This window comes from Halobacillus locisalis, assembly GCF_013694105.1.
Taxonomy (GTDB): Bacteria; Bacillota; Bacilli; order Bacillales; family Halobacillaceae; genus Halobacillus; species Halobacillus locisalis.
The window spans coordinates 572,476-687,818 of the sequence record NZ_JACEFG010000001.1; the positions used below are offsets into that span (position 1 = coordinate 572,476).

General features: G+C 42.8%; 122 protein-coding genes and 1 other RNA gene (1 of these 123 running past the window's edge). 99 read left to right on the forward strand and 24 right to left on the reverse strand.

The features are described 5' to 3' along the window. Positions 1-159 precede the first annotated feature (159 nt). From H0266_RS03045 to H0266_RS03160, 24 genes are all read left to right on the forward strand, one after another. Complete coding sequence (locus tag H0266_RS03045; protein WP_079479952.1) at positions 160-432, forward strand: HU family DNA-binding protein; 273 nt, start codon at positions 160-162, stop codon at positions 430-432. Between the two features lie 129 nt (positions 433-561). Further along, positions 562-786, forward strand: coding sequence for a trp RNA-binding attenuation protein MtrB (gene mtrB, locus H0266_RS03050; RefSeq protein ID WP_181470901.1), 225 nt, complete (start codon positions 562-564; stop codon positions 784-786). Positions 787-868: 82 nt separating this feature from the next. Continuing rightward, complete coding sequence (locus H0266_RS03055; RefSeq protein ID WP_181470902.1) at positions 869-1,669, forward strand: heptaprenyl diphosphate synthase component 1; 801 nt, start codon at positions 869-871, stop codon at positions 1,667-1,669. Between the two features lie 2 nt (positions 1,670-1,671). Then, on the forward strand, positions 1,672-2,382 hold the full coding sequence (locus tag H0266_RS03060; RefSeq protein WP_181470903.1) for a demethylmenaquinone methyltransferase: 711 nt from the start codon (positions 1,672-1,674) through the stop codon (positions 2,380-2,382). A gap of 13 nt (positions 2,383-2,395) precedes the next feature. Then, positions 2,396-3,367, forward strand: coding sequence for a heptaprenyl diphosphate synthase component II (gene hepT, locus H0266_RS03065; protein WP_181470904.1), 972 nt, complete (start codon positions 2,396-2,398; stop codon positions 3,365-3,367). Between the two features lie 90 nt (positions 3,368-3,457). Then, positions 3,458-3,904 carry a nucleoside-diphosphate kinase gene (gene ndk, locus H0266_RS03070; RefSeq protein ID WP_181470905.1) on the forward strand — a complete coding sequence of 149 codons (447 nt, stop codon included), beginning with the start codon at positions 3,458-3,460 and terminating at the stop codon, positions 3,902-3,904. Between the two features lie 405 nt (positions 3,905-4,309). Then, complete coding sequence (locus tag H0266_RS03075; RefSeq protein ID WP_181470906.1) at positions 4,310-4,513, forward strand: hypothetical protein; 204 nt, start codon at positions 4,310-4,312, stop codon at positions 4,511-4,513. 363 nt (positions 4,514-4,876) lie between these two features. Next, positions 4,877-5,647 carry a CheR family methyltransferase gene (locus tag H0266_RS03080; RefSeq protein WP_181471712.1) on the forward strand — a complete coding sequence of 257 codons (771 nt, stop codon included), beginning with the start codon at positions 4,877-4,879 and terminating at the stop codon, positions 5,645-5,647. Positions 5,648-5,795: 148 nt separating this feature from the next. After that, positions 5,796-6,962, forward strand: a complete 1,167-nt coding sequence (gene aroC, locus H0266_RS03085; protein WP_181470907.1) for a chorismate synthase — start codon at positions 5,796-5,798, stop codon at positions 6,960-6,962. Beyond that, positions 6,962-8,044, forward strand: a complete 1,083-nt coding sequence (gene aroB / locus H0266_RS03090; RefSeq protein ID WP_181470908.1) for a 3-dehydroquinate synthase — start codon at positions 6,962-6,964, stop codon at positions 8,042-8,044. The genes aroC and aroB overlap by 1 nt, the downstream gene beginning before the upstream one ends. Continuing rightward, the gene (aroH, locus tag H0266_RS03095) at positions 8,041-8,418 is read left to right on the forward strand and encodes a chorismate mutase (protein WP_181470909.1); all 378 of its coding nucleotides are present in this window, start codon (positions 8,041-8,043) and stop codon (positions 8,416-8,418) included. The genes aroB and aroH overlap by 4 nt, the downstream gene beginning before the upstream one ends. Then, on the forward strand, positions 8,418-9,512 hold the full coding sequence (gene hisC, locus H0266_RS03100; RefSeq protein WP_181470910.1) for a histidinol-phosphate transaminase: 1,095 nt from the start codon (positions 8,418-8,420) through the stop codon (positions 9,510-9,512). Before aroH ends, hisC begins: the two co-directional genes overlap by 1 nt. A 1-nt stretch (position 9,513) precedes the next feature. Further along, positions 9,514-10,614, forward strand: a complete 1,101-nt coding sequence (locus H0266_RS03105; protein WP_181470911.1) for a prephenate dehydrogenase — start codon at positions 9,514-9,516, stop codon at positions 10,612-10,614. Positions 10,615-10,627: 13 nt separating this feature from the next. Next, positions 10,628-11,929 (forward strand): 3-phosphoshikimate 1-carboxyvinyltransferase, encoded by a 1,302-nt coding sequence (aroA, locus tag H0266_RS03110; protein WP_181470912.1) that lies wholly within the window; start codon positions 10,628-10,630, stop codon positions 11,927-11,929. A 52-nt stretch (positions 11,930-11,981) separates the two neighbouring features. After that, a complete protein-coding gene (locus H0266_RS03115; protein WP_181470913.1) occupies positions 11,982-12,851 on the forward strand; it encodes a hypothetical protein in 870 nt (289 codons plus the stop codon). Between the two features lie 48 nt (positions 12,852-12,899). Further along, positions 12,900-14,126: a tetratricopeptide repeat protein gene (locus tag H0266_RS03120; RefSeq protein ID WP_343063200.1), complete on the forward strand. Its 1,227-nt coding sequence runs from the start codon at positions 12,900-12,902 to the stop codon at positions 14,124-14,126. Between the two features lie 32 nt (positions 14,127-14,158). Then, positions 14,159-14,719, forward strand: coding sequence for a ReoY family proteolytic degradation factor (locus H0266_RS03125; protein ID WP_181470915.1), 561 nt, complete (start codon positions 14,159-14,161; stop codon positions 14,717-14,719). A 94-nt stretch (positions 14,720-14,813) separates the two neighbouring features. After that, positions 14,814-15,269, forward strand: a complete 456-nt coding sequence (locus tag H0266_RS03130) for a DUF2487 family protein (RefSeq protein WP_181470916.1) — start codon at positions 14,814-14,816, stop codon at positions 15,267-15,269. A 131-nt stretch (positions 15,270-15,400) separates the two neighbouring features. Beyond that, a complete protein-coding gene (locus H0266_RS03135) occupies positions 15,401-15,907 on the forward strand; it encodes a QcrA and Rieske domain-containing protein (protein ID WP_181470917.1) in 507 nt (168 codons plus the stop codon). A 3-nt stretch (positions 15,908-15,910) separates the two neighbouring features. Next, positions 15,911-16,585, forward strand: coding sequence for a menaquinol-cytochrome c reductase cytochrome b subunit (qcrB, locus tag H0266_RS03140; RefSeq protein ID WP_181470918.1), 675 nt, complete (start codon positions 15,911-15,913; stop codon positions 16,583-16,585). Between the two features lie 27 nt (positions 16,586-16,612). Beyond that, on the forward strand, positions 16,613-17,512 hold the full coding sequence (locus H0266_RS03145; RefSeq protein WP_181470919.1) for a c-type cytochrome: 900 nt from the start codon (positions 16,613-16,615) through the stop codon (positions 17,510-17,512). Positions 17,513-17,607: 95 nt separating this feature from the next. After that, a complete protein-coding gene (gene lhaT, locus H0266_RS03150) occupies positions 17,608-18,192 on the forward strand; it encodes a lipoprotein heptaprenylglyceryl N-acetyltransferase LhaT (protein WP_181470920.1) in 585 nt (194 codons plus the stop codon). Positions 18,193-18,435: 243 nt separating this feature from the next. Beyond that, the gene (locus tag H0266_RS03155) at positions 18,436-18,936 is read left to right on the forward strand and encodes a sporulation protein YpjB (RefSeq protein WP_181470921.1); all 501 of its coding nucleotides are present in this window, start codon (positions 18,436-18,438) and stop codon (positions 18,934-18,936) included. Positions 18,937-19,010: 74 nt separating this feature from the next. Next, the gene (locus tag H0266_RS03160) at positions 19,011-19,694 is read left to right on the forward strand and encodes a zinc metallopeptidase (protein ID WP_181470922.1); all 684 of its coding nucleotides are present in this window, start codon (positions 19,011-19,013) and stop codon (positions 19,692-19,694) included. A gap of 116 nt (positions 19,695-19,810) precedes the next feature. Here the strand turns inward: H0266_RS03160 and H0266_RS03165 are convergent, their stop codons facing one another. Continuing rightward, complete coding sequence (locus H0266_RS03165) at positions 19,811-20,686, reverse strand: YitT family protein (RefSeq protein WP_181470923.1); 876 nt, start codon at positions 20,684-20,686, stop codon at positions 19,811-19,813. 272 nt (positions 20,687-20,958) lie between these two features. Here H0266_RS03165 and H0266_RS03170 point away from each other — a divergent pair, with 272 nt between their 5' ends. From H0266_RS03170 to nth, 16 genes are all read left to right on the forward strand, one after another. Beyond that, on the forward strand, positions 20,959-21,297 hold the full coding sequence (locus H0266_RS03170; protein ID WP_181470924.1) for a nucleotide pyrophosphohydrolase: 339 nt from the start codon (positions 20,959-20,961) through the stop codon (positions 21,295-21,297). Continuing rightward, positions 21,290-22,090, forward strand: a complete 801-nt coding sequence (gene dapB, locus H0266_RS03175) for a 4-hydroxy-tetrahydrodipicolinate reductase (RefSeq protein ID WP_181470925.1) — start codon at positions 21,290-21,292, stop codon at positions 22,088-22,090. Before H0266_RS03170 ends, dapB begins: the two co-directional genes overlap by 8 nt. A gap of 14 nt (positions 22,091-22,104) precedes the next feature. Next, positions 22,105-22,518 (forward strand): methylglyoxal synthase, encoded by a 414-nt coding sequence (gene mgsA / locus H0266_RS03180; RefSeq protein ID WP_181470926.1) that lies wholly within the window; start codon positions 22,105-22,107, stop codon positions 22,516-22,518. Positions 22,519-22,526: 8 nt separating this feature from the next. Beyond that, positions 22,527-23,660 carry an N-acetyl-alpha-D-glucosaminyl L-malate synthase BshA gene (bshA, locus tag H0266_RS03185; protein WP_181471713.1) on the forward strand — a complete coding sequence of 378 codons (1,134 nt, stop codon included), beginning with the start codon at positions 22,527-22,529 and terminating at the stop codon, positions 23,658-23,660. After that, the gene (locus H0266_RS03190; RefSeq protein WP_246363724.1) at positions 23,653-24,843 is read left to right on the forward strand and encodes a CCA tRNA nucleotidyltransferase; all 1,191 of its coding nucleotides are present in this window, start codon (positions 23,653-23,655) and stop codon (positions 24,841-24,843) included. The genes bshA and H0266_RS03190 overlap by 8 nt, the downstream gene beginning before the upstream one ends. Beyond that, positions 24,807-25,811 carry a biotin--[acetyl-CoA-carboxylase] ligase gene (locus H0266_RS03195; protein ID WP_246363612.1) on the forward strand — a complete coding sequence of 335 codons (1,005 nt, stop codon included), beginning with the start codon at positions 24,807-24,809 and terminating at the stop codon, positions 25,809-25,811. The genes H0266_RS03190 and H0266_RS03195 overlap by 37 nt, the downstream gene beginning before the upstream one ends. Continuing rightward, entirely contained in the window at positions 25,804-26,625 is an 822-nt protein-coding gene (gene panB, locus H0266_RS03200) for a 3-methyl-2-oxobutanoate hydroxymethyltransferase (protein WP_181470928.1), read from the forward strand. Before H0266_RS03195 ends, panB begins: the two co-directional genes overlap by 8 nt. Before the next feature lie 13 nt (positions 26,626-26,638). Further along, on the forward strand, positions 26,639-27,505 hold the full coding sequence (gene panC, locus H0266_RS03205) for a pantoate--beta-alanine ligase (RefSeq protein WP_181470929.1): 867 nt from the start codon (positions 26,639-26,641) through the stop codon (positions 27,503-27,505). Between the two features lie 20 nt (positions 27,506-27,525). Beyond that, complete coding sequence (gene panD, locus H0266_RS03210; RefSeq protein WP_181470930.1) at positions 27,526-27,915, forward strand: aspartate 1-decarboxylase; 390 nt, start codon at positions 27,526-27,528, stop codon at positions 27,913-27,915. A 105-nt stretch (positions 27,916-28,020) separates the two neighbouring features. After that, a complete protein-coding gene (gene dinG / locus H0266_RS03215; protein WP_181470931.1) occupies positions 28,021-30,825 on the forward strand; it encodes an ATP-dependent DNA helicase DinG in 2,805 nt (934 codons plus the stop codon). Positions 30,826-30,917: 92 nt separating this feature from the next. After that, positions 30,918-31,088, forward strand: a complete 171-nt coding sequence (locus H0266_RS03220) for a YpmA family protein (protein WP_181470932.1) — start codon at positions 30,918-30,920, stop codon at positions 31,086-31,088. Beyond that, complete coding sequence (locus tag H0266_RS03225) at positions 31,042-31,578, forward strand: cell wall elongation regulator TseB-like domain-containing protein (RefSeq protein ID WP_181470933.1); 537 nt, start codon at positions 31,042-31,044, stop codon at positions 31,576-31,578. The genes H0266_RS03220 and H0266_RS03225 overlap by 47 nt, the downstream gene beginning before the upstream one ends. 18 nt (positions 31,579-31,596) lie before the next feature. Continuing rightward, complete coding sequence (locus H0266_RS03230) at positions 31,597-32,781, forward strand: pyridoxal phosphate-dependent aminotransferase (RefSeq protein ID WP_181470934.1); 1,185 nt, start codon at positions 31,597-31,599, stop codon at positions 32,779-32,781. A 22-nt stretch (positions 32,782-32,803) separates the two neighbouring features. Beyond that, positions 32,804-34,096 carry an asparagine--tRNA ligase gene (gene asnS / locus H0266_RS03235; RefSeq protein WP_181470935.1) on the forward strand — a complete coding sequence of 431 codons (1,293 nt, stop codon included), beginning with the start codon at positions 32,804-32,806 and terminating at the stop codon, positions 34,094-34,096. Between the two features lie 94 nt (positions 34,097-34,190). Continuing rightward, positions 34,191-34,877, forward strand: coding sequence for a DnaD domain protein (locus tag H0266_RS03240; protein WP_181470936.1), 687 nt, complete (start codon positions 34,191-34,193; stop codon positions 34,875-34,877). Between the two features lie 13 nt (positions 34,878-34,890). Next, complete coding sequence (gene nth / locus H0266_RS03245) at positions 34,891-35,550, forward strand: endonuclease III (protein ID WP_181470937.1); 660 nt, start codon at positions 34,891-34,893, stop codon at positions 35,548-35,550. Positions 35,551-35,618: 68 nt separating this feature from the next. Here nth and H0266_RS03250 read toward each other — a convergent pair whose 3' ends face one another. Continuing rightward, positions 35,619-38,219 (reverse strand): penicillin-binding protein 1A, encoded by a 2,601-nt coding sequence (locus H0266_RS03250; RefSeq protein WP_181470938.1) that lies wholly within the window; start codon positions 38,217-38,219, stop codon positions 35,619-35,621. 16 nt (positions 38,220-38,235) lie between these two features. Beyond that, positions 38,236-38,823: a Holliday junction resolvase RecU gene (recU, locus tag H0266_RS03255; RefSeq protein WP_181470939.1), complete on the reverse strand. Its 588-nt coding sequence runs from the start codon at positions 38,821-38,823 to the stop codon at positions 38,236-38,238. A 466-nt stretch (positions 38,824-39,289) separates the two neighbouring features. Here recU and H0266_RS03260 point away from each other — a divergent pair, with 466 nt between their 5' ends. Together H0266_RS03260 and H0266_RS03265 are read left to right on the forward strand one after the other, a co-directional pair. Next, the gene (locus H0266_RS03260; RefSeq protein WP_181470940.1) at positions 39,290-39,547 is read left to right on the forward strand and encodes a hypothetical protein; all 258 of its coding nucleotides are present in this window, start codon (positions 39,290-39,292) and stop codon (positions 39,545-39,547) included. 59 nt (positions 39,548-39,606) lie between these two features. Then, positions 39,607-39,960 (forward strand): DUF1798 family protein, encoded by a 354-nt coding sequence (locus H0266_RS03265; protein ID WP_181470941.1) that lies wholly within the window; start codon positions 39,607-39,609, stop codon positions 39,958-39,960. Positions 39,961-40,125: 165 nt separating this feature from the next. Here H0266_RS03265 and H0266_RS03270 read toward each other — a convergent pair whose 3' ends face one another. Further along, positions 40,126-43,215, reverse strand: a complete 3,090-nt coding sequence (locus H0266_RS03270; protein WP_181470942.1) for an efflux RND transporter permease subunit — start codon at positions 43,213-43,215, stop codon at positions 40,126-40,128. A 179-nt stretch (positions 43,216-43,394) separates the two neighbouring features. Here H0266_RS03270 and H0266_RS03275 point away from each other — a divergent pair, with 179 nt between their 5' ends. The 7 genes from H0266_RS03275 to H0266_RS03305 all read left to right on the forward strand — a co-directional run bounded on the left by H0266_RS03275 (position 43,395) and on the right by H0266_RS03305 (position 48,859). After that, positions 43,395-43,799 (forward strand): cytidine deaminase, encoded by a 405-nt coding sequence (locus H0266_RS03275; protein ID WP_181470943.1) that lies wholly within the window; start codon positions 43,395-43,397, stop codon positions 43,797-43,799. 229 nt (positions 43,800-44,028) lie between these two features. Continuing rightward, complete coding sequence (locus H0266_RS03280) at positions 44,029-44,478, forward strand: CotD family spore coat protein (RefSeq protein WP_181470944.1); 450 nt, start codon at positions 44,029-44,031, stop codon at positions 44,476-44,478. 75 nt (positions 44,479-44,553) lie between these two features. Then, a complete protein-coding gene (locus H0266_RS03285) occupies positions 44,554-45,120 on the forward strand; it encodes an SLOG family protein (RefSeq protein WP_181470945.1) in 567 nt (188 codons plus the stop codon). An 81-nt stretch (positions 45,121-45,201) separates the two neighbouring features. Beyond that, on the forward strand, positions 45,202-45,513 hold the full coding sequence (gene gpsB, locus H0266_RS03290) for a cell division regulator GpsB (protein ID WP_181470946.1): 312 nt from the start codon (positions 45,202-45,204) through the stop codon (positions 45,511-45,513). A gap of 79 nt (positions 45,514-45,592) precedes the next feature. Next, positions 45,593-45,967: RNase P RNA component class B (gene rnpB / locus H0266_RS03295), an RNA gene on the forward strand. Positions 45,968-46,163: 196 nt separating this feature from the next. Continuing rightward, the gene (locus tag H0266_RS03300; protein ID WP_181470947.1) at positions 46,164-47,333 is read left to right on the forward strand and encodes a THUMP domain-containing class I SAM-dependent RNA methyltransferase; all 1,170 of its coding nucleotides are present in this window, start codon (positions 46,164-46,166) and stop codon (positions 47,331-47,333) included. 32 nt (positions 47,334-47,365) lie between these two features. Further along, complete coding sequence (locus H0266_RS03305; RefSeq protein WP_181470948.1) at positions 47,366-48,859, forward strand: carboxypeptidase M32; 1,494 nt, start codon at positions 47,366-47,368, stop codon at positions 48,857-48,859. 57 nt (positions 48,860-48,916) lie between these two features. Here H0266_RS03305 and H0266_RS03310 read toward each other — a convergent pair whose 3' ends face one another. After that, entirely contained in the window at positions 48,917-49,465 is a 549-nt protein-coding gene (locus H0266_RS03310; RefSeq protein ID WP_181470949.1) for a periplasmic heavy metal sensor, read from the reverse strand. Positions 49,466-49,600: 135 nt separating this feature from the next. On the opposite strand from H0266_RS03310, the gene H0266_RS03315 reads away from it, so the two are divergent. Then, positions 49,601-50,368, forward strand: a complete 768-nt coding sequence (locus tag H0266_RS03315) for an SDR family NAD(P)-dependent oxidoreductase (protein ID WP_181470950.1) — start codon at positions 49,601-49,603, stop codon at positions 50,366-50,368. A 48-nt stretch (positions 50,369-50,416) separates the two neighbouring features. Here H0266_RS03315 and H0266_RS03320 read toward each other — a convergent pair whose 3' ends face one another. Further along, positions 50,417-50,878, reverse strand: a complete 462-nt coding sequence (locus H0266_RS03320; protein ID WP_181470951.1) for a chemotaxis protein CheX — start codon at positions 50,876-50,878, stop codon at positions 50,417-50,419. A gap of 119 nt (positions 50,879-50,997) precedes the next feature. Between H0266_RS03320 and H0266_RS03325 the strand changes: the two genes are divergently transcribed. The 4 genes from H0266_RS03325 (at position 50,998) to H0266_RS03340 (ending at position 53,267) form a co-directional block, all read left to right on the forward strand. Continuing rightward, positions 50,998-52,077 (forward strand): type III polyketide synthase, encoded by a 1,080-nt coding sequence (locus H0266_RS03325; RefSeq protein ID WP_181470952.1) that lies wholly within the window; start codon positions 50,998-51,000, stop codon positions 52,075-52,077. Continuing rightward, entirely contained in the window at positions 52,077-52,586 is a 510-nt protein-coding gene (locus H0266_RS03330) for an isoprenylcysteine carboxyl methyltransferase family protein (protein WP_181470953.1), read from the forward strand. The genes H0266_RS03325 and H0266_RS03330 overlap by 1 nt, the downstream gene beginning before the upstream one ends. 77 nt (positions 52,587-52,663) lie before the next feature. Continuing rightward, a complete protein-coding gene (locus tag H0266_RS03335; RefSeq protein WP_181470954.1) occupies positions 52,664-52,846 on the forward strand; it encodes a hypothetical protein in 183 nt (60 codons plus the stop codon). Positions 52,847-52,979: 133 nt separating this feature from the next. Next, positions 52,980-53,267 (forward strand): DUF6123 family protein, encoded by a 288-nt coding sequence (locus H0266_RS03340; protein WP_181470955.1) that lies wholly within the window; start codon positions 52,980-52,982, stop codon positions 53,265-53,267. A gap of 98 nt (positions 53,268-53,365) precedes the next feature. Here H0266_RS03340 and H0266_RS03345 read toward each other — a convergent pair whose 3' ends face one another. The 3 genes from H0266_RS03345 to cspD form a co-directional block, all read right to left on the reverse strand. Continuing rightward, on the reverse strand, positions 53,366-53,755 hold the full coding sequence (locus H0266_RS03345) for a ribonuclease HI family protein (RefSeq protein ID WP_181470956.1): 390 nt from the start codon (positions 53,753-53,755) through the stop codon (positions 53,366-53,368). Between the two features lie 26 nt (positions 53,756-53,781). Continuing rightward, complete coding sequence (locus H0266_RS03350; protein ID WP_181470957.1) at positions 53,782-54,450, reverse strand: queuosine precursor transporter; 669 nt, start codon at positions 54,448-54,450, stop codon at positions 53,782-53,784. A 230-nt stretch (positions 54,451-54,680) separates the two neighbouring features. Then, positions 54,681-54,881 (reverse strand): cold-shock protein CspD, encoded by a 201-nt coding sequence (gene cspD / locus H0266_RS03355; RefSeq protein WP_181470958.1) that lies wholly within the window; start codon positions 54,879-54,881, stop codon positions 54,681-54,683. 385 nt (positions 54,882-55,266) lie between these two features. On the opposite strand from cspD, the gene H0266_RS03360 reads away from it, so the two are divergent. From H0266_RS03360 to H0266_RS03470, 23 genes are all read left to right on the forward strand, one after another. Continuing rightward, positions 55,267-56,937, forward strand: coding sequence for a formate--tetrahydrofolate ligase (locus H0266_RS03360; protein ID WP_181470959.1), 1,671 nt, complete (start codon positions 55,267-55,269; stop codon positions 56,935-56,937). Between the two features lie 184 nt (positions 56,938-57,121). Continuing rightward, positions 57,122-57,976 carry a DUF72 domain-containing protein gene (locus H0266_RS03365; protein ID WP_181470960.1) on the forward strand — a complete coding sequence of 285 codons (855 nt, stop codon included), beginning with the start codon at positions 57,122-57,124 and terminating at the stop codon, positions 57,974-57,976. 8 nt (positions 57,977-57,984) lie between these two features. After that, complete coding sequence (locus H0266_RS03370; protein WP_181470961.1) at positions 57,985-58,599, forward strand: HD domain-containing protein; 615 nt, start codon at positions 57,985-57,987, stop codon at positions 58,597-58,599. After that, entirely contained in the window at positions 58,596-59,555 is a 960-nt protein-coding gene (locus tag H0266_RS03375) for a thymidylate synthase (RefSeq protein WP_181470962.1), read from the forward strand. The genes H0266_RS03370 and H0266_RS03375 overlap by 4 nt, the downstream gene beginning before the upstream one ends. Before the next feature lie 21 nt (positions 59,556-59,576). Continuing rightward, positions 59,577-60,071, forward strand: a complete 495-nt coding sequence (locus H0266_RS03380; protein WP_181470963.1) for a dihydrofolate reductase — start codon at positions 59,577-59,579, stop codon at positions 60,069-60,071. Beyond that, positions 60,068-60,649, forward strand: coding sequence for a molybdenum cofactor guanylyltransferase (mobA, locus tag H0266_RS03385; protein ID WP_281374208.1), 582 nt, complete (start codon positions 60,068-60,070; stop codon positions 60,647-60,649). Before H0266_RS03380 ends, mobA begins: the two co-directional genes overlap by 4 nt. Positions 60,650-60,753: 104 nt before the next feature. Then, a complete protein-coding gene (locus H0266_RS03390) occupies positions 60,754-60,927 on the forward strand; it encodes a twin-arginine translocase TatA/TatE family subunit (RefSeq protein ID WP_181470965.1) in 174 nt (57 codons plus the stop codon). A gap of 31 nt (positions 60,928-60,958) precedes the next feature. Then, entirely contained in the window at positions 60,959-61,156 is a 198-nt protein-coding gene (gene tatA, locus H0266_RS03395) for a twin-arginine translocase TatA/TatE family subunit (RefSeq protein WP_181470966.1), read from the forward strand. A 79-nt stretch (positions 61,157-61,235) separates the two neighbouring features. Next, complete coding sequence (gene tatC, locus H0266_RS03400; RefSeq protein WP_181470967.1) at positions 61,236-61,994, forward strand: twin-arginine translocase subunit TatC; 759 nt, start codon at positions 61,236-61,238, stop codon at positions 61,992-61,994. A 172-nt stretch (positions 61,995-62,166) separates the two neighbouring features. Beyond that, entirely contained in the window at positions 62,167-62,385 is a 219-nt protein-coding gene (locus H0266_RS03405) for a YozE family protein (RefSeq protein ID WP_181470968.1), read from the forward strand. A gap of 18 nt (positions 62,386-62,403) precedes the next feature. After that, positions 62,404-63,558, forward strand: a complete 1,155-nt coding sequence (locus H0266_RS03410; RefSeq protein ID WP_181470969.1) for an exonuclease SbcCD subunit D — start codon at positions 62,404-62,406, stop codon at positions 63,556-63,558. Position 63,559: 1 nt separating this feature from the next. Further along, positions 63,560-66,676, forward strand: coding sequence for an SbcC/MukB-like Walker B domain-containing protein (locus H0266_RS03415; RefSeq protein ID WP_181470970.1), 3,117 nt, complete (start codon positions 63,560-63,562; stop codon positions 66,674-66,676). Positions 66,677-66,802: 126 nt separating this feature from the next. Then, the gene (locus H0266_RS03420) at positions 66,803-67,483 is read left to right on the forward strand and encodes a uracil-DNA glycosylase (protein ID WP_181470971.1); all 681 of its coding nucleotides are present in this window, start codon (positions 66,803-66,805) and stop codon (positions 67,481-67,483) included. A gap of 63 nt (positions 67,484-67,546) precedes the next feature. Further along, positions 67,547-68,074, forward strand: a complete 528-nt coding sequence (gene vrrA, locus H0266_RS03425) for a VrrA/YqfQ family protein (RefSeq protein WP_181470972.1) — start codon at positions 67,547-67,549, stop codon at positions 68,072-68,074. Between the two features lie 125 nt (positions 68,075-68,199). Next, positions 68,200-69,159: a peptide-methionine (R)-S-oxide reductase MsrB gene (msrB, locus tag H0266_RS03430; protein WP_181470973.1), complete on the forward strand. Its 960-nt coding sequence runs from the start codon at positions 68,200-68,202 to the stop codon at positions 69,157-69,159. Between the two features lie 178 nt (positions 69,160-69,337). Continuing rightward, positions 69,338-69,925 carry a TetR family transcriptional regulator gene (locus H0266_RS03435; RefSeq protein ID WP_181470974.1) on the forward strand — a complete coding sequence of 196 codons (588 nt, stop codon included), beginning with the start codon at positions 69,338-69,340 and terminating at the stop codon, positions 69,923-69,925. Between the two features lie 31 nt (positions 69,926-69,956). After that, entirely contained in the window at positions 69,957-70,979 is a 1,023-nt protein-coding gene (locus H0266_RS03440) for an AbrB family transcriptional regulator (RefSeq protein WP_220127096.1), read from the forward strand. Between the two features lie 91 nt (positions 70,980-71,070). Then, positions 71,071-71,676: an alpha/beta hydrolase gene (locus H0266_RS03445; RefSeq protein ID WP_181471716.1), complete on the forward strand. Its 606-nt coding sequence runs from the start codon at positions 71,071-71,073 to the stop codon at positions 71,674-71,676. Between the two features lie 66 nt (positions 71,677-71,742). Beyond that, positions 71,743-71,946, forward strand: a complete 204-nt coding sequence (locus tag H0266_RS03450; RefSeq protein ID WP_181470975.1) for a DUF6501 family protein — start codon at positions 71,743-71,745, stop codon at positions 71,944-71,946. Positions 71,947-72,018: 72 nt separating this feature from the next. Continuing rightward, positions 72,019-73,635, forward strand: coding sequence for an amidohydrolase (locus H0266_RS03455; RefSeq protein ID WP_246363614.1), 1,617 nt, complete (start codon positions 72,019-72,021; stop codon positions 73,633-73,635). An 83-nt stretch (positions 73,636-73,718) separates the two neighbouring features. Then, positions 73,719-74,267, forward strand: a complete 549-nt coding sequence (locus H0266_RS03460) for a histidine phosphatase family protein (RefSeq protein ID WP_181470976.1) — start codon at positions 73,719-73,721, stop codon at positions 74,265-74,267. 153 nt (positions 74,268-74,420) lie between these two features. Continuing rightward, entirely contained in the window at positions 74,421-74,660 is a 240-nt protein-coding gene (locus H0266_RS03465; RefSeq protein ID WP_181470977.1) for a 4Fe-4S dicluster domain-containing protein, read from the forward strand. A 178-nt stretch (positions 74,661-74,838) separates the two neighbouring features. After that, positions 74,839-75,579 carry an SDR family oxidoreductase gene (locus H0266_RS03470; protein ID WP_181470978.1) on the forward strand — a complete coding sequence of 247 codons (741 nt, stop codon included), beginning with the start codon at positions 74,839-74,841 and terminating at the stop codon, positions 75,577-75,579. A 64-nt stretch (positions 75,580-75,643) separates the two neighbouring features. Here H0266_RS03470 and H0266_RS03475 read toward each other — a convergent pair whose 3' ends face one another. Then, positions 75,644-75,919, reverse strand: a complete 276-nt coding sequence (locus H0266_RS03475) for an acylphosphatase (RefSeq protein ID WP_181470979.1) — start codon at positions 75,917-75,919, stop codon at positions 75,644-75,646. 74 nt (positions 75,920-75,993) lie between these two features. On the opposite strand from H0266_RS03475, the gene H0266_RS03480 reads away from it, so the two are divergent. From H0266_RS03480 to H0266_RS03550, 15 genes are all read left to right on the forward strand, one after another. Further along, complete coding sequence (locus H0266_RS03480) at positions 75,994-76,953, forward strand: P1 family peptidase (protein ID WP_181470980.1); 960 nt, start codon at positions 75,994-75,996, stop codon at positions 76,951-76,953. Positions 76,954-77,153: 200 nt separating this feature from the next. Next, entirely contained in the window at positions 77,154-77,987 is an 834-nt protein-coding gene (locus H0266_RS03485) for an alpha/beta hydrolase (RefSeq protein WP_181470981.1), read from the forward strand. A 15-nt stretch (positions 77,988-78,002) separates the two neighbouring features. After that, positions 78,003-79,043 (forward strand): C45 family autoproteolytic acyltransferase/hydrolase, encoded by a 1,041-nt coding sequence (locus tag H0266_RS03490; RefSeq protein ID WP_181470982.1) that lies wholly within the window; start codon positions 78,003-78,005, stop codon positions 79,041-79,043. A gap of 78 nt (positions 79,044-79,121) precedes the next feature. Further along, a complete protein-coding gene (locus tag H0266_RS03495) occupies positions 79,122-82,715 on the forward strand; it encodes a dynamin family protein (RefSeq protein WP_181470983.1) in 3,594 nt (1,197 codons plus the stop codon). Between the two features lie 138 nt (positions 82,716-82,853). After that, entirely contained in the window at positions 82,854-83,348 is a 495-nt protein-coding gene (locus tag H0266_RS03500) for a superoxide dismutase family protein (RefSeq protein ID WP_181470984.1), read from the forward strand. 235 nt (positions 83,349-83,583) lie between these two features. Continuing rightward, the gene (locus tag H0266_RS03505; RefSeq protein ID WP_014643429.1) at positions 83,584-83,784 is read left to right on the forward strand and encodes a cold-shock protein; all 201 of its coding nucleotides are present in this window, start codon (positions 83,584-83,586) and stop codon (positions 83,782-83,784) included. A gap of 75 nt (positions 83,785-83,859) precedes the next feature. Then, positions 83,860-84,072, forward strand: a complete 213-nt coding sequence (locus H0266_RS03510; RefSeq protein WP_181470985.1) for a cold-shock protein — start codon at positions 83,860-83,862, stop codon at positions 84,070-84,072. Between the two features lie 92 nt (positions 84,073-84,164). After that, positions 84,165-85,511 carry a DUF2252 domain-containing protein gene (locus tag H0266_RS03515; RefSeq protein ID WP_181470986.1) on the forward strand — a complete coding sequence of 449 codons (1,347 nt, stop codon included), beginning with the start codon at positions 84,165-84,167 and terminating at the stop codon, positions 85,509-85,511. 75 nt (positions 85,512-85,586) lie between these two features. After that, entirely contained in the window at positions 85,587-87,203 is a 1,617-nt protein-coding gene (locus tag H0266_RS03520) for an ABC-F family ATP-binding cassette domain-containing protein (RefSeq protein ID WP_181470987.1), read from the forward strand. Positions 87,204-87,995: 792 nt separating this feature from the next. After that, on the forward strand, positions 87,996-88,757 hold the full coding sequence (locus H0266_RS03525) for a LysM peptidoglycan-binding and 3D domain-containing protein (protein ID WP_181470988.1): 762 nt from the start codon (positions 87,996-87,998) through the stop codon (positions 88,755-88,757). Positions 88,758-88,885: 128 nt separating this feature from the next. Beyond that, on the forward strand, positions 88,886-89,884 hold the full coding sequence (locus tag H0266_RS03530; protein ID WP_181470989.1) for a zinc-binding dehydrogenase: 999 nt from the start codon (positions 88,886-88,888) through the stop codon (positions 89,882-89,884). Between the two features lie 147 nt (positions 89,885-90,031). Further along, a complete protein-coding gene (locus H0266_RS03535; protein ID WP_181470990.1) occupies positions 90,032-90,412 on the forward strand; it encodes a helix-turn-helix transcriptional regulator in 381 nt (126 codons plus the stop codon). A 20-nt stretch (positions 90,413-90,432) separates the two neighbouring features. Continuing rightward, positions 90,433-91,461 carry an LLM class flavin-dependent oxidoreductase gene (locus H0266_RS03540; protein ID WP_181470991.1) on the forward strand — a complete coding sequence of 343 codons (1,029 nt, stop codon included), beginning with the start codon at positions 90,433-90,435 and terminating at the stop codon, positions 91,459-91,461. An 80-nt stretch (positions 91,462-91,541) separates the two neighbouring features. Further along, complete coding sequence (locus H0266_RS03545) at positions 91,542-91,628, forward strand: YjcZ family sporulation protein (RefSeq protein WP_008640034.1); 87 nt, start codon at positions 91,542-91,544, stop codon at positions 91,626-91,628. A gap of 139 nt (positions 91,629-91,767) precedes the next feature. After that, entirely contained in the window at positions 91,768-92,634 is an 867-nt protein-coding gene (locus H0266_RS03550) for a CvfB family protein (protein ID WP_181470992.1), read from the forward strand. 83 nt (positions 92,635-92,717) lie between these two features. On the opposite strand, the gene H0266_RS03555 is transcribed toward H0266_RS03550, so the two are convergent. Further along, positions 92,718-93,173, reverse strand: coding sequence for a YusW family protein (locus H0266_RS03555; RefSeq protein ID WP_220127097.1), 456 nt, complete (start codon positions 93,171-93,173; stop codon positions 92,718-92,720). 118 nt (positions 93,174-93,291) lie between these two features. Between H0266_RS03555 and msrB (H0266_RS03560) the strand changes: the two genes are divergently transcribed. From msrB (H0266_RS03560) to H0266_RS03575, 4 genes are all read left to right on the forward strand, one after another. Next, positions 93,292-93,870 (forward strand): peptide-methionine (R)-S-oxide reductase MsrB, encoded by a 579-nt coding sequence (gene msrB, locus H0266_RS03560; protein ID WP_181470994.1) that lies wholly within the window; start codon positions 93,292-93,294, stop codon positions 93,868-93,870. 118 nt (positions 93,871-93,988) lie between these two features. Next, complete coding sequence (locus tag H0266_RS03565) at positions 93,989-94,453, forward strand: GNAT family N-acetyltransferase (protein ID WP_181470995.1); 465 nt, start codon at positions 93,989-93,991, stop codon at positions 94,451-94,453. 68 nt (positions 94,454-94,521) lie between these two features. Continuing rightward, entirely contained in the window at positions 94,522-95,070 is a 549-nt protein-coding gene (locus H0266_RS03570; protein WP_181471718.1) for a nitroreductase family protein, read from the forward strand. Between the two features lie 146 nt (positions 95,071-95,216). Next, a complete protein-coding gene (locus tag H0266_RS03575) occupies positions 95,217-96,140 on the forward strand; it encodes an exonuclease domain-containing protein (RefSeq protein ID WP_181470996.1) in 924 nt (307 codons plus the stop codon). On the opposite strand, the gene H0266_RS03580 is transcribed toward H0266_RS03575, so the two are convergent. Next, entirely contained in the window at positions 96,137-96,655 is a 519-nt protein-coding gene (locus H0266_RS03580; protein WP_181470997.1) for a YiiX/YebB-like N1pC/P60 family cysteine hydrolase, read from the reverse strand. The genes H0266_RS03575 and H0266_RS03580 overlap by 4 nt on opposite strands. A gap of 86 nt (positions 96,656-96,741) precedes the next feature. Here H0266_RS03580 and H0266_RS03585 point away from each other — a divergent pair, with 86 nt between their 5' ends. Then, positions 96,742-97,590: an aminoglycoside 6-adenylyltransferase gene (locus H0266_RS03585; protein WP_181470998.1), complete on the forward strand. Its 849-nt coding sequence runs from the start codon at positions 96,742-96,744 to the stop codon at positions 97,588-97,590. 2 nt (positions 97,591-97,592) lie between these two features. Here the strand turns inward: H0266_RS03585 and H0266_RS03590 are convergent, their stop codons facing one another. After that, complete coding sequence (locus H0266_RS03590; RefSeq protein WP_181470999.1) at positions 97,593-99,722, reverse strand: beta-propeller domain-containing protein; 2,130 nt, start codon at positions 99,720-99,722, stop codon at positions 97,593-97,595. Between the two features lie 161 nt (positions 99,723-99,883). Here H0266_RS03590 and H0266_RS03595 point away from each other — a divergent pair, with 161 nt between their 5' ends. Next, positions 99,884-100,129: a stage VI sporulation protein F gene (locus H0266_RS03595; protein ID WP_181471000.1), complete on the forward strand. Its 246-nt coding sequence runs from the start codon at positions 99,884-99,886 to the stop codon at positions 100,127-100,129. A gap of 1,217 nt (positions 100,130-101,346) precedes the next feature. On the opposite strand, the gene H0266_RS03600 is transcribed toward H0266_RS03595, so the two are convergent. Continuing rightward, positions 101,347-102,510 (reverse strand): glycosyltransferase family 4 protein, encoded by a 1,164-nt coding sequence (locus H0266_RS03600; protein WP_181471001.1) that lies wholly within the window; start codon positions 102,508-102,510, stop codon positions 101,347-101,349. Between the two features lie 325 nt (positions 102,511-102,835). Continuing rightward, positions 102,836-104,341 carry a flotillin family protein gene (locus H0266_RS03605; protein ID WP_181471002.1) on the reverse strand — a complete coding sequence of 502 codons (1,506 nt, stop codon included), beginning with the start codon at positions 104,339-104,341 and terminating at the stop codon, positions 102,836-102,838. 233 nt (positions 104,342-104,574) lie between these two features. Between H0266_RS03605 and H0266_RS03610 the strand changes: the two genes are divergently transcribed. Further along, complete coding sequence (locus H0266_RS03610) at positions 104,575-106,527, forward strand: AMP-binding protein (protein WP_181471003.1); 1,953 nt, start codon at positions 104,575-104,577, stop codon at positions 106,525-106,527. Positions 106,528-106,568: 41 nt separating this feature from the next. Here the strand turns inward: H0266_RS03610 and H0266_RS03615 are convergent, their stop codons facing one another. From H0266_RS03615 to parC, 9 genes are all read right to left on the reverse strand, one after another. Next, complete coding sequence (locus tag H0266_RS03615; RefSeq protein ID WP_181471004.1) at positions 106,569-108,098, reverse strand: acyl-CoA carboxylase subunit beta; 1,530 nt, start codon at positions 108,096-108,098, stop codon at positions 106,569-106,571. A gap of 14 nt (positions 108,099-108,112) precedes the next feature. After that, positions 108,113-108,895: an enoyl-CoA hydratase gene (locus H0266_RS03620; protein WP_181471005.1), complete on the reverse strand. Its 783-nt coding sequence runs from the start codon at positions 108,893-108,895 to the stop codon at positions 108,113-108,115. 3 nt (positions 108,896-108,898) lie between these two features. Further along, positions 108,899-109,807 (reverse strand): hydroxymethylglutaryl-CoA lyase, encoded by a 909-nt coding sequence (locus H0266_RS03625; RefSeq protein ID WP_181471006.1) that lies wholly within the window; start codon positions 109,805-109,807, stop codon positions 108,899-108,901. Between the two features lie 11 nt (positions 109,808-109,818). Continuing rightward, entirely contained in the window at positions 109,819-110,031 is a 213-nt protein-coding gene (locus H0266_RS03630) for an acetyl-CoA carboxylase biotin carboxyl carrier protein subunit (RefSeq protein ID WP_181471007.1), read from the reverse strand. A 13-nt stretch (positions 110,032-110,044) separates the two neighbouring features. Then, positions 110,045-111,400 (reverse strand): acetyl-CoA carboxylase biotin carboxylase subunit, encoded by a 1,356-nt coding sequence (locus H0266_RS03635; RefSeq protein WP_181471008.1) that lies wholly within the window; start codon positions 111,398-111,400, stop codon positions 110,045-110,047. Between the two features lie 15 nt (positions 111,401-111,415). Further along, positions 111,416-113,059 (reverse strand): AMP-binding protein, encoded by a 1,644-nt coding sequence (locus H0266_RS03640; RefSeq protein ID WP_181471009.1) that lies wholly within the window; start codon positions 113,057-113,059, stop codon positions 111,416-111,418. Positions 113,060-113,079: 20 nt separating this feature from the next. Beyond that, entirely contained in the window at positions 113,080-114,222 is a 1,143-nt protein-coding gene (locus H0266_RS03645; protein ID WP_181471010.1) for an acyl-CoA dehydrogenase, read from the reverse strand. A gap of 70 nt (positions 114,223-114,292) precedes the next feature. After that, the gene (locus H0266_RS03650; protein ID WP_181471011.1) at positions 114,293-114,925 is read right to left on the reverse strand and encodes a TetR/AcrR family transcriptional regulator; all 633 of its coding nucleotides are present in this window, start codon (positions 114,923-114,925) and stop codon (positions 114,293-114,295) included. 229 nt (positions 114,926-115,154) lie between these two features. Next, positions 115,155-115,343: the final stretch of a DNA topoisomerase IV subunit A gene (gene parC, locus H0266_RS03655; protein ID WP_181471012.1), read on the reverse strand. It continues 2,271 nt past the right edge of the window; the window shows 189 of its 2,460 coding nt (coding positions 2,272-2,460); its start codon lies beyond the right edge, outside the window — the gene reads right to left on this strand; the stop codon is at positions 115,155-115,157.

Genomic DNA, 115,343 nt, shown 5'->3' on the forward strand with positions numbered 1-115,343 from the left:
ATCGCTTTGTAACGCGATTGTTGAAGGATTCTCTATTGAATTTCCTCAGAAACTCGTTTAATATAAGGCTTGTCATCACATGATGACTGCTAAATACACATTTAAAGTGGATATCATCTACTTGAATGAGATTAACCCTCTTGAGAGGAGGTGAATGTCATGAACAAAACAGATCTTATCAATGCGGTATCTGAAAAAGCAGATCTTTCTAAGAAAGATGCAACAACAGCGGTTGATTCTGTATTCGAATCTATCATGGATTCACTAAAAGATGGTGAGAAAGTACAACTTATCGGATTCGGTAACTTTGAAGTGCGTGAACGTGCGGCTCGTAAAGGTCGTAACCCACAAACTGGTGAAGAGATTGAAATCTCTGCAAGCAAAGTTCCAGCTTTCAAACCTGGTAAAGCCCTTAAAGACGCAGTTAAATAATAGCTACATAGGGCTAAAGAAAAAGGGTGCAACTTGCACCCTTTTTCTTATTTTCAAAACCACTTACATGTAGATGCTTTGACATGGAACGATAGGTGAGAGATAGTAGTTAAAAAAGGAGAATCGATTATGAACTCAAACAACAATGATTTCTTTGTCATTAAAGCCCTAGAAGATGGGGTGAACGTGATTGGGCTAACACGTGGAACAGACACTCGCTTCCACCACTCTGAGAAACTCGACCGTGGAGAAGTGATGATTGCACAATTCACAGAACATACATCAGCTGTCAAAGTTCGCGGAAAAGCTGTGATCCAAACGAGTCACGGAGAGATGACTAACGAGGCAGAATAACACGTTCTCTGAAGGTACATAGGAAGCGTAATCACAGGGAAGTGTGCTATACTAAGTATGGCAATTGTTCAGGAAGGACAAGGTGATCGAGTTGAATTCTTCACATAAAGATATCAAACAATTAAAAGAGAAAATTGCATCCAAGGTTCGCCACCCTTTTTTGGTCAAGTTCATACAGGAACCGACCATCGATGAAGATAAACTTGTCCTTTTATCTTCAATCATGGATCACACCAGACTTTCCCCTGTGAAAAAAGAACAATACATCGTGACGACGATGCTCGTTCAAATTGCGCTTGATACCCATGACCTCGTCACGTTAACCGAGGCCGATGATGACCGTGAAACGGTTCGTAATCGTCAATTAACGGTTCTAGCAGGGGATTACTATAGCGGCCTTTACTATTACTTGTTATCTCAATTGGATGACATACCTATGATTCATACTTTGGCGGGAGCCATCAAAGAAATCAATGAATTAAAGATGGAGCTATACTATAAAGATGTTGAATCGTTTCAAGAGTTTTTGAACGGACTTAAGAAGGTCGAATCGTTATTAATTCAACGAGTAGCTTCTTACGTTCAAAAGTCTTCGATCAATGATATGGCAGGCGAATGGTTACTAGCTAAACGCCTGATAGAAGAAAAGCGAAGCTATCAGCAGGGGAAATTCTCACCGCTACTGCATGTGTTGATGACACGTCAAGGTAGTCTCGGAGGAGGTCAAGTGATGGTCAACCTCGAGCGAATGTTACAGAATAACATCCACAAACTGGAAACTTCTGTGTCTCAATTGCCGATTCACTTTACTTGGCTGAAATCTTACATGCACTCTGCTATACACCATCAATATAATCAGACACAGATTGCGGAGGAAGGGTAAATATGGAGCCACAAGCTAAGTCCGAACGCGTGCACCACGTGTTTGAAAAAATTTATAACCGTTACGATTCAATGAACTCGATCATTTCTTTTCAGCAGCACCGTCTGTGGCGTAGAGATGTAATGAAACGAATGCAAGTATCCCCTGGCGATCACGTGTTAGATGTCTGCTGTGGCACAGGTGATTGGACGATGACCCTCGCTGATGCAGTGGGGAAAACGGGAAAGGTTATCGGTCTGGATTTCAGTGCGAATATGCTTTCGGTCGGTATTAAGAAAAAAATGAAACAGCGTATTAGCCATGTCGAATTCGAGCATGGAAACGCGATGGAGTTACCTTTTGAGGATAACTGCTTTGATTATGTCACGATCGGCTTTGGTCTTCGCAATGTCCCAGACTACCAACAGGTCCTAAGCGAAATGTACCGTGTTGTTAAACCTGGGGGTAAGGTAGTCTGCTTGGAAACATCCCAACCGACTAACCCAGTTTTCAAATCTATCTATTACTTTTATTTCGGAAATGTTATGCCTTTGTTCGGAAAAGTCTTCGCTAAGAGTTATCAAGAATACAGTTGGCTGCACGAGTCTGCAAAAGATTTCCCTGATAAACACGAGTTGGAATTGATGTTTAAGGACGCCGGTTTTCAATATGTACAAGTAAAGTCCTATACAGGTGGCGTTGCCGCTATGCATATGGGAGAAAAGCATGAATGAAGGATGAAGTCCCATGAAATTAGCCATGATCTATTCATTCTTGAAGAATGATTTATCAATCATCGAGAATGCCGTGAATGAAACCATTCAATCAGATAACCCTGTGCTTAGAGAGGCATCGAGTCAGTTGTTGCAAGCTGGCGGAAAGCGTATTCGTCCGGTTTTTGTCCTTCTTTCTGGGAAGTTTGGGGACTATGATATCGAAAAGATGAAATCCGTCGCTGTCTCTTTAGAGTTAATACATACCGCTTCACTTGTGCACGACGATGTTATTGATGAAGCAGAACTGAGACGAGGAGAGCCGACAATCAAGTCCAGGTGGGATAACCGCATTGCCATGTACACGGGTGACTACATTTTTGCGCGCTCTTTAGAGAACTTGTCTGCCCTTGATAATCCTAGAGCACATCAGACACTGGCGAAAACGATGGTGGACTTATGTCTAGGGGAAATAGAGCAAATCAGAGACAAATACGCAACGGACCAACACCTAAGGTCCTATTTGAGACGCATAAAGCGTAAGACAGCCATTTTGATTGCTGCTAGCTGTCGTTTAGGAGCGATTGCCTCAAATGCTTCTCCCGATCATGAGAAAGCCTTATGGATGTATGGGTACTATGTTGGGATGTCCTATCAAATCATTGATGATGTTCTCGATTTTACGGCCTCTGAGAAAGAGCTTGGTAAACCGGCTGGTGGAGACTTGTTGCAAGGGAATATCACCTTGCCAGTTCTTTATTCAATGGAGAACCCTGCTTTCAAACGAAGTCTAGAAGAGGCTTTTCTTTATAAAGATACACTGACACAAGAGACGATTGCGCCATTGATTCAAGAAATCAAAACGAATGGATCGATTGAGCGATCTTTAGAGGTGAGCGATCGCTATTTGCAAAAGGCATATAAGTCCCTTGAGAAGCTGCCAGCAGGTCGTGCCAAGCAAACATTGAAGGGGATCGCGAAGTATATAGGAAAAAGAAGAGCCTAACACTATTGCCTTCCCTAGCAATATTTGTTAGACTTTTCTATGGCACTTATTAAAAGCGCTTTCACATTATACATAAATGAGGTGTAGAACATGGAAAAGACTTTTTTGATGGTAAAACCTGATGGTGTACAACGCAATTTAGTAGGAGAAATCGTTGCAAGATTTGAAAGAAAAGGATTCAAATTGGCCGGAGCGAAGTTAATGGTCATTCCAAGTACGCTAGCTGAGCAGCATTACGGGGAACATAGTGATAAGCCGTTCTTTGGAGAACTAGTAGACTTCATTACTTCTGGACCTGTATTTGCGATGGTATGGGAAGGCGAGGAAGTAATCGCGACAGCCCGTCAAATGATGGGTGCAACGAAGCCTCAAGATGCAGTACCAGGGACGATTCGTGGAGATTTCGGAGTCACTGTAGGAAAAAACGTCATTCATGGATCTGATTCACCAGAAAGCGCTGAGAGAGAAATCAACTTGTTCTTTAACGAGGATCAAATGGTTGATTACAAAAAAGAAAACCTTGCATGGGTCTACTAATCTGTAGATTTATACACTAGAAAAACCGCCTGCTAAGGCGGTTTTTTTTATTTCAATCCTATTCAAGAATAGGGCAGTAATGTTGAACACTCAATTTCGAGACTTTTGTAGTGAGGATGGGGGAGATGGGAACGAGTCGCTTTCCGTGGGGCGGGCGCTGAGCCTCCTCGAGATGAAAAACGTGCGCCTGCGTCTGCTCGTATCGCTCTGTAGCAAGCTTTCTCAGCGCAAGGGAGCAAGGAAGTATATACAAGCAGTCCCCTCTCTGTGGGGTCTCAGCTGTCCCACTTAATCCCACAGGAGTCTCCCCGTTCCCCATCTCCCCTTGCCAAAATAGTCTCTCGAAATCACCCCCCAAAAAAAAGTGGGGCCCGTGAACAATGCGACTCCAGGGGGATGTATTGGATGAACGCACCCCGATTCGGACATTTACCTAAGCAATCAGGACAACAGATGCACGATTTCAGACATCTATCTGCTCAATCAGGACAAGTGATCCTCTATATCGGACATTTCCTTACGATTCGGACAAGAACGGCAATTTATCGGACATTTACTCAGTCTATTCAGACAGACGTGCTTCTTTTCATCAATGAATGGTTCGACTAACTATTTTCGGTGGGTGTGGTGGGAAATGGCGAGACTCCCGCGGGAGAAGGACTCAGGTGAGATTCCACAGGGGTGTTAACGACCGAGGAGGCTCGGCAGTTCCCCCGCAGGAAAGCGAGTCATTTCCCACCACGCCCTTTTCTTACTTCAGTAGAGGACCCACACACCTCACCTTCAAGTCTTCAAGATAAGGGGGTATGGTACAAGTGTGACCTGTATGATCAACTGCGCTCAATCAAACTATTAAATATTCAATCTTGTTAGATTTCTCAGTAGGCTGAACATTTAGTCATTTACATTAGAAATGTCATCGAGTAATCTTAAAGAGACTAGATGTGAAGGAGCTTTCGGTCTATGACACATATGCAAGAATATGCAGATTTCAAAAAACGCGTACATAGTAAAACAGGCATTGATTTATCTCTTTATAAAGAGGCACAGATGAAACGTCGTCTAACGTCTTTAAGAGATCGGAGGGGCTACTCCAGTTTCTCCGCTTATTTTGATGCATTGGGTAAGGATCCGAAACTCTTTGATGAACTTCTGGACCGTATGACCATTAATGTATCTGAGTTTTTCCGGAACCGGCAGCGTTTTAAAGTGTTGGAGAAAAAAGTCATTCCAGATTTATTGAGTACAAAGAAGCGGATCAAAGTATGGAGTGCAGCTTGTTCAACAGGGGAGGAACCCTATACGTTGGCTATGATCCTAAGTCAATTTCTTCCGCTTAATCAAATTGAGATTATAGCCACAGACATTGATGACAATGCAATGGATAGAGCAAGAAAAGGGGTGTACCCTGAACGATCTTTAAAAGAGGCCCCGGAGGAAATGAAGCGGAAATTCTTCACCAAAGATGGAGCGTTCTATCATGTACATCCTGATATTAAAAAGTGCGTCACGTTCAAAAAACATAACCTGCTGGCGGATCGTTACGAACGCCAATGCGATTTGATCGTCTGCCGTAATGTGTTGATTTATTTTACGGAAGAAGCGAAAGAGACCATCTACCAGAACTTCAGTCAATCTTTAAATCGCGGAGGCATGTTTTTTGTCGGAAGTACTGAGCAGATCTTTTCACCGAGTAAATACGGATTTGACGTATTTGATACATTTTTTTACAAAAAAAGATGACAAAAAGAAGTCGGAAGCGCTTTCCGACTTCTTTTTATAAAAATTTGAATATTTGCGGAACACAAACAATCGTGCGTATGATATAGTAATACGTAAAATTTATGACTGAATGTTAGGTGTTTTTCAGTTTACAGGAGGGACGTTGTCTATGCGCTATTTAACAGCTGGTGAATCACATGGTAAACAATTGACGACTATTATCGAAGGAGTGCCGTCTCATTTGCCACTTCAGAGAGAACAGATCAATGAGTCTTTAATCAGACGTCAAGGCGGCTATGGTCGAGGCAAACGCATGCAGATCGAGAAAGACTTAGTAGATATTACAAGCGGAGTACGTCATGGTTACACATTAGGATCTCCGATTACGCTTGTCGTACATAATGACGACTTCAAGCATTGGACCGACATTATGGGTGAAGACCCGATACCTGAAGAGACTAAACTTAGACGAGTGGTAACAAAACCAAGGCCAGGTCATGCCGATTTGAACGGCGGAATGAAATATGGACACAGGGATATGAGGAATGTGCTCGAAAGGTCATCAGCACGCGAAACAGCAGCGCGTGTAGGAGCAGGTGCTGTTGCAAAAGTTCTTCTGAAAGAGTTAGGGATTGAAGTGGCAGGTTACGTACGAGAAATTGCCGGGATTGTCAGTGACGTCGATGAGAATCTAACACTTGAAGAACGCAGGGAGATCTCAGAAGCATCTCCAGTCCGTACGTTTGACGAAGGTGCGGCAGAGAAAATGATGACGGCGATTGATGAAGCGAAAAAAGAAGGCGATTCGATCGGTGGCGTTTGTGAAGTTTATGTAGAAGGTATGCCACCAGGCCTTGGTTCTTATGTTCAATATGACAGAAAACTGGATGCACGTATTGCCGGTAGCGTCATGAGCATCAATGCATTCAAAGGTGTTGAGTTTGGAATCGGATTTGAGGCGGCACGTCGCAACGGAAGTGACGTCCACGATGAGATTCTATGGAGTGAAGAACGCGGCTACTATAGACGGACCAATCGTTTGGGTGGATTCGAAGGAGGAATGACAACGGGTATGCCGATTGTCGTAAAAGGTGTCATGAAGCCGATTCCGACCCTTTACAAGCCGTTACAAAGTATAGATATTGAGACGAAAGAACCGTTTCAGGCGAGTATTGAACGATCAGATTCATGCGCAGTACCTGCTGCTTCTGTTGTGATGGAACACATTGTTGCGTTTGAACTGGCTAAAGCGATCACCGAGGAGTTCCCAGCCGATTATTTCCCGCGTCTTAAGCGAGCTGTTGACGATTACCGAAAAGAAGTGCAGGCATTCTAATGAGTCAGCTGAGCATTCGTTCTCAATCACACAATTATGATGTCGTAATCGAAACAGGGGTTAGACATCAGCTGGATAAATGGATAACAAAACCTTATTCATCTGTTCTCATCGTTACGGATCGAAATGTTTCTGAGCATTATTTGCAGGACGTCGTCACAAGTATGGAGAAGGTTTCGACTGTACACACTGCTCTCGTACCATCAGGTGAAGCGTCTAAAAGTATGGGGAAGTATCAAGAGTTGTTGGACCGTTGTATAGAAACATCCCTTGATCGGCAGTCCCTTATTATAGCTCTTGGTGGCGGAATGATTGGGGATTTGGCTGGTTTCGTTGCCTCGACTTACTTACGGGGTATCGATTTTATTCAAATGCCTACAACCATTCTTGCTCACGATAGTAGTGTAGGTGGGAAAGTAGCAGTTAATCATGTGCAAGGCAAAAATTTGATCGGGAGTTTTTATAGCCCGGTTCAAGTTCTTTATGATATTGAAACTTTACGAACGTTGCCGGAAACAGAGTTGCGATCAGGTTACGGTGAAGTGATGAAACATGCTATGCTAAGTGATTCAGCGTGGTTGGAGGAACTACTCGGTAGATCCATCACTTCGCTTGAGGACAATCAATTAATTGGTGATTTAGAGAAAGGGATTCGCGTCAAAGCGAGTATTGTAGAAAAAGATGAACGAGAACAAGGCATGCGTAAGTTCCTCAACTTAGGCCATACCCTAGCCCACGCGATCGAAGCGGAGCTAGGGTATGGAGAGATCACACACGGAGAAGCGGTTAGCATCGGTTTATTGTTCGCCTTGCAGCTAAGCGAGACGCGAGTTAATGCATCGGGGTTGCCAATAAAAGATTATGTAAATTGGATGGCGCGTAACGGGTATCCTCTTTCTTCGATCCAATCACTTCAGCCCGTTGCATTGCTAAAGAGAATGAAAGTCGACAAAAAAACAGTCAATCAACAGGTTCATTTTGTATTGCTCAATGAAATCGGAAAGGCTTGTGTCGTACCTATTCAGGACGACGTTCTGTTGACTGAGTTACATCGATTCCAGACGGAGGTGGTGAACGTATGATAAGAGGAGTTCGAGGAGCCACAACAGTGACTAGGAACTCAGCTGATGAAATCATCGAGAAGTCAGTTGCATTGATGGAAGACATTATTTCTGAGAATGAAATTGTTGCCGAGCGCGTAGCCTCCGTTTATTTCACGGTGACCGAGGATTTGAATGACACTTTTCCAGCTAAATCATTAAGGGAGTTGGATGGATGGACACATGTTCCCGTAATGTGTATGCGTGAAATACCTGTTCCCGCGAGCTTACCAATGTGCATTCGTGTTATGGTTACTGTGGAAACGGATAAGCATCAGGAGGAGATTGAACACATTTATCATCATGAAGCAACGAAGCTCCGACCAGATCTGCAGAAAAAGAAAGGAGAAGGATGATGAAAGCAAAAGAAATATTGAAAACCATGAAACCCTATAAACCAGGTAAAGGCATTGAAGAGGTGAAAAAAGAATACGGATTGGATCGGATTGTAAAACTAGCTTCCAACGAAAACCCGTATGGTTTTTCTCCACAAGTTCAAAAAGAATTGCCTCGATTAATTTCTCAGTTAGAAATCTACCCTGATGGATACGCAGCCACCATCCGTCAAAAAGTCGCTGACTTTATTAAGGTGGATGAGGAGCAATTGATCTTCGGGAACGGTTCGGATGAAGTCGTGCAAATTATTTGCCGTACCTTCCTTGAACCTGGTGCCAATACGGTCATGGCGACACCAACCTTCCCACAATACCGTCATAATGCCTTGATTGAAGGAGCTGAAGTTCGTGAGGTTCCTCTTGTAGATGGACATCATGACCTTGAAGAAATGCTGAATCAGGTGGATGAGAACACTCGGGTTCTCTGGATTTGTACACCTAACAACCCTACAGGTGTTCATATCGATCAACCGACGCTCCAGTCTGTGATTGATCGCTGTCCTGAACATGTTCTTATTGTTATCGATGAAGCCTATTACGAATACTTAGAAGCCGAGGATGCGTTTGATTCGTTAGGCGCAATAGAAAACCATTCTAATCTTATGGTCTTACGTACATTTTCCAAAGCGTATGGTCTTGCGGGCCTTCGTATTGGGTATGGTGTCGGTCAACCAGAAGTCATCAACGTACTCGAGCCATCTAGGGAACCGTTCAACACCTCCACTGTCGCCCAAGCTGCCGCTATTTTGGCTCTAGACGACCAAACATTCATTGAAACGTCTGTTGAGGAAAATAGGAAGAATAAACAAGCATTCATGGATTTCTGTGACCAAAATGACATTTCTTACTATGATTCTCAAGCCAACTTTGTGCTTGTACATTTACCAATCAGCGGTGACGAAATGTTTGAGCATTTATTGACCAAAGGGTTCATTGTTCGTTCTGGTGAAGCGCTAGGGTTGCCGAACACGATTCGGTTAACCATTGGGAAAAAAGAAGATATGGAGAATATTCAGGAGGAAATGAAACAAAAGATTGCTTCAGGAGTGAAATAACATGACGGAGAAAGTGGTTATTGTGGGACTTGGATTGATTGGTGGCTCATTGGCAATGAATGTGTCGAAGAAAAAGGGGCGTCTCGTCATCGGTGTCGACCAAGACGAGGATACATTGAATATGGCTCTTAAGCAAGGGGTCATCGATCAGGCGATGAAAGACTTTGAAACAGCTGTCAAAGAAGCGGATGTATGTGTGTTGGCTACGCCAATATCGATTACAATTGATTATTTGAGACAGTTGCAATCCATCAACTTACACAAGCCGCTGCTTGTGACGGATGTTTCCTCTGTAAAGAACCAGGTGTTGAAGGCCGCGAACGAGTGGGACCATCCTTTGTTATCTTTCGTCGGTGGACACCCGATGGCTGGCTCGCATAAGCAAGGCTACACGGCTGCAAAGCCGCACTTATTTGAGAATGCGATTTATGTTCTCACGCCCTCTGTTCACGCTAGTGAGCAACAAGCGGATCGGCTTAAGGAGTTATTTTCAGAAACAGATGCGCGGTTCTTAACGTTCACTACTAAAGAACATGATGAGATGACCGCTGTCATATCCCATTTTCCGCATTTGATCGCTTCCTCGCTTGTCCATCAAGCGAAAGAGTGGCAAGAAACGCATCCTTATATCGAACACTTGGCGGCCGGAGGTTTTAAGGATATTACGAGAATCGCATCCAGTAATCCAACATTGTGGCAAGATATTTTCTTCCAGAACCGTGATTTGCTGATTTCAATGTTGGACGATTGGATGGATGAAATGGGGAAAGTCCGGCAGTTTTTATCTGAAAAGGAAAGTGAGTTGACCTATCAATACTTGGTAGATGCTAAGCACTATCGTGATGGATTGCCGGCAAAAGAACGAGGCGCGATCCCCGCTTTTTATGATATTTATGTCGATATACATGACCAACCCGGTGCGATCCATCAGGTGATCGGGCTGCTTGCAGAAGCAGGAATCAGTATAAAGAACATTGAAATTCTTGAAATACGCGAAGGTATTACAGGTGTACTACGCATTAGTTTCGCAACAAGTGTAGACCAATACGATAGTAAAGAAACGCTTGAGAATCATCAGTTTGAAGTCATGCTTCAACAATGAGAGGAGGAATTTGATGACCAACCGAAAACTGTATCCGGCTACAGGTGGGTTAAGAGGGAATTTACAAGTTCCAGGCGATAAATCAATCTCCCATAGAGCTGTTATCTTCTCGGCGATGGCGAATGGAACATCTAAGATCACCAATTTCTTAACAGGTGAAGATTGCATGAGGACAGTAGAAGCATTCCGCCAGTTTGGGGTGGATATCGAGCAGGATAGAGGTACCTTAACAGTACAAGGCAAAGGCGTAGAAGGGTTGTCAGCTCCTACCCAGCCTATCAATTTCGGAAACTCTGGAACAACAGCGCGGTTAATGAGTGGTGTGCTAGCTGGATTGCCCTTTTTTACAACGGCGTACGGTGATGAATCCTTATCAAAACGTCCAATGGACCGTGTCGTAAATCCGTTAAGAGAAATGGGAGCTACCGTTATCGGTCGAGAGGATGGTTCCTACCTCCCTTTAGCATTTCAAGGAAGTCCATTGCAGGCAATGCGTCATGAGTTAAAGGTTCGCAGTGCTCAAGTGAAGTCGTGTTTGCTTCTTGCTGGTCTTTTTGCAGAGGGTGAAACTACTATTATTGAAAAAGGTGTAACGAGGGATCACACGGAGAAGTTACTGCCTCAATTTGGTGTCGAACTCACTGTCAATGGACCCACCATCTCTATAAAAGGTGGACAAGAACTGAAAGCTTCCGACATAAGGGTGCCGGGGGACATTTCTTCCGCTGCATTTTTCTTAGTAGCCGCTGCGATTACACCTGGAAGTGAACTGACGATCAATAATGTTGGCCTGAACGAGACGAGAAACGGAATTGTCCAAGCGCTCGAGCAGATGGGTGCCAAGATTTCCAGTCACGTTCATACATATGTCGGTGATGAACCAGTAGGGGATGTTACCATTAAATATGGACAACTGGAAGCGATCACGCTGGAGGGGGATCTAATTCCTAACGTTATCGATGAAATTCCGATTCTGGCTCTTGCTGCATCTCAAGCTCAGGGTACAACGGTGATCAAGGATGCTAAAGAATTGAGGGTGAAAGAAACGGATCGTATCGCTGCTGTAGTTGACACTTTAACAACGCTTGGAGCGAATGTAGAGGCGAAGGAAGACGGTATGGTCATCCATGGCAGTCAATCTCTACAAGGAGGATCCATCGACTCTTACGGTGATCACCGTATAGGGATGATGGGGGCTGTTGCTTCATTGATCAGTCATGAGCCAGTCGTAATTCAGGACAAAGATTGCATCAATATTTCCTACCCCACGTTCTTTGACCATTTAGCTCAATTACAAAACAAGAAAACTTCATAGATTGCCCTTTGCTCTCATACGATATAAAAAGCCCAATGGAGGTTTTCATCGTATGGGAGCTTATTGGTTTAGGAGGTCGTTTCAAGAAGATACAGACCATGATCTGGATGTTACCGTTTTTGATGATCGCTTTGTGAGAGACCGTATTGGTACTGGTCGTTATATTGAGCTGGAAACGAAGGGATTCGTGGTGACTCCCGGACATGTTATGACGGATATTCACACACCACTACAAGAAACGGATACCATTCAAGACACCGCTGTAAAGTACATAAAAAGAGGGTGTACCTTACTCGTTGTTAAACACCTAGTGTCTAGCTTACGTCACTACAGGGAGGTTTATGACCAATTTATTGAAAAGTTAAAAGGTCTACCTCTTCATTACATGGTATCCCCCGTTGTCCCTTCAAAAATTTTGAGACCGGAAATGATCCGGTATTTCTCTCGAAAAGGATGCCCCTTTTTATGTGTTGAGGTTGCGTCAAGGGAAGACTTGCAAGAGGTCGCTTGGGAATGGATCGTTCAAGCTCAAAGTTATAAACGGATGCCGTTGACAATCTTCGTCAAAGATCGAGAGAATACCTCGTTCAACTATCAAGAATTATGGTCTTCTGTTTGCAAACAGTATGGTATCATTAACTTAACAGATCTTCAGGAGGATGAATGGCTGACATTCCAAAATTTGAAGGATAGTGGCATTTATCCTAAACGTGGATGGTTTGCCGCCGGTGGTCAAGCTGACTATAATTTGTACTGGGTTGGTGAGGGCGCAACGTTTGATGAAGAAACGAAATTCAGATATCATGATGCTGTTCCAAATGTGACGGTTATGGATGGACGGATTTCACAGGTTAGTCAAACCATGGTCGATCAACGTCCTGGATCACACGTGAAAGTGAATATTCACAAGCATTTTGTTTAAAAGAGAAAGGATGTCATCATGGAGGAAATACACAAAGCTGTCCGTCTTATGGATGAACATAAGACGGAAGATGCAATAAACACATTAACACAATATCTACCAGAAGCGGATGAAGAAGAGCGCTTTACCATCGTTGAACTCTACATTCAGTGGGGAATGCTTGATGAAGCGAAGCCGGTGTTAGAAGAGCTCATTCAACGCTATCCTAAAGAACAAGAATTGAAAGTGATGATGGCAGAGATTCACATCGACTTAGACGAAGATGATGAAGCCATCGATCTATTGAATCAGTTCGGTCCAGAAGATGAGGACTATCTCCAGGCGCTTGTACAACTAGCTGACTTGTACCAATCTCAGGGATTATATGAAGTAGCGGAGCAAAAATTGCATATGGCGAAGCAAGTAGAACCGAACTCCTCGATCATTGACTTTGCTCTTGGTGAGCTAGCCTTTTCAAATGGGGAGTATTCAAAGAGTATCCCGTTTTATGAAAATGCGATGCACCATGAGCCTGTAATTGGAGATATCGAAGTCGCGACTAGACTAGCTGAGGCGCATGCGGCTAATGGGGAGTTCGAACGTTCCTTAGAAATGTTCCAGAAAGTGGAGGAGGAAAACCCTGATGTCATGTTCCGTTATGGTTTCGTTGCTTTTCAAGCGAACCGGAATGATATCGCCATTAAAGTGTGGGAGAACCTTATGGATAAGGATCCCTACTTCCAATCCGTTTATCCTCACTTGGCACAGGCGTATGATTCGGAAGGGATGCCGAACGAGGCTCTGGACATGGCAAAGAAAGGACTTGCGAAAGATGAGTTCAACAAAGAATTGTATCATCTTACCGCTACTCTTACCCACCGTTTAGGTAATAAAGAAGAGGCCTATGAATACATGCGTGAGGCTGTAGCGCTCGATCCTGGATATAAAGAAGCGGTTCTCTTCCTAATTGAAAACTACAAAAACGATGAAGACCATGCAGCGATCATTGAGTTGATCAATCAATTGATTACACTAGGGGAAGAAGACCCTAATTATTTATGGGAACTTGCACAAGCCTACGAAGAGGAAGAGCAGTTCAAGGAGGCTTTAGAACAATACCGTCAAGCTTACCCATCGTTGAAAGAGGACACGGACTTCTTGAAGGCATATGGTTACTTCTTGGTTGAAGAAGGTCTCATGCAAGATGCTAAGCAAGTATTTGAGGCGTACTTGGCGATTGATCCTACAGATACAGAGATTGAAGACTTTGTAGAGCGGCTGAAGCTAGAAGAATAATGGTTTAGTAAATAAGCGCAGGAGGGGCGCCTATGCAAACACCTATTTCCGTAGATGAAAAAAAAGATTTCGTCCGTTGGTTTTTGAATCATTTTCAGTTAAAGAAGAGAGAGAGTGTTTGGATTCTTAACTATTTGATGAATCACGAAACATTATTGTCGAGTGTCCATTTCGTCAACGAAGTGAAGTTCTGTCCTAGAGGTATGGAAATCAGTGCTCAAGGTGTCACGGATCCGCCATTCCGCTTCTATAAAGGGCAAGTAATGACGAATGACGCAGAAAAATCCTTCCATGATTTACGCATGAATCAAGATGAACCGGTGTATATTCAAATGAATTTCGACAATGCGCAGCAATGTTCAAAATACGCGCTGGTCCTTGAGGAGAACCCTTATCTTCCTAAAGATTATTATTTGAATGACAGGGATCGTTCTGAAGCGAATCGCTTCCTTTCCCATAGTTTATTAAGATACCGGCAGAAGCAAATGGAAAGTCGCATTGACGAAGCACTGATAGGTGGCGACCGTATGGAATTCAAGAGACTATGTACGGAGCTTGATAAAATCAGACAAGAATTGAATGCCTTCTCCTAAAAGAAAAGCCAGGAGCATCGTAGATGTTTTCCTGGCTTTTCTTTTTCATTATCGAGTACAATAAAGAGACATAGTCATAAAAGGGGGGATGGACATGCGTTTGTCAAAAACGGATGTTGCACAATACTTACCAGAGAAAGAATACATTGATACGGTCATCGTTCCGTTGATCCCTTTTGATCCATCTTCGGATACAGACCTCTCAAAACAGGCCTTTCTCCGTGAATTGAATCAAGTGTTTACAAACGTGATAGAAAAAGAGTATAGAGGTCGAATATTTTTATCTCCTGATTACCATTATATGAGTGGGAGCCATGCATCGGAAATCGAGCGGGTTAATCAGTGGATCAGTCAATTTAAGCAGCAGCCTTTTGAACATGTATTTTTGTTCACGTTTGATGTAAAATGGAAGAAACACGAGCAAAACTTGGACGGCCATCTTCTGTGGGTGCCTGGGATCCAGACAGGAAATGTACAGTCGACGGAGACCCAATCCTTTGTAAAGGAACAAGCCCGTGAAATCAGTGAATTCATTCAATCCTATTGGTAAATCGAAAAGTTGCGACAAGGTTTGATATTTTATTGACCCGGCCCAAAGATTGCGCTATCATGGTAATGTCCTAGTAAACTGTGTGTAAACAATCCATGTCGCATGGATTACCGCATAGAGGGGGGAAGAAAATGAGCGATAAAAAACGAGTATCCCGTCGTCAATTTTTAAACTACACATTGACTGGTGTTGGCGGCTTTATGGCAGCCGGTATGCTTGCACCAATGGTACGCTTTGCGATCGATCCCGTTTTGCAGACGCAAGAAGGGGGAGACTTGAAATCCGTTGTGTCGGTTGATGAAATTACGAACGAACCACAACGTTTTGAATGGACGATCAATCAGGTGGACGCCTGGTATGAATCAGAAATTCAAAAAACGGCTTGGGTGTACAGAAACGACAATGATGAAATCATTGCATTATCACCGATCTGTACCCACTTAGGTTGTACAGTAGACTGGGCGTCAAATGAAGAATATCCGAATCAATTCTTTTGTCCTTGTCATGCTGGACGCTATACGAAGGATGGTGTCAACGTACCTGGTACACCTCCGACGGCACCACTTCCTATGTTTGAACATGAAGTGAGAGATGGCATGCTTTACCTTGGTGACGCTAAATCAAGAAAGGGGGCGTAGATCATGCTACAAAGACTTTACGATTGGGTGGACGAGCGTGTTGACATTACCCCGTTGTGGCGTGATATCGCCGACCACGAGGTACCTGAGCATGTTAACCCCGCACACCACTTTTCAGCATTTGTTTATTGTTTTGGCGGATTGACGTTCTTTGTTACCGTCATACAAATTCTTTCTGGTATGTTCTTAACGATGTACTATGTTCCAGACATCGAGAACGCCTGGAAGTCCGTGTATTACTTACAAAGAGAAGTAGCTTACGGACAAATCGTTCGTGGTATGCACCACTGGGGAGCGAGCCTTGTGATTGTCATGTTATTCCTACATACATTACGGGTATTCTTCCAAGGCGCATATAAGAAGCCTCGTGAGTTGAACTGGGTCATCGGAGTCCTATTATTCTTCGTCATGTTAGGGCTTGGTTTCACCGGATATCTATTACCATGGGATAACAAAGCTTACTTTGCAACACAGGTAGGTCTTGAAATCGCTGCGGCGACACCGCTCATCGGTGATGAAATACGTACGTTACTCGCTGGAGATCCATCGATTGTAGGGGCACAAACCCTGACTCGATTCTTCGCGATTCACGTATTCTTCTTGCCAGCTGCTTTGTTCGGATTAATGGCCTTTCACTTTATCTTGATCCGCAAGCAAGGTATTTCTGGTCCACTATAAAATGTAAGTAACAAAGGAGGGAAAGCTGTGCATAGAGGAAAAGGGATGAAGTTTGTCGGTGACTCACGTGTTACTGCTGAACAAAAAGCCAATTTACCTAAAGACTATTCAGAGTACCCGGGTCGTACAGAAGCGTTTTGGCCTAACTTCCTTCTAAAAGAATGGCTTGTAGGCTCAGTGTTTCTAATCGGTTTCCTTATTTTAACTGCGGCTCATCCATCTCCACTTGAGCAACAGGCGGATCCGACGAACGCTGGTTATATTCCGTTACCTGACTGGTATTTCTTATTCTTATACCAATTTCTGAAGTATCAATTCGCTGGTGGTGACTACATTGTACTCGGTGCGATTGTCATGCCTGGTCTTGCGTTCGGAGCTTTATTACTTGCTCCATTCCTAGATCCAGGTCCAGAACGTCGTCCGACTAAGCGTCCGATTGCTGTAAGTTTGATGATGCTTGGAGTCATTGCTACATTCTGGCTTACGTACGAATCTGTCAGCGAAGCTGACTATGAAATGCGTTCTGAAGAATACGGTGTAAACATCGAAGCTGTAGAATCAGAGATTGATAAATCAGGTCCAGGTTGGGCGGCTTATGAAGCGAACTGCTTAAGCTGTCACGGTGATGCCTTGCAAGGACAAGGGAACTACCCGGCTCTTATGGATACAGAAAGATCAATCGAAGAAATTAAAGACATTGCTGTAAACGGTGTCGGTTCAATGCCTGCTGGTATCTTCAATGGTTCTGATGAAGAACTTCAGCAACTTGCTGAATTCATCAAGAATGCCGGTTCTGGTGGAGGCAGTGAGGGTGGCGAGTCTTCTGAAGGTGGATCATCTGAAGAGAGCTCTTCTGAAGGAGAATCTTCAGAAGGAGAATCATCTGAAGAGGGCTCTTCTGAAGAAGGATCATCATCCGAAGAATAATAAGCACCCAGTAATTAATGTCCATAGAAGAACATTCATACACTTAAAAGCCGCGCTCATCTGAGCGCGGCTTAAGTTTTCAGGAGGTCCTACCCATGAAGAGCTTTATCTCCTACATATTACAAAATCGTCTATTTTTGTGGATGTTATTTATCGTCAATTTGTTTGGAACGATTTACGGTTATATTTGGTATGAGTCACAATTGATCGACACAGCCCCAATCTTTCTCATTTTTGTGCCCGATAGTCCTACTGCTAGTCTGTTCTTTACGATTTTCTTAGGTTTTTACTTGTTCGGGAGGCATGTGCCTTATATAGAAGCCTTGGCTCTTGTAACTCTTGTGAAGTATGGAATATGGGCAGTCGTCATGAACCTATTACTTTTGATTGATTACGGAGGCTCTCTTCCTTGGACAGGTTACATGCTGATCATTTCGCATGGGGCTATGGCGATACAAGCCGTCCTTTATGCACCTTTCTATGCGATCAAAGTTAGACACATTGTATTTGCCGCTATTTGGACTCTTCACAATGATGTCATTGATTATGTTTTTGAGCAGATGCCCGTTTATCCTTCTATCATGGAACACATGAATGAAATCGGATATTTCACGTTTTGGTTAAGTATCGGGTGCATTGCTCTAGCTTATGTTACAACTCAAAAGGTGCGTTCTAATTAGGTTCCCTCACTCATAAACTCTCTGTAAGACTTTTTACGAGAGGGGAGAAGTGAAATGGGACGAGCGGTACTGCTATGTTTGATCAGTTCCCTGATTTTCACACTCACACCGAATGTGCAAGGACAAACTTCTGAACCGGATTTTCAGAGCTTTGCAGTTCAATACTCATATTTAATCCAGGACGGCCGATATTCTTTAGCGGACAAGCTACTGCATAAGAGGGTGCCGGAGGTGGAAAAATATATGGAGACACAGTCAAAGCAGTCTGAACAAGCCTGGTCAGAAGTCGTCACCCCATTATTAAATGGTGAAACGAATCGAGAAAATGCGGAGAAGTTGTCTACAATGCTTGAGTTTCTGAGTGCTAAGGACCATGAGACTTGGATTCAGGAACAGATTGTCTCAATGGAAGAACAGGTTCGCAATGTTTACATTCCTGCAGATCAAATTGAGCAACAGTGGAATGAACTACTTCCTATATTGCCAGTGGTAGAGGATCAATCGCTCGTATCTCAAACCGATACACTTATGGACCAACTTGTTATACGTGACCATGTACAAAATAGACAAGAGATCCTAAAGGCATTAAAGGAAATGAAAGAACGTGAATCGTTTCAATTGGATGCATTAGTTTGGACAGCTATCGTCATTGGAGGTACAATTATCTTAACGCTATTTTATGTGGCTGTTCGAAGATGGTTGGCAAGCAAAAAAACACAGTCGCAAAAAAGCGAAAATAGTTGATTTTTTCAATTTATTTGACTAAAATTAATCTAAGCAACCTAACAACATTAACATCCAAGACGGAGGAATGAACGATGGGTATCACTAGTTTTATCATCTATTTTGCTTTGCTTATGATTATCCCTATTTGGGCACAATCCAAAGTAAAAAGAACGTATAAAAAATATTCAAAAGTAGCGATTTCTTCATCCTTATCAGGAGCAGAAGTAGCTCGTAAGATCCTAGATGACAATGGTTTGTATAATGTGTCAGTAGAGGAAGTCCGCGGAAAGCTTTCTGACCACTATGATCCAAGATCAAAAGTGGTCCGTTTATCCTCTGACAACTTCCATGGCCGTTCAGCTGCTGGTGCAGCTGTAGCCGCTCACGAAGTCGGGCATGCCATCCAGGACGCTCAAGAGTACGCTTTCTTGCGCTTCCGTAGTGCTCTTGTCCCGGTAGCGAGCTTCGGGTCGAACATTTCGATCTTCCTGATCATCGGCGGTTTTATATTCGGTATGACAGGCTTGGCTTTAGCAGGAATTATCTTTTTCGCAGCGGCCGTATTATTCCAATTGGTTACATTGCCAGTGGAATTCGATGCTTCAAATAGAGCGATGAGCCAGCTTGTTTCTACAGGTATCATCCGTAATGATGAAGAACGGAAGACGAAGAAAGTATTGAATGCAGCTGCCATGACTTATGTTGCAGCGGCTCTGGTTGCATTGATGGAACTAGTACGTTTCGTTCTTATGTTCGCAGGCATGAACGAAGAGTAAGCGAACGCTAATAAAGCTCCTTGATCAGAATCGTGATCAGGGAGCTTTTTTTATTCATGATGAACGTAAGGATTCGAGTTTAAAAAATCGGTTTTATAGCAATTGATAGTTGTAGCTTAGTCGTTAAGAGGATTTTTATTTTCATCTAATGTAAACCCTTCTCCTGTTACGTCATGTACATGACTGACAGCTACAAAAGCGTGAGGGTCAATCCGGTTGATCAGGGCTCTCAAGCGGACGATTTCGTTTTTACCGATTACGCAATATAACACATCCCGCTTAGCTCCTGAAAAAGATCCGCGACCTTCTAATACCGTTACACCACGATCCATGTCCTTCAGTATCTGCTTTGCGATTTCATCGCTGCTCTCTGATATGATTGTGGTTCCCCTTGCGGCATAGGCCCCTTCTTGAATGAAGTCGATCACTTTGGCACCGATGAAGACGGCTACGAGTGTGTACATGCCTTTAATCGAATTAAGATACGTAATAACAGATACGAAAATAACGACGGCATCGAACATGAACATCGCACGCCCCATGCTCCACCCAAGATATTTGTGGATCAAACGGGCAATAATATCTACGCCCCCTGTGGTGCCTCCGTATCGGAATATGATCCCAAGACCGATACCAATAAAGACACCGGCAAATAGTGAAGCAAGCGTCAGATCATTCGCAAGGTCAATTTCAATCATATACATTTGTGATAGACGAATGAAGACCGATACCGCTACAATCCCAATGAGGGAATAAAGAAATGTGTTCCTGCCTAATATTCTCCACCCGACGATCAAGACAGGAATATTCAAGACGATGTTCATAATAGCTGGATCCCAATTAAATAAGTATAAAAGCAATAAGGTAATTCCTGTGAATCCACCTTCACCTAGCTCGTTCTGGATGTTGAAGTGGACCAGCCCGAATGAAAAGATGGCAGAACCAACTAAAATGAAGAAAATATTTTTTAATCGTAACCCAAAGACTTTCATAGATGTCACCTCCATTAAATTATACACGCCCTCTATTATAGAGAACGATTGTGAAAGCATCAATCCACCAATTTAAGAAAAAACAGTGATGAATATGTATATGCCATCGCCAAGGTTGGAAGTCACCTAAATATGCCTGTGGGACATAAAAATGAACGATGAGTGGATTTTCTTCATTTTCGACAAAAAAATAAACTAAAAATTTGTCAAATGAGTCCCTTTTGGCTACCATTTAGAGAGATGCTTACGTTTAATCAAAGGAGTGATCGTCTATGAACTATTCAACGAAAGAAATGCAAGAGAGAGTGGACCGTTACATATCTCAGTTTAAAGAAGGATATTTCTCTCCTTTAAGTTTACAAGCGAGATTAACAGAAGAAGTGGGAGAGATGGCACGAGAAATAAATCATCGTTATGGTGAGAAGCCAAAGAAGTCATCAGAAGAAGATAAAGCGTTATCAGAAGAATTAGGAGATGTATTGTTTGTTCTTACATGCTTTGCTAATTCTCTGGATATAGATTTGTCTGAGGCATTTGAACAGTCGATGGGTAAGATCGAGACAAGAGATAAAGATCGCTGGACGAAAAAGGAGGAAGTAGAAAATGAGTAAAATTCGTGCGATTGTGGCGGGACCTCGTGGTAAAATGGGGCGAGAAGCATTGCGAATGATTGAGAAAGATGAAACTTTTGAACTTGTTGCGTGTATTGATCGGAAGCATGATGGGGAACGTGTCCGTGATATAGAGGGACTTCCTGCTTTAGAAGCGTTGATCTATACGGATCCGGAAACGTGTTTAATGGAAGTGGAAGCGGATGTTCTTATAGATTTAACCACCCCGGAGAACGGTTATGTACATACAAAGTGGGCGATTGAGAATCACATTCGTCCAGTCGTCGGTACTACTGGCTTTTCAGAACAACAACTGAGGGAGCTCTCAACACTATGTGAAGAGAAGGGAATCGGAGCAGTGATTGCACCGAATTTCGCGATTGGTGCGGTTCTCATGATGCAGTTTTCCAAATGGGCTGCCAAACATATGCCTCATGTGGAGATTATAGAGAAACACCATGATCAGAAACTTGATGCGCCTTCAGGAACCGCGATTAAGACCGCCCAACTCATTCAAGAGGTCCGTTCGTCTCAAAGCCAGGGCCATCCAGAAGAACAAGAAACGCATGAGGGGGCAAGAGGAGCAGAAATCGATGGTATGAGAATCCATAGCATGCGATTACCTGGACTGATTGCCCATCAGGAAGTTATATTCGGTGGTCAAGGGCAGACGCTTACGATCAAGCATGACTCCCATGACCGTGAGTCCTTCATGAGTGGAGTAAAGCTCGCTTCTGAAAAAGTGATGAGCCTTGATCAGCTCGTGTATGGACTAGAACACTTACTCGATTAACAGGAGGCGAAGGTATGAACATTGCATTAATTGCTCATGATGAAAAAAAGAAAGACATGGTACAGTTTACAACCGCTTATTCAAACATATTGGAGAAACATACGCTTTTCGCTACAGGAACAACAGGGAAGCGGATTTCTGAAGCAACCGGTTTGCCTGTTCATCAGTTTCTATCTGGTCCACTCGGAGGCGATCAGCAAATCGGTGCCAAAATCGCAGAAAATGAAATGGATATCATCATCTTTTTCAGGGATCCATTGACTGCTCAACCACATGAACCAGACATCAGTGCTTTGCTTCGCCTATGCGATGTCCATCAAATACCACTTGCTACAAACTTAGCTGGATCTGAAATTCTGATCCGTGCTTTAGACCGCGGTGATTTTGATTGGAGAAATGTCGTCAAACAAAAGAAGGATCAGGAGTGAACAAACGTATGGCTAAGATCGGAATCACCTGCTACCCGACAGTCGGAGGGTCAGGTGTTATCGCAACAGAACTTGGTAAACTACTAGCAGAAAAGGGGCATGAAATTCACTTTGTCGCAACACAAGTCCCTTTCAGATTAAATAAAGTGTATCCGAACATTTACTATCATGAAGTGGAGGTCAGCAACTACCCGGTATTTCAGCATCCTCCGTATGATCTAGCTCTTGCTAACAAGATGGCAGAAGTTATTAACCGCGAAGAACTAGACATTCTACACGTGCACTATGCAATGCCTCATGCTATTTGCGCTATCTTAGCCAAACAGATGTGTAACAGGGACGTGAAAATCATCACAACATTGCACGGAACGGATATTACGGTCCTTGGCATTGATTCAAGTTTGAAGCAAATGATCAAATTCGGCATCGAGGAATCTGATCAAGTGACAGCTGTTTCGAGTAGTTTAGTGGATCAGACGCGTGACATGTTAGATACAACGAAGGAAATCGATGTGATTTATAATTTCGTTGATGAACGTGAGTATTTCCGGAAAGATAATCGATCGCTGCGTGAGGATTACTGTATCAATGAAGAAGAAAAAGTGATGGTTCATATATCGAACTTCCGGAAAGTGAAGCGTGTTCAGGATGTGATTTATACCTTCTCATTAGTTGAGAAACAGATCCCATCTAAGCTTTTATTAGTAGGAGATGGTCCGGAGTATTCGGATTGTCGTCAGCTTGTTCAGGATCTTGAATTGGAAGACCGCGTTCTCTTCCTTGGGAAACAAGAGAATGTCAGTGATTTACTGTCGATTTCTGATTTAAAATTATTACCTTCAGAAAAAGAAAGCTTCGGTTTAGTTCTATTAGAAGCGATGGCTTGTGGGGTACCCTGTATTGGAACGAATATTGGAGGGATTCCAGAGGTGATCGACCATGGTGAGACAGGTTACATTGCAGAGCTCGGCAACGTCGAACAGATGGCGTATTATGCAACGAGAATGCTTGGTGATGATACTGTCATGCATGAGATGTCCCAAAAGGCACGTGCCGTCGTTCAAGAGAAGTTTGCATCCACCACGATCTTAGAACAGTATGAAGCCTTATACGAACAGGTATTGGAACGTGACCATGTTTAATTCGGCTTTCGAAATCATTGGTGAAATTGAAGCGGCAGGAGGGGAAGCCTATATTGTAGGCGGAGCTGTCCGGGACGCTCTGATCGGTCGGCCAATCGGAGATGTTGATATTGCTACATCTTTGAGGCCTGAAGAAATTCAAAACATATTTGAAAAGGTCATTCCAATCGGGATTGAGCACGGAACAGTGATGGTCCGTTATCACTCAGAATCTTATGAAGTGACTACGTACCGAAAAGAAGAAGGGTATGAGGATTTTCGACATCCAGATGAAGTCACATTTGTTGGCGACATCCGAGAGGACCTAGCGCGCAGGGATTTTACAATGAATGCCATGGCTATGGGAAAAGACCAAACCATTGTTGATCCTTTTGGTGGACAGCAAGCGATTAAAGATAAAGTCATACAAGCTGTCGGTCATCCGAAAGAGCGGTTCTTCGAAGATCCCTTGCGTATGATCAGGGCCGTCCGTTTTGCAAGTCAGTTGGGCTTCACGGTTGAGTCAAAGACTGAAGAGGCTATCAACGAACAGGCCCCTCTTCTTAAGCATATTGCGATAGAGAGAATAGCAAATGAGATGATCAAGCTGTTAGCAGGACAACATTTCTCACAAGGTTTTCATGTTTTATGTACAACCGGCATGATGGAGGAGTTTCCTCTTTTCCAAAGTCAGTTTGATGTCAAAAGTCATGTCCCTTACGTATCGCTAAACAGCTGGCCGGAAGCCATCTCCTATTTTGTTGAGAAAGGGATCGGTGAGAACGTAAAGGATTGGGTGAAAGAATGGAAATTGTCCAATCAAATCCGGCATAGCGCTGAAAGCATCAGAATGGCATACAAAGAATTTCAACTCACATCGTCAATTACACCATGGCTTGTATATCGTTTGCCCCGTTCTCTAGATCAGTCGTTTGTACGACTCATTCAAGCAATCCATGGAGAAGATCATAGGTGGCAGGTGCAATTATCGGAACAAGCGAATGAACTGGCGATTGAAAATAGAAAAGATTTGGCTTTTCAAGCAGCTGACTTGATTCAACTTTTCCATGATGAAAAGAAGGGATCTTGGATTGAAGAGTACATGACTCGTATTGAAAGAACTGTGGTCGAAGGGAACATAAAGAATGATTACGAAACCATAAAGGAATGGGTGCAGCAATGGAATCGACCCGTAAACAATTGATTGATTTATTAGAAAACGAACAAGGGCATATATCAGGTCAACAACTGTCAGAAGCGTTGAATATTTCGCGTACTGCCGTTTGGAAACATATGAATGAATTAAAGAAGGATGGTTACGAAATTGAAGCCGTTCGTCGAAAAGGGTATAAGATTGTATCTTATCCTGATAAAATAAGTGGGAACACCTTGCAATGGGGGTTGGATACGGCTTGGATTGGGCAGCAACTTTATCATTATGATCAAGTTGAGTCTACTCAAGATATTGTCCATCAAATGGCTAAACAAGGAAAGCCTCACGGGACAGTCGTCATCGCAGATGAACAAGTGAAAGGCAAAGGTCGCATGGCAAGAGAGTGGCATTCCCCGCAAGGTAAGGGCATATGGATGAGTATTTTACTCCGTCCACCTTTACCACCTGTTCAAGCGCCACAAATCACACTGTTAACGGCAACCGTCCTCGCGGAAATGGTAGCTGCTGAGTCTACACTCGATCCACAAATCAAGTGGCCGAATGACATTCTCGTAAATCACAAAAAAGTGTCCGGGATTTTGACAGAAATGCAAGCAGAACAAGACCGTATTCAGTACATTGTTTTAGGTATTGGCATGAACGTAAATCAAGATGCTGTAGATCTTCCGCCAGCCATTGCGCACAAAGCTTCGTCTTTAAAAGAAGAGTCAGGTATGGAATGGAATATTCAACGAACGATCCAATCGATTTTAAGAACCTTCGAAACTACATATGATCAGTTCATTGATAAAGGTTTTGAACAAGTGAAGGCAAAATGGGAACACTATGGATACCGGATTGGGGAGAGAGTGACCATCTCTACTATGAGAGACACGTGGGAAGCGACTCTGATTGGGATAGAATCTGACGGCGCCTTACGTGCAAAGCGTGATTATGGAAAAGTAGAGAAATTATATTCTGCAGAAATACACTGGGGAGAGGGAGGATACGATGCGTAATACACATCAATTAAGAGAAATGAAAGAGAAGCAAGAGAAAATCGCGATGATCACAAGCTATGACTACCCATCAGCTAAGATGGCCGAAGAAGCAAAAGCGGATATGATTCTAGTCGGAGATAGTTTAGGAATGACGGTTCTCGGATATGATTCGACCATTCCTGTAACATTACAAGATATGATTCATCATGGGAAAGCTGTTACAAGAGGGGCACCCAATACGTTCAAAGTCGTTGATATGCCGTTTATGACGTATCACATATCATTAGAAGACTCTTTAAGGAATGCAAGAGAGCTCTTTCAAGAAACGGGAGCGCAGGCTCTTAAGGTTGAAGGAAGCGGAGAGGTATTGCTAACAATTGAACACCTTGTGAGCGCCGGCATTCCTGTTGTAGGTCATATAGGACTTACACCACAATCGGTTCACGTACTAGGTGGATATAAAGTGCAAGGAAAGAGCGAAGAATCAGCGGAGCGGTTGATTGAAGAAGCCCTTCAAATCGAAGCTGCCGGTGCGATGGCGGTTGTGTTGGAGTGTGTCCCGAGACAGCTTGCTGAACTGATTTCAAGTGAATTGTCTATTCCGACGATCGGAATAGGAGCAGGTGCGAGTTGTGACGGACAAGTCCTTGTCTATCATGATATTTTGAAATACGGTGTGGATCGTCTTCCGAAGTTTGTAAAATCTTATTTTGACAGCAATCAACAATTAGGGGAAGCGGTGGCTTCTTATGTAAAAGAAGTGAAGTCAGGTCAATTCCCTGAAGAAAAACATACGTTTACGATGGATACAGATGCGTTACCGAAGCGGTAAGGAGAATAGGTAGATGGAAATCTTAACGAATATTGAAGATGTGCAAATAAAAACGGCCGAGTGGGTCAGAGAAGGGAAAACAATTGGTTTTGTACCAACGATGGGCTATCTTCATGAAGGTCATGAACGACTTCTCGAGGAAGCACGAAAAGAAAATGATCATGTGATTTTGAGTATCTTCGTAAACCCTTTACAGTTCGGTGAGAATGAGGATTTGGATCAATATCCACGAGATGAAGAACATGATACACTCATCGCAAAGAAATACGAGACAGATCTCGTCTTTCTGCCTCATAACGAGACGATGTATCCGCGTCCTATGTCGATGAACCTATCGGTTTCTAAAAGAGCAGACGTGTTATGTGGAAGAAGTCGCCCGGGTCATTTCGAAGGTGTAGTCACGGTCCTTACGAAGTTGTTTAATATCTGTCGTCCGACTCGTGCATACTTTGGCATGAAGGATGCTCAACAAGTCGCAGTGGTTGATGCTCTCATTCAGGACTTTAATATTCCTGTTACATTGAGACGTGTTCCGACCGTTCGTGAATCTGACGGGCTTGCGAAGAGTAGTCGTAATGTGAACCTTACGAGTCAAGAAAGAAGAGAGGCCCCGATGATTCAGGAAGCCCTCTATCTAGGAAGAAAACAAGTCGAGAACGGCACGAAAGACCCGATAGAAGTCATAAAGGCTACACGGCAGTTTCTTGACAGTCGAACTCGTGGTAAAATAGACTATATTGAGTTACTGTCTTATCCTGAGCTTGAACCGGTGACCGAGATTAATCAGACTGTCATCCTCGCTGCTGCTGTCTACTACGACCGCGCCAGGCTGATCGACAATGTAGTCTTTGATCAAACGGGGAAGCTCGAAATCGGATAATAAGGCAAGGAGGAGAACAGATGTTTCGCACCATGATGAAAGCCAAAATCCATCGTGCACGTGTAACAGAAGCCAATTTGAATTATGTTGGCAGTATAACGATTGATCAAAACCTTATGGACGAAGTGGGGATACTGCCTCATGAGAAGGTCCAAATTGTAAATAATAACAATGGAGCAAGGCTTGAAACCTATGTCATTGCTGGGGAGCGTGGAAGTGGAGTCGTTTGTTTGAATGGCGCTGCTGCTCGTCTTGTTCAACCGGATGATATTGTGATAATAGTATCGTATGCTATGCTTAGCGAAGATGAACTCGCTGATTTCAAGCCTAGAATCGCTCTGATGGGTGAAGGCAACAAGGTGGAGGAGATTGTCGAAGAGGAGCCGCCGTTAACGGCACTGCCTTATTAACTTCACAGCGAAAGATTAAGGATCTTAGCCTTGGTACGTTGGCAAGGTCCTTCCTTTTTGTCATCTAATTGAAACAATGTTGGGAAGGTAGAAAGAGGGGATCTCATGACAACATTTGCTATTGTAGATTTAGAAACAACAGGAAACGCAGCTTCTAAAGGAGATCGAATCATAGAAATCGGAATCGTCCTCCTAAGTGAAGATGGCGAAGTTCTTCAAGAATTTTCTTCTTTGGTTTATCCAGAAAGAGACATCCCCCCTTTTATTTCCTCTTTAACAGGCATTCAAGAGGAGGATGTACTCGACGCCCCTTTATTTTCGGAGGTTGTCGATGATATTTATCAACTTATGAAAAACAGTTACATCGTAGCTCACAATATTGAATTCGATTTGGGCTTTCTTAACGAGGAATTCAAGCGGTGTGGATACCCAGCTTTACATAATGCGTTCATTGACACGGTCGAATTATCAAGGATTATGTTGCCTATGGCGCCTTCATTTAAACTTGGACAACTCTCTGAGCAATTAGGGATGGGGCATGACCGTCCTCATAGAGCACTATCCGATGCACAGGCGACCACTGATTTATTTTCTTTCTTATTTGCTCGCCTAGCACAACTCCCTGAGAGGACGCTTCACTATCTATTGATGATTGAACCCAAATTGAAAAGTGAATTACGTCCATTCATCCAGGTTGCCATTGAAGAGAGAAGATACCAGTCAAAGAAAGACGAACCTTATGATCTGTGGCACGGAATTCCCGTAAAAGGCGTAAAACGACCAGCCACGTCAACCTACAAGAAACTCCCGCCTTTCGAAGAATGGATTCATGAAGTGTATGATTCTGAAAAAGGATTGTCCAATCTATTCGATGATTATGAATCAAGAGAAGGACAAAAAGAAATGAGTGTATCCATATATCGGGCACTCACGGAGGAGAACCATGCTTTAATTGAAGCGGGTACAGGAACGGGGAAATCTGTAGCCTACTTATTAGCCGCTTCTTATGTAGCTCTTCAGAAGGGACGGAGGCTCTTAGTCACAACTCATACAACAGCCTTGCAAAAACAACTGTTAGAAGAGGAGATTCCTCGAATCGAAAAGTTGTTTCATCGTCCGATCCAAGCGGTTTTGTATAAGGGAAGAGGCCATTACATCAGCCTTGTTCACTTTGCGTATGAACTTGAGCACTCTTCACAGGACAACTATGATATCGCATTGACTAAAGCCATGATTCTAGTGTGGTTGACAGAAACGACGACAGGAGATGTAGATGAAATTCAGCTTCCGTCAAATGGAAGACAGTTCTGGCACAAAGTGTCCTCCGAACAATCGACCAAAACGGTACATCTTCATGTGGGGGAAGCATCCTTTTATGATTGGGCTAGGAAAAAAGCAGAAAAAGCCGATTTGATTATTTCGAACCATGCCTTGTTCAGCTTGGATATCATGAGTGAAGAGGAACGACTGCCTGTATATGACCATGTCATTATTGATGAAGCTCACCACCTCGAAGCTGTTGCCAGTCGTTATTTCGGTGTGCAGTTCAATTATCGTGAATTGCAGCGTCAACTTAGTCAGCTGACAGAACTTTATCAACGAAAGGTGTACAATGGCTTGGGATTGCCAGAGGATTTCTTCAAGGAAATCTCTAAATGCCAAAAGATTGTGGACGTTGCTAAAGAAGAGTTGAATCAATGGTCCAGGTATATGTTTCAACATCTGAAAAGAAGGCAGAGGCGAGATAAATCATCGAAAAGCGATTTAGGTCGGCTTCAACAATCCTTTCAAGACGATCTGTCGGACCCCTTCTTTAGAACATCTAAAGATATGTGCGATAGATTTTTAAGTTCATTGCGTCAATTGATGCACGGTATGGAGCGGATGCACAACCACTTGGCATTGACCTCGAAACTTGTGGATGATTCTTCTGTTGCAGTGCTGTTATCGCGAGTGGAAGGACAAGTCAGTTTTTGCAGGCAGGTCATCGAGCGGTTGGACCGATACTTCACGATCGATGCAGAGTCTAGCGCCAAGTGGTTAGAGGTTGAAGGAGAAGGGGCATCCAACGCTGTCTATTTATTCAGCGAACCGCTCGATGTGGCAGATCGGTTGAATAAGCAACTTTTTCAGAAGAAAAAAAGTGTCATATTGACAAGTGCTACCTTGTCGACGAATCAGTCCTTTGAATATGTGAAAAGGGCCATCGGTCTATCCGGTTCGCCACGCTTGAAAGAAAAAGTCATTGCCTCACCCTATGCGTTTGACGAACAGGTAAGGGTTATGGTTCCCGACGACTTCCCAGATATCAGAAAGCATCCAGAAGAATATATCCACGCCATCAGTGAAGCCATTTATTCTATGGCCTATGTTACGAAAGGGCGGATGCTTGTTCTGTTTACTTCTTATGAGATGCTGAGGAAAACCTACGCTTTGTTAAGAGAATTCATTGACCCAGAGGAGTTTATGATTTTTGCACAAGGGGTTTCCAGTGGGAGCCGTGACCGATTGAAGAAGAATTTCCAGGCTTTTGATCAAGCCATATTGCTTGGGACGAGTTCCTTCTGGGAAGGGGTCGATATCCCGGGGGATGACCTATCTTGTCTGATGATGGTCAGACTTCCCTTTCAACCACCTGATCAACCTTTGCAGTCGATGCAAGACCGCAAGTTGAAAGAAGAAGGGAAGAATCCCTTCATGGAAAGGTCATTACCACATGCCATTCTTCGCTTTAAACAAGGTTTCGGTCGATTGATTCGTTCGAGTACAGATCGTGGTGTGGTCTTTATTTGTGATCAACGTATTATGGAGGCGCGCTATGGAAAGTATTTCTTATCATCGATTCCCAAAGTTCCTGTCTCGTATAAGTCGACACGTGATTTGATTGTTGAGATGGAAGAGTGGATGTAATCTCGCGAGTTTTTATCAACATGTCAAGATTTCCTGTTATAATGTAGAGCGAGTAGAATGGATCAATACTTAAGGTTCTGGGAGGAAGTAGCATGTCCAACAAAATGGAAACACTATCAACCGTACGAATACAAAAGACTGATGACTTATATAAAGTGGTCGACACGTTGAATCGAACATTAAAAGATCAAAATCTTATGTTTGGGATGGCACTTGATGAAGAAGATGACGAAACTGCAGTCTTCACCATTTACCGTACCTGATTGGGTGAAGTGGACGGCGATCATCACTAGCATCCTCTTCGTACTTGGGTTGTCTTTGAGTATCTGGATCTATATCGATGTGTACCATGACCGCACTAGTTCTCATGCACAGGCAACAACGCTTGTTTTAGAAAAGACAGAGCTTGAGACAATTGATGACGTGTCCGTTTACCATGGTAAGGAAACGGTACATATCATGGAGGGAGCAGTCGGCAATGGTCGTTCTGCACTCGTGTATGTTCAGGTAGATGACCAAAAAGTATTAAACGTAATCCAGGACGAGGATTACCTATCCATTTCAGAAATGAAGGATATCTGGAAAGAAGAATGCGATGGTTGTGCATTTAGAGATATCCAATATGGATATGAAGAGGGTGAACCCGTTTTTGAGATTACGTATATCGATCAACAGGATCGTTATGTATTTAATTATTACGGTTTGGACGGACAATCATTCGATCAAAGATTTGCCTTCAAACAGAATCAATAAATAAAAGGAGTGAAGGGAATGCAACTAGCTAATCGTGTACAATCATTAACACCATCCAGTACGCTTGCCATCACAGCTCAAGCTAAAGCATTAAAAGCGGAAGGGTATGATGTCATCGGGCTTGGAGCAGGAGAGCCGGACTTTAATACTCCTGATTATATTTTAGATGCAGCCAAAAGAGCTATGGATGAAGGATTAACCAAATACACCCCGGCCGGTGGAATCCCTGAATTAAAAAATGCGATCACAACCAAATTGAAAAGGGATCAACAATTGACCTACACGAATGAACAAATCATCGTGACAACAGGAGCGAAACATGCGTTATACACGTTGTTTCAAGTTTTATTGAACAAAGGGGATGAAGTGATCGTTCCTGCTCCATACTGGGTCAGCTACCCTGAACAAATCAAATTGGCAGAAGGATCCCCGGTGATTGTTGCGGCAGAGGAATCCAACGCATTTAAAATCACACCTGAACAACTGAAAAAGTCCATCACAGAGAGAACACGCGCTGTGATTATCAACTCACCAAGTAATCCGACAGGCATGATGTACTCAAAAGAAGAACTTGAGTCCATTGGTCAAGTTTGCCAAGAACACGACTTGCTTATTATCTCGGATGAAATTTATGAAAAATTGATTTACACAGACGAACAGCACGTGTCAATTGCTGAGCTGTCTGATGACTTGTATGATCGTACCGTTATTATTAATGGTGTATCCAAGTCCCATTCCATGACAGGATGGAGAATCGGATTTGCAGCAGGACCGAAAGACATCATTAAAGCGATGTCCAATATGGCTTCCCATTCGACATCCAACCCTACTAGTATTGCGCAGTACGCAGCCCTTGCTGCTTATACGGGAGATGAAAAAGCGGTAGATGAGATGAGGACCGCGTTCTCTGAACGACTGGATGCCCTTCATCAAATGCTCGTTGACATTCCTGGAATAGAGTGTGTGAAGCCATCTGGTGCCTTTTACTTATTCCCAAATGTGAAAAAAGCTGTGGAGCAGTGTGGTTTCAAGGATGTTGACGCGTGGGTGAAAGCTCTATTAGATGAAGAGAAAGTAGCGCTCGTTCCTGGCTCAGGTTTCGGTTCGCCGAATAATGTCAGATTGTCCTATGCAACTTCGCTCGAACAACTAGAAAAAGCGGCAAATCGGATTAAACGTTTTGTCGAAAATCATCAATCTTAAAAGTTATGCTGGAGGTATTATTGTGAAAACAACGATTTCTGAAGTATCAAAGTACGTGGGAGAAGAAGTCACGATAGGCGCGTGGCTGGCAAATAAGCGATCAAGCGGAAAGATTGCATTTTTGCAGTTGCGAGATGGAACAGGCTTCATGCAAGGCATTGTCGTGAAAGCTGATATCGGTGAAGAGAAGTTTACTGAAGCGAAGGGCCTGACACAGGAATCATCTTTATATGTAACAGGTACGATCGTGGAAGATACTCGTTCTCCACTTGGGTTTGAAATGCAGGTGACAGATTTCGAATTGATCCATGAAGCCGTAGATTATCCGATCACACCGAAAGAACACGGAACAGAATTCCTAATGGATCATCGTCACCTGTGGTTGCGCTCAAAGCGTCAACATGCGGTAATGAAAGTTCGGAACGAAATCATCCGTTCTACGTATGAATTCTTTAATGACAACGGTTATACGAAAGTAGATCCTCCAATCTTGACGGGATCCTCTGCAGAAGGAACGACAGAATTATTCCATACGAAATATTTTGATGAAGATGCTTACTTGTCTCAAAGTGGACAGCTTTACATGGAAGCTGCGGCTATGGCCTTCGGGAAAGTATTCAGCTTTGGACCTACATTCCGTGCGGAAAAATCGAAGACACGTCGACACTTGATTGAATTTTGGATGATTGAACCAGAGATGGCATTCATGGATCATGAAGATAGTTTAGAGGTTCAGGAGCAATATGTTTCTCACGTTGTTCAATCCGTTCTACAAAATTGTAAAATTGAACTCGATACGCTGGAAAGAGATACGGAGAAGCTAGAGAAAATAAAAGCTCCATTCCCGCGAATCAGCTACGATGATGCCATTCAGTTGGTAAAAGAAAAAGGATTTGACGACATCGAGTGGGGCGAGGATTTCGGTGCTCCTCACGAAACGGCGATTGCCGAAGCTTTTGATATGCCTGTATTCATTACCAATTATCCAGCTGATATTAAAGCATTCTACATGAAGCCAGATCCTAAGCGTCCAGAAGTTGTGTTATGTGCCGACTTAATCGCCCCGGAAGGTTATGGGGAGATCATTGGCGGATCTCAGCGAATTGATGACTTAGAATTGATGCAGCAGCGTTATGAAGAGCATGACCTTACAGGAGATGCCTACAGATGGTACCTACAATTACGCGAGTTCGGAAGCGTTCCACACTCCGGGTTCGGACTGGGACTTGAGCGCACGGTTGCCTGGATTTCTGGAGTCGAACACGTTCGTGAAACGATTCCATTCCCACGTCTATTGAATCGTCTTTACCCTTAAGGAAACGATACAAAGAGGAAACACCGATTCGCACTGTGTGCCATCGGTGTTTTTTTCCTACTCTATCATCATGAGAAAAAAGAGGTGAGTTCAAGTGGGTAAATTTCAAAGCTTTCAACAAGTGATCGACCAACAACTATCCATCCCTTCACAGTTGTTCATGAAATACACATCGCTCGGGATTGATGAACAAGAACTTGTATTACTGTTGCAAATTCATCGTTTTAGAAGTGGAGGCAATGACTTCCCGACACCCGAAGAGCTGGCTGAAACTGTCACCTTATCAAGCGAAGACTGTTCAAAAGCGTTAAGGCGTTTGATTCAGAAGCAAATGCTTGCGATTGAACAAAAAAAGAATGAACAGCAGATTTTGATTGAAGCGTACTCCTTAGAACCGTTGTGGGAGAAGCTATTTACGATAACGAAGACACCTAACCATCAACCATCCTTTGACGAGAATATCTTTCCACTGTTCGAACAGGAATTCGGTCGTCCACTTTCCCCGTTCGAGATTGAAACCATCAGTATTTGGTTAGATGAAGACGAACAATCCCCAGCCTTGATCAAAGCGGCCTTAAGGGAGGCTGTACTGATGGGAAAGTTGAATTTCAAATATATAGATCGAATTCTAAGGGAATGGTCGAAGAAAGGTGTGCGAACGGTAGAGCAGGCGCGTGAACATGGCAAACAGTTCCGACAAGGCTCTCAGATGAAAAAGACGCAACCCAGTCAAAAACGGGATGTATCCTTATACTACAATTGGTTAGAGGACGATTCATAAGGGGAGTATTGTCATGTTAAACAAACAGCAAATCCGATATTGTTTAGATGTGTTTGAAAAGATGTACCCAGAAGCAGAGTGTGAGTTGAATCATACCAATCCATTTGAACTGCTTGTTGCTGTTGTGCTTTCCGCACAAGCGACCGATGCCTTAGTGAATAAGGTGACACCAGGCTTGTTTGAAAAGTACAAAACACCCGAGGATTACGTGTCAGTCTCGTTAGAGGAGTTGCAGCAGGATGTGAAACGGATCGGTCTCTACCGAAACAAAGCAAAAAACATCCAAAAACTTTCGCAGACGTTGATCGAGTCATATGATGGACAGGTACCTCGAACGAAGGAACAATTGGAAAGCTTAGCGGGTGTTGGGCGAAAAACAGCAAATGTCGTAGCCTCCGTTGCTTTCGATGAACCGGCGATTGCGGTGGATACACACGTGGAGCGTGTTTCCAAAAGGCTTGGCATTTGCCGCTGGAAGGATTCCGTACTAGAGGTAGAAAAGACATTAATGAGAAAAATACCCGAAAGTGAGTGGAGTGTAACACATCATCGGATGATTTTCTTTGGTCGGTATCACTGTAAAGCACAGCGTCCGAATTGTGAAGAGTGTTCTCTATTGACTCTATGTAGAGAAGGACAGAAAAGGATGAAAAAGAAAGCTCATTCAAAGTAGTCTTTTGAATCAATTAAAAAGGTACGATCAGCAGTCTAGCTGATCGTACCTTTTTTGTTTCTTTCTCTTTAGGCTGCCTGATCGTCAGTGTTTGTATCGTCGCCCGTATTTTGGGAGTCGTCGTCATTGCCACTGCCACCGTCGTCAGAGCCATTGTTGTTATTTCCACTGTCGTCCGTGTCATCATTTTCATTGTTATTGCTTCCATTATTTCCGTTATTGCCAGAACCTGAGTCGTCTTGCTCATCAGACTCATCATTATTTTGATTTTCATCTTCATTGTTCTGGTCTTCATTTTCTTCATTGTCTTGCTCGTCGCCTTGATCCGGATTTTCCTCTTCTATTTCACCTGTCTGAACTTGCACCGTTACTGGATCACTGCTTTGTGCATTTCCATCCGTACTGATGGCTGATACAGCAAATTGATAATTAGCTCCAAGTTCAACATTTTCAATGTTCAAGGAGGTCTGTTCGGTCGTGGTCAACTCTGTTGGCTGGCCACCGTTCACTGACACATCAACACGGTAAGACACATTTTCTGAGTCCCCGTAAGCCCAACTGAGGTTGATGGACTGCGTATCGAGATTGAATGTTCCAGATAATTGTTGAACAGGATCAAGCTTTTGATACTGCTTAGATACTTTGGACGGTTGATTATCGACATGGAATAGCTCCGTCACAATTTGACTTCCTGGCGTGTAGGAGCTTGGAAGTTTCGCTGGACGGGAACCTTCTTCTACATCTACCCAAACAGCTGAATCAGGTTTCGTGAAGTCTGGTGTGTCGATTCCTTGCGATAACTCATCCATCAACGGTTGAAATATCTGCTTCGGAATATCTTTCCCAGCTTGTGATAATCCAGTGTTAATATCCGTATAACCGGTCCATATTGAAATAGAATAGTTGGTTGTATAGCCATTGAACCAAGAGTCAGGTGCAATGTCATCTCCATTCTCAAGGACCCTGTTCGTTGTTCCTGTTTTACCTGCTTCAGGAAGCCCTTGTACATTGGCACGTCTTCCTGAACCTTCTGACATTGTTGTTTGAAGCATGTTTGAGATCATAAATGCGGTGTAGCTACTCATTGCTGACTTGGATTCGGGTATGGTATCTATTGTTTCTTGACCCGGTACCTCGATTTTACGTACAGCATAAGGCTCATTGTAAACACCTTCATTACCAAAAGCTGCATAGGCACCCGCCATTTGAACAGGAGTCACATTGGTATCTCCACCTCCGATTGCATCGATCGGGAGGACACGACCTTCTGTAAAGTCAATGCCTAGACCCTCGGCAAAGCCTTTAGCACGGTCCATACCTACTTCTTGCATAGTCTTCATAGCTGGTATATTCAATGAGCGACTCAATGCATATCTTGCAGAGACCCAACCTCTATATTGATTATCAAAGTTATTGATTTCTTTTCCATTGATTTCGTATGGTTCATCTAAAATTTGGTGGTAAGTAGACATTTTGTCGTACTCAATTGCAGGACCATATGACATGATCGGTTTGAAAGTTGAACCAGCTTGACGTTCAATTTCTGTCGCAAAGTTGAACTGGGACGTTTGATAATCACGTCCGCCCCCAATAGCTCGAATGGCTCCCGTTTTGGTATCTGTAACAGCAACTCCTGATTGGATCGACTCATCTGGCCACGCAATCGGACCTTCGTTACTTAACATCCGTTGGACAGATTGCTGGGCATCTGGGTCAAGGGTCGTGTAGATTTTAAGCCCATCTTTAAAGATCTCTGCTCCATCCATTTTTTCTCGTACTTCTTCTTGGACTCGATCAATGAATGCGTCATATGGCGTACGTTCGCGAGAATCTTGGGTCACGAGTAAATCTTCTACGTTTGTTTGTTTCGCTTCGTCTGCTTCTTGTTGTGTTATTTTTCCATGTTGAACCATCAAACTTAGTACAGTTTGCATTCGATCTTGAGCAAGGTCAGGATTTTCAAATGGATTGTAACCAGACGGACGTTGGGGCAATCCAGCTAATAGTGCAGCTTCTGGTAACGTCAATTCCTCAAGATTCTTTTTTCCGAAATAGGTGTCGGCCGCTTCGGCAACACCGTAAGCTCTGGCACCGTAATATATTTTATTTAAATACATTTCTAAGATCTGTTCTTTTGAATAGTCTTGGTCCAATTTGATGGCCAAATACTGCTCTTGAACTTTTCTTTCTAATGTTTTTTCCTCAGATAAGAACGACCTTTTGATGACTTGTTGCGTGATGGTAGAAGCACCTTCAGCTCCGAAACCTTCGGTAATGTTCGCCCATACTGCTGCAACAATTCTTCTGAAATCGATACCTATGTGGTCATAGAAACGAGCGTCTTCGGTTGCTATGACCGCGTCCTTTACTAGTTGAGGGATTTCATCGTAAGTGACTTTCGTCCGTTTCTCGGAGCCGGATAAATCGGCAACCAGATTATCATTCATATCGTACACTTTAGAAGAATAAGGATCTGATAATTGCGATTCGTCAAGTTCGGGAGCGCTTGATACATAGTATGCGAACAAGCCACCGCCTCCTAGAACAAGTAGAATACCTAATATAAATAATGTCATGAAAATCTTCTTAATTCTTGGCTTGTTTTTTCCTTTTTTAGAAGCCTTCATCTGTTTTTTTCTTGCTGTTCTTGATTGGCTTTCATTCGCCATTGGTCTTTCCTCCAATTCAAAAGTAGAGCTTATCTAATGCTTTCACGTAGTCGACTCGAGCTTGATAATGAAAAGGGATGAGAATGCCCTTTTCTTGAACCTTATCATAAGGGATCGACTTTCTGCCACCATCCCATTGGCCATCCCAGTACGTGAATACGGTGGGGGAAGGAAGGAGATACACCTCATCGTGTGGGGTGAATTTAATGATCAAGAAAACAATACCTCCGTGTTCTTGAACGGCTTTCATATGATCGATTTGATGCTGATGAATATTGCTTAAGGGAAAGGAGGTTTTGTTTTTTGTTTCCTTCGCTTCAAAGTCAATATACCTACTACGATAAACTCCATTAAAGTCTGTTGTTGAAGCCTGTTTAAAGTAAGCTTCCTTAATGACAGCAGCACTTCGTTTCGGGTAGTTTACGTTCACGATTTGAACAGGTGTCGGTTTTTTATGAACGACAGCAATGCCCTCTCGTAAATAGTAAGCATTCGTTTCGTTGATATCTTCCTCGAGTGTCATTCCTCGATTACTGAAATCAGGTTTTTGTTTTTGATTCAGTTTCAATGTTTTCGTGGTGCGCTTGCCGTTAGGATAATTCAACGGATTCTCCCTCCCTATTTCCATGAGAGTATCATATCAAAAAAATACCGCTTAGCCTATCCATATCGCTCAATAATATTAGACGTTCGACGATGGAATAGGTTTCATTTTTTATCAATTTTTAAAGGGAGTTATCCAGAATACAGTTAGGGAATTCGTTTTTTTTCGACTATTTTTGGGGGCGTTTAAGAAAAAGCTGCTGCTATGTGGACATAGCAGCAGCTTTAACTTTCATTCTATACTCACGTTGCCGGACAATCTTCGCCAGCAAGTTTCGGGTTATCCGTCTTAGCCGGTGTCGGCTGTTTTTTCTTTGGTTGCTTTTTCTTCGGCATTATAGAAGCCCCTCTTCATCGGAGTTTTTTGACTTTATTTGTTGCATTACTTCTAGTCTTGTCATCCTTAAAGGAGTTATGCATGGAACATCGAAATTAGAACGTACCATAAAAAGGGGGAGATCGTTTTGGTGAAAAATCGTTCACTAACACACAATGAATTTGAAGAGCAACTGTTTCAGTTCAAAGAGAAGGTCGGTTTGCTTGAACGCCGTTTATCCTTGAAGGCGGATGAGGTTGTTTTTACCATGGCCGTCTCTCATCGTAAGCAAATCGATCAACTGAAAGATGAAGTATTTCAATTAAGGGAAGAGCTGAAGCAAGTTAAGAAACAACAAAAAAATCAATTGCTTGATGACGTGGTCCGTAAACAACGAACGATCGTTTGAAACATTGCTGACGTGGAGGAAGTCATGATAAGGTTAAGGTAAAAAAGGGATGAATTGAGTTGCCATTAGTAAAGCTGACCGAACAATTAAAAACACTGATTGATGAGCGTCACCATCATTTTATAAATACAGAAGGACCAATTGATAAATCGGACCGTTCCTTTTTTGAACAGGTGAAAAAAGAAACGTCACCTATGTTTGAAATGAATCTTTCGTGGAGGGACGAGGCGGAAGCATTCGTTAAAGACCGGAGGGCAAGTGTGCATCCGAACCAAGTGAAATCAACACATGAAAACATCGATATGATCATATTGCATAGTTATTACTTAGATGTTGATCTTAAGCGTTTTAAGGAACTTCATCAATCCGCTCATTACGTGTTGGACATGATTCTAGATGACAGTAAAGAGTAACAATATGAAGTTGGAACGAATAAAGAGTACCCGCGGAGCTGCTTTCGGTTCTTCCAAGATGAGTAGGGAGGGAGCGTGGACACGTCTTTCTTTCCAGAGACCTATTTAACAGCCTAAAAAGGACGAAATCCATTGGATTTCGTCCTTTTCTATTTGGAAAAATGCTTAATTTTCAGAGCTTAATTTCTGTACTTTTTGTTTCCCCGTGATCTTAGCGATGATCAAGTAGAATGTTGGCACGAGTAATAACGTGAGTACAGTTGAGAATAGCAAGCCCGACACGATCGAAATGGCTAAGGGCTTAAATAGTACATCTCCAGTGAAGATGATCGGTGTCAAGGCAGCAATGGATGTCAATGATGTTAGGACAATCGGGCGAATTCTTGCACGTCCAGCTTCGATGACTGCTTCGACAGTGGATCCATAGCTCTCTCTATTCTGCTCAATGAATTCAACGAGAATGACCGAGTTCCTTACAACGATCCCGGATAAGGACACGATACCTAGTGTAGCAAGAAAGCTTAATGGTTCACCTGTAACAAACAAGCCGACAATTGCACCCGTCACAGCTAAGAATACAGTACCTGTGATGAGTAGTGGCATGAGCAATGAATTGAATTGCAAGGCAATCGTCAAATAAATCAAGAACAATACGATGACAAACAGTTTTGATACCTCAATGAAGAATTCCGTTTGTGCATCCGTTTGACCGCTTTCGACAATGGAATATCCATCAGGCAATTGTTCAGTAAATGAATCGACAATCTCATTCGCTTCGGTCGTGAATGTCTGGCTCTCCCCATCCATTGGGTAGGCGTCCAAGGTTATGGTTCGCTCTCCATTCAAGTGAGGAATGGCGCCGATTTTTTGTTGCTCCTCCGTCGTAATCACTTCATCGAGTGTAAGTGTCGTAGGAGGCTGGTTCGTCTGGCGTTCTGCGGATGCAACGATTTCAAGTTCATTCAAATTCACACCTTCAGTGTCTCCATCGTCTAGTAGCACTTGAATTGGTAAACGATCAACACCATTATCGAATGTACCGAGTGGTATTCCAGTATTCGCGAGTTGTAGCTGGGATGTCACTTGATCGATGGATATGCCATTTTCGGCAAGTAAATCTCGGTCTGGGTTGTATTCGATAAACGGCTGATCGGTGGAAGAATTCAACGTCACGATTTCCGTGGTGTCTAATGATTCAATTTCTTCCTTCAATTGGTTTGCCTGCTCGATCAAAGGATCAACTTCTGGTCCTTGAATCTTGACTTGAACAGGCGGGGAGGGTGGAGGACCAGATACGATAGTCTCTAGGAAAATGTCAGCCCGGTTATATTCCTCTCGTAGCTCATTCTCCCATTCATTGATAAACTCCGTTGCACTAGTTGAGTCTCTATCAATACGGACAAGTAGCTGTCCAGTATTCTCACCACTTCTTGTCAAGCCTGAACTGAAGATGTTAGGAAGCCCAGAACCGGTATAAACGGCGGTTTCAGTAATGTCATCTTCTTGGTTCAATAAGAACTCTTCCATCGACACTAATTGATCTTGCGTTTCTTCAATCGGAGTACCTTGAGGATATTCAACTGAAATCGTCACCTCAGGTCGATCCGCGGCCGGGAAAAATTCAAATGGGATCCGGATGGCTAATGTAGCAAGTAAAGCGCATATGAGTAATCCTGAGATTGAAGTCAACCACGGGCGTTTTGTCGTTTTTGGCAATATACGATCAGCATAAAGTCGCTCGAGCCCATTGAACAGACCGCCGAGAAGACCTTGCTTCGATTTTGTTTGTTTCTTGGCTCTTCTTTTTCTGGCAAATTGGACGGTTGGGATCAAGGTCAAGGAAATGACGGTAGAAGCAACAACCGTAAAGATAAGCACAGAAGGTAAAGCACGAATAAAGTCTCCGTTTGTGCCTGACAAGAACGTTAGCGGTAAGAAGCTGAAAATAATCATCAATGTTGATGTAATAATCGACTTGCCGACTTCTCTAACGCCTTTAATCGTACCTTCTAAAGGTCCATCGCCGAGCTGGAATCTTCGTTGAATATTGTCATTAACTACAATGGCGTCATCTACAAGTATCCCGATCGCAATAATCATTCCGATAACGGAGATTTGGTTTAAGTCAACGCCGACATATGGTAAGGGAATTAAGCCTATGATGATCGAGATGGGTATAGCTAACGCCACAAGCAATGCTGAGGAGATAGGTAATCCCAAAATCATAATGACAATGACCGCGATCAATGAAATGGAGAAAGAGCTGATCAAGTTGCTGAACACTTCTTCAATGATTGTACTTTGTGTATAGAATTGTTCAACAGATATAGTATCGGGCAACTCTTCAGACAGTCCATCGAGTTTTGATGTGATTTGCTCTTGCAAAGCGGAAATATTGACGCCTTCCTCAGCTAATACGGTAATCGAAAGGGCCACCTGGTTTTCATAAGTGATTAAGTCTTGCGCATCTTTATTTTCAATAGATATTGTACCGACATCGGAAAGGGTAACGTTTTCACCATCCGCTGCTGTGCCGATGTTCAGGGAAGACAGCTCTTCTATATCGGAATACTTGTTGAAGAGAAGTTGATATATGGTTTCATTCTCTTGTTCTGTACCAATCGCCGAAGGGGCAATTTCATTTTGAATTGTTGAAATGACCGTAAAAGGAGCAATTTGATTGTTTTGTAATTCCTCATTATCCAACGATACTGTCACTTCTTGTTCTGGTAATCCTTTTATGAGAAGAGATTCGACTCCTGCGATGTCCGTCAACTCAGATTTCCATGTATCGATTTGCTCCCTGAATTCGTATAGCGTTTCTCGTTCTTCTGCTAGCAAATGGTAGGAAGCAACAGCTGACGTTGTAACATCTGTGTTGATCGACGGATCCTGCACTTGTTCAGGGAATCCTCTTGAAACGTCCGAAACGATTTGACGTATTTTAGAATTGACCGTCGTACGATCTACATCTCCACTGAGAGTGGCCGTAATAGAGCCAAATCCTGTAGTAGATGCTGAGGTGACCTCGTCAATACCTTGTACATTCAATAGTTGGGACTCGATCGGATTAGTCACCGTTCGTTCGACTTCTTCTGGTGTAGCACCAGGGTAGACTGTAGAAATCGCCGCAACATTGACGTTGATTTCTGGAATTTCCCGTTTAGGGAGTTGTAGATAAGTAAATACGCCAGTAAATATGAGCAATGCAATAAATACCCACACAATTTTTTTGAATTCTAATAATTTTGCCATTCAACTTTCCTCCTTGATCGTAATTAAATTAAATGCTGTATCAAGTATAAGTATTTTTGACACTTGTGTCATTTATTTAATCTCTTCAATGTGTTATTTGTTTCTCATTATGAAATCGCTTTACAAGGTTGGAGAATTCCTATATAATTAGCATCCCAATTGAAAGGGAGGGCACCGAAATGAATCAACAGCAACTTATTCAAGAAGCCAAACAAATAAGAGAACGTGCGTACACACCATATTCCAAATTCCCTGTAGGCGCTGCGTTACTAACAGAAGATGGCACCTTATTTACAGGATGTAATATAGAGAATGCCGCTTATCCCGTAACGTGTTGCGCGGAACGTGTAGCCATTTTTAAAGCGATTTCTGAAGGTTACCATCGTTTTTCACAAATCGCCGTTGTAGCGGATACGAAAAGACCAGTCCCACCATGTGGCTCTTGCAGACAAGTCATGAGTGAGTTTTTCGATTCAAATGTCATGATTCACACTTCGAATTTGAATGGAGAAACGAAATCTCTGCCAATGAATGAACTTCTACCATTTTCTTTTGCTGCATCGGATTTACCAGAGGAAGAATAGAGAAGTGAAGACTGTATGAGAGTACAGTCTTTTTTTATATGTCTTTTTCGAAATCGCTCCATATATGAATGACTTCAAATCGCACGATTTCCATTCATTTTACTCAGATACATACGTAAGCAATCATAAGGACAGCAAAAAATGCCTATTATTGATGATATCGCCCAGTACATCTGACTCTTTTGTGACATACGCTGATAAAGACTAATAGTTAAGGAGTGAAGTTTGTATGCACCATCAATCAATGAAAGGCCCTCAGGCACACTCTTGTCAGCGTCGTCCAATTGTTTGTCCGATGCAGCATTGTGTTGTAGATCAATACTTTGTAGAGAATCAAGATTATATTCATCCCACTCATGTCTTAGTGAGAAACAACAACTTATTGAACAACTACCATTACTTCCCGTATATGATGTCAGAGCAAGATACTTTCCGCACACAAGATTACAATTTCCCTCAAGGATCATCTCCAGACTACGATTGGATGCAATATGCTTCTCCGCAGGAAATGGAACAATTCCAAATGATGAACCAACCACAAGGACAAATGCCAATGCAGGGTCAAATGCCGATGCAGGGTCAAATGCCAATGCAAGGACAGATGCCAATGCAGGGTCAAATGCCGATGCAGGGACAAATGCCAATGCCGATGATGCCGGAAGACGGCATGATGGAATAAGAAGTAAAAGCCGCAACTCCGTGTTGTGGCTTATTTCGTTTTTTAATAAGATAAAGGGAGAGGATGTGAGATGAGATGAAAACACTCGTTGTGACAGGTTATAAACCTATAGAAATGGGCATATTTAAATCAAACGATCAGAAAATCGAATTCGTAAAAGAAACGATCAAGAGGCGGTTGATTTCTTTTATAGAAGAAGGGCTGGAGTGGGTACTTCTATCAGGGCAGATGGGAGTCGAATTATGGACGGCACAGGTTGCGCTTGATTTGAAGGATGAGGGGTATGACTTGAAAATGGGAATCCTTCCCCCGTTTGAAAACCAGCAAGAACGTTGGCCAGAGGATATTCAAACCATTTATGAAGAAGTCACGATGCTAGCAGATTTTTTTCAACCGGTCTATAAAAAAGGTTATGATGGTCCTTATCAATTTCGGGCAAAAGATCAATTTCTTGTCGATCATTCAGATGCTTCACTGGTACTATTTGATGAAGAAACGGATGGTAGTCCGAAATATTTCCTGAAAATAGCGAAAGAAAAGCAGGAGAAGTCTGATTATCCTATCCTATACATAACACCTATGGATCTTGAGGAAACGGTCGAAGAAATGAGAATGTCTGATCCTGATTACTGGAGTCAATGAGCTTGCGTCATGAAGACAATTGACATTTCACCCATGTTTTGAAAAAATGGTTGTAATGTGGTAAACAGAGGTGATTTAATAATGAGCGATGAACAGTATCAGTTAACGAGTAAAGAGATCCTTGAAAAAGATTTTAAAACGTCCATGCGTGGATATAACCAAGAAGAAGTCGACGAGTATTTGGATTTGATTATTCAGGATTATGATCGATTCAGCCAAGAGATTGAACGATTACAACATGAGAATGATCGGTTAATAAAGATGTCTGCTAGAGAAATGCCAGCACGAGCAAAGCCGTCGAATACGAATAACCATCAAGTGAATTATGATATTTTAAAGCGTGTGTCGAATCTAGAAAAAGCTGTATTCGGTAAAAAATACGCAGATGAGTAACCAATTATTTCCCTGTGACAAACATGAAGACGTCTGATATACTATGTAAGTGCGTTTAACGGACGTTTACAACATTTGAATACTTGGGTAATCGCTGTATGACTCGATCATGCAGAGGAAAGTCCATGCTCGCACAGGCTGAGATGTCTGTAGTGTTCGTGCCTGACGAAACCATAAGTCAGGGTAGCTTAAAGCTAACGGCAGGGAAAATTCCTACGTCTTCGGATAGGGAATGAATACCTTGAAAGTGCCACAGTGACGGAGCCAAAATAGAAATATTTTGGGTGGAACGAGGTAAACCCCACGAGCGAGCAACCCAAAATTAGGTAGGGGCACTCTTCTATAGGGAAATGAACCGACGAAGAGGTCGTCAATCGACAGATAGATGATTACCACCGGAGTACGAGGTTGACCGCCGTTTGCAGTACGAAGGAACAGAACATGGCTTACAAAGTATTCAAAGGTCATTCATGATTGCACAAAACACCCTTCTGAAAAGTCTTAATTCTTTTTAGGAGGGTTTTTTACTACTTTAGAAAAGATGAATGGGCATATTAACGCTAAAAACCGTATCCTCGGCCGGGTAAACGACGGGATAGGATGCGTGACTAGTCATGACCTATTACATAGTTTAAAACGGAGGGGTACCCATGCCACAAAAAGTAACACTGATCGCTACGGCAGCAATGGGGCTTGAAGCCATTGTAGGAAAAGAAGTAAAGGCGCTTGGTTATGAAGATATACAAGTAGAGAATGGACGGGTGATCTTCACGGCTGATGTTTCAGCGATTCCAAGGGCGAATCTTTGGCTTCGTACAGCAGACCGCGTCAAGTTGTTAGTCGGCAAGTTCAAAGCTACAACATTTGATGAACTTTTTGAAAATACAAAAGCCTTACCTTGGGAACAATTCATCTCAGAAGATGGGGAGTTCCCTGTTGTCGGGAAGTCGGTCAAATCTAAATTGTATAGTGTTCCCGATTGTCAATCGATTGTTAAAAAAGCAATCGTTGAGAGGTTGAAGCAAAAGTACGGCATTGCTTCTTGGTTGCAAGAGAGTGGCGCTTTTTATCGAGTCGAAATTGCGATTCATAAAGATGAAGCTTTGCTCACTTTAGATACGTCCGGGAGTGGTCTACATAAGAGAGGGTATCGTGTAGGACAAGGAGAGGCTCCTTTGAAGGAAACCATGGCTGCGGCGTTAGTGCAAATCACCAATTGGCAACCAGATGAACCGTTTGTCGACCCGTTTTGCGGATCCGGAACCATTGCGATTGAAGCGGCGCTTATCGGCCAAAACATAGCTCCTGGCTTTAACCGAGAGTTTGCTTCTGAGGGGTGGGGTTTTATCCCTCAAAAAGTTTGGGATGATGCCTTTCAAGAGGCGGAAGAATCCGCGAATTACGATCAGCCCCTCAAGATTACAGGTTCAGATATCGATCCCGATTTGATTCAAATTGCAAAGAAAAATGCGTTAGAAGCGGGTCTTGGTGATTTGATTACCTGGAAGCAAATGCAGGTAAGTGATTTTAAACCAAAAGAGGATAACGGATATATCGTCTCAAACCCTCCATATGGTGAGCGAATGAATGAACGTGAAGAGGTAGAAGAAATGTACCGTGACTTAGGTACAATTATGAGGGACTATCCTTCTTGGAGTGTGTATATCCTGACTTCCCACGAAGGGTTCGAGAAGTTTTACGGTCAGAAAGCGACGAAGAAAAGAAAGCTCTTCAACGGGTTCATCAAGACAGATTATTACCAGTATTTTGGTAAGAAAATCAGGTCGAATCCAACACATAAAAAAGGCTTCGATGCCTAACAAAATCAATTTTGGAATGGGGATGCATTCATATGTCACAGTCAGTGATTGAGCAGTTCAAATCTTTACTGAAAGAACAAACCTCTTATAGTGAGGCGATTGCCTTGATGGGATGGGATATGCGGACAAAAGCTCCCAAAAAAGGAGTGGAACACCGTTCTGAAGTGTTAGGAGTTCTATCTCAGAAAGTGCATGAGATCCAGACTTCTGATGAAATGAAGGATTGTATTGATCAGTTGAAAGGGAAGGTAGACGACCCTATTATTCAAAAAGCGGTTGAAGAAGCGGAAGAAACGTACGAGAAAACCGCCAAGATTCCGACCGACGAGTATCGTGAATATGTTACGCTTCAGTCCAGAGCAGAATCGATGTGGGAAGAAGCGAAAACGAACAATGACTTCAAGAGTTTCCAGCCTTATCTTGAAAAGCTTGTCGAGTATAACCGCAAATTCGCCGATTATTGGGGCTATGAAAACCATCGTTATGATGCCTTATTACATAACTTCGAACCTGGGGTAACGGTCGAGGTGCTTGATGAGGTCTTTCCGAAGGTTCGAGAAGCCCTTACCGGTTTACTTGAGAAGATCAATCATGCTCCCAACCAACCTGATCCAACTGTCTTAGAAGGACATTTCCCTAAGGATGAACAAGCTAAGTTCAGTGAAGAAATTTTAAAACGTATGGGTTATGACTTCGATGCAGGCCGCCTGGACGAGACCGTACACCCGTTTGCAATTGGGTTGAATACCAACGATGTACGGGTCACAACGAAATATGATGAACAAGACTTTCGTACGGCTATATTCGGTACCATACACGAGGGAGGTCATGCCCTGTACGAGCAAAACATAGACGAGGAATTGGCTTTCACTTCTCTTAGTGGCGGTACCTCTATGGGTATACATGAATCTCAGTCATTGTTCTGGGAGAATTTCATTTCACGAACAGAAGCGTTTTGGGAAACGCATTATGATCTGTTTAAACAGTATGCTCCTCCGAAGTTCGAATCGCTTCCTCTCGATCAGTTTTACCGGGCGATTAATGAAGTGAAACCTTCTTTCATACGTATCGAAGCGGATGAATTGACGTATTGCTTACACATCATGGTGCGATACGAGTTGGAAAAAGCTTTAATTGGTGGTGAAATCGAAGTGGCGGACCTGCCGAAGCTATGGAATGAGAAAATGAAGGATTATCTCGGAATCGAGCCAAACACGGATGCAGAAGGTGTGCTGCAGGATATTCACTGGTCAGGTGGGGCCTTTGGTTATTTCCCATCCTATGCGCTTGGGTATATGTATGCTGCCCAGTTCGCTACACGAATGAATGAGGATTTAGATGTAGAGGCGTGCATCCAAAAAGGGGATTTCGGGCCGATCAAGTCTTGGTTGACGGAACATATCCACCAATACGGTAAAATGAAAAAGCCTCTGGAGATTTTAAACGATGTGACGGGAGAAGGACTGAATGCAGATCATATCGTCAATTATTTGACTGATAAATATCAAAAGATTTACCAGTTCTAATGTGTCCTGTGTAAAGTAAAAGCCAGATGCGATCAATACGCATCTGGCTTTTATTCATTAGGAAAGTTCTTTCATCATATCTGGAGCAAACAAGCCTGCTTCTTCATATAGAGCGGACAACTGATCGCTGAATTGTGTGAACTGTTCTTCTGCTTTTGTGAAATCTGCTTCTTGTACATTAGCATCAAGTGCATTTGCTGCTTCTTCATAGTATGCTTGAAGAGAAGCGATAGCTTCTGTGTACTGAGCTTTTACTTCCTCAGGAAGGTCTGCTTCGACAGTATAGTTCGCTGCTTCTTCAGCTGCTTCGTTTGCTGCTGTTCTGGCTTCTTCACCTGCTGCTTTAATTGCTTCAGCGTCAGGCTTTTCAGCAGAAGCCGCCTCTTGATAGGCTACAATCTTTGCTTGATATTGTTTGAATGTATCTTTTACATTCATTTGAGCATTAAGAATCTCTTTTTTAACATTATTTTCATCTTGTTTTTCTGTTTGTTCTTGAGACTCATCCGAAGTTGCAGAGTCATCTCCGTTGCTGTTTGAGTCGCTGCCACATCCGGCTAATACGAGCGCTCCAGTAAGACCTAAAGCAAGTAACCATTTTTTCATGTTGAATTGCCCCCTTTTTCTAAGTACGACCTTTATTCTAGAGGACTTACAGGGGAAAGTAAATCTCCCTAGGAATATTTGTAAAAGAGCGAAAATTTAGCGTTATTTGATAATAAAAATGGAGGAGGAATAATGATGTACTTGCCTGATTTTAGATTAGATGAACAACTGGCCGTTGTAACCGGAGGTACAAAAGGAATCGGTAGAGCCATTGCCCTTTCGTTTGCACAGTCGGGGGCGGATGTCATCCTGATTGCCAGAAATCAAAAACATTTGGAGACGGTCAGTAAGGAAATCGAATCACTTGGTCGCCGTGCTTACGTGATTGCTGAGGATATTTCAAACTATAAAGTCATTAAAGAAAAAGTAGAGACCGTTCGGGACGGCAGAACCATTGACGTCTGGGTAAATAATGCCGGGATGAATATACGTAGTGAAGCTGAGGATGTAACAGAAGATGAGTGGGAGCAAATCATTAACACGAATATGAAGAGTGCCTTCTTTTTATCCCAATATGCCGGATCGATTATGAAAAAAAAGAAGAGAGGAAAAATCATCAATATCTCCTCTGTCGGAGGGCATATGGCACTCCGGACAGGTGTCGTCTACGCGATGACGAAAAGTGCCATGATTCAAATGACGAAGAATTTGGCTCTCGAATGGGGAAAATACCAAATTAATGTCAATGCGATTGGTCCTTGGTATTTCCCGACATCATTGACGGAAGAACTGCTTCAAGATGATGACTATGTACAGGCGATACTAGAGCGCACGCCGCTTAAAAGAATAGGAAAACTGGAAGAGCTTTCAGGTGCGGCGGTGTTTCTTGCATCAGATGCAGGTAACTATATGACAGGCCAAACCCTGTTTGTAGATGGCGGCATGACAATCTACGGTTTTTAATCTACCGACTTTTCAACGGCAGGCTAAAAAAAGCATGTAGCGTTTTGGCTACATGCTTTTTTTGTCGACCATCAATATTAACTTGAGTTTGTGATCGTCCTGTAATGTAACAGGAACATGGAAGGCAAGGTCGAATCCATGGATGCTTGATTCCCCTTGAATAACGGTAGGAGGCGTAATATCAATAGATATGCTACGCTCGGATACCTTCGTAGATAAATGACCCGCAATCATGTTTGCTAGTTCCCCAGTGAAAGAATAAAGCATATCGCCTTCTAACGGCATTCCGAACATCTTCTCTCCAACGAAGCCAAAACTCGTATGACTCCCATCAATCAATAAACGGCCGGTCAAATCTCCTGTCATGCCAATAAGAACACCCAGCTCATTCTGCTTAACCGGCTCATTTGAGCGACTTGGACTATCGATGGTTAACTCAAACGGCAAGATAGAGTGGACGGAATCTAAGCTGCCGTTGAGGACTTCTGTAATGGATTGGCTATTAGACACTATGTAACCCTCCTAATGAACTTCCCTTTGACGTAGGTTTATCATACCACATATTTCGACATAGTCCTGTGATAATTTTTCATTATATGGAGCAAAATATAAGTAAAAGGAGGTACATGATGCCTTATATTCTTTCTTCAGGAATAAAAGAAGCCGAGTTTTATTTCGATCAACAGACGGTTCAAGAACTTGTTTACGAGCTTTTTCCCTTAAAAGATCATGAGAAGAAAAGGTTGATGCCGATCTTTGAGAATGCCCAAATAAATCAACGTCAATTTGCAGCAAGTCTAGATTGGTTTAAGTTGCCTCATGGGATGCGTGATCGAAATGAATTATATATGGAAAAATCAATCCAATATGCAAAGGATGCTATTAAGTCCTGTATGCATTCAGATTTATTGAGATCGTCTATTGCACCTGAGAAGATTGATCATATCATTTTCGTTTCTTCTACAGGGATCGCAACGCCCACGATCGATACGTACTTAATCAATGAGTTGGGGTTTAAAGATTCCGTAAGGCGTAGTCCATTATTCGGGCTCGGATGTGCTGGAGGGACGAGTGGAGTGGCAAGAGCCTACGAGTGGCTGAAAGGCCATCCAGACAAAAACGTACTAGTCGTATGTGTGGAATTGTGCAGCTTAACTTTTCAGGCGACCGATCGCCGAATTGCAAACTTTGTCGGCACAGCGTTATTCGGCGACGGTGCGTCCGCTGTATTGTTGGCAGGAGACGAATCAGAACTCTTAGAACAATCGTCTTCTCTGGTTCAACTAGGTGAGGGTAGTTCGAGGATTAAGAGGGATAGCATCGATGTCATGGGCTGGCGGGTGGTGGATCACGGGTTTGAAGTCATTTTTAACAAAAGCATTCCGCGTTTGGTGCGTGAATTCTGGGGCCAGCATATGAAGGATACATTGGAGGAGAGGCAATGGGCAGCGCAAGATCTTGCTTTTATTGTTGCCCACCCAGGCGGAAGAAAGGTTCTAGAAGCCTATCAGGAGCTGTTCCATTTACCCGATCGATCCCTAACTTATTCGAGGGACGTCCTTGCGCGCCATGGCAATATGTCTTCACCAACGGTCCATTTTGTCCTTCATGCTGCGATGATGGATCGACCTAAGAGCGGCACAAAGTCTATGATGACGTCATTGGGTCCTGGTTTCAGTTCAGAAATGATCAGTATGGAGTGGGTATAATGGAACCTTTAGTGATTGGATTGTTCATCTTTTTGGTTATACAGCGATTAAGTGAGCTTGCGATTGCGAGTTCCAACAAAAAATGGATGTTGGCTAGAGGTGGAAAGGAGACGGGGGAGGGACACTATTTTTTGTTCATTCTGCTTCATAGTTTGTTCTTTGTGTCCATAGCGGCAGAGTATTTTTGGACACCTTTCCAGCTAACATGGTCATTTTGGGTGGCCCTTGTAGCCTTTATTCTTTTACAGGTGATGCGAATCTGGTGCATTGCGACTCTTGGAAGAAGGTGGAATACTCGGATAATCATTTTGCCTGATGAAGAGCCGATTCAGAAGGGGATCTACAGGTTTATGAGTCATCCAAACTATGTGATTGTTTTCTTCGAACTTCTTGTCATTCCTGTGCTGTTTCATGCTTACCTGACAGCCGTTATCTTTCCGATATTACATGTACTCGTACTGACCGTGAGAGTACCAGCTGAAGAACGTGCCTTGAAAGAAAGAATGTGAGTATTCAGATTTCACTTGCCTCATCCACAACCATTTGCTATACTCTAATCAGAAATGAAAATCATTATCATTTAGAGGTGAAAGCAATGATATGGATCACGTTCCTCGTCGTTGTCATTTATAGTTGGCTTATGGTCTATATTTTAGCAAAACTAGGCTCGGTTCCCGCTCAGTCGGTGATTAGTATTGTTCGAGGCAACAATCAATCATCTTCAACAGAACATAAACGAAAATATGAACATACGATTTCAACCAGATAACATATGTCTGGTTGTTTTTTTGTTATAATGGTGAAAAAGAACGAATGCTGTCGACTACGGAGGAGACGGCATTGAAGCACGATACATAGTCAACATATAGCACATCTAAACGGACGGAAGTAAGGAGCGTCTTATGAATAACGATCATGCACTGGCTTACTATTTAGAGGATTTATGGTCAAAAGGGTTTAAGCTATCCGATGAGGACATTCATTTCATTTACTTTGGTAAAAATTCGACTAATGCGTCGGAATGGAAAACGATGATTGCTGTCAGGTCAACACTAAAGTATCAGCATGCATTCGATCCGAGTTTTTTCATTGCAATATTAGAACAAATTGCAAGAGATAGTATCAAGACCAAAAAGCAGGCGTACGAAGTGTTAGAGAAACGTGGGCTTTCATCTAAACGTGTCACGTAACGGAGGCTTAAGAAGAGGTGTTCGATGCGATGTTTCATCAATGCATGAAGGATCTTCTATACAAAAAAATCTCGGAGGAATCATCCCCCGAGATTTTTTTATACATTCCTCAATTGCTTACGAGCCAACTGATCGGCTTGCTTGTTTTGCTTTTCCGGTATCCATTTATAAAACACCATAGCAAAGTGAGGTTCTAATTGTTGGATCATCGTTACGTAAGGCTGGAACCGTTGATTTTTCGTAAAGGCTTGATCCATAGTGTCTACCACGATTTTAGCATCGGAGCGGATCGAAATGATTTCATTCGGAAATTGTTCTTTGCAAAGTTCTAAAGCACGTATCACAGCTAAAAACTCAGCTTCATGATTGGAATATTCTCCTAAAAAGAAACTGTATTCTGTGAAATGCGTGCCTTGTTTAATAACTACGCCTGCTGCACTTGGTCCTGGATTACCACTTGCGGCAGCATCAGTAAATACCGTAATCAATTTTCTTCACTCCTCTAACGAAGGATTCAATCCCAACGTTTAGCAATATAAAGAAATGGTGTGTCAATGGCCGCTACCACGAATTTGATCAAATAGGTGGTCAGGAAGATTTCCAACCATACATCAAATGGATAGAGACCATAGAAGGCAATCGCGCAAAATATGGCGCTGTCGAGTAGTTGACTGACCATAGTACTTCCGTTATTTCGGATCCACAAAGTGCGGTCACTTGTAAATACCCGTTTCAAGCGAGCGTAAAGCCAGACATCAAAGTATTGACTTACGATGTAGGCAATTAAACTACCAATCGCAATAGATGGGACGATGCCGAACAGCGTTTCCAGTGCTGGTTGGGCAATATCATTCTCACTAGGTTGAAACCTTAGTGCCAGCTGCATGATGACCGTTAGTAAGATTAACGTTGAAAACCCCATCCATACCGCTTTGCGTGCTTCTTTTTTGCCGTATTTTTCATTCAATATGTCAGTGGCTAGAAAAGCCGTGCCATAGACGATGTTTCCGAGTGTGGCGTTCAAACCGAAGATTTCGATCGTTTTCACGACTTGAATATTCGCAAGAACGGTAGACATCCCGATCCAAACGAATAAACCGGATTTTCCGAATAGACGATACATCGTTAATAAAAGAGTAAAATTTATGAGAGCGAATAGTATCCATAATAGTTCGTTACTCAATGGTTTCGTTACCTCCTTAGTTTTGGTAGCGCGGGAATTCTCGAACCGCGGTTGCACAGCCGTCTATTATATAGGCTTAGCGCTACTATTTCAAGAATCAATCCAATAATTAATTGAGGTATTCCTAAATTACCGAGGTGCTGTTCGAGGGGAGAGTAGGAAAACGGTCATGCAACGTTTTCTATAAAAAAGCGGTGACCCTGTAAGTAGGATCACCGCTTGGGTTTTATTTATTGTTTAACAACGTTAGCCGCTTGTGGGCCGCGGTCGCCTTCAACGATTTCGAAAGTGACTTCTTGACCTTCTTCAAGGGATTTGAAACCTTCTTCATTAATAGCAGAGAAGTGTACGAATACATCGTTTCCACCCTCAACTTGGATGAAGCCATAACCTTTTTCAGCGTTGAACCATTTTACTGTACCGTTTTGCATGATACGAATCCTCCTAAAAACTTTCACGTTACACGTGGGAATTACTAACAAACAGTAATGACCATAAAAAATCCCATAGCGGCCACGGAATCTAAACACCGAGCACTTCTATGGGAACTACTGTTATTTATGATTCCGTATTACTTATTTGCTTACACCCAATATATCGCAATCCATTTTCAGCGTCAACAAGTGCTAATGAATTTGTAAATCGCGAATTTTAAGGAGGATGCGTAGATATCTTTTGATAAGAAAAGTTGGCAGTGTTAAAAGCTTTATATAAGAAGAATTTTCTCTTTTCACAGATTTTTTCAATAAATTTGATATCGGACGGGTTTTCGTGAGTTACAATGAAGAGTGAAATCGTATGAAAGGTGGACTAATAATGAAATCTGATATTGAAATCGCTTTAGAAGCGAAGATGAAGCCGATCGTAGAGATAGCAGACAAGTTAGACCTCAGCAAAGAGGATTGGGAGCCATATGGTCATTATAAAGCTAAATTATCTGATCAATTATTAAGTAAACTTTCAAGCCGTCCGCGTGGGAAAATCATTCTTACGACATCCATAAACCCGACTCCGGCAGGGGAGGGGAAATCGACCGTAACGGTTGGTCTAGGACAAGCGCTTAATCATTTGAACAAAAATGCGGTCATTGCTTTACGTGAACCTTCACTTGGGCCGACAATGGGTGTGAAAGGTGGTGCCGCTGGAGGCGGTTATTCACAGGTCGTTCCGATGGATGAAATCAACCTCCATTTCACGGGAGACATCCACGCGATCACAACAGCCAATAATGCTTTATCTGCATTCATAGATAATCATATCCACCAGGGTAATGTCTTGAATATCGATCCACGGAGGGTTGAATGGAAACGGGTTCTGGATATCAATGACCGCGCCTTGAGAGAAGTGATTGTTGGTTTGGGAGGGCCTGTCAAAGGGGTTCCTCGTGAAGACAACTTCACCATCACGGTTGCTTCTGAAATTATGGCGGTCTTGTGTCTAGCTAACGACCTGAAAGATCTAAAGCGTCGCTTAGCTGATATTGTCATCGGTTATACATATGACCTTAAGCCAGTTAATGTCGCACAGCTAGGATTCGAAGGCGCCTTGACGTTATTATTGAAAGACGCCTTAAAGCCGAATCTGGTTCAAACATTGGAAAATACGCCAGCCATCATTCACGGTGGCCCTTTTGCGAATATCGCACATGGTTGTAACAGTGTGATGGCTACTTCGATCGCGGCAAAATTAGGGGAATATGTCGTCACAGAAGCAGGATTCGGCGCTGATTTAGGAGCGGAAAAGTTTTTGAATATCAAAACCCGTGCAGGCGAATTCGAACCGGATGCTGTCGTCATTGTGGCGACTATACGCGCATTAAAGATGCATGGAGGAGTGGACAAGGCTTCTTTAGAGACGGAGAACGTTGCTGCACTTGAAAAAGGCGCACAGAATTTGAAGAAGCATATCGAGACGATTCAACAATTCAATCTTCCTTTCATCGTTGCAATCAACCAGTTTCCAGCAGATACCCAAGCGGAAATCGACTTTCTTCTCGAGTGGTGTAAGGAAGAAGGCGTGCCGGTTTCACTAGTGGATGTGTTTACTAAAGGAGGACAAGGGGGGATTGATTTGGCCGAGAAAGTCGTCACCCTTTGCGAAGAGAAATCGAGCTCACTGCACCACACGTATGAGTTGGAAGATAGCATTGAGGAAAAGGTTCAAAAAATCACGAAGAAGGTGTATGGAGCAGATGGCGCCGAATTCTCTCAGAAGGCGAAAAAACAATTGAAGCAGTTTGAGGAGCTTGGGTATAACCATCTTCCTGTTTGTATGGCCAAATCACAATACTCACTGTCTGATGATCCTACGAAGTTAGGTCGCCCGTCCGGCTTCACCATTACCGTACAGGAATTACGTGCATCAATTGGTGCAGGGTTTATCGTAGCCCTTACAGGCGATGTTATGACGATGCCGGGCCTTCCAAAACGTCCAGCCGCCCTAAATATGGATGTAACGGACGAAGGAGTCATTAAGGGACTATTTTAAAATATTTTGTATGACGGGATTCAACCTGAAAACGTCGCTAGAAGATAACCATTCTTTTAGCGGCGTTTCTTATCGTCTGCTATTCTTAGCAACCGAATGGTAAAGTAGCAGTTGATCATAGCGTTTGAGAGTGCCATTTGATAAACTTGTCTACAAGTGTATTCATCAAGAAAGGAGGGAGAGGATGAGCATCCGAATCGGGTTGACCGGTTGGGGCGATCACCCGTCTTTGTATTCGAGTCAATCTAAAACTAAAGAAAAGTTATCAGAGTATGCCTCCCATTTTCCTGTGGTTGAAGTAGATACAGCCTTCTACGCTATCCAACCTCAATCACATTATGAAAAGTGGATACAGCAAACGCCTCAGGCCTTCTCATTCGTGATTAAAGCGTTCAGTGGTTTAACCGGTCATGACCGGGAGAAACGGACAGTGCAAGAAGCAAGGGAGTTGATGAAGGCTTACGAGGAGTCGATTCAACCAGTGGTGGAACAAGGGAAGTTGAACGCGATTCTTTTTCAATTCCCGCCTTGGTTTGACGTCAATAAACAGCATATACAAAAGTTAAGACTGATTCGCGAGTGGTTAAAAGACTATCCCTTAGCTTTGGAGTTTCGCAATCAGACGTGGTTTCAACCTGCCTATATCGAGCAAACCCTCTCTTTTATGAAGGAACATGAATGGATTCATACAATCTGCGATGAACCTCAGGCGGGTATGGGATCAGTGCCGCGAGTACTTGAGACGACACATCCTTCCAAAACGTTGGTCCGCTTCCATGGGCGCAACACGCATGGTTGGAATAAGAACGGTCGCAGTGACTGGCGTAGTGTTCGTTTTTTGTATAACTATAATGAAGAAGAGCTACAGGAGTGGGCTTCTCGTATAGAGGAAATCAAGGAGAGGACACCTGAAATAACATTGCTGTTTAATAATAATTCAGGTGGAGATGCCGCTCATAATGCGAAACAGTTGCAGCAACTTCTTAACATTACGTATGAAGATTTGAATCCGAGGCAAATGGACCTATTCCAATTTTAGGAGGAGTTATGAACCAATCAGATGTGCTGCGAAAAACGAAAGAATACATCTACATGAAGTTCTCAAAAGATGTGACTGGGCATGGACCGGATCATATGGAGCGGGTTGCTACTTGGTGCCGAACCCTCGCCAGAGAAGAAAGCGAGGACCCCTTCCTGGCAGAGCTTGCCGGATGGTTGCATGACGTCGATGATCAGAAATTGGTGCAAGATCCTAAGCAGGCGAGAGAAGAGCGTATGGAGTGGCTGCTCGAATGTGGTCTGACGAAGGACGATGTGAATGCAGTAGAGGAAGCGATTGACACGGTCTCCTATCGAAAAGGAAAAAAGCCGACGACGCGCCTCGCCGAAATTGTACAAGATGCAGACCGTCTTGATGCGATTGGAGCAATAGGAATTGCGCGCACCTTTGCTTTTGGCGGCTCCAAAGGGCAACTGTTACATAGCGACGATCCAGATGAGCCTACGTCCATTCGGCATTTCCATGATAAATTGCTTCGTATACATTCGTTAATGAATACGACTAGCGGGAAGAGAGAAGCGAGCCATCGTCATGAACTCGTCTTACAATTTTTACGAGAGTACGAACGGGAACAAAACATCAAGGGGGAAACGACAAAATGAGTCATAATGAACAAGCTTATCTGGATTTATGCAGGCACGTATTAGAACAAGGCACAAAAAAAGGGGATCGAACAGGAACGGGCACGTATTCCGTATTCGGACATCAAATGCGTTTTGACTTAGCAGAAGGCTTTCCGTTGCTGACGACTAAACGGATTCCCTTCCGCTTGATTGCCAGTGAACTGCTCTGGTTTATCAAAGGAGATACCAATATCCGCTATCTATTGCAGCATAATAACAACATATGGAATGAATGGGCGTTTCAAACATGGGTGGAAAGTGAAAACTATAAGGGTCCTGATATGACGGATTTCGGACGAAGAAGTCAAACGGATGAAGCATTCAAGGCTCAATACGATGAGCAGATGGCCATTTTTAAAGAGAGGACCTTGACGGATGACGCCTTCGCTGTAGAGTACGGCGACTTGGGGGCGGTATATGGAAAACAGTGGAGGCAGTGGAAAACTTCTCAAGGAGAAACCATCGATCAGCTTAAAGATGTCATCCAGTCGATTAAAACGAATCCAGATTCTAGACGTCACCTCGTGACCGCTTGGAATCCTGAAGATGTGCCGTCGAACATGGCCCTTCCCCCTTGCCATACGATGTTTCAGTTCTATGTAGCGGAAGGGAAGCTCTCCTGCCAGTTGTATCAACGAAGTGCTGATATCTTCTTAGGTGTTCCGTTTAATATCGCAAGTTATGCCTTGCTTACACATCTTATCGCCCATGAATGCAACCTTGAAGTAGGTGAGTTCATCCATACACTTGGAGATGCTCATATTTACAGTAATCACGTGGATCAAATTCATGAACAATTATCAAGACAACCCAAAACGTTACCAACGCTTAAGCTAAATGATGAGGTAAGAAGTGTTTTTGATATTGAAATGGAGGACATTTCAATCGAAGGCTACAATCCCCATCCGGGAATTAAAGCGCCCGTCGCTGTTTAATATTATGGAGGTGTTTGAACGATGATTTCATTTATTTTTGCTATGGACAAGAACCGTTTGATTGGAAAGGACAATGATTTACCTTGGCATATTCCAAACGATTTTAAATTCTTTAAAGACATGACGATAGGCAAAACGATCATTATGGGACGTAAAACGTTTGAATCGTTTGGGAAACCTTTGCCGGACAGAAAGCATATTGTCATCACATCTAATCCTGATTATGATCGTGAGGGTTGTACAGTCATTCATTCCATCGATGAAATTCTCGAGCTTGAGAAAAATGATCCAGACACCGAATGGTTTGTGATCGGCGGAGGCGTCTTGTTTGAGAAAATGCTGCCTTATGCAGACCGCATGTATTTGACGTATATTGATGAAGCTTTCGAAGGAGATTCATACTTCCCAGAGTTTAATAAGGACGATTGGAAGCTCGTAGCAGAAACAAAAGGTCAAAAAGACGAAAAGAATCCGTATGATTATTATTTCCGTACTTATGAAAGAGTAGGATCATGACCATCACAAGCCTTCTTCTAGCTGGAGGGGGTTCAACCAGAATGGGAGAAGATAAGGCTTCACTGATGCTCGGAGGGCAAACCGTTCTAAACAGGATTGCACAGGAATTACGACAGGTGACACCATCCATGATCGTCAATTCCAATGAAACGAGAAAAGGTTATGAGGTGAAAGGGGATCTCTTTCAAGATGCTGGTCCCCTGGGAGGCCTTCATGCTGGTATGTACGAGGAATCAGCAGACTGGTTCATTGTGTCTGCCTGTGATACACCCTTTATTCAAAAAGCTGTCTATCACTATCTGCTTGAGCAACGTACAGAAGCTCCCCAAGCCATCATTCCGGTCTATCAAGGCAGGCACCAACCGTTGTCCGGGATATACCATAAGAGTGTTTTCGAACCTCTTGGGTCTTTACTGAGCGAAGGAGAACGAAAAATGACCCGACTATTCGGTGACATTTCGGTCATGTATGTAGATACTTTTACTGGGTTGTCTTCTACATTGCTGGAGAGACACTTTTTCAACATGAACACGCCAGAAGAATATAGACAAGCAGAGAAGATGGTAAAAACTTTCTAGACCTAAAAGACATTTAAAGTAGAACATGATATGATGGGGATGTAATACTTAATAGTTTCAACGAGTTCTTCGATAGAAGTTCTCTTGACAAAGGCGGTGAAACCATGCTGTCGAGTATCGGCATACCGGGCTTAGTGTTGATTTTGACGATTGCTCTCGTCATTTTTGGGCCGAAGAAGCTTCCTGAAATAGGGAAAGCGGCTGGTCAAACATTAAAAGAATTCAAAAATTCTGCCCGTGATTTAACAGATGATAAACAAGAAGATACTAAAAAGTAGGGGAAACCCACAAAAAATGGAGTGATGGACCATGCTATCCAGCATCGGCGTACCAGGTCTTATTTTGATTTTGATCATTGCTCTTGTTGTGTTCGGACCGTCCAAGCTTCCGGAAATCGGAAAAGCATTTGGTAGCTCTTTAAAAGAATTTAAAAAAGCAACCGGTGACATCATGTCTGATGATGACAATCAGAACCAGAAGGTCGAAAGCAAGAATAAGAACGAATAAAATAAATAGTGAAGGTGTAAGGGGGAGGCCTCTTACATCTTCTTTTTGTCAGGCGTAAAGAAGCCTGGGGGTGGATGTAATGTCAGAGGAAAAAATCAGTCAAGATATTGAAATGAATGTGACCGATCACTTAAGTGAGTTGAGGCGTCGCATCATTTGGACACTCGTCTTCTTTATAGGGTTCTTCGTTGTAGGGTTCGTGTATCATCGTCCCATTACGACATTCTTCATGCAAGACGTACCCTTTCAATTGAATATGACGAGTCCAGGGGAAATTATTTGGATCATATTTACCATTGCGAGTATCGTGGCCATCATCGGGACTCTGCCTATTATGAGCTTGCAAGTTTGGTTGTTTGTCAAACCAGCGTTGACACCGAAAGAACGACGCGTTTCCTTATCTTATATACCTGCGATCTTCCTGTTGTTTCTTGGTGGGCTCGCTTTTGGATACGTTGTCTTCATTCAATTCATACTCCCGTTCTTGTTAAACTTGAACGACGGCATGTTCAATGAAATCTTTACGGTAGAACGTTATTTCAAATTCCTATTCAGAGTGACGATCCCGTTTGCGGTATTATTCGAAATTCCGATTTTGATGATGTTCTTAACGAGTCTTGGAATTGTCAATCCTGCTTTTCTAGTCAAAGTCAGGAAATATGCCTATTTCATACTCATAATCATTGGAACCATCATTTCTCCACCTGACTTCATCTTGCAGCTAGTGGTAGCTGTGCCTCTCATCCTGTTATATGAGGTGAGCATTGTGTTGTCTAGAATCGTGTATCGCAAAAAGTTGAAAAACCATCAAGAATTCATGGAACAAGATGATGAATAACCCGAGAATCCCTCTACATCGGGGGGTTCTTTTTTATGGACGATATCAGCAAAGAAAACGTTGAGACGTTTGTCTCGCCGTCCGCACAACGCGGTACAGGTTGCTTATGCGTTGCCTATCTAAGCTTTCCGTGATAAAAATAGAGAAAATCCACTAAAAAGGAGAATCATCGATGCGTTCATTTTATCATTACATGATGCGATACAGAGGGAATAAACAGCTGGATGATGAAAAAAGATTAGCCGAATGGATGTTTAAAGACCATAGTTTTCCAAAACAAGCGAAAGCTTATGATGAAATCAGTCGATACTTGGAATGGAATGCACCGTTTCCAAGTGCACTATCCGTGTTTGATCGCCTTTATGAAGCGTATGAAGTTGAGGAAAGATGATAAGAAAGGAGAAAGGTTATGAAATTATTACATACAGCAGACTGGCACTTAGGTAAGATTGTTCACAATGTCCATATGACTGAGGATCAGCGCTCTATGCTCGAGCAATTCGTTAACATTGTAGAGGAAGAACAGCCGGATGCCATCATCATTGCAGGTGATTTGTATGACCGTTCCATACCACCTAAGCAGGCGGTCGAGCTTTTAAATGATACCCTAACGACGCTTATCAATGACTTCAATATCCCGGTACTCGCGATATCGGGCAATCATGATAGTCCGGATCGCTTGCAATTCGGGGCGGAATTGTTTAAAAGACAAGGGCTGTTTCTCGATTCCAAATTAAAAAAAGATCGAGAGCCCGTAACGTTGCATGATTCTTATGGACCTGTTCACTTTCATTTGATTCCTTATGTAGAGCCTGCTGAAGTCGCGTACGTATTTGAAGATCCATCCATTAAAAGCCATCAAGAAGCGGCTGTGAAACTGATTGAAGATATACAGGAACGCTTTTCCATGGATGAGCGCCATATCTGGATTGGTCACGCGTTTCTTGCGGGCGGGATGGAATCAGAATCGGAGGAGCGTCTATCCATGATTGGGGGGAGTCCTTACATTGATGCCCACTTATTCAAAGACTTCACCTATGTTGCTTTAGGTCACCTCCACCAACCTCAACGCGTAACGAAAGAAACCATCCGTTATAGTGGATCACTCCTTAAATACTCCTTTTCAGAAGCCAATCATAAGAAATCCGTTACAGCGATCGAAATGGAGGAATCGGGTGTCTCATCCATTGAAAAAGTCGCCTTACAACCAGAGCGAGACTTTGAAATAGTAGAAGGTTACTTTGAAGACCTTCTTCAAGGAGAAGCTACGAATCAACCAACGAACTACTTACATGTTCGCCTTCTTGATGACGGACAACTGATCGATCCGATGGGGAAATTGCGAAAAGTGTATCCGAATATTCTATATCTAGAACGAAAACGGATTCATTCTTCCACAAGGTTGGATCAATTGGAAAAGGTGAAGCAAAGGCAAAAACGTTCTCATGAGGAATTGTTTGCCTCATTTTATGAAGATATCAAAGGGACGGAGATTTCAGAATACCGAAACCAGATCGTTAAGGAAGCCATTCAGACCATAAAAGACAAGGAGAGGGGGAAATAAAATGCGCGCGCTTACTTTGACGATGAATGCTTTCGGCCCTTACCGCGATCGGCAAATGATTGACTTTTCCCTCCTAGGTGAGGAATCCATTTTCTTGATCACCGGTCCTACGGGTGCAGGGAAAACGACGGTTTTTGATGCGATGTGCTTTGCTTTGTATGGACGGGCTAGTGGAAGTGACCGTGATCAAGATTCGATGCGGAGCCATTTCGCTGATGAAAATGATCCAACGTTTGTCGAATTCCATTTTGAATTGCGCGGGAAAGGGTACCGTGTCGTTCGTATGCCGAAGCAGCTTCGTAAAAAAGAGCGAGGGGAAGGGTTTAAAGAAGACCCGGCTCGTACAGAATTGTTTCTCGTTACAGATGAAGAAGAACGTCTCATTGCTTCCAAAATTAAAGAAGTGAATGAATATATTGAAGATATTCTAGGCCTCGATTATGAGCAGTTCCGAAAAATGATCATGATTCCTCAAGGAGAATTCAGACGTTTAATCTCAGAAAATAGTAAAGAGCGTGAGGAAATCTTGCAGCGGATCTTCAAAACGCACTTTTACTCAGAGCTTACGGACCACTTCAAAAAACAAGCTAGTGAACTAGAATCTGGCATTGAGCAGTTCAGGTGGAGGATTGATCAAGAAGTCGCCAAAATTCATTGGGGTATCGAAACAGAGGAATCTCTTGAAAATATGGAACCTGATCGAATCGTTGAACGACTTACCACTCGCTTAAATGATCAACATTCGTTCTTAGATGAACAATACAAAATGATAGAAGAGCAAACCGAAATCGTCGAGAAGAACCAAGAAGCCTATCAAACATCAAAACAGATCGATGCATTGTTTCAAACTCGAGAAGAGTTGGAGGAAACGTCGAAGCAACTAGAAGCCAAAAGAGAAAAAGTAGAAAAGTTGAAAGAAACGGTGGCATGGGCTAAGAAGGCGAACGAAGTGGCCCCTTACGAAAAGCAATGGGTCAGTCGATCGAAAGAACTAGAGCAGCTTGAGAAGGCTCAAGTGGAAAAAGCGTCTAAGAGAAAACAGTTAGAAGAACGTTTTGTACACATTGAAGAGGAATATGAAGAAGAACGAGGGAAAGATACAGTTCGTGAGCAATTGAAGCAGGAGTGGGAAAGAAGATTGAAAGAGAAAGACCATCTCCAAGAGTTTCTTCAATTACAAAGAAAACAAGAAGAGAAGAACCAGGAAATTAACCATAAAGAAAATCACCTGAATCAAGAGTTGGTGAAGCATAAAGAATTGGTTGAAGCGAAAAATGCGCTCAAGTCCATCACAAAAGAACAAAAAGGTTTAACGGAGAAACGGTATGCTTACCTTGCAGAAAGAGATCAAAAAAATACGGAAGTGAAAAATCTTCATCGTCTTCTTGAGGAATGGAAAAAACTAAGCCGTTTACGACAGTCCTATCAAACGTTCATGACTCAGTACAAATCGTTGCAAACCGAAGAAAAACAAGCGCGTAAAGAATACGAACAAGTACTTGATAACATTAGGTCGCATCACGCCTACGGATTAAGCTTGAAGCTTGAGAAAGATGAGCCTTGTCCCGTATGTGGTTCGTCCCACCACCCAAATGTAGCTTCAAAGCCGGAATCCGTCCCCGACGATCAAAGGGTCGAGGAAATGAAGCAGCGGCTTCAAAAAACGTCAGAGCGTTATTCGAGAGCACAAGAACAATTGGTTGAGGTGAAAGCCGAAGGGGAAAGCCAGCGACAATTAATGGATGCCTTGAAGGAAGACGCGGGTTTTGGTGAAGAGAATCTAGATGAAGGAACGATTCGCAAAAAATTAGAAGATACGGAACAAGCGCTCAAAACGTCACAGAAGAATGTCGCCCATGCTGATGCAGAGTGGAAGCGCATTGAAGAAAGCGAGCGGCAGTTAGAGCAATTGGAAAAACAGGAACAAGAACTCAGTCAGCGTATTGAAACCATGAGAACAACCATTGCTAGAGCTAAAGAAGAAAGCGTCCGAAACCAGACTCAAATCGATAGTTTTCAAGAGCAAAAAGGGTTGGATACTTTCGATCAAGCTGAACTCGATAAAGCTATTGTCAAAGCAAAAAACGCCTATGAACAGGCAACGAAGACATGGCAGACCATTTATGAGCGCTATCATGAAACACGCGATCAACTGCAACAAATCAGAGTGTCTGAATCAGAAGGGGAAAAATATAAAAGACAAGTTGAGCAAGCGGTGCAAAAAAGTAAACAAGAATTCGATCATACGTTTGCTCAATCCGGCTTTTCCTCTATGGATCAGTATCATGCAGCACTTTTAGAAAAAGGGGAAGTGGATCGCAAGCAAGGCGAAATCGATGCCTACATGAAAGAACAAGCCATCCTCCAAGATCGTATGCAAGACGTGAAGGCAAGGTTAGAAGGGGTAGTGCGACCGGATCTAGAGGCGCGATTAAAAGAATGGGAAACGAGCAAAGAACAATTGAACATCAAACAACAGCGGCTGAATGAACACCGCCTTGCTTATCAGCAAAATGAAGCGGTCCAAAAACAGCTCAACACACTAATCAGAGAGCAAGGGGATTTAGCGAAGCGATATTATGATATCGCCGAGCTCGCTCAACTTGCACGCGGTGACAACGCTCTTCGATTATCTCTTGAAAGGTACGTGCTTGCGGCATTCCTAGATGAAATCCTTGTTCAGGCGAACTTGCGTTTTGATCAAATGTCCGATCACCGATACCAGTTAATCCGAAGTGACGAAATAGCGAAGCGGGGGGCGCAAAGCGGCTTAGACCTAGAAGTACTTGATCATCATACAGGTCAACAACGCTCGGTCCGGACACTTTCAGGTGGAGAAGGATTCAAAGCCTCGTTAAGTTTGGCTTTAGGTATGGCCGATGTCGTTCAATCCCATGCTGGTGGGGTACAGCTAGATACGCTCTTCATTGATGAAGGGTTTGGTACGCTTGATGACCTTTCCTTGGAACAAGCCATTGACTGTTTACGGGGACTTCAAGATGGTAATCGGATGCTCGGTATTATTTCCCACGTTGCACAATTGAAAGAAGAAATCCCTGCAAAACTGCAAATTGACAGTGGTCCGGAAGGGTCTCGAGTCAGCTTTGTCTTTCAATGATGCGCATTTCTACAAAAATAGCTAAAACATGACGCAACTTGCTTCTGGATTTGTCATCTTCTGCGCTTCCCCGGGAAATAGTTGGTCAATAATCAATCTACCTGCACGATTTGAGGAGGGAGACTTTTGAAACAATTCGAGAATGATTGGTCCTCTGTGATCGAGCCAGAATTCGAAAAAGAGTATTACCATAGATTAAGAGATTACTTGAAACAAGAATATGAGAAAGAAACGGTTTATCCCCCGATGGATGAGATCTTCTCGGCGCTCGATTCAACCTCTTTTAAGGACACGAAAGTGGTCATCATCGGCCAAGACCCTTATCATGGACCTCATCAAGCGCATGGATTCAGTTTCAGTGTTCGCCCTGGTGTGAAAATACCACCATCCTTAAGGAATATCTATAAAGAATTAGAGACCGATTTAGGAATCGTTTCTCCTAATCACGGAAACTTACAGTCTTGGGCGAGTGAAGGTGTATTGCTGCTGAATAATGTGTTAACGGTCAGAGCGCATCAAGCCCATTCCCATAAGGGTATAGGATGGGAGCGGTTTACGGATGCGGTAATCGAATCTTTGAATCAGAGAGAGAGCCCGGTGGTGTTCTTATTATGGGGGAAACACGCACAAGAGAAAGGGAAAGGGATCGATGAAACGAAGCATAAGATTATTGCCACGTCTCATCCAAGTCCCCTTGCTGCCCATCGCGGATTCTTAGGCAGCCGCCCATTTTCAAAGACCAATGATTTTCTCAAAGCGAACGGCGAGCGACCAATCGATTGGTCTTTACCGACAGAAGCTGAATAAAGCCCAAACCAGTTTAGACGAAAAGCATATGCTAAAGTATTCTAAGATTACGGAGGGGTCACTATGTTCCCAATCGGTCAACCACCGTATCCTCCTTCAGGGGCCTTTCCCGGCTTTCAACAAGTTGCGCCTCAAGCGATGCGCTCCTATGCTCCGATGGCGAGTCAAGCCATGCAAGCAGGCGCACGAGGTTTCGGTGTTCCAGGATTTTCACCTTATGGGTTTGCAGGACCCGGATTCTCTCTTCCGGGACTTACGGGTGGAGCGAACGCTGGGACACAAGCGTTAGGTGCAGCAGGTACCGCGGCTAAGACAGGTGGAGTCGGGTGGCTCGGGCATATGCAGACGGCTTTAAAAGCAATGCAAAGTGCGGCGCCAATGGTTCAGCAATATGGTCCACTGATGAAAAATATTCCTGCCATGATCAATATGGTCAAGTTGATGAATATGCCTGATGATGAGGATGAAGGATCTGAGAGTGCTACCTCTAAAGAGTCCTCATATGAATGGGAGTCGTCTACATCATCGAAAGAGAGCTCATCATCGAGATCTTTAAATCAAGGTACATCACAGCCGAAGTTATATATCTAAGGCTGTGCATGTGGCTTGATTTTTTTTCTTGTATCCGAAAGAATAGGGACAAGCGTTAAAAATAAAAATTCATCATAGAGCGGAATGCTCCTTTGTGAGTTTTCTCTTAAGGGAGGAACAATAATATGAACAAACAATTACAACACGCTACTTTTGCAGGTGGATGCTTCTGGTGTATGGTTGAGCCATTCGACGAAAGACCAGGTATAGAATCCATCGTTTCTGGTTATACAGGTGGTCACACAGAAAACCCGACGTATATGGAAGTCATAACCGAGACGACGGGTCACAAAGAAGCTGTACAAATTACTTTTGACCCAGACATCTTCCCCTATGAACGTCTCGTGGAATTGTTCTGGCAGCAAATCGACCCGACAGATGCAGGTGGACAATTCGCCGATCGTGGTGAATCTTATACAACGGCCATTTACTATCATAATGAACAACAGAAGCTCATTGCTGAAGAGAGTAAGAAACGCATGGAAGACTCAGGCTTGTTCAAGAATCCGATTGTGACAGAAATTCTTCCAGCTGAGACGTTTTATCCGGCAGAAGAAAAACATCAGGATTATTATAAGAAAAACAAGTTTCATTATAAGCGCTACAAAAAAGGCTCCGGAAGAGCAGGATTTATTAAAGATCACTGGAGTTACAAGAAGAATCAGGATGAGCTCAAAAAGCAGCTCACGGATATTCAATATAAGGTTACGCAAGAAAATGGAACGGAACGTCCATTCATGAATGAGTATCATGATCATGAAGATGAAGGAATCTATGTTGACATTGTTTCAAAGGAGCCGTTATTCAGCTCGACGGATAAATATGATGCGGGTTGTGGGTGGCCGAGTTTCACAAAGCCGATTGAGAAACAACAAGTAGATGAGGAAATGGACACGACACATGGTATGATTCGAACCGAAGTACGAAGCAGTAAGGCAGACTCTCACTTGGGCCACGTCTTTGATGATGGACCGAAAGATCAAGGTGGTATGCGTTATTGCATTAACTCAGCTGCTCTTGAATTTGTCCCGAAAGAAGAAATGGAAGATAGAGGGTATGGTTATCTTACCTATCTATTCAAATAATGAACGATCTTTTCAGGCGCAGATGAGCGCCTGAATTTTTTTGTTTCAAGAAAGTCGTCCATCACGTTAGGACAGTTAGATCTACTAGTTTTTAACTGAATCGGCTGTCGTGAATCTCTCTATTCCTATGTGCTTCATCGAAAGTGATATACTAAAAGCAGATGAGAGGTGAACGAAAGTGGGAAGAAAAAAAGCATTAACAGAACGAGATATATTTGACGTAACAGAAGAGATTTTGAAAGAGGAGGGGCTGCAAGGTGTTCATTTCAAAAAAGTTGCGGACCGGTTAGACGTTGGACGGAGCACTTTGTATGAATACTTTGAAAACAAAGATGACCTTCTTTTGGCTTACATGAAACGATTGATGGATGATATGAATCAAAAAGTAGAGAATATACCTGCTTCATTACCTGCTAACGAAAAACTCTACAAGCTCTTGCTCATTTTGCTTGAACATACCCAGCTGCATCAAATCGATCGAATGATCAGAGATTTGCAATCGAGTGATAAACATGCTGCTATGTTCTATAAAGAAGAGTTGGATGTGGATTTAATGCGGACCTATAATCTCATGAAGCGATGGATCGAAGCGGCCAAGGAGCAAGGGGCATGGAAACAGTCCATTGATTCAGGGCTCCTCGGCGATATCATTTTCCATTCGATTCTGTTTCCGAACCGTGAGAAGATGGGGGTGGAATCGATGGCACGCCAATTATTTGAAATCATCGAAAATGGTATGACGAATCACGATTCTTCTCCGTCCTAATGAAACGAGATTTATAGAGAGGAGTGAAGTCTTGCTGTCCTATGTATGGTCGTATGGCATTGCATTGCTTTCAGGTTGGGCATTTTCGCTTATTCATATACCGCTTGCCTGGATTCTAGGTCCCGTAACGGGGTTGTTTTTGTACAAGGCCCTGCTGAGAGGCAGAACAAGTCAATCGTATCAGGCAAGGAACGTCGCTTTCTTGTTGCTCGGCGTTCAAATCGGCCTGACCTTCACGGTTGAGACGTTCTCTCTTGTCGGTCCTTACTTTATTCCATACACAGGCTTAAGCATGGTCATGATCATAGTCAGTCTAGGCCTTGCCTATGGCATTGCTAGGCATACTTCAATTGACGAGACGACAAGCCTGATTGGTGCCGCACCTGGAGGATTATCTGCGATGATTGCCGTTAGTGAATCCCTGAAAGCCAATACGGTTCTTGTGACAATCTTTCACACGATTCGTCTACTAGCGGTTTTGTTTATAGTCCCCTTCATCGTCAGCAGATGGTTCTCGGTGCCCGCTCAGACCTACGTGGATGAAGCATCTGTGAATGGACCTGTGTGGACACTGTTCCTATACGTGGTCCTGTTTTGGATTTCATACCGACTAAGAAATGTAGTCCCAGCTGCGCTCGTGATTTTGCCTATGCTCATTATTGGAGGTTTGCAGGCGAATGGCGTCGCAATATTTGAATTACCAGCATTGTTCTTTATCGCCTCGCAAGTCGTGATTGGAGTCCATCTAGGTCACTCGGTGTCGATAAGCGATTTGAAAAAAGCGGGGAAGTTTTGTGGCTATTATTTCTTGCTCGCTGTCATCATCATTTCTGTCGGAATCGTTTCAGGTATGGCTCTCAGTCATTGGACTGGAATGGATCGAGTAACCGCTATGTTAGCTCTTGCACCAGGAGGACTCATAGAAATGGCGATCACGGCTCAAGAGACGGGAGGTCAACCATCTGTCGTCAGTTCCTTGCAGACCATTCGTCTGTTAACGATTGTTTTGTTACTGCCCCTGTTATTCAAATGGGGACTACCGAAACTCCGTTGAGTCGTTTCTTTGACAATATCTCGAATTAAAGATAAAGTGTAAAGTAGAAGGAATGATCATTTGTAAATAAAGGAGGATCAGAATAATGAAACTGAAACATATATTTAAACAAGGGTCATCAGACGATTCGCGTGTGTTGTTACTATTACACGGAACGGGAGGAACGGAGCAAGATTTGCTTCCTCTAGCAGAATTGATTGATCCTGACGCAGCGATTCTATCGGTACGTGGGAATGTGTCGGAAAATGGCATGCCGAGATTCTTCAAGCGACTCAGAGAAGGTGTGTTTGATGAAGAAGATCTCATTGAACGCACCGATGAATTGAACGTTTTTCTTGAAGAAGCAGCAGCTGAGTACGGATTCAATCGGAATCGTGTGGTTGCGGTAGGTTATTCAAACGGTGCGAACATTGCGGGTAGTTTGCTTTTCCATTATAAGAATAGTTTAGAAGCCGCTTTACTGTTCCATCCGATGGTTCCAAGAAGAGGCATCCAGCTACCTGACCAATCAGGTATCCCCGTATTCATCGGAGCGGGGGAGAATGACCCGATTTGTCCAGCCCAAGAAACCGTTGATTTGAAAGAGCTTCTTGAACAATCAGGAGCAAACGTCACGGATCATTGGGAGCAGATGGGTCACCGTCTAACTGAATCGGAAGTTAAAGCCGGTGCTGCATGGTACGCATCAAACGTATAAGTTATCATTGAGACCTTTTCCTCTTTTCTGTATGATAGAAGGACGTAGTTACAAGGAGGAGAAGATATGATTCATAAACAATGGGAAAACAATCCCACAATCAAACAAATCGAATGTGTGCATAACGATGCTAAGAAATTCGTCGTTGATTCTGTGCTGACTAAAGGCAAAGTCTACGATGTGAAAAATGAAAGCGAAGAATTTTATTTCGTCATTGACAATACGGGTCGCATGGGCGGATTCTACAAAGAATATTTCAAAGAATTGTAACAGAGAGGTCTATGGCCTCTCTGTTTTTTTTGGTTTATAGATGGTGCCATTCGGGGAAGGGAAGGAGAGACAATGGTAGAAGGAGTGACTCAGTTGATTATAAATAATGTAAGGTTATATCAGCCGGAATGGCCAGAACAGAAAAAAGGTTTGCGTGCAATCGAAATAGAGGGGGATACAATTACAAAAGTCCATGACAGTCCCTACATAGAAGAAGGTGATATGGTAGACGGGAATGGGCGTGTCTTAGCGCCTTCTTTTAATGATAGCCATATGCATTTGCTGCGTTATGGTCTGTTGAAAAAAGAACTGGACTTCACAGAAGTGACTAGCTGGAAAGAAATGAAGCAGCTGGTTGAGGACCACTACGATAAGTTGCAAGAGTATGATTGGATTTTCGGTAAAGGATTCAATGATGACAAGTTCACCGATATCGATCATTTATTGACGGCAAAAGACCTTAGTGAGATCCAAGTCAATGCATACATTTTTTTCATGCATCAAGACGGCCATGAATGTGTCATCAGTGAACAAGCGATGGAACTGCTGAAGAAAGAGGAAGCCTTCGAGAAGGAACCAGAAGAATTCAAAGAGAAAGACGAGCATGGAAACTGGACAGGGAGATTCAAAGATACAGCTGTCCATTATATCAAACACCACTTTTTTGGGAGGTCCGTAGAAGATGCGAAGTTGGCCATCGAATCCGCCACGCCTCATTTGAGTGAGCACGGGATTACATCACTTCACACAGATGATATCAACTTCATCGGTTCATACCCAAAGTTATGGCAAGCATATACCGAGCTTGAGCAAGAAGGGAAATTGCCTGTTGATGTGCATCTACATCACTATATCTTCAATATAAACGATTTACACGATTACTTAGAGCGAAGCACGAAGCGGACTGGTGATGGGACGGAACAAGTGAAAGTGGGAGCAATTAAGATCTTCCTTGATGGCACCCAACGGTTATTCACGGCAGCGATGAGAAATCCGTATCCAGACGCTCCCTCTACAGAGGGTACGCTGATTTATGAACAAGATCAGTTGAATGAGATGGTAAAAGTAGCCTCAGAAAACGGTATGCAAGTTGCGATGCACGCGATTGGTGATAAAGCAATCGAGCAAGCGATCGAGGCGTTAGAGCAGCAAGAAGCGCATACCACACAGTTGCGTCATCGAATTATCCATGCCCAAACACTTGCTCCCGATTTAATCGATCGGTTAAGAAAGGTAAAGCCATATATCGAAACACAGCCTTCTTTCTTACTTGAAGAGTGGGATAAAAAAGGCAAGTGGACGCCGAAAGAACTTTTACCTTACTGTGATGCTTTTCAAAGCCTGATCAGTGAACATATCCCCGTTACACTCAGTTCCGATTTACCGATCGGATCAATCAATCCATTTGTAACGATGCATGCGGCTGTTAACCGTACCGATTTGACTGGGAAACCAGAAGGTGGTTGGATGCCTCAAGAAAAGATTTCTTTGGAAAGTGCCTACCAAGGATTCACGTTAATTCCGGCTGAACTTGAATACATGGAAGCAAAAAAGGGTAGAATAGAAGCTGGTTATCAAGCTGACTTCGTGTGGTTGGACCAACACCCACTTGAAGTCGAATCGGAAAATCTTCATCAGATCCAAGTATTGGAAACCTGGCATAGAGGAAAACAAGTGTATAAAAAGTGACATTTTTCCCTTGCCTTCCTTGTCAACACTTGTTCCATAAGCGATAATAAGGATAAGATGAAGGAAAGGGGAGGATAGATTGTATGAATAAACTAATTTTAGTGCGCCACAGCGAAACAGAGGGACAGCATGAAGATTCCCCATTAACAAAGCAAGGGGTGAGACAATCACAAGTGCTTGCTCAATTCCTTGATCGGTCCGGTTATGAAGTTACCAAAATCATTTCGAGTCCTTTTTTAAGGGCAATTGAAACGATTAAGCCTTTTGCACATAAAAAAGGATTGAACATCCAAACCGATGATCGGTTGGAAGAGAGGATTCTTAGTCATGAGCCGTTAGATGACTGGGAAGAGGTTCTTCATGACACCTTCCAGGATCATGATCTGAAAATGAATGGTGGCGAATCTAGCAAAGAAGCGAAGCAGCGCGTGCTTTCCCTCATCGAAGAATTAGAAGACCAAGAGTCAGGCAATGTCCTCCTCGTCACGCACGGAAACCTCCTCGCTCTATTGTTACAGAAATATAACCATGAGATCGGATTCTATCATTGGAAGCGTCTGTCTCGTCCAGATGTCTTCGTTGTGCAGAAGTATGCCGGCGAATACACAGTCGAACGTGTTTGGGATCAATAATCTTTTTGTTGTGATACTTTAACAGGGATTGTTGTGGAAGAATTGCGATTTTTTTCTATAATGGTTATGATATATTGTGGTGTTTATCTAAGCCATTTCAGGTGAATATAATAATATAAGCACTTTAAATGATGTAAAAGGAGGAGAAATACAGTGGCATTTGTAATTACATCTCCATGTAAAGATGAGAAAGCGGCAGAATGCATGGACGTATGTCCGGTAGATTGTATTGAAGAAGGAAAAGATATGTTTTATATCGATCCAGCGATTTGCATCGACTGTGGGGCTTGCGAAGCCGTTTGTCCAGTCGAAGCTATCTATATTGAAGATGAGGTTCCAGAAGAGGAAAAGCAATACATCGAAATCAACCGTAAGTTCTTTGAAGAACAATAAACATACCAAAACCGTCTCGTATAATTGCGAGACGGTTTTTTTAATTTTGACTTCCGTATTGCACGGGTGCTTAAGGTGGATTCTAACCTTATGGAATGCTCTTCAGTGGTGATCATATGCTTAGTTTCGCTTCATAACGGGTAGGTATATAAAGAAATCTGAATTTGGAGGGAAATTGATGTCTAAACTAACAAACAAAGCAGCGATCATAACCGGAGCGAGTAGCGGAATCGGTAAAGCCATCGCCCATCACTTGGCGAAAGAGGGGGCGAATGTCGTGTTAGCGGCTCGTCGCTCGGAGCGATTACAAGAACTCGCAGAAGAAATCCAAAAAGAGCACGGGACAGAAGCGAAAGTGGTCGAGACGGATGTGACGAAGAAAGCAGATGTTGAAAATCTAGTGAAACAAACGAAAGAATCTTTCGGAAGTGTGGATGTATTCGTGAACAACGCCGGCGTTATGCTTCTTTCATTTTTGAAAAACGATCATGTTGATGAGTGGGAGCAAATGGTCGATGTAAACATAAAAGGGGTACTATACGGTATTCATGCTGCATTACCTGACATGCTTGAACAAGGTTCGGGGCATATGATTAACGTGTCATCTGTAGCCGGTCATGAAGTCTTCCCATCAAGTACCGTGTACAGTGCGACTAAATATGCAGTCAAAGCGCTATCCATGGGCTTAGAGAAAGAGTTGGCCCGCTCGAATGTGAGAGTGACGAACATTTCACCTGGTGCAGTGGATACAGAGTTAACGGAACACATCACCGATGGAGATGTGTTGGAGATGTTCAAGGATCGCAGTATGCAACCTCTCGAAGCGGAGGATATCGCCTCAGCTGTGACGTATGCAGTAACACAACCATCGAATGTAAACGTAAATGAAATCATTGTACGTCCTCTTCATCAATCATAACCAATAAAAAAGACCGCAGGACATGTCCTGCGGTCTGCTTCATCATAAAGAGCAATAAAAGATTTTAGGATCGAATGCTAAATGATGTATATTCATCACTTTCTTTTGCATCCGATACGTCTAAGTGATTGACTTTAGCGAAGGGTGTCGGACCCGCTTTTAGTTCCTGTTCAAGTTTTTCGAGCTGACCTGGATCTCCTGTCGCTTCCACCTCAACGGTCCCGTCATGCTTGTTCTTCACCCATCCGTTAATATCCAGTTCCGTCGCAAGTTGTTTCACAGCAGCACGAAAGCCCACACCCTGTACGCGTCCATGCGCAATCATATGTTTTTTTACCAAAGAAAGCACCTCCTAACGTCTTACGATATTCTTTCCCCAGTTCAGTCTAATCGAAAACAAAAAGGAGAGATGATATGAACAAGATTAAGGTAACAGATCTGCACGCTTTTCAATTCGGACACCAAACGGATATAGAAGCGGCGACAGGATGTACGGTTATTTTATGCCCTGAAGGCGCAATAGCAGGTGTCGATGTGCGCGGTGGATCACCGGGAACGAGGGAGACGGATTTACTTAAATCCGAGAATTTGGTCGAGAACGTACATAGTGTATTTTTAGCTGGAGGTAGTGCGTTTGGACTCGACGTAGGGAGTGGTGTCATGGAGTATTTGGAGAAGCAAGGCATAGGTTTTGATGTCAGCGTTGCTCGCGTTCCGATTGTACCTGGTGCTATACTATTTGATTTGAACGTGGGAAGCGCTCACATTCGCCCTTCCGCAGAGATGGGGTTTAAGGCGTGTGAAGATGCCTATTCAAACGAGTCGTTTAGGTCGGGGAATGCAGGGGCCGGCACGGGTGCGTCTGTTGGAAAGTTATTCGGCAATGACTATGCTATGAAGAGTGGTGTAGGGCAGTTTGCTATACAGGTCGGTGAATTGCAAGTCGGAGCGGTGATCGCCGTCAATAGCTTTGGTGATGTGTTCGATCCTGAAACGAATACAATGGTCGCCGGTCTGCAACAAGATGGTGTATTTTTAAACACAGAACAACAATTACTCAATCAGATGACGACATCGAAAACGAATCGATTTAGCGGGAATACCACAATCGGTACTATCGTAACCAATGCGAACGTTACGAAACCCCAAGCCAATAAATTAGCTTCAATCGCGCATGACGGCTTTGCCCGTGCGCTTCGCCCTTCCCATACTTTCGTGGATGGCGACACACTTTTTTTCTTAAGTAGCGCCACAGTGGAAGTCGATCTAAATGCACTTTCCGCACTCTCGACCTATGTTGTGGAACGAGCGATTATAGATGCTGTGACATCTGCTGAAGGGAATTATGGGATTGTTTCTACTCGAGATTTATAGAGCATAACCGCACATATTTAAAACTTGTGATGGGAGTGCCGGTTATTGTAATATACTGGATTCCCTTACCCAGGCATCTTGAACAACTATGAAGACAAATTTCATTTTGGTTTTAGCGAAAAGAAGAGAATTACGATGAAAGAAAGACGTGCAAAAACTAGTTATGATCATAAAAAACAGATAACGAAGGAGTCGCTGTCATGGTTCAAGAAAAATGGTTCACCTATAGAGCACGAGACTTTTCGAAATTGCAATATGCTTACTATAAAAAGAATGAGGAGAATACGACAGCCATCATTATGATTCACGGCATCACGGCTGAACTGGAACATCACAGGAAAATGTGCGATGCGCTCAAAATAGATGCCGATGTGTTTTTACCTATATTGAGGGGATATGATCGCTTGAATAAACGGGGGGATTTGAGTCACTTCGGTCAATATGACGAGGACTTATTGGACTTTATCCATAATGTAAGAAAACAAGGGTACGATCGCATTGTTCTTGCAGGCCATTCGATGGGGTGTGCGAATATTTTGCGCTTGATTGAACATCAACCTCAAGCAGCAGATTATTATTTGTTCTTGTCTCCTTTCTTTCATCCTTCCTTGCCTGTTTATCGAGATGAAGCAACGAACCAATTTAAGCCAGAAACAGACGTTGATTATACAGTCTACACCAAAAAAACGTTGTTACTTATGACACTTTATAAGTTTAAAATTCCTTACTTTTCATATAAAACCGTTGCGGAGATCCCTGATGAATTTGATGCGAAAGGTAAATTAGCCTTAAGCTTTCGTTTACTTTCCTCCAGGTTCCTTGAAACGTTACCAGACCGTTTATTTGAAAACCTTCACGGCAAAGTGAAAACATGTGTAGGATCGAACGATGAAGTCGTCGATGCCGAAGAATTAGCGAGATGGTATGACCAAAAGTTTCATGAGTCGGTTGAGATCATACAAAATACGGACCATAATCATATTCTCCATGACGAGGAAATGCACCAATCATTAGCTCAGTGGCTATCATCATAGAAAGTAGGAATCAGCATGAAGCAAGTATTCAGTGAAGTGATTCAGTTTCGAGGCAGCTATTATGATTTTGGCCTTGAGCAAGCGAAACGGCTGCAAGCCTCCCCTCTTCTTCGGAGTCATGAACAAAGGAGGGGGAAATCAAGGCGTAAATATACGGTTGATATTCAAGTGGCGAAGCGTATGCTAGAGCGATATAGTCCGGGTCTTTTAGAGGAACTGAATGGTTTGGCCGACGGTCTTGGATGGTCACTAGAGGATACGGTGCATGAATATAGTGGTTGGCAACAAGAATGGACCCATAGCGGATGTTCCATTTTCACAGCCGAAGATCTATTTGCCCGGAATTATGATTATCACCCTAAAACTTATGAGGGGCGTTTTATCCTGTTCCAGCCGGATAATGGAGTGGCGACCATTGGACCAAGCCAACGGGTGATCGGCCGAACGGATGGGATGAACGCTTTCGGCTTGTGTATAGGCTATAATTTTGTTAACCGGATAAAACCTTTAGATGGGTTTATTTGCTGTACCTTAACACGAATCATATTGGAAAATTGTCGGACGACAGAAGAAGCGGTGGTCTTACTGAAAGAGCTTCCTCATCGCCATTCCTTCAACTATGTCATTTCAGACAGACAGAAGCACTCAGCAATTGTAGAAGGTTCGCCGCGAGGGGTTCAGGTAAGAAGCGGAAATGTTTGTACGAATCACTTTACTGATTTAGAGAATGAGAACCGTAGACATTTGGGTGACTCAGAAGAGCGCTTGCTCGCTATGGAAGGGCGAGTGGATCGAATCGAGAATGCGCGCGATGCTTTTCAATACTTAAATGAATCACGCGGTCCCATCTTCTCTGAACAGTATAGTCGGTGGTCTGGTACCATCCATACGGCTATTTATGACAAGGAGCGGTTACACGTTTTCTTCGGCCTCGGTGGAGACTCGAACCCTGTATTCTTTGATTTCAAAGACTGGCTTGAAGGCAGGCGAACGACAGTGAAACGGATGCTTGGTTCTTTGAATACTTCTGAAAGAATCCCATATATAGATGGCTGAACGGTTTCTTTACTTGAGAAAACCTTTCCACTCACAGTAAAATAAAGTTGGAAACACTTTCACAAAAGGAGACCGCTTATGACTGTCACAATGACAACGACCACAACGACGTTACAGTACCTCTATCACCAATTTGAAAATCTAGATTCGAATACGAGCGAAAAAATCCTAGATTTAATCGAGAAACAAGAACAAGAGCAAACCATGATCGGATTTGCTGGACACTTCTCAGCAGGGAAGTCCACTTTGATCAACACATTACTAGAACGTGATTTGCTACCATCAAGCCCGATACCAACGAGTGCCAATATTGTGCATTTAACAGAAGGGGATCCCTATACGATCACCTATTTTCGTGAAGATGCACCAGTGAAATATTCTGGTGAGATCCCTTTTCATACCGTTAAAGCGTTGTGTAAAGACGGAGAGCAAATCACACGCGTTGATATCAGTCGCCAGGGGACGGGACTTCCGGAGCACGTGACACTATTAGATACCCCAGGAGTAGACTCCACGAATGATGCAGACCGGTTGATTACAGAGTCGTCGTTACATGTAATGGACTACATGTATTACGTGATGGATTATAACCATGTCCAATCAGAAGTGAATCTGCAGTTCCTGCTTGAAATGCAGAAACGTGGTACGCCCTTCTCCATCGTCATCAATCAAATCGATAAACATGATGAAGAAGAACTTCCTTTCAAGTCGTTCCAAACGAGTGTTAAAGAGTCCCTTCACCAATGGGGAATACAGGTAGATCATATCTATTACGTTTCGCTTAGAGATTTTTCCTTGAAGCAAAATGAATATTCGACACTTGAACGTGACTTTAAATCGCTATTCCATGGCAGCCTTGAAAAGAGTGAGGAGCAGATTCTCCGTTCTTTGAAACAGGTAGTAAGTGAATACCAAGCCAGTGAGGATCAAAAGAAGGATAAAGAACGTCATCAGCTAGAAGAGAGATACGAAGAGTTGGCTCTCCACGTACCTGAAGGGGCAGTGGATGGCTATCCTGATATTGAACAACTTCAAAAAGAAGCAGAGGAATCCTTCCATGACCAAGTACGTTCGTTCATCCCCAATGCCTATTTGATGCCTAGTCAACTACGCGAGGAGGCCGAACGATTTTTGGAATCTGTTCAACCCGGTTTTAAAGTCGGCTTTTTATTCAGCAAGCAGAAGACAGAAGACGAACAGGCAGAACGTGAGAAAGTCTTTCACGAACATTTGATGAAAACCGTTGAAAAGAACTTGGTTTGGCCATTACGGGAGCGGATGGTCCGGTTGATTGAAGCGTACGATATCGGAGATCCTTCTCTTCTTCAGCTTGTCCAAAGTGAATCGTTCGAATATGCCCCTTCTAGGTTGCACGACCTTGTCGAGTCAGGAGCTTCTGTTACGGGAGCTTATGTGCTTCGTTATACTGATGAGGTGTCAAAAGATGTGAAACGTGAAATGAAGACCCATATTCATAGTTGGTGGAAAGCGTTCAACGATGCCTTAGAAGAGCAGCATGAGAAGAGGCGTGAAGAGAGTAGAGAAGTGTATGAAGCGGTCGAAGAGCTTCATCATATTCAAAATCAGCTTCAACGTATCGAAGAAAATAAGGCGGACGAATGGGCGAAGATTGACCATTGGTTCGAGAAACCTGAACCATTAGAAGATATGAAAGATCATGTGGAGCATCAATTATTGAAACGGAGAAACCGAATGACAACAGGAACCATTACAGCTCCCAGTGAAAATCGAAAAGAAGACGTACAAGCTGAAACAAATCAAGTGACGTCTGAGAAAAAACCTTCCTCGAAAAACGAAGTGATGGAAACGGTGCATCAGCTTATAGAAGCTGTCGATTCGATAGAGGGGCTTGAGACATTAGTCGAACAACTTCGTTCCAAACAAAGCCGTTTAAGAAATCGTAGATACACCGTTGCATTATTTGGGGCGTTTAGTGCAGGGAAATCTTCTTTCGCCAATGCTTTATTAGGAGATAGACTACTTCCCGCTTCACCTAATCCGACAACGGCGACGATTAATAAAATATCACCACCTGACTCTATGCACCCGCATCAGACGATTCGGGTGAGCGTAAAAAAAGAGAACGAGCTCATCGATGATTTATCAGATCCCTTACAAAAAATCGGCGTAGAAGGGCATCAGCTTTCAGACATTCGTTCTCGTTTGGAGGAGCTGACGGATGACGCATGGATGAAATTATCTCATAAAAACCGTGCCTTCATTCATGCTTTTCTTGAAGGGTACGACCATATGAGTGAACAACTTGGGAAAATAATAACAATCCCTTGGGAACAATTCAGTCAGTATGTAGCAGATGAATCTTTCTCTTGTTTTATCGAATCGATGGAACTTTATTACGACTGCCGGTGGACAAGAGCTGGTGTTACACTTGTTGATACGCCGGGAGCGGATTCTGTAAACGCGAGACACACGGATGTCTCGTTCGAATACATCAAAGACGCAGATGCGATTCTGTTTGTGACGTATTATAATCATCCTTTTTCTAAAGCTGATCAATCGTTCCTTACCCAGTTGGGAAGGGTCAAAGACAGTTTTGCTATGGATAAGATGTTCTTCATACTGAATGCGGCGGACCTGGCTGAATCTGACGAAGAATTACAGCACGTGGAGCGGTATGTGAAAGAGCAGCTGCAAGGTTTTCATATTCGACAACCCAGGTTGTTCTCTTTGTCCAGTAAAGAAGCTTTGCAAGAGAAGCGGTCGGAACTTCCTTCAAGCTTAGATTCTTTCGAAGATTGTTTTGAACAGTTCCTTGAAGAGGAGTTGCAGCAGGTTCTTATCGAATCCATTAAAGAAGATATGGATTCCGTAAGCCAAACTATCCAATCCTTTATTGACTACGCTCGTTTAGATGAACAAGAGCGAGCCAATCGCTTAGAAAGTCTAAAAGAAGAAAAAGAGAGAGCGAATAAACGATTCGAGCCAAAAGATCTTACATCTGACTTAAAACAAATTGAGAACAAGGCGACTAAACAACTCCACTACGTACATGAGCGGATGATGTTGAATGCCAACGATCTATTTAAGCAACACGTCAATCCAGCAACGATCAATGGGAAAGACGCACCTCCTAGAGAACAAGTCCAGTCATCGATCAAACATTTTATAGAGGACATCAACTTTGAGATGAAGCAAGAGCTCAGAGCTGTCAGTCTAAGGATTGAACGGATGCTCGAAAATATGATGGTGAATGAAAAAGACCGAATAGAGAAAGAGTTACGTACAATAGAGAACGCCTTACGGTTACAGATGCCTGAATGGGAACCGCTGGACGTTCCCCGGTTTGAAAGTGTCTGGTCGTTGTCTGATAAAGAAGTGAACAGTCTTTCAAAAGAATTTAAGAACACACGTAGTTTCTTTGAAAAAAATGAGAAAGAGGAATTGAAAGAAGATCTCTTGAAGCGTATTTCACCTGAATTGAAAGCAGCGCTCCATAAGGAACAACAAACGATCCAGACCTATTATCAAAACCACTGGGAAAGTCAATACGAAACCCACAGGGTAGAATGGCAACATCAAATTGATGCCATCTTCGAGAGGCTAAGGTATAGTTTGAACCACACGGTCGATGTACAAGAATTGACTCAAAAACAGGAACATGTGGATAGCATCATTTCGCGTTCTAATTAATCCCCCATGTGCATAACCTATAGTAGAAGCCCTGTTACCGAAGAAACCTTCCTCCTTCTTTGGTTTCGGGGCTGTTTTAATATATGTGACATATACTCAGTGTGATGACATAAATATAAACTAGAGGAGGGATCACGTATGTATCAACCGTATTCATATAGGCAAACCTATGCATCAAGTGTTGCGCGAGTCGATTTTCTGAGCAGTCCTTTAGCTCCACAATTAAAAGGATCCATGCAGTTTTATCAAATGCCATACGGAGTGGAAGTGTTTGTTCAAGTGGAAGGGTTGCCAGAGTTCATGAAGAAGAAAAACGGTAAACAAGTAGGACCTCATGGTTTTCACATTCATGAAAAAGGAGTATGTGAAATCGGTGATGGCAAAGATCCCTTTGAGAGTGCCGGAGGTCATTGGAATCCGGATGGTCAGCCGCACGGAAACCATGCGGGCGATTTTCCTGTCTTGTTTTCCAACCAGGGACGCGCACGAATGATCTTCTTCACTGATCGATTTGATGTGAACGACATCATTGGGAAGTCGGTGATCATTCATGAGGGGCCTGACGATTTCCAATCGCAACCGTCCGGAAAATCAGGGAAGCGGATTGCTTGTGGAATTATAGAAAAAGCATAAACTTTGGTATAATTGGAAGGACTTTTGGATAGACTGACTATGTAGGATGTTAAGCGCGCATACTTGACTTCACCGGTGAATCATAGTATAGTTTTCAATAAGGGAAAGAGCATACCAACTAAAGAATCACCTATTATAAAGAGTGATCAAGAGATTGGTACTTTTTATAATATGTGATTTTTTCTATCTTGCAAAACGCATATTAATTTTACGAAATATTGGAGGATCCATTCCTATGAAAACAGGTACAGTGAAGTGGTTTAACGCGGAAAAAGGTTTTGGCTTTATCGAGGTTGAAGGAGAAGACGATGTATTCGTTCACTTCAGCGCAATCAACGAAGAAGGTTTCAAGTCTCTAGAAGAAGGTCAGTCTGTAGAGTTTGAAATCACTGAAGGTAACCGCGGGCCACAAGCTGCAAACGTAACTAAACTTTAAATTCCAAATAGAAAAGAGACTGGCCCCATAAGTCAGTCTCTTTTACATAATTTATGTCTAGAGGAGGCTTCATAGATGGCTTTCGGTAAAAAGAATCAGGCAGAAATTAAAGAAGAAGAAACAAAAATCTGGGTATGTGAATCCGATGATTGTAACTGCTGGATGAGAGATAACTTCAGAACCAACGAGAAGAACACTTGTCCAATGTGCGGGAGTAATATGGTAGAAGAAAACAAAGTCCTTCAAGTGGTAGAGAACAACAGTCTTTACCATAAAGCAGATAAATAACAGAGAAGCGGGTGTCTATAAAAGACGTCCGCTTTTTTGTTTACGAAAAAAATAATAGGGGAAAACGTCAGGTAAATGAAGGAGGAATAAGTATGGACCAGCAAGCTGATCGAGTACGTTCCACCAAACATGTACTGCGAAAGAAAACGATCAATACGATTCTGGATCAATTCGACGGAGAACTTATGAAATTGTCTCAATCCAGTAGGCGTAAGAAATACGATAAGATGCGTATGGATTCATACAGCTTCTTCCGAGGCAGTGCGTATTTATTTTTCTATGATGTAATCGATCTTCCATTCGCTTTTCATACACCGACCGATCGCCCAACGTGGATTATGGGGGACATGCACGCTGATAACTTCAGTGGCTTTCAGAATGAGGATCATCACATCGTTTTTGATGTTGATGATTTTGATGAAGGTTATTTAGGCTCTTATCTTTATGACGTTTTACGGATGGTGGTTAGTATTCGGCTGATGACCGCTCAGCATGAATGGATGCCGGAAGAACAGGATGCATTTGTAGAGGAGTATCTAAAGGCATATGTGAAACAACTGAAACGTTTCGAAGAAGGCGATGAGGATCCAGTTTCGCTAGAATTCTCCGTTGAAAATACAAAGGGACCGATCAAGAAGACTTTAAAGAAGCTTGAAGAGCGTAAGCATTCACATGAGCTAGACAAACAAACCATTGTCGATCATGATTCGATTCGTTCATTTGATATTGGGAAAGAGAAATTATCATCCGTTTCTAAACAGGAGCGAAATGACTTGGCTTCCGCTTGGAAGGATTACATAAAGTCATTAGACCCAACAACAAAGCAACATGAAAGGTTTTACAGAATTAAGGATGTCGTCAAGAAAAAGGGGTCAGGGATTGGTTCGACCGGATTGGAACGTTATTACATCTTGATCGAGGGTGAACATTCGGGTGATCATCAAGATGACATCATTTTAGAGGCTAAAGAAGCTCGAACACCTATTCCGGCTTATTTCTTCTCATACGATGACCAATTTTGGGAGGACAATAAACACCAGGGCCGCAGAGTGATTCATACCCAGCGGGCCATGCACCATAAAGCTGACCCGTACTTAGGATATTTCTCTTTCCGAGGTCGAGATTTCTATGTGCGCGAGCGTTCTCCTTTTTCAAAGGAATTGAAGGATAAACATTGGACATCCCATAAAGATGTAAAGCGGACTGTGAGGACGATGGCGAAAATCAGTGCCAAATCTCATGCTAGAGCAGATGCAGATATCGATGAAGGGATTATGGACTATCACAGTGAAGGTGCGATTTTGGATGCGATTGGGTCAGAGAAAAAACTATTCCGTCATCAGTTGGTCCTTTGGTCGCGCCATTATCAAAAAATCGTTGAGCGTGATTACCAGTTATTTCGTGAGTGGTTAGTTGAGAAAGAATACTTTAAATCATAAACGAGTTTGTTCTATCCTCCATATGAATGGTATAATCAAAAGTGATGTACATTCATTAACTGGAGGATTTTCTATATGCTAAACGTAAACAATGTAAGTCTTCGTTTCGGCGATCAAAAATTATTCGAAGATGTCAATATAAAATTCACCCCTGGAAACTGTTATGGCTTAATTGGAGCTAACGGTGCAGGGAAGTCAACGTTTCTTAAGATTTTGAGTGGTGAAATTGAAGCCCAAACAGGTGAAGTATCTTTGAAGAAAGATCAACGCCTAGCGGTATTGAAACAGAACCACTTCGAATATGATGAATATAAAGTGTTGGATACGGTCATCATGGGCCATACACGACTATATGAAGTCATGAAAGAAAAAGATGCCATTTATATGAAAGGTGAATTCACGGAAGAAGACGGCATGCGTGCCGCAGAGCTTGAAGGTGAATTCGCTGAAATGAATGGTTGGGAAGCAGAATCCGATGCTGCTCGTTTATTAAAGGGACTTGGAATTGGTGAAGCTCTTCATGAAAAGCAAATGAGTGAACTGGCCGGATCTGAAAAAGTGAAAGTCCTACTTGCTCAAGCCCTATTTGGTAATCCTGATGTTCTTCTTCTTGATGAGCCTACCAACCACTTGGATATTAAAGCAATCCAATGGCTTGAGGACTTCCTGATTGATTTTGAAAACACGGTCATTGTCGTTTCGCACGACCGTCATTTCTTGAATAATGTTTGTACGCACATTGCGGATCTAGACTTCGGTAAGATTCAAGTGTATGTGGGGAACTACGATTTCTGGTATGAATCAAGCCAACTGGCTATGAAGATGGCTCAGGAACAAAACAAGAAAAAAGAAGAGAAAATTAACGATTTGAAAGAGTTCATTGCGCGGTTCAGCGCCAACGCTTCCAAATCGAAACAAGCGACATCCCGTAAGAAATTACTCGAAAAGATCACGCTTGATGATATTCAACCTTCATCACGAAAGTATCCTTATATTGCATTCAAGGCAGATCGTGAAATCGGGAACGACTTACTAACGGTCGAGAATCTATCGAAGACGATCGATGGTGTCAAGGTATTGGACAATGTGAGCTTTACGTTGAATGCGAATGATAAAGTTGCCCTCGTCGGATCCAATGAAACGGCAAAAACGACCCTGTTTGAGATTCTTATGGGACATATGGAGCCGGATGAAGGCACGTATAAGTGGGGCATTACAACTTCACAAAGTTATTTCCCTAAAGACAACTCGGAGTTCTTCGAAGGATCTAATAAGAACCTTGTCGAGTGGCTTCGTCAATATTCACCTGAAGACGAAACAGAGACATTCTTGCGTAGCTTCCTTGGTCGTATGTTGTTCTCTGGTGAAGAGGCATTGAAAAACGCGAGCGTTCTTTCAGGTGGAGAAAAAGTTCGTTGCATGCTATCTAAAATGATGTTGTCAGGAGCAAACGTACTCGTCTTGGATGAGCCGACAAATCACTTGGACCTCGAGTCAATCACATCATTAAACAAAGGCTTGATCAATTTCAAAGGCTCTGTCATCTTTGCATCGCATGACCATGAGTTTGTTCAAACAATCGCGAACCGCATCATTGAGATTACACCAAGCGGTAAAGTGATGAACAAAGAGATGAGCTACGATGAATATTTAGCTGACAAAGACGTACAAAAACAATTAGCATCAATGTAGTAAAGAAAAAGTCTGCCAACCTGGCAGACTTTTTTTCAGGCTGCCTGCAGAAGTCAGTGGAACGGTTCTGTTAGATTGTATAAGAATACCGTGGGAAGGAAAACGACTCGCTTTCCTGCGGCAAGCCTCCTCGTTCGTTGACACTCTCTATGGGGTCTTCCTTGAGTCCTTTCTCCCGCGGCAGTCTACCCGTTTTCCATCCCATTATGCGATAAATAGTGGAACGGAACCTCGCCAAGCAGCATGATGCGGTCATCCGTAGAGACCCTCATTGTCGTTGAATTCTCTAGAGGTTCAGCCTTCCTGAAGTAAGGTGGCGTGGAAACGTCGACACTCCTGCAGGATGCTGAGGCTTGGGTGAGATCCCGCAGGTCGCGTAGCGAACGAGGAAGCTCACCGCCTCCTGCGGAGAGGGAGTCGTTTCCCCGCCACCGGCCCCTTCTCAACTTGGAAGAACCGAAAGTGACTTGCTCAACACTCTGAAAAAAAGTCTGCCACCTGGCAGACTTTTTTTCTTTGAGACGATTTTTTTTTGGTTATCTGGTTGAAGTCGAATTGGACTTGAAATTCGCATTCAGAACGTCTAATTTACACGAAAAAACAAGTCTTAAGACTTCTTATGGGGCAAATTAGTAGTGATATCCAAGCTTGTCATTCTAATGAAATATTCGTGTTATGTTTGATAAGAAACTGTCATTTCCCTGTTCTTCTCTTCTTGTTTGATTCTGGTAATCTTGTAACCATAAGGTCATCCGAAAAGCGGATCACCGAAATAAGGGGGAGGCAGAAATAATGAAAAAAATGATTTTCACTTTATTTTTAACTGTCGCTTTTGTTTGTACTTTTGCCACGGCTGTGAGTGCTGAGCAGTACACGATTCAAAAAGGAGATACCCTTTGGGGGATTGCACAAAAATACAATGTTACGGTCGATCAATTGAAATCATGGAATGGTTTACAATCAAATATTATCTATCCGGCTCAGACGTTAACGATATCAGGAACAAAAGAAGCATCTACGTCTGATTCATCACATACTTATACCGTACAATCTGGTGACACCTTATGGGAAATCGCAAACAAAACAGGTACAACATCCAGTCTACTAATGAAGATGAACAACCTTTCCTCTACCACCATTTATCCAGGGCAGACACTGTCTACGAAAGGTGTGGCAAGTTCTCAAGGATCATCGACTCAGTCAACGTCTTCTGAAACTCCTAAAGCGAAGACCACATCTTCACCTAAAAAGAATAATAGTGTCGTGAAGCAATTTACAGCAGAAGCGACTGCATATACAGCATATTGTAACGGGTGCAGTGGAGTTACGGCGACAGGAATAGACTTGCGAGCAAATCCAAATCAAAAGGTCATTGCTGTTGATCCCAATGTGATTCCGCTAGGTTCTACAGTCTACGTAGAAGGGTACGGGACGGCCATTGCTGGTGACACTGGTGGTGCTATTAACGGCAATCGAATCGATGTCTTTATTCCGAATCGAAATGAAGCATTAAATTTCGGTCGCAGGTCCGTAACCGTTCAAGTACTTAACTGATTCCCCCCCCTCATTCTCTGAATGTAAAAAGAGAATGAGGGGTTTTTTGTGTAGAATTGCTCTGACTAGCCTTCATCAGTGCTTATTGATAGACTAGAGCCACATACCGTATTGAAAGGGGTATTCCTATGAGAGCGATTGTACATGAGAATCTAGATGGTATCGAGGGGTTAAAAGTAAAGGAAGTACACGAACCAGGTTTAAAGCAAAATGAGGTGAAAGTATTAGTGAAGACGGCTGGGATGAATCGCAGGGATGTAGCCGTTGTTGAGAAACGACATAAAGGAGAAGACCCTGCTCTTATACCAGGCTCGGACGCTTCAGGCATTGTTGTGGAAACAGGAGATCAGGTGACTCGATTTACGATAGGTGATGAGGTTGTCATCAACCCCGGGTTAGGTTGGATAGAAAATAGTGAAGCTCCACCAAGAGGTTTTGAAATTGTTGGTCTTCCTGATGATGGAACGTTTGCGGAGTATTATGCTTGTAGCGAGGAACACCTAGAAACCAAGCCTGAGCACTTGAACTTTGAGGAAGCAGGTGTCTTATCTCTTGCAGCATTGACAGCCTATAGAGCATTATTCACTCGTGGAAAACTGCAAAAAGATCAAACGGTCATGTTGCCGGGAATCGGAAGTGGTGTACTTATCTTTGCCTTGAAATTTGCTAAAGCTATCGGAGCGCGTGTTGTCGTCACATCCCGCTCAGGAACGAAACGTGAGAAAGCTTTGGAGCTCGGTGCAGATGTCGCAATCGAAACGAATAGCGATTGGAAAGAATCGTTATCCGGTGAATCAATCGACCTATTATTGGAAAGCATTGGAGAGGCGACGTTCCAGAAATCCTTGGAAGTCATTCGTAAGGGAGGAACAATCGTGACCTTCGGTGCAACGACAAACGATGAAGTGAAAATCAATATTCGCGAATTCTTTTACGGACAATACAATTTGCTAGGCTCGACGATGGGGAGTGCTGAAGAGTTCAAAGCCATGCTCCATTTCATTACGCAACATAACATTAAGCCGGAGCTGGATCGCACATTTACGCTCGACCAGCATATTGAGGCTTTTGAATACGTCCGTAATTCCCGAAATTTCGGAAAAATTGGCTTCCTTATAAATGAATAATTTCACTTTAAACTTAGTAGCAACTCCGAACCAGTTTAAAAAACAACAAACATTGATTATCGAACGAATGTGCGTATGATTGGACAACAGGTACTTCCTCTATTGTAAAATAAGTCTAAGGTGAATCATATTAGAGGAGGGATCGGTTTGTCTCATAAAAATAATCCAAAACGGTTTGCGCTTAACATGAGTGCTGCTCAATTTACAAAGTTTTATATTATGCACCTTTTGCAAGTATCTCAACCCATGATTAGTGAGCACTTTAAAGGTGAATTCAAGAAACTCACGAAAAACTGGATTCCGGCGCCTTCCACTTTATTAGATACGCTCCATGAGATGACAGAGGAAGGGCTATTATACCGTAAAGAAGACTATAAGTCTCATGAGAAGCAAAGACAAAAGGTGTATTGGTATTATTTGACCGATCAAGGTAAAGAAGAATTCGATGTTCTGAAAAAACGATACAAAATCCTTTTTGAAGAACAAATAGACATTCTACAGAAAATCATGAAAGATGTCTATCGTTAAGAAGACGAGGAGGAACCCCTATGAACTTGAGTATTCTGGATCAAAGTCCTATATCAAAAGGGGGGACGGCAAGCCACGCTTTACATCAGACAATCGATCTAGCTCAATACGCTGAACAATTAGGCTATTACAGATATTGGGTAGCCGAACATCACAATACGAATGGACTAGCAGGTACTTCACCAGATATCTTAATTGGTCAGATTGCTGCTCATACTTCAACCATCAGAGTAGGTTCGGGGGGCGTCCTGCTTCCTCAATACAGTCCTTTGAAAGTGGCAGAAAGCTTCCGTACATTGGAGGTCTTTTACCCTGGACGTATTGATTTAGGGTTAGGACGATCACCAGGTGGTGGTAAAAAAACAAGACTAGCGTTAACGGACGGCGTCGAAAAACCGTTAAGTTCGTTCTCTAGACAAGTAAAAGAGTTGCATTACTACCTTTATGATGATGTTCCTAAAGGGCACGATTATTATGGTGTACGAGCAAGACCAGAAACCTCTCTGCAGCCACCTACTTGGATATTAGGGCTCAGCGACCGGGGGGCTAAGCATGCAGCTGTGAATGGGACAGGCTTTACATTTGGTCATTTCATCGACCCGACTCATGGAGAGAAAGCCATACAAACGTATCGGGAAAGATTCAAAGCTACGTATCCCTTCCTTTCTCCTCAGGTGAATGCGTGTATTTTTGTTGTTTGTGCTGAAACAGAACAAGAAGCTGAAGAGCTTGCCTTGAGTCAGGATATGTGGTTATTACAAGTTGAGAAAGGTATTGATACGCGTGTTCCCTCAACGGAAGAAGTGAAGGCTTACCCCTTTACGGAAAACGAGCGAGAAAAAATTAAACAGAACCGGAAGAGATGCGTGATTGGAACTCCTGAGCAGGTCTATGAGCAATTATCTGAGCTCAGACACACGTACGAAATCAATGAATTTCTAGTCATCACCAACATCTACGATCAAGAAAAGAAGAAGCATTCCTACCGTCTTCTTGCAGAAGTTTTTGGACTGAAGGCTGATGTGAAAAAGGACAACCAAACAAAATGAAGCCAACCATTTCTCTAGTTCTTTCACCCATACCACTTCCTTACCTTTTACATATATAGAAGTAAAGGGGGGATTTGGTTATGAGTAAAGGTTATGGTGGAGGATTTGCGTTGATCGTCGTTTTGTTTATTCTCCTTATTATTGTGGGAGCTTCTTGGTGGTATTAATCACGATGAAAAGTGTGGCATCTGCCACACTTTTTTTCTTATTTAAAATAAATGCGGACTTTTGTCGATTTTCGTAGTATTCTTGTGTACACTAAGGTGAGGATACGTGATAATCGTTTGTTAAAGGAAGGCGAAAAAAATGAATCATAACCTGTTAGGTACGATACAAAAAGCAAAAGTAGAGAAGAAAATAACGAATGGATTTATGCTGGACGTCCAAGGAGAAAAACTGGTTCTTCCGGATGAAGCAGCTCGAGAAGATATTGAGCTGAATCAGGAAGTAGACGTTTTTATTTATGTGGACAAGAATGGAAAACCGGCAGCATCCATGGAACAACCTCAACCTTCAAGAGATTCTTACGGTTGGGCGGAAGTAAAAGAAGTCGTGCCTCATATTGGTGCGTTTGTTGATATTGGACTGGAGCACAAAGATATACTCGTTTCTAAAGATGACTTGCCATTACTTAAAACGGTATGGCCGAAAGAAGGCGATCATCTTTTTGTAAGCCTGGAAGTTGATAAGAAGGGTCGTCTTCTAGCGGAACCCATCTCTGAGGGAGAAGTGATGGACGATCTTGAACAAGCTCCTGATGACCTTCTGAACCAGGACGTGATGGCAAGAGTGTATAAGGCAACCAAAGCAGGAACTGCAGTATTAACTGGTGAAGGGTACCGTGGCTTTATTCATCCAACGGAGAGAAAAGAAGAACCTCGTCTAGGTGAAACATTACAGGCACGTGTCATTGACGTGAAAAAAGACGGAACCATCAACCTATCTTTACGACCGATGAAACAAGAAAGTAGAAAAGAAGATGCAGAAGTGATCTTTGACTATCTATTAGAAAACGATGGTGTGATGCCTTTTCATGATAAGAGCGACGCAGAGGAGATTCGCGACACTTTCCATATCAGTAAATCAGCATTTAAGCGTGCACTTGGAAAACTAATGAAGGAAAACAAAGTCGAACAGCAGGATAACCGTACGGTTATCAAGCATGATTCTTGATTCAAACTTAGTAGCAACTCCGAACATTTATTAAAAAAACAACAATAAGATAAGCCTCAGATCAAAGATCTAGGGCTTATCTTTTATTGATTATACAGTTTTTCGATTCCATTCTCGAACTTAACATCAAGTACTACTTCTTGAAATGTTTCTTTCAAACCTAAGATCTCAAGTACTTCACGTATGACCTCATGTTCTGGCGTGTCTTCATCAAAACTCATTTCCATCAAGTGAGGGGAGAGTTGGTTGAATGCCTCTTTACCAATAACATTTTGATCTTTCAACTCTTTGATCTGTGCTACTTTAAGTTGTTGATCAAAATTGACTTCATATTGTAACTCATCCTCATAGTCCACCAGTAAATTGAACCGCTCATATTCAAATAAAGGATCAGACTTCTCTCTCACATCATAGCTTGTCGGTGTGACGACTAAATCCTCAGGTTGTTCTTGTTGGTTATTTGCCGTACAACCGACTACACTAATAATGAGTATCATAAGAATACCTCTGTAACGCACCTTCATTCCTCCCAATTCCATCATTTATTATAGGATGACCAACTATCTCCTTTTTCATAAGGGATGAGCAGAATCTTTCTAGAGATGAATGCGTAAATGTTATGATTGAAATAACCATTCCTCATAAGGAGGGAAAAGGATGAGAAAACCGATGATGTGGGCTGGTATTCTTTTTGTTGCAATAGCCGTAGCAATCGCACCATGGGCATTTAATCGTCTATCGGGTGAGAGCACGAGTTCATCGCCATCCGATCGATTAATAGTGGAAACCTATGGAGGGGAAACCAAAACGTTTACAAACAATGAACTAAAAGATCAATTGACGGATATCCAATATAAAGTCACCCAACAAGATGGGACGGAAAAGGCGTATAACAATCCTTACTGGGATTTAAAAGAACCGGGCATCTATGTTGATTTGATTTCAGGTGAGCCTCTATTTAGTTCAATAGACAAGTATAAATCAGGAACCGGCTGGCCGAGCTTCACTAAACCCCTTGAGCCTGAAAATATTGTTACGAAAGACGACCCTGGTTTATTAGGTGTTCGTACTGAAGTTCGTAGTAAGCACGGGGATTCTCATCTCGGCCATGTTTTCGAAGACGGACCTGAGCCGACTGGTTTGCGCTATTGCATGAATTCTGCAGCGTTAGAATTTATACCGAAAGATGAGTTAGAAGAGCGAGGATATGAGCAATATACGGATTTATTTGAATAAGAGGTGAGAAGGATAGCCATGAGAGGCTATCCTTTTTTAATGGCTGATTCACGGTTGTTCTTGCCATTTAGTACAACGGATTGTACGATAAAGTAAAGGTTTGCATAGGAGGAATTTAATGACTGCATTAGTTCCGATGAATGAAATAGAATTCAACCGCATCATGGAAGGGGAACAGGAACATTACGCTAGTGAGAAAGTGAAGGCTGGCACATGGACTGAAGAAGAAGCTTTGGATAAATCGAAGGAAACGTTTGATCAATTACTACCGAATGGGTTACATACTGCGAATCATCATTTTCTGTCCATCCAAATAAACCACGAGAATATCGGCTACTTTTGGTATCACTTTGACCCTGATCACAAGCAAAAAGAAGCGTTTATTTATAATTTTCTTATCTTTGAAGTTAATCAGGGGAAAGGGTTAGGAAAAAGTGCTTTGCAAGAGCTGGAGATCTACTTAAGGGACCAAGGCGTCCATAAGTTGTCTTTACATGTGTTTGGACATAACCAGCGAGCTATTCACTTATATAATCGATTAAAGTTTGAAACAACAGATTTACATATGTCTAAGTATCTGTGAATCAAGTTGACAGAATAATTGAGAACAATTATCATTTTAGTAGAGACTAAGAAGTGTAGGTGAGGAAATTGGAAAAAATCCAGTCAAATATTGCAAAAATCATTCGAGAGCGCCGCTCCGTCAAGAACGGTTATACAAATCAAGAAGTTCCGACATCATTAGTGAAAGAGCTGTTAGAAGATGCCAGATGGGCTCCAACGCATGGTATGCGTGAACCTTGGCGCTTTATTTTCATTCCGAGTGATCGAAAACAAGCTTTTATTGAATCTTTCGTTAAACATTTCCCGAAAGATTCTCAAGACAAAAAGCGAGAAATGTTCAACCAACCAGCTGCCTTTATGTTTGCAGTCATGAAAGAGGATCCTCGTCAGAAGCAATGGGAAGAGAATTTTGCAGCGATTAGCTGTATGATTCAGAATTTCCAGCTACTAGCTTGGGAGCAACAACTCGGTGTCGTCTGGAAAACACCTCCTCAAATCAATGAACCTAAAGTGCGTGACATGCTTGGCGTACAGCCTGATGAAAAAATTGTAGGTTTTATTAACTTAGGCTTCTTCGATCAGAAACCGAAGGATAAAACACGTAAATCTGTGGACGATATCTTTTCTACTTATTGATATAAGAACCCAATTCTAAATGAATTGGGTTCTTATGATTTACAACGGGGATAGGCGCAGTGCTTAACGGCTGCTTTTTGGTTATCGCTCACTTTAGTTAGGGTAGAACAACAATAACAGATAGTTAAGAGGAGAGGGGATGAAGAATGAATTTTATAGCCTTGGATTTTGAAACCGCCAATTCATCTAAAGATAGCGTTTGTTCAATAGGCATGGTTGAATATGAAAAAGGAGAAGTAAAACGAGAATACTACCGGTTGGTCAAACCGAAACGAAACTATTTTGCTCCCATCAATGTTAGTATTCATGGCATTCGACAAGAAGATGTCCAAGATGCCAATGAATTTGAACATCTCTGGGAAAATGAAATCAAACACATGGTCGAAGGGAAATTGATTATTGCCCATAACGCCCAATTTGACATGTCTGTTTTGCGTGCCGTATTGACTCAGTATGATCTTCCTTACCCCATGCTTGCTTATAATTGCACATTAAATATTTCTAAGAAAACGTGGTCATTACCGAAGTATAATTTGAAAGCCGTATCTGACCATTTAGGGATCCACTTGAACCACCACCAAGCGTTAGACGATGCACGCGCTGCAGCCCGGATCTTTATGCATGCAGCCAAGGACCTGAATGCAACCACAGCAAAACAGCTAGTTGAGAAAACTCAAACGACGAACGGAATGATGTACGAAGGTGGCTATGAACCAGCTAGGCGAAATAGTAAGAAACGTGCTAAAAAGCCATCGGCATATGATTATATTGCAGCAAATGCTGATCGTTCTCATCCTTTTTATGGCTCAAGTTTCGTGCTTACAGGGAAATTGAGAGGACTCAAACGTGATGAGGCAATCACACAAATCACAAGCAAAGGCGGCAGAGTCCAAAATTACGTAGAAGCTTCTACCAACTATTTAGTCATTGGGGATAAAACCTATACTGATTATCTAAACGGTCTATTGACAGAGAAACTAGAACGCGCTGAGACCTTGCTCGCTCAAGGGCACTCTATTGAGCTCGTTCCGGAAGAAGCTTTTCTGACACAGATTAAAGAAGGAAGTTAACTTTTCTTCTTTAACTGTCTCTTCCTCTTTAGGAGAGAAGGATGAACGGCACGCATTTTAGATGGTAAACGACCTAAGTTGATTCCGGCTCCGTAATAGTACGATTGCCAAACTATTTTGGTGCAATATTGGACCGCGTCGTCTGTTCCAAGGGGGGTGTTCACCTTGTAAAGAGCATTAGGAAAACGTCGGAACAAACTTTCTACATAAGCAGATGCTTGCTGACCCGCATCGGACTCATCAGCTCGATAAACGCTGACAACACGAAATTTCCTATAATAGTGATCGACTGGATCTTTCATCAAGCCGCTTGGAACAGAATGAACGACGTAGCCATCTTTTGATACGATCCCCACGTGTCCTACATATCTGGACTCTTGTCTTCCGATTGGAGAAAACAGTAAATCTCCCGGCAGCAGCTGAGTTCTCGCCCTTGCCGGCGCATAAGCCTTTTTGGGCGGTAGACTTAACCAGGTCGCACATATAGCCAACAAGAAGAAGATTGCTTTTTTCAAGATTATATTCCTCCTACAAAAATAAGACTGTGTAGATATTAAGTGTAAGAGATGCTTATCCAAATTACAATCAAGAGGTGAGGGAGATGCGTAAGGAAGAAGAAGTGTTTCAAACGATCATCCTTATAGCTGAAAACGATGAACGTGTACGCGCTGTGCTACTTAATGGATCGCGGGCTAGTCCGAATGCTAAGAAGGACTCTTTTCAGGACTTCGACATTGTATACGTTGTTACTGAATTAGACACCTTCAAAAGCGATCATTCTTGGGTAGAGGATTTCGGTGAAATTCTAATTATGCAATGTCCAGATCAGAATCCAGTGTACATGGAAGCTCATAGGGAAAATAAATTTGCGTATTTGATGCAATTTATGGACGGAAATCGGATTGATTTAACCCTTCATGTTCGAAAGGAACGGGAAAGTTTAGACAGTTTAACCGAAGTATTGGTGGATAAGGATGGACAGTTCAACAACCTTCCTGCATCACAGGAATCGGATTATTTCGTCAAAAAGCCTTCACTAGAAGAGCTGAATGCTTGTAGCAATGAATTTTGGTGGGTGAGTACATATGTGGCAAAAGGGTTATGGAGGAAGGAAATGCCTTATGCCCGAGCGATGTTAGAGGGGCCTGTGAGGCAAATGGCTAAGAGGATGCTATCTTGGTCTATAGGTGTAGAACATGATTTTCGTGTAAACGTAGGGAGTCAAGCTAAATACTTAGAAAGTTATCTTAGCAAGGAAAGATGGGATGATTATTCCTATTCTTATAGAAACAGTAATTATGATGAGATGTGGAGCTGCCTCTTCACACTCTGCGACTTATTTATCGACGTTCACAGAGAAGTGGCATCTTACCTAGGTTACCCTTATCAATCCGAAGAACCATACACTCATAAAAAAAGGAACAAGAATAGTATCTTGTTCCTTTTTTAAAATTATGGGCTGGGTTGTGTTGGAAAAGTCAGTTCCTGCAACTCTTCCATCTCCGTCAGATCATATGCTTTCATATTTTTATCCGAAAAGGCATAAAGGTCATCCCCGACTGAAATCATACGTCTCAGAGAGTAGTACCAATTTTCTTTTCCCTCTGGTTGAAGTGTGAAGTTCGCTTTCTCACTTAAGCCATCTTGTTTATCCACCTCAAATAGGTAAGCACCGTTAAAGTGTGTTTTATCCTCCGGATTATGAGCGTTAACTGGTAAGCCGAATATATTTTTCTCAGGATGCCAGTAGAGCGCTTTATGGTTGTAATTCAACTCTGAGTAACCATATCCACCTATAACAACAGAGTCTTGTTCAACAGGATTTGTTACGTCCTCTACATTGAACATGGAAATTTTCATTCCGGTTGTGCGGACGAATGGATCTCCCCCGTCCGGATTATCGACAAGCTCTGTTTGGCGGCCGAAGCCTAGTACATGATTGTCACCAAGAGGGTGGAGGTAATTGCTGAACCCTGGGATTTTCAGTTTCCCGAGTACATTCGGGTTCCCGGGATCTTTAAGATCAATGACGAACAACGGATCGACTTGTTCAAATGTCACGAGATAAGCACGGTCCTCGATGAAGCGTGCGCTGTAAATTCGCTCTCCTTCGGCTAATCCTTCAACAGAACCTAAACGATTCAAGGAAAGGTCATAGGTGAAGAGGTGGTTCCGAGAAGGGGTTTCTGATCTCCAGCGATTACCAGTCGTGGTTGCAATCGAAAAGACTTCATTTCTCTCATCCATAGAGAATTGATTGAGTACTCGACCAGGTACATGCTGCTCATTTTTGAATGTTACGGTTCCGTCTTTTATGCTGAACTGTTTAACATTTGTGTGTACGTCCTCGAATCTTATTTCTCCATTTTTCTCCGAGCGTTTCACTTCCGTTGAAGTCACATACATATTGTTTTTAGACACATAAATATCTTCAGATGCTCCCAAGTAACTTTCAATAGAAACACTTGAGTCTGGTTGATCGAGAGGAATAGAAGCAAGCGTCATAAAGTTATTCATGTTTTTCTTAGGAAAGTAGTGAATGGATTCATATTGTATTCTCTCTGGATTTTCATGAACAGAAGAATCAAAAATGAGAGGTCGAAAATCCATTTCTTTCTCTTCTCTAGGGTCCAAGTAGGTGTGATGGTTGGCTACGACATATAAATGGCCGTCTATCACGCGTGATGTATTTGCAAAGCCTGATAGTTGAATGTTCCGTTGAAACACTGGTTTGCTCGGATTTGATATGTCATACAACCTTACTTCAGCCGTTCCTCCATAAAATAAAGAGGGCGCAATGTCATATTTTTCGAATGTGGATTTATCGAAAAACTGCCCGTGGCCTATGACGATTAATTGATCTCCTTTTACATAAAGTTGATTCGGATGGAAGTCTTTTTCGACTATAGATGCCACGACTTCAGCATTTGGTGCTGCGTTGCTTGTGATGGTCACTTCGCCATCTCTGACGAAGTAGGTGAAGTCTTGTGTTGCTTTAATGATGTCTGCTTCATCGACGCCTTCAACTTGAGTGTTGGTCTCTGATACGGCGCTTGATTGGTTACTACCGCTAGAATCGCTACTTGTATCTGACTCCTCAGTCGCCGCCTCCGGCTGGGCAAAGGAATCGCGCTCTATACTTTCTTTCATGAGCTCGGCGAGTTGTTCGCCATCCTCAATAGTAGGAATTTCACTTGTTGTGTGGAATTGGAATGTAACGTCCTCTCTTAATGATTCGTCTGACTGGCTTTTAATCTGTTGTGATAGTTCTAAGGTGTAGGATTCGTTAAGTAAGTAGAGACTCTCAGGTGGGTGAATGAGAAGTTCACGATCGTTCTCTGCTAGTTCATATGAAATAGAGACTTGTTGGCCGTCTTCGTTAAAAACTCTAACAGTTTCATCTGTAAAACTAGAGTCATCCATGAGCTGGGAGAAATTCACCGTCCATGTTTTGTCTACTGGAACGTCGAGCTTGGATTCAAGGTTCTCTGCTGAAACACCACTACCTGTGCTGATTAAGAATAAAATCATAGTCCCGACAATTCCGATACTTAATAATCCTATAATCGAACGCTTTGTCATACGTACACCATCCTTTCTTCTAATTTCATCCAATTAGACGTGTTTCTAGTCTAAAGGTTACAACAAATTCGAAAATTAAGAAAGAACTAGTACAAATGCATATACCGATTGTTTATCCATCCATAAGATAATCATAGTTTCATAATAAAAGGGGAGATCTTATGTTTGGAAACATCGAGAAAAAGACAGGAGTCAAAATGGACGATATTATGAAGTTAGCTCAATCATTGCAAAATGCTGACTTCCAAGACGAAAAAACAGTCCGTAAAGTCATTCGCAAAGTATCTGCGCTCGCGAACAAACCGGTTTCAAAAAAGAAAGAAGATGCACTCGTGAAAGCTATTGTTAACGGAAATGTTCCAAAAGACATGTCATCGATTGAAAAAATGCTAGGGAACAAAAAATAAATGTGAGACAGCTCTCTTAGGAGGGCTGATTTTTTTGCTCTGGAATCCTTTAATTTTCGTTGATTTACTACCCAAATTGCTATTTTTAGCATGATAGAACAATTGTTCGGTTTTGTTGATGGAAGTGAAGGGGGCTGCTATTTGGAGCCGTAACGAACATACATATTAAAAAGTCTAGGGTGACTAGGTATATATTTATCGTGAGCATTGACTATGTAGCAATAGACTAAGATAGATGTAACGAATAAGTGGCTAAGTCTGAAAATAGATCGGATGGTTAGTTGTGAAGTCTTGGTTACGGATTGTTGAAAATTTAAATATAATAACTGCTATGTAAATAATCGATACTTTCATATTAATCATCAAGCGATCCAAGACTAATTCGTAGCAGCGATCAGTTGCATCATAATGGTACAGTAGACGGACTAAGAGTAAAATCAATAATGTTTAACAAGTAACAGAAAAGGGCGGTGATAAGACATAAACAGCCAACACGATAATTTGTTTTTATCTAGTTAACATAATATATATTATCGGCAGTCATGTAAGATTTGGTTTTTATGTCTCAATAATTAAGTATACTAGTGATACTGAGACGAAATAAAATAATTTCAACAATACGTTGATCATTGCAAACTGTGATCTTAACTGATGCATTCAGAATTTACTCAGCATGACCAGATCTCCGTTAAATCATTCTTCATTTGTCTTCTTAATCCATCCAATGTGTCGTTATGTATGAATTGGATCACCAGTTGCTCATATATGTCCATTCAGTTGATCTAGTTCATCATCGGTCCGCCGCACTTTCGTATGTATAATCTTAGTTCCATTATGAACAGCTGTAATAAATATATTTTGTCTCACTACGACGTGAACAAAAACGAATCCAGCTCGTGCAGTCCTTCTACCAAGCTCTGACACCTTCCATATTTATACTGGGTTGAATTTCGCACTAAGACAGTGACTCTGCATGTTATAAAACCAAATTTGTTCGCCCCCTCTTCCCTTTTGATAAGTTTATGGTAGGCTTAAATGTGTTCGTATAGTACTTTCTTCATCTTGGTGATTGTTTTTTTATTAATCATTCGGAGTTGCTACTAAGTTTTAAGAGAGAATAATATTGGTATGAAGATGTTTCTGCGAAGTTGCGCTTTTATGAAGCTTTTGCCTAGGGATTCGCTGATCATAAGAAAAGTAAAAGCCACAGAGAATCGTTACTCCGTGACTTTTACTTTAGACTTTTTCGATGATTTGGATTGGCTTTTTTGGAAAACTTCCAACGTTTCGAAGTAATAATCTAAAATTTGTTCCGATGGTTTCTGCCAGCTGAACTTTTCGGCTTCTTCTCTAGCATTCTTGCACATGTGCTCGTAAAGTTCTTCGTCCTCAAGGCGTTTGATTGCCTGGATCATACTGTCTGTATTTTCGTTCTCAAACAATAACCCTGTGCGACCGTCTTCTACTTGTTCCATCGTTGGTCCACTCTTTGCTGCAATCACAGGTAATCCTGATGCCATTGCTTCTAGTATGACGAGACCTAACGTCTCGGTAACGGAAGGAAAAATCAATGCATCCGATGAAGAAAAGGCTTGTGCCAACTCTTCCCCGTGCAATAATCCAGTAAAGACTGTACGGGTGCCTTCGAAGGTTTCTTCCAATTCTTTTTTGACCGGTCCATCTCCGACGATAGCTAAGGAAATGTCCTCTCTCTCATCTAGAAGGGGCCTTAATTTATGAATCTCTTTTTCTGGAGCAAGACGACCGACAAAGACAAGCAGTTTGTTCTCTGGTTTTCCTTCTGTAAGCCTTTCTCTCATCGATTCATTTTTATGCCGAGGGTGGTAATGATCGACGGCTACACCTCGATCCCACACGCTCACGTTATGAAAGTTCTTATCATCTAACTCCTTCTTGACAGCATTCGACGTACATAGGTTGATATGAGCATAATTGTGTAGTTTCCTGAAATACCACCATACGAGTGGCTTCAATGGATATAGACGATAATAATCCATGTATTTCGGAACGTGGGTGTGATAAGAGGCGATCAGTGGGTAATTTAATTTATCAGCATAATAAACACCTGCCACTCCCACAATGGCTGGGTTTACGACGTGCACCAGATCAGGATTATGTTTCTTTAGTAAATCCTTCACTTTTCGTTGTGGTAGTGAAAATTCACGATAGCGATAAAATGGCATTTTTGATGTTTTTACCCCTTCAACAACCGCTCCTTCATACTCTGTGACTCCAAAGTCAGGAGCGATGACGACCACTTCATGCTCTTGGCTTCGCAAGTACTTAACAGCTTCCTTTAATCTTGTGACGACTCCATCTGTTGAGGGGAGGAATGTTTCGGTTATGATGGCGATTTTCAAAGTGGAAAACTCCTTACTTCCAAGTAATCAATGGCAATACAACGACTTCGATTGGACGTTGGTTCGAAGTTTGTCATTACTACATACTACTAGTTATTTATTAGATTTCGCTTGGGATTATTATAGTCGTAATCCTTTTTACGATTCAAAAGTACTTCGTTTTTGACTTTACCACTAAATCTGAAATGAGACAATTAATACAGTGTTAAAGTACAAAGTTCGGCCCAGTTCCTTTCCTATCATAAAACTGGCACGTACACATGATTTCCATATACACCAAGAAAAAGCGTGTAAAGAACAAATGTCCTTTACACGCTAGAACGGATTACGAATGATATTCTCCTGGTTCATCTACATCTGTGCTTTCTTGCTCTTCCACTGGTTCTTCTGTTTGTTCGTGCTCTTGTGTAGCGGACACTTCTTCATAACGGTTTGCTTCATTTTCAAATCCATTGACCGCTCCTCGAGACACGTAGCTTTCTAACATCGCTTTCAAATCCATGCCCGTCGTTTCTTTCAACGACTCCTGGATACCGAGCATCGTTGAAGTGACACTGTTGGCTATCTTTGTGGATCCACCTTGAGAACCGCTTCCACCCATATCAATGACTTTCATGTCCTTGATTTGAGAAAGAGGTGCAGCGACTTTTTCTGCGTAATCAGGGAGCACGTTGAGAAGCATTTCCATAATGGCCGCTTCTCCGTATTCATCCATAGCACGAGCCATACGTTCTTTGGCTTCTGCCTCTGCAAGCCCGCGTTGACGGATGACCTCCGCTTCTGATTCCCCTTTAATACGTTCATTGTCGGCTTCAGCCTGTGCACGTTTTGTAACTTCGTAGGCTTCTGCGTCTGCAATCGAGCGACGACGTTTGTTCTCTTCCTCTTCGAGTTCAACAGCACGCTGCTTCTCGATATATTGAACTTTCAATTCTTCTTCTTTCACTTGCTGTGCCAGTTTTTGACGTTCGATTTCGCCTGCTTGTTCTGCATTAGCACGAGCGCGGTTGGCTTCTTTCTGGAATTCTGCTTCTTTGATTTCTTTTTCATTGGTAGACTCTGCCACCGCTGTCAAACGACGGTTTTCTTCATCTTGAGCCTCTTGATCGTTCTTCGCCTGGTAAATGCGTGTTTCTTTTGTTGCATCGGATTCTGCCATATTGGCTTTCTTCTGTACTTCAGCAATATGAGGGCGACCGAGAGCATCGATGTAACCATTTTCGACGTCTACATCTTCTACATCATTCAAAGCGAAGGATGTAATCTCGAAGCCCATTCCTTTAAGGTCAGATTCCGCGATTTTCTTCACTTGTGTATTGACCTCTTTGAAGTCATTGTAAATTTTCTCGATCGGCAAGGAAGCAATGATAGAACGTAAATGACCATTCAGAACGTCTTTCAACTCCGATTCGCGCTCTCCCTGCTTTTTCCCTAAGAATTTCTCAGCAAAGTTTGCCATAATAGCAAGTTCACTACCAATACTGATCACGGCCGTACTCGCTACACGTACAGGAATACCTTCCTTCGTATAGGCTTTCTCTGAGTTAACCTGCAATTGGAATGACGTCAGATCAATCGGTGTAGCCGTTTGGAACATACGCAGACGGTATCCTCCACCACGGATGATTTTAACAGAACGCCCGTTATCATCTTCAAAGACATTCTTTTCTTGTTCAGGGTCCCCTAGTTTCGGGCCCGTCACAATCAACGCTTCGTTTGAGCTCGCTGTTTTGTAGCGAAGCCTAAAGATGACAAACGTAACAATCCCTCCGACAACAGCAATGACACCGATGACGGATAGAATGATGATAGATAATGCTCCTTCTAACATAATGATGACTCCCCTTCGTACGAAAATTCCATCCATTTTTGTTTTTATATGTATGAACGGTACTTATTCTAACGATTACCATGGTATAAAAGTTTCGTTATTTCTTCAATAATTTTAAAAAATTTGTAGAATATCCTTTTTGTGAAAATGTCATAAATGTTACGTCTGAATGAATATTCAGTTATAATAGAAGTAGAACATTTCAGATTATTCAAGAAAAGGAGTTGTCATGAATGTCTACATACAACCACGCTTGGACACCAACAGATGAACAAAAAGAACAGACGCGTCTATATCAATGGATGAATAAACTAGGTTTTAAAGATTACGATGCGTTTCATACACAATCTGTGTCCGATATATCTTGGTTTTGGGAGGAAGCGATCAAAGAGCTTGGCATCGAATGGTACCGATCTTATGATGAAACCCTCGATTTGTCTAAAGGGATTCCTTATCCCAATTGGTTTATTGGTGGAGAGATGAACGTCGTCCATAATGCACTCGATAAATGGGCCATGAATCCCAAGACAAAGAAGCGAGTCGCCCTCTATTGGGAAGGGGATAATGGCGATAAACAAACATTCACCTATGAAGAACTGTATCAAGAAGTGAATACAGTTGCTCATGGTTTACGAAACTTGGGTATCGATCAGAATGATGTCGTGACTCTTTATATGCCGATGATTCCTGAGACGTTGATTTCGATGCTTGCGATTTCTAAAGTTGGGGCGATCTTCTCCCCTGCCTTTTCCGGATATAAATCGGAAGCCATCGCAACGCGTATTCAAGCGGCGAAGTCAAAAGCGATGATTACAGCCGATGGATTTTATCGCCGTGGTAAAACAGTTGCTATGAAAGAGGAAGCCGATTTGGCTGCGGATGTCTGCCCTTCTCTTGAACACGTGATTGTTGTCGAGCGAGCCAGTTGTGAAGTGGAATGGAATGAATACCGTGACGTAGAATGGTCTGCGCTTAAGAAAAATGTAACCGATTACAAAACAGAAGTGAAAAACGCAGATGATCCTTTCATGCTGATCTATACATCCGGTACGACGGGAAAGCCGAAAGGTGCTGTACACACTCACTCAGGCTTCCCAACGAAATCAGCATTTGATGCTGGCATTTGTATGGATGTGAAAGAAGACGACACGTTGTTCTGGTATACAGATATGGGCTGGATGATGGGGCCTTTCTTAGTTTATGGTGGTCTGATGAATGGTGCCTCGATTGTGATGTATGAAGGCACTCCCGATTTTCCAGAGCCTGATCGACTATGGGAATTGGTTGAACGATATCAAGTGACTCATCTTGGGATCTCTCCTACTCTCGTTCGTTCGATGATGAAGCACGGAGAATCGTGGATTGAGAAACACGATTTGAATTCATTAAAAATGATCGGCTCTACTGGTGAACCATGGAACCCTGAACCATGGCAGTGGTTGTTTGAGCATGTCGGAAAATCCCGCGTTCCGATTTTCAATTATTCAGGAGGTACAGAAATCTCAGGGGGGATGCTTGGTAATGTGCTCGTCAAGCCGATCCAACCTGTCACATTCAATGCGGCACTTCCTGGTATGGACGTTGGGGTATTCAACGAACATGGCCATGCTATAACGGGAGATGTCGGTGAACTGGTGTTGCGTCAGCCCTGGGTAGGAATGACAAAAGGGTTCCATGAAGATGATGAGCGGTACGAAGATACGTATTGGAGCCGTTTTAAAGATACATGGGTCCATGGAGATTGGGCCATCGTTGATGAAGAAGGTTTCTATACGATAACGGGACGGTCTGATGATGTGTTGAATGTAGCCGGAAAGCGATTAGGACCAGCAGAAGTCGAGTCTGTACTCGTTGAACACAATGAGGTGATTGAAGCAGGCGTGATTGGGATTCCACATTCCGTTAAAGGCGAAGAAGCCGTAGCCTTTGTCGTACTGAAAGAGAAAAAAAGTGATCCACTATTAGAAGAGATTCTTCTTCATTTAGAACAAAAGCTGGGTAAAGCGTTAGCTCCTAGAAAAGTTTTTGCTGTCGATGATCTACCGAAGACTCGCAATGCTAAAGTGATGCGCCGGGCCATCAAGTCTGCATATTTGAACCGCCCTTCTGGTGATTTAAGTGCGCTTGAAAATCCTGAAGCCGTTAATCAAATCCGGGCAATCGGATTACAATCCAGTCAGTCATAGCATGAAAAAATCCCCCTGAAGTAATATTCAGGGGGATTTTTTTATACAGGATACACACCGTGTTTGCGGTGCGTAAATGTGACTTCTTTTTGATCATAGGCCTCATATCTTGTTGATAGCTCTTTTCTCAAGTTGTTCGGTTGAACGATATCATCGATGATCATTTCAGATGCTAGACGATAGATATCAATGTTTTCTTTGTACTCTTCATGTTTTTCTTTTATGAAGGCCGGTCGATCCTCTTCAGGTAATGCTGCAATTTTGTTCGCATAGACAGCATTGACAGCCGCTTCCGGTCCCATGACAGCAATTTGAGCTGTCGGTAGTGCTAAACAGGCATCAGGCTCGAACGCAGGGCCCGCCATCGCATACAGTCCAGCTCCATACGCTTTTCGAACCACCACAGAGATTTTCGGAACCGTCGCTTCACTCATGGCTGATAACATCTTAGCTCCATGACGGATGATGCCCGCACGTTCAACTTTGGTACCGATCATAAAGCCTGGAATATCAGCAAGGAACAAGAGCGGAATATTGAACGCATCACACAGCTGAATGAATTTGGCTGCTTTATCAGCTGAATCAGGGAAAAGGACGCCGCCTTTAGCTCGTGGCTGGTTGGCAATGATCCCTACAGCACGCCCGTCGATGCGTGACAATCCCGTTATCAATTCTGGGGCGAATTTTTTCTTGATCTCACAGAAGGAGCCTTCATCGATCAAGCGGTCAATCAAATGATACATATCAAACGGTGCGTTTTGATTTTCTGGAATCAACTCTTCCAAAGTCTTTTCAAATTCAGCTGGCGCTAGCGTTTCTTGAACCTTGGGCTTTTTCGAGTAATTGGAAGGGAAGTAGCTTAAATAACGACGAGCGAAAGAAATAGCCTCTTGCTCATCCTCTGCTAATACATCTCCGCATCCTGACACGGAACAATGCATATTCGCGCCGCCCATTTCTTCCAATGTTACTTTCTCACCGATCACCTTCTCCGCCATTCTCGGAGAACCTAAGTACATGGACGCGTTGCCGTCTACCATGACGACTATGTCACAGAACGCTGGAATGTAAGCACCGCCAGCTGCAGAGGGTCCGAATAGTAAACATACTTGTGGGACGCGCCCTGACATTTTGATTTGATTATGGAAAATCCGTCCGGCTCCCCTTCGGTTCGGGAACATATCCACTTGGTCCGTGATACGGGCTCCAGCTGAATCGACTAAATAAAGCATCGGGATATTGAGTTTCAAGGCCGTTTCTTGGATGCGGATGATCTTCTCCACCGTCCGTGCTCCCCAAGAACCTGCTTTGACCGTGGAGTCGTTGGCCATCACACACACTTGTTCTCCATTTATTTTTCCGATGCCTGTCACGACACCATCGGCTGGAAGTGAACCGTCCTGGCAGTTTGCAAAGAACGCATCTTCTATGGATAAATCCTCATCAAAAAGGAGTTCTAAACGTTCGCGGACGAACATCTTTCCTTTCTCTCTGTTCTTGTCATGGTATTTCTCAGCACCACCTGTTTCAATCTGTTTGACTCGTTCTTCAAATGTTTGGTTGCTCGTCATTGTTTTCTCCACCTCTATTCTCCTTTATATTCGGGTTTTCGTTTCTCTTTAAACGCTTGTAAACCTTCGATCCGGTCGTGCGTTGGAATCGTGCGTTGATAACAAATACGTTCGATTTCAAGAGCGGTTCTAAGGTCTGTCTCATATCCCGTATTGATGGCTTTTTTGGCTTGTTTCATCGCAAGGGGACCATTTCTTGCAATCGTACAAGCAAGATCTTTCGCCTCTTCAAATAGAATTTGCGGATCATGGATATATTCCACCAATCCGATTTGATAGGCACGATCGGCATCGACAGGTTTCGCTGTATAAATCATAGATTTCGCCTTGCCAAGACCAATCAGGCGACTGAGTCGCTGGGTCCCACCCGCACCAGGGATGATCGCAAGTGAGGTTTCCGTCAGTCCTACGGTAGTCAACGTACTCATCATGCGTAAATCACAGGCAAGAGCGAGTTCCAGGCCTCCACCGAATGCTACACCATTGATCATCGCAATGGTCGGCACGGGTATTTCTTCGATGAGGTTAATCGTCTCGCCGATTTTCGTTACAGCTTGAATGACTTGTTCATCATCCATCTCTTTACGCTCTTTCAAATCCGCTCCAGCACAAAATGCTTTGGAACCGCTTCCGGTCACGATTACAGCTCGAACCTGAGAGGATCGTTTAAGCTCATCTACTCGTTCAGCTAAGGCATCTAATACATCACGAGATAAAGCGTTCGCTGCTTCAGGGCGATTTAATGTCAAAACATAGACATGGGCTTCGACTTCTTCTAAAGTGACGAGGTTTGTCATCGGTTACACCCTCTCTTTATTACAAACTTGCATTTGATGGCTCGGCAACGATTTTCCGAGTTTCGATTGGATATAGAGCGCTGACTGCGTCAATTGTTCAGCATTTATGCCAGTTTCAATCCCCATCTCATGCAGCATGTGAACAAGATCATCCGTTGCTAGATTCCCAGATGCCCCTTTGGCATAAGGACAGCCACCAAGACCTCCTACGGATGCATCAAAGGTTGTAATGCCGTGTTCTAAAGATACGAGTACATTCGCAAGCGCCATACCTCGTGTATTATGAAAATGCATAGCAATCTGGTCGAATGAAAGTTGCTTGCGTATCTCGGTTAATGTCCGGTCGACTTGCAAAGGATTCGCCACGCCAATCGTGTCTCCAAGTGATAGTTCATCAACCCCCATATCGAGGAGTCTAATGCTCACCTCGATTACTTGTTGGATGGGAACAGCGCCTTCATAAGGACAACCAAAAACGGTAGACAAGTAGCCTCGAACGGTCTTGCCTTCTTGCTTCGCTTCTTCCACCACTTGCGTCAAAATCGGATACGTTTCTTCAATTGATTTATTGATGTTTTTTTTATTATGGGTCTCGCTTGCCGACATGAATATGGAAACCTCATCAACATCTGTCTCAAGAGCCGCCTCCAGTCCTTTTTGATTCGGAACGAGGGCGGCATAAGTGATTCCAGGGTGCCGCTTTATACTTGATGCCACTTGTTTCGCGTCTTTCAATTGCGGTATCCATTTCGGATGAACAAATGAACTGAATTCAATGTAAGACAGGCCGGTCTCTGATAACTGATTGATCCAAGCGACCTTGTCAGCCGTATCGATTTCTACCTTTTCATTCTGTAAGCCGTCTCTCGGGCCGACCTCTTTGATTGTGACATGCTTAGGTAATGCTTCCATCGTATCCGCTCCTACTCGATGATGGCGATGATGTCGCCTTCGTTTACGAAATCCCCTTCACTCACTTTAATTTCCTTCACGGTGCCTGAAGTTTCTGCTGGGATAGGGATCTCCATTTTCATAGATTCTAAGATAGCGATATCATCACCGTCGTTGACTTGATCTCCCTCTGCTGCTACAAGTTTCCATACACTTCCTGCCATCGATGCTTTGATTTCATTCATGATAAGCTCCTCCTTAGTGGTTCGTTAACGTTGGTAGATAGTAGTCTTGAATAAACGTAGTTTTGGTGTCCCCTTGCTTGAACCGATCGTGAGTAATGATTCGCTTCAGCATGGTCAGATTGGTTTTGATTCCTTCTATTTCGTATGAGTGAATGGCCCGAGACATAAGCTCGATCGCTTCATCTCTCGTATTGGCATGTACGACAAGCTTTGCGATCATCGGATCGTAAAATGGTGTCACTTCTGATGTCCCGTGAACCGCCAGTTCATGACGAATGCCTTCGCCTTCAGGAAGTTTCAATTTCGTCAACTGACCGGGAGACGGGTAGAACGTATTGGGGTCTTCTGCGTAAATGCGTACTTCAATCGCATGGCCTTGAATAGATAAGTCCTTTTGTTCGATCGTCAATGCTTCTCCGTAAGCGACAAGAAGCTGTTGTTCAACTAGGTCCACTCCCGTGATTTCTTCTGTAACGGGGTGCTCCACTTGCAGGCGCGTATTCATTTCAAGGAAGTAATAATCCTCTTGGTCGTCTACAAGAAATTCAATGGTTCCCGCATTTGTGTAATTCAAAGTTTCAACGGCTTTCATAGCACTTTCGCCCATTTCCTTCCTTGTTTGTTCAGAAAGAACAGGAGACGGGGCTTCCTCCACGACTTTTTGATGCCTTCTTTGAATAGAACATTCACGTTCGAATAAGTAGACTCGATTGCCGTGTTCATCCGCCAATACTTGAATTTCAATGTGTCTAGGGTTCTCAATCAGCTTCTCGATGAACATGCTTCCGTTTCCAAAGAAGGCTTTCGCCCGCTTCGAGTTGCCTTCAAACGCTTTTTCCAGTTCTTCGTCATTGAAAACGGCCTGCATACCGATGCCACCACCACCAGCGGAAGCCTTCAACATGACTGGATATCCAAACGATTGAGCAAACTCCTTCGCTTCTTCACTTGACGCCACCGCTTCTTCCGTACCGGGAATAATCGGGACGCCTGCCTTTTTCATTTCTTTCCTGGCTTCGATTTTGTCACCCATCTTCGAAATGACGTCTGCACGTGGACCGATGAAGGTGATGCCCTCGTCCTCGATCCGCTTAGCAAAGTCGGTATTCTCACTTAGTAACCCATAGCCAGGATGAATCGCTTCTGCTCCTGACTCTTTGGCGACGCTTACAATTTTGTCGATATTCAAATACGATTCATTCACACGGGGCTTCCCGATCAAATAACTCTCATCTGCCATCGCTACATAAGGTGCACCTTGATCCGCTTCTGAATAAATCGCAACCGTGGTGATGTTAAGGCGCTTGCACGTGCGAATAATACGCGCAGCAATCTCTCCACGGTTCGCAATTAAGATTTTTTTGAACATAACAATTCGCCCCTTTCATGAACGGTGGGTATTTAATAACTCTAATGCATTCTCTCGTAGACGGAACTTCTGGATCTTTCCGCTAGCGGTCATTGGGTATTCATCCGTGAAGTGGATATAGCGCGGGATTTTGTGTTTAGAAATTCGTCCGTCACAAAATTCCCGGATATTCTGTTCATCAATGGTCTTTCCTTCTTTCGGAATAATCCAAGCCATGATTTCTTCTCCATACTTCTGATCGGGAATACCGACGACTTGAACATCTAACACGTCAGGATGTTGATACAAAAATTCCTCAATTTCACGCGGATAGACATTTTCGCCACCCCGGATGATCATATCTTTCATTCGCCCTGTAATCTCGACGTACCCGTGGTCATCCATCACGGCAATGTCCCCCGTGTGAAGCCAACCATCAGGATCGATTGCTGCACTAGTCGCTTCTTCATTTTTGTAATAGCCTTCCATAACTAAGTAACCACGCGTGCATAGTTCTCCCGGAATGCCTCGCTCTGCTTCTTCTCCAGTCGCTGGCTCAATGACCTTCACTTCGACATTGGGGTGAGCTTTTCCCACACTCCTTACTCGAAGGTCAATCGGGTCATCCGCTTTCGTTTGAGTGATGACAGGCGAAGATTCAGTCTGTCCGTAGGCAATGGTAATTTCGTCAGCACCCATATCCTCCATCACACTTTTCATCACTTCCATAGGACAGGTTGATCCGGCCATGATACCCGTTCGCAACGTGGTCGGCTTCAACTCTTCGAAGTCTGGATGGTTGAGCTCTGCTATGAACATCGTCGGTACCCCGTGCAGCGCCGTGCAGGACTCGTCTTTGACAGCTTTCAGCACGTTTTTCGGATCAAATTGCTCTAAAATGACCATTGTCGACCCCTTCGATACAGCAGCGAGCGTACCGAGGACACAACCAAAACAATGGAAAAACGGAACCGGAATACACAGACGGTCTTCTTCCGTTAATTTCATACAATCTGCTACTTGATTCCCGTTATTGACGATATTGTCATGACTCAACATGACCCCTTTTGGAAAGCCAGTCGTTCCAGAAGTGTACTGCATATTGATGACATCTTTATAGGATAACGATTGGCTACGAGCTTCCAATTCTTCGTCTTTGATCGTCAACCCCATATCCAGAAGATCCTGCCACGAATAACAACCAGGATATGATTTGTCACTCAATACGACAACATTCTTCAAAAACGGAAGCCGTTCACTTTGCAAGTCTCCCTTCTCACAGCTTTCCAGTTCTGGGCAGATCTCTTTCAAAATATCAATGTAGGATGTACCTTTGAATTCTTCTGCAAGAATTAGAGTGGAAGAGTCAGATTGCTTCAATAAATACTCGAGTTCCTGTGCACGATAATTGGTATTGACCGTCACAAGGACTCCGCCCATCTTTCCAGAAGCGAATTGAGATAGAAGCCATTCCGGCTTGTTATCTGACCACATCGCTACATGTTCCCCTTTTTCAATGCCGAGGCTCATCAGCCCTTTTGCGACTTCATTCGTCATGTCATTGAATTCTGCATAGGTTTTTCTTATGTCTTTCTCTGGATACACGAATGCTTCATGATCAGGGTGAGCAGCCGCTTGTTTCTCCAACAGCTGTCCAACGGTTAATTCAAGTAAAGACAATATAATTCCTCCTTTTCTATTTAACAACCGAGTTGTCTAGCAATGACCATCCGTTGAATTTCTGATGTTCCTTCACCAATCTCTAGAAGTTTTGCATCTCTCAAGAAACGTTCGACTTCGTACTCACGCATATAGCCGTATCCTCCGTGGATCTGGATCGCTTGGTTAGACGAGCGAAAGGCCGTTTCAGACGCAAATAGCTTGGCATAAGCGGATTCTTTCGTGAAATTCTTCCCTTGATCTTTTAACCAAGCCGATTTCAAAACCATGTTCCTAGCTAGTTCGACTTCCATGGCCATGTCGGCTAATTTGAACTGTATGGCTTGAAAGTTTGAGATCGGCTGACCGAATTGTTTTCTTTCCTTTGCATATTCTAGTGCCCGGTCAAGAGATGCCTGGGCAATTCCCACAGCGAGAGCCGCGATTGAAATCCTGCCGCCATCTAAGGTATGAAGGAATTGTTTGAACCCTTTTTGAGGATCGCCTAAAATATTTTCTTTTGGTACTTTCACATCTTCTAGTATGATTTCAGATGTGTTCGACCCTCTAACTCCCATTTTTTCATACGGGCTTGTGATCTTCATTCCAGGTGTATCTTTCGGCACGATGAAAGCGGAGATGATGTTTCTACCGTCCTCTCTTTTACCTGAAACGGCCGTTACGGTAATCGAACGGGCATATTCAGCATTGGTAATCCATGATTTCTCCCCGTTGATCACGTAATGATCTCCTTGTAAGACCGCTCTAGTCTGTGTCCCACCAGCATCTGAACCGGCATTAGGTTCGGTTAAACCGAAGGAAGCCAATCCTTCTCCCTTAGCAAGCGGGGTCAGAAATTCCTGTTTTTGTTCTTCCGTTCCAAAGTAGTAGATCGGACTTGCTCCAAGAGAAACAGCCGCTGCATAGCTTAAACCTGTTGAACCACACACACGTCCAATTTCCTCTACGGCAAGTGCGTATGTCACGGTATCTCCACCAGAACCTCCATACTCTTCAGGGAAAGGAATACCTAACAACCCCAATTTGCCCATTTCTTTAAAAATGTCTTCTGGAAATTCAGCATTTCGATCGATATCAATGGCACGTGGCTGAATGACATCCCGAGCGAAATCCTGGACCATCTTCCGTGTCATTTCTTGTTCTTTCGTCAATTCGAAATTCATACGATTCCTCCTCAAGGAATAAAGACCGACTAGTTGGTCTGTTTTTAACAAAAAAATAAATTGTAAGCGTTTACTTATTGTCGTAAAAAAAAGGAACGTGCAACAGATCTTCCATGGATGCAGGACTTTTCGAACTAGGGAGTAAAAAATGTAAGGTGAGATCGGTAAAAACTTCTGCGATTTGGTCAATCGTATAAGCGCCATCTCGCTTATACCACTTATAGATCCAGTTCACCATACCTAAGACCGCCATCCCTGTAATTTCAACAGGAAGCTCTCGTCTGAACTCTCCACTTTCTTGGCCTTCTTTGATTACAAGGAATATCATATTTTTGAATTCATCACGCTTTTGTTTGATTTGTGCTTTGTAGGCAGGCTTCAAATACGTGCTCTCTTGATAGAAAACAGAAATATGAGGCTTATATAAGTCAAAGACTTGAACGAATGAATGGATGATCGCCTGAATCTTCTGCGTCGGGGATGAGTGATGGACATTCGCCGCTTGCGCTTCCTTAAATACATATGTAATAAAGGTGTCGTGAATGACGAAAAGGAGCTCATCCTTGGATTGGAAATGATGATAAAACCCACCTTTTGACGTTCCGGAAGCTTCAACGATTTGATTGACGCTCACTCCATGAAACCCGTGTAAATCAAATAAATCAAGCGAGGTTTGCAGAATCTCTTCTTTTAAATCTCTCATACACCATCCCCAATCTGCTGAATATAGCTTCATTTTATCACAGTTTTCTGAAAATACAAACAAGGATGCGATTGATTTAAAAGGAGAGCTTATTCGTTGGCAGAACGAAGTGCTCATTACTAAAAAACATCTTTATCATTTTTTCATTAAAAAACCATTGCCCTAAACTAGAGCAATGGTCTTTAATGTAGTGGTTCACCAGGTTATGCACTTTGCCTATTCGATAATCTTAGCTTTCTTCATGATCTTCCATAGCGAAGGGCTTTTGGTAGGTTGGTTTTTCCCAGGCCTCTTCCACGATTCCCTGCTCATCCGTATCGATTACGAACGATCCATTACTATAACGATCATTCGCTTTCAAATCCATCGGCCGAAGGGTCTTTGTTTCTTGTCTGTTTGTCTTCAGAATCAATTCATC

Excerpts from the sequence above, each read along its gene's own strand:
- H0266_RS03225 (WP_181470933.1), top strand. The coding sequence starts at position 31,042 with ATGAAGAAGATGACGAAACTGCAGTCTTCACCATTTACCGTACCTGAT.
- H0266_RS03615 (WP_181471004.1), bottom strand. The coding sequence starts at position 108,098 with ATGACGAGCAACCAAACATTTGAAGAACGAGTCAAACAGATTGAAACA.
- H0266_RS03340 (WP_181470955.1), top strand. The coding sequence starts at position 52,980 with ATGAATAACGATCATGCACTGGCTTACTATTTAGAGGATTTATGGTCA.
- hepT (WP_181470904.1), top strand. The coding sequence starts at position 2,396 with ATGAAATTAGCCATGATCTATTCATTCTTGAAGAATGATTTATCAATC.
- H0266_RS03220 (WP_181470932.1), top strand. The coding sequence starts at position 30,918 with ATGTCCAACAAAATGGAAACACTATCAACCGTACGAATACAAAAGACT.
- msrB (WP_181470973.1), top strand. The coding sequence starts at position 68,200 with ATGAACAAACAATTACAACACGCTACTTTTGCAGGTGGATGCTTCTGG.
- H0266_RS03565 (WP_181470995.1), top strand. The coding sequence starts at position 93,989 with ATGACTGCATTAGTTCCGATGAATGAAATAGAATTCAACCGCATCATG.
- tatA (WP_181470966.1), top strand. The coding sequence starts at position 60,959 with ATGCTATCCAGCATCGGCGTACCAGGTCTTATTTTGATTTTGATCATT.
- vrrA (WP_181470972.1), top strand. The coding sequence starts at position 67,547 with ATGTTCCCAATCGGTCAACCACCGTATCCTCCTTCAGGGGCCTTTCCC.
- H0266_RS03270 (WP_181470942.1), bottom strand. The coding sequence starts at position 43,215 with ATGGCAAAATTATTAGAATTCAAAAAAATTGTGTGGGTATTTATTGCA.
- H0266_RS03370 (WP_181470961.1), top strand. The coding sequence starts at position 57,985 with ATGAACCAATCAGATGTGCTGCGAAAAACGAAAGAATACATCTACATG.
- H0266_RS03075 (WP_181470906.1), top strand. The coding sequence starts at position 4,310 with ATGAACGCACCCCGATTCGGACATTTACCTAAGCAATCAGGACAACAG.
- panD (WP_181470930.1), top strand. The coding sequence starts at position 27,526 with ATGTTTCGCACCATGATGAAAGCCAAAATCCATCGTGCACGTGTAACA.
- aroA (WP_181470912.1), top strand. The coding sequence starts at position 10,628 with ATGACCAACCGAAAACTGTATCCGGCTACAGGTGGGTTAAGAGGGAAT.
- mobA (WP_281374208.1), top strand. The coding sequence starts at position 60,068 with ATGACCATCACAAGCCTTCTTCTAGCTGGAGGGGGTTCAACCAGAATG.
- H0266_RS03650 (WP_181471011.1), bottom strand. The coding sequence starts at position 114,925 with ATGAGAGATTTAAAAGAAGAGATTCTGCAAACCTCGCTTGATTTATTT.
- H0266_RS03590 (WP_181470999.1), bottom strand. The coding sequence starts at position 99,722 with ATGACAAAGCGTTCGATTATAGGATTATTAAGTATCGGAATTGTCGGG.
- nth (WP_181470937.1), top strand. The coding sequence starts at position 34,891 with ATGTTAAACAAACAGCAAATCCGATATTGTTTAGATGTGTTTGAAAAG.
- H0266_RS03300 (WP_181470947.1), top strand. The coding sequence starts at position 46,164 with ATGCCACAAAAAGTAACACTGATCGCTACGGCAGCAATGGGGCTTGAA.
- mgsA (WP_181470926.1), top strand. The coding sequence starts at position 22,105 with ATGAACATTGCATTAATTGCTCATGATGAAAAAAAGAAAGACATGGTA.
- aroH (WP_181470909.1), top strand. The coding sequence starts at position 8,041 with ATGATAAGAGGAGTTCGAGGAGCCACAACAGTGACTAGGAACTCAGCT.
- H0266_RS03555 (WP_220127097.1), bottom strand. The coding sequence starts at position 93,173 with ATGGAATTGGGAGGAATGAAGGTGCGTTACAGAGGTATTCTTATGATA.
- H0266_RS03155 (WP_181470921.1), top strand. The coding sequence starts at position 18,436 with ATGGAGACACAGTCAAAGCAGTCTGAACAAGCCTGGTCAGAAGTCGTC.
- ndk (WP_181470905.1), top strand. The coding sequence starts at position 3,458 with ATGGAAAAGACTTTTTTGATGGTAAAACCTGATGGTGTACAACGCAAT.
- H0266_RS03190 (WP_246363724.1), top strand. The coding sequence starts at position 23,653 with ATGTTTAATTCGGCTTTCGAAATCATTGGTGAAATTGAAGCGGCAGGA.
- H0266_RS03525 (WP_181470988.1), top strand. The coding sequence starts at position 87,996 with ATGAAAAAAATGATTTTCACTTTATTTTTAACTGTCGCTTTTGTTTGT.
- H0266_RS03170 (WP_181470924.1), top strand. The coding sequence starts at position 20,959 with ATGAACTATTCAACGAAAGAAATGCAAGAGAGAGTGGACCGTTACATA.
- H0266_RS03515 (WP_181470986.1), top strand. The coding sequence starts at position 84,165 with ATGGACCAGCAAGCTGATCGAGTACGTTCCACCAAACATGTACTGCGA.
- H0266_RS03505 (WP_014643429.1), top strand. The coding sequence starts at position 83,584 with ATGAAAACAGGTACAGTGAAGTGGTTTAACGCGGAAAAAGGTTTTGGC.
- H0266_RS03390 (WP_181470965.1), top strand. The coding sequence starts at position 60,754 with ATGCTGTCGAGTATCGGCATACCGGGCTTAGTGTTGATTTTGACGATT.
- H0266_RS03135 (WP_181470917.1), top strand. The coding sequence starts at position 15,401 with ATGAGCGATAAAAAACGAGTATCCCGTCGTCAATTTTTAAACTACACA.
- H0266_RS03365 (WP_181470960.1), top strand. The coding sequence starts at position 57,122 with ATGAGCATCCGAATCGGGTTGACCGGTTGGGGCGATCACCCGTCTTTG.
- H0266_RS03415 (WP_181470970.1), top strand. The coding sequence starts at position 63,560 with ATGCGCGCGCTTACTTTGACGATGAATGCTTTCGGCCCTTACCGCGAT.
- H0266_RS03530 (WP_181470989.1), top strand. The coding sequence starts at position 88,886 with ATGAGAGCGATTGTACATGAGAATCTAGATGGTATCGAGGGGTTAAAA.
- H0266_RS03405 (WP_181470968.1), top strand. The coding sequence starts at position 62,167 with ATGCGTTCATTTTATCATTACATGATGCGATACAGAGGGAATAAACAG.
- panB (WP_181470928.1), top strand. The coding sequence starts at position 25,804 with ATGCGTAATACACATCAATTAAGAGAAATGAAAGAGAAGCAAGAGAAA.
- H0266_RS03605 (WP_181471002.1), bottom strand. The coding sequence starts at position 104,341 with ATGTTAGAAGGAGCATTATCTATCATCATTCTATCCGTCATCGGTGTC.
- H0266_RS03520 (WP_181470987.1), top strand. The coding sequence starts at position 85,587 with ATGCTAAACGTAAACAATGTAAGTCTTCGTTTCGGCGATCAAAAATTA.
- H0266_RS03230 (WP_181470934.1), top strand. The coding sequence starts at position 31,597 with ATGCAACTAGCTAATCGTGTACAATCATTAACACCATCCAGTACGCTT.
- H0266_RS03460 (WP_181470976.1), top strand. The coding sequence starts at position 73,719 with ATGAATAAACTAATTTTAGTGCGCCACAGCGAAACAGAGGGACAGCAT.
- H0266_RS03125 (WP_181470915.1), top strand. The coding sequence starts at position 14,159 with ATGCAAACACCTATTTCCGTAGATGAAAAAAAAGATTTCGTCCGTTGG.
- H0266_RS03360 (WP_181470959.1), top strand. The coding sequence starts at position 55,267 with ATGAAATCTGATATTGAAATCGCTTTAGAAGCGAAGATGAAGCCGATC.
- H0266_RS03375 (WP_181470962.1), top strand. The coding sequence starts at position 58,596 with ATGAGTCATAATGAACAAGCTTATCTGGATTTATGCAGGCACGTATTA.
- H0266_RS03540 (WP_181470991.1), top strand. The coding sequence starts at position 90,433 with ATGAACTTGAGTATTCTGGATCAAAGTCCTATATCAAAAGGGGGGACG.
- H0266_RS03510 (WP_181470985.1), top strand. The coding sequence starts at position 83,860 with ATGGCTTTCGGTAAAAAGAATCAGGCAGAAATTAAAGAAGAAGAAACA.
- H0266_RS03285 (WP_181470945.1), top strand. The coding sequence starts at position 44,554 with ATGAAAACACTCGTTGTGACAGGTTATAAACCTATAGAAATGGGCATA.
- dinG (WP_181470931.1), top strand. The coding sequence starts at position 28,021 with ATGACAACATTTGCTATTGTAGATTTAGAAACAACAGGAAACGCAGCT.
- H0266_RS03315 (WP_181470950.1), top strand. The coding sequence starts at position 49,601 with ATGTACTTGCCTGATTTTAGATTAGATGAACAACTGGCCGTTGTAACC.
- mtrB (WP_181470901.1), top strand. The coding sequence starts at position 562 with ATGAACTCAAACAACAATGATTTCTTTGTCATTAAAGCCCTAGAAGAT.
- H0266_RS03310 (WP_181470949.1), bottom strand. The coding sequence starts at position 49,465 with ATGAAAAAATGGTTACTTGCTTTAGGTCTTACTGGAGCGCTCGTATTA.
- H0266_RS03060 (WP_181470903.1), top strand. The coding sequence starts at position 1,672 with ATGGAGCCACAAGCTAAGTCCGAACGCGTGCACCACGTGTTTGAAAAA.
- H0266_RS03495 (WP_181470983.1), top strand. The coding sequence starts at position 79,122 with ATGACTGTCACAATGACAACGACCACAACGACGTTACAGTACCTCTAT.
- H0266_RS03380 (WP_181470963.1), top strand. The coding sequence starts at position 59,577 with ATGATTTCATTTATTTTTGCTATGGACAAGAACCGTTTGATTGGAAAG.
- H0266_RS03625 (WP_181471006.1), bottom strand. The coding sequence starts at position 109,807 with ATGGAAGCATTACCTAAGCATGTCACAATCAAAGAGGTCGGCCCGAGA.
- H0266_RS03635 (WP_181471008.1), bottom strand. The coding sequence starts at position 111,400 with ATGTTCAAAAAAATCTTAATTGCGAACCGTGGAGAGATTGCTGCGCGT.
- H0266_RS03120 (WP_343063200.1), top strand. The coding sequence starts at position 12,900 with ATGGATGAACATAAGACGGAAGATGCAATAAACACATTAACACAATAT.
- H0266_RS03280 (WP_181470944.1), top strand. The coding sequence starts at position 44,029 with ATGCACCATCAATCAATGAAAGGCCCTCAGGCACACTCTTGTCAGCGT.
- qcrB (WP_181470918.1), top strand. The coding sequence starts at position 15,911 with ATGCTACAAAGACTTTACGATTGGGTGGACGAGCGTGTTGACATTACC.
- H0266_RS03080 (WP_181471712.1), top strand. The coding sequence starts at position 4,877 with ATGCAAGAATATGCAGATTTCAAAAAACGCGTACATAGTAAAACAGGC.
- H0266_RS03610 (WP_181471003.1), top strand. The coding sequence starts at position 104,575 with ATGTCTACATACAACCACGCTTGGACACCAACAGATGAACAAAAAGAA.
- H0266_RS03490 (WP_181470982.1), top strand. The coding sequence starts at position 78,003 with ATGAAGCAAGTATTCAGTGAAGTGATTCAGTTTCGAGGCAGCTATTAT.
- msrB (WP_181470994.1), top strand. The coding sequence starts at position 93,292 with ATGAGAAAACCGATGATGTGGGCTGGTATTCTTTTTGTTGCAATAGCC.
- H0266_RS03550 (WP_181470992.1), top strand. The coding sequence starts at position 91,768 with ATGAATCATAACCTGTTAGGTACGATACAAAAAGCAAAAGTAGAGAAG.
- H0266_RS03250 (WP_181470938.1), bottom strand. The coding sequence starts at position 38,219 with ATGGCGAATGAAAGCCAATCAAGAACAGCAAGAAAAAAACAGATGAAG.
- H0266_RS03105 (WP_181470911.1), top strand. The coding sequence starts at position 9,514 with ATGACGGAGAAAGTGGTTATTGTGGGACTTGGATTGATTGGTGGCTCA.
- bshA (WP_181471713.1), top strand. The coding sequence starts at position 22,527 with ATGGCTAAGATCGGAATCACCTGCTACCCGACAGTCGGAGGGTCAGGT.
- H0266_RS03500 (WP_181470984.1), top strand. The coding sequence starts at position 82,854 with ATGTATCAACCGTATTCATATAGGCAAACCTATGCATCAAGTGTTGCG.
- H0266_RS03480 (WP_181470980.1), top strand. The coding sequence starts at position 75,994 with ATGAACAAGATTAAGGTAACAGATCTGCACGCTTTTCAATTCGGACAC.
- H0266_RS03575 (WP_181470996.1), top strand. The coding sequence starts at position 95,217 with ATGAATTTTATAGCCTTGGATTTTGAAACCGCCAATTCATCTAAAGAT.
- H0266_RS03585 (WP_181470998.1), top strand. The coding sequence starts at position 96,742 with ATGCGTAAGGAAGAAGAAGTGTTTCAAACGATCATCCTTATAGCTGAA.
- panC (WP_181470929.1), top strand. The coding sequence starts at position 26,639 with ATGGAAATCTTAACGAATATTGAAGATGTGCAAATAAAAACGGCCGAG.
- cspD (WP_181470958.1), bottom strand. The coding sequence starts at position 54,881 with ATGCAAAACGGTACAGTAAAATGGTTCAACGCTGAAAAAGGTTATGGC.
- H0266_RS03485 (WP_181470981.1), top strand. The coding sequence starts at position 77,154 with ATGGTTCAAGAAAAATGGTTCACCTATAGAGCACGAGACTTTTCGAAA.
- H0266_RS03620 (WP_181471005.1), bottom strand. The coding sequence starts at position 108,895 with ATGACAAACCTCGTCACTTTAGAAGAAGTCGAAGCCCATGTCTATGTT.
- H0266_RS03160 (WP_181470922.1), top strand. The coding sequence starts at position 19,011 with ATGGGTATCACTAGTTTTATCATCTATTTTGCTTTGCTTATGATTATC.
- H0266_RS03130 (WP_181470916.1), top strand. The coding sequence starts at position 14,814 with ATGCGTTTGTCAAAAACGGATGTTGCACAATACTTACCAGAGAAAGAA.
- aroB (WP_181470908.1), top strand. The coding sequence starts at position 6,962 with ATGAGTCAGCTGAGCATTCGTTCTCAATCACACAATTATGATGTCGTA.
- H0266_RS03115 (WP_181470913.1), top strand. The coding sequence starts at position 11,982 with ATGGGAGCTTATTGGTTTAGGAGGTCGTTTCAAGAAGATACAGACCAT.
- dapB (WP_181470925.1), top strand. The coding sequence starts at position 21,290 with ATGAGTAAAATTCGTGCGATTGTGGCGGGACCTCGTGGTAAAATGGGG.
- lhaT (WP_181470920.1), top strand. The coding sequence starts at position 17,608 with ATGAAGAGCTTTATCTCCTACATATTACAAAATCGTCTATTTTTGTGG.
- H0266_RS03045 (WP_079479952.1), top strand. The coding sequence starts at position 160 with ATGAACAAAACAGATCTTATCAATGCGGTATCTGAAAAAGCAGATCTT.
- gpsB (WP_181470946.1), top strand. The coding sequence starts at position 45,202 with ATGAGCGATGAACAGTATCAGTTAACGAGTAAAGAGATCCTTGAAAAA.
- H0266_RS03450 (WP_181470975.1), top strand. The coding sequence starts at position 71,743 with ATGATTCATAAACAATGGGAAAACAATCCCACAATCAAACAAATCGAA.
- H0266_RS03165 (WP_181470923.1), bottom strand. The coding sequence starts at position 20,686 with ATGAAAGTCTTTGGGTTACGATTAAAAAATATTTTCTTCATTTTAGTT.
- H0266_RS03645 (WP_181471010.1), bottom strand. The coding sequence starts at position 114,222 with ATGAATTTCGAATTGACGAAAGAACAAGAAATGACACGGAAGATGGTC.
- H0266_RS03410 (WP_181470969.1), top strand. The coding sequence starts at position 62,404 with ATGAAATTATTACATACAGCAGACTGGCACTTAGGTAAGATTGTTCAC.
- hisC (WP_181470910.1), top strand. The coding sequence starts at position 8,418 with ATGAAAGCAAAAGAAATATTGAAAACCATGAAACCCTATAAACCAGGT.
- H0266_RS03630 (WP_181471007.1), bottom strand. The coding sequence starts at position 110,031 with ATGAATGAAATCAAAGCATCGATGGCAGGAAGTGTATGGAAACTTGTA.
- H0266_RS03330 (WP_181470953.1), top strand. The coding sequence starts at position 52,077 with ATGGAACCTTTAGTGATTGGATTGTTCATCTTTTTGGTTATACAGCGA.
- H0266_RS03195 (WP_246363612.1), top strand. The coding sequence starts at position 24,807 with ATGGGTGCAGCAATGGAATCGACCCGTAAACAATTGATTGATTTATTA.
- H0266_RS03305 (WP_181470948.1), top strand. The coding sequence starts at position 47,366 with ATGTCACAGTCAGTGATTGAGCAGTTCAAATCTTTACTGAAAGAACAA.
- tatC (WP_181470967.1), top strand. The coding sequence starts at position 61,236 with ATGTCAGAGGAAAAAATCAGTCAAGATATTGAAATGAATGTGACCGAT.
- H0266_RS03325 (WP_181470952.1), top strand. The coding sequence starts at position 50,998 with ATGCCTTATATTCTTTCTTCAGGAATAAAAGAAGCCGAGTTTTATTTC.
- H0266_RS03545 (WP_008640034.1), top strand. The coding sequence starts at position 91,542 with ATGAGTAAAGGTTATGGTGGAGGATTTGCGTTGATCGTCGTTTTGTTT.
- aroC (WP_181470907.1), top strand. The coding sequence starts at position 5,796 with ATGCGCTATTTAACAGCTGGTGAATCACATGGTAAACAATTGACGACT.
- H0266_RS03470 (WP_181470978.1), top strand. The coding sequence starts at position 74,839 with ATGTCTAAACTAACAAACAAAGCAGCGATCATAACCGGAGCGAGTAGC.
- H0266_RS03595 (WP_181471000.1), top strand. The coding sequence starts at position 99,884 with ATGTTTGGAAACATCGAGAAAAAGACAGGAGTCAAAATGGACGATATT.
- H0266_RS03275 (WP_181470943.1), top strand. The coding sequence starts at position 43,395 with ATGAATCAACAGCAACTTATTCAAGAAGCCAAACAAATAAGAGAACGT.
- H0266_RS03455 (WP_246363614.1), top strand. The coding sequence starts at position 72,019 with ATGGTAGAAGGAGTGACTCAGTTGATTATAAATAATGTAAGGTTATAT.